Annotated in this window: 89 protein-coding genes and 1 pseudogene; 56 read left to right on the top strand and 34 right to left on the bottom strand. The window is 72.9% G+C overall.

The genetic code is table 11. From position 1 onward, the window contains the following. The first annotated feature begins 406 nt into the window (after positions 1-406). The gene (locus M4J07_RS03280) at positions 407-2,746 is read left to right on the top strand and encodes a GH92 family glycosyl hydrolase (RefSeq protein WP_255966968.1); all 2,340 of its coding nucleotides are present in this window, start codon (positions 407-409) and stop codon (positions 2,744-2,746) included. An 18-nt stretch (positions 2,747-2,764) separates the two neighbouring features. Here the strand turns inward: M4J07_RS03280 and M4J07_RS03275 are convergent, their stop codons facing one another. Continuing rightward, the gene (locus M4J07_RS03275; RefSeq protein WP_255966956.1) at positions 2,765-4,150 is read right to left on the bottom strand and encodes an FAD-binding oxidoreductase; all 1,386 of its coding nucleotides are present in this window, start codon (positions 4,148-4,150) and stop codon (positions 2,765-2,767) included. Between the two features lie 144 nt (positions 4,151-4,294). On the opposite strand from M4J07_RS03275, the gene M4J07_RS03270 reads away from it, so the two are divergent. Next, positions 4,295-5,164, top strand: coding sequence for a SigB/SigF/SigG family RNA polymerase sigma factor (locus M4J07_RS03270; protein ID WP_305127192.1), 870 nt, complete (start codon positions 4,295-4,297; stop codon positions 5,162-5,164). 145 nt (positions 5,165-5,309) lie between these two features. On the opposite strand, the gene M4J07_RS03265 is transcribed toward M4J07_RS03270, so the two are convergent. Beyond that, positions 5,310-5,756, bottom strand: a complete 447-nt coding sequence (locus tag M4J07_RS03265; RefSeq protein WP_255966951.1) for an ATP-binding protein — start codon at positions 5,754-5,756, stop codon at positions 5,310-5,312. Between the two features lie 227 nt (positions 5,757-5,983). On the opposite strand from M4J07_RS03265, the gene M4J07_RS03260 reads away from it, so the two are divergent. Continuing rightward, positions 5,984-7,351, top strand: a complete 1,368-nt coding sequence (locus M4J07_RS03260) for a cryptochrome/photolyase family protein (RefSeq protein ID WP_255966949.1) — start codon at positions 5,984-5,986, stop codon at positions 7,349-7,351. 24 nt (positions 7,352-7,375) lie between these two features. Here M4J07_RS03260 and M4J07_RS03255 read toward each other — a convergent pair whose 3' ends face one another. Further along, entirely contained in the window at positions 7,376-8,341 is a 966-nt protein-coding gene (locus tag M4J07_RS03255) for a MerR family transcriptional regulator (RefSeq protein WP_255966947.1), read from the bottom strand. A 179-nt stretch (positions 8,342-8,520) separates the two neighbouring features. On the opposite strand from M4J07_RS03255, the gene M4J07_RS03250 reads away from it, so the two are divergent. Next, positions 8,521-9,099: a sigma-70 family RNA polymerase sigma factor gene (locus tag M4J07_RS03250; protein WP_255966945.1), complete on the top strand. Its 579-nt coding sequence runs from the start codon at positions 8,521-8,523 to the stop codon at positions 9,097-9,099. 49 nt (positions 9,100-9,148) lie between these two features. Further along, complete coding sequence (locus M4J07_RS03245; protein ID WP_255966943.1) at positions 9,149-10,381, top strand: GNAT family N-acetyltransferase; 1,233 nt, start codon at positions 9,149-9,151, stop codon at positions 10,379-10,381. A 23-nt stretch (positions 10,382-10,404) separates the two neighbouring features. Here the strand turns inward: M4J07_RS03245 and M4J07_RS03240 are convergent, their stop codons facing one another. The 4 genes from M4J07_RS03240 to M4J07_RS03225 all read right to left on the bottom strand — a co-directional run bounded on the left by M4J07_RS03240 (position 10,405) and on the right by M4J07_RS03225 (position 12,242). Next, entirely contained in the window at positions 10,405-10,773 is a 369-nt protein-coding gene (locus M4J07_RS03240; RefSeq protein WP_255966941.1) for a peptidase inhibitor family I36 protein, read from the bottom strand. A 41-nt stretch (positions 10,774-10,814) separates the two neighbouring features. Continuing rightward, positions 10,815-11,333, bottom strand: a complete 519-nt coding sequence (locus M4J07_RS03235; RefSeq protein WP_255966940.1) for a hypothetical protein — start codon at positions 11,331-11,333, stop codon at positions 10,815-10,817. A 7-nt stretch (positions 11,334-11,340) separates the two neighbouring features. Beyond that, positions 11,341-11,700, bottom strand: coding sequence for a hypothetical protein (locus M4J07_RS03230; protein ID WP_255966938.1), 360 nt, complete (start codon positions 11,698-11,700; stop codon positions 11,341-11,343). Positions 11,701-11,786: 86 nt separating this feature from the next. After that, positions 11,787-12,242 carry a hypothetical protein gene (locus M4J07_RS03225; protein WP_255966966.1) on the bottom strand — a complete coding sequence of 152 codons (456 nt, stop codon included), beginning with the start codon at positions 12,240-12,242 and terminating at the stop codon, positions 11,787-11,789. Between the two features lie 246 nt (positions 12,243-12,488). Between M4J07_RS03225 and M4J07_RS03220 the strand changes: the two genes are divergently transcribed. After that, positions 12,489-12,989 carry a mycothiol transferase gene (locus tag M4J07_RS03220; protein ID WP_255966936.1) on the top strand — a complete coding sequence of 167 codons (501 nt, stop codon included), beginning with the start codon at positions 12,489-12,491 and terminating at the stop codon, positions 12,987-12,989. A gap of 3 nt (positions 12,990-12,992) precedes the next feature. Here M4J07_RS03220 and M4J07_RS03215 read toward each other — a convergent pair whose 3' ends face one another. Then, positions 12,993-13,289, bottom strand: a complete 297-nt coding sequence (locus M4J07_RS03215; RefSeq protein ID WP_255966933.1) for a DUF1905 domain-containing protein — start codon at positions 13,287-13,289, stop codon at positions 12,993-12,995. A 170-nt stretch (positions 13,290-13,459) separates the two neighbouring features. Here M4J07_RS03215 and M4J07_RS03210 point away from each other — a divergent pair, with 170 nt between their 5' ends. Beyond that, positions 13,460-15,187 carry a chitinase gene (locus M4J07_RS03210; protein WP_255966931.1) on the top strand — a complete coding sequence of 576 codons (1,728 nt, stop codon included), beginning with the start codon at positions 13,460-13,462 and terminating at the stop codon, positions 15,185-15,187. A gap of 80 nt (positions 15,188-15,267) precedes the next feature. Here the strand turns inward: M4J07_RS03210 and M4J07_RS03205 are convergent, their stop codons facing one another. Both M4J07_RS03205 and M4J07_RS03200 read right to left on the bottom strand, forming a co-directional pair. Further along, positions 15,268-15,708 (bottom strand): OsmC family protein, encoded by a 441-nt coding sequence (locus M4J07_RS03205; protein WP_255966929.1) that lies wholly within the window; start codon positions 15,706-15,708, stop codon positions 15,268-15,270. 56 nt (positions 15,709-15,764) lie between these two features. Further along, positions 15,765-16,613, bottom strand: coding sequence for a GntR family transcriptional regulator (locus M4J07_RS03200; RefSeq protein ID WP_255966927.1), 849 nt, complete (start codon positions 16,611-16,613; stop codon positions 15,765-15,767). A gap of 206 nt (positions 16,614-16,819) precedes the next feature. Between M4J07_RS03200 and M4J07_RS03195 the strand changes: the two genes are divergently transcribed. The 5 genes from M4J07_RS03195 to M4J07_RS03175 are packed head-to-tail and all read left to right on the top strand — an operon-like array spanning position 16,820 to position 22,903. Continuing rightward, positions 16,820-18,091, top strand: coding sequence for an extracellular solute-binding protein (locus M4J07_RS03195; protein WP_255966925.1), 1,272 nt, complete (start codon positions 16,820-16,822; stop codon positions 18,089-18,091). Positions 18,092-18,121: 30 nt separating this feature from the next. Further along, positions 18,122-19,090 (top strand): carbohydrate ABC transporter permease, encoded by a 969-nt coding sequence (locus M4J07_RS03190; RefSeq protein ID WP_255966923.1) that lies wholly within the window; start codon positions 18,122-18,124, stop codon positions 19,088-19,090. Then, positions 19,087-19,923 (top strand): carbohydrate ABC transporter permease, encoded by an 837-nt coding sequence (locus tag M4J07_RS03185; RefSeq protein WP_255966921.1) that lies wholly within the window; start codon positions 19,087-19,089, stop codon positions 19,921-19,923. Before M4J07_RS03190 ends, M4J07_RS03185 begins: the two co-directional genes overlap by 4 nt. Before the next feature lie 32 nt (positions 19,924-19,955). Continuing rightward, complete coding sequence (locus tag M4J07_RS03180) at positions 19,956-21,485, top strand: beta-N-acetylhexosaminidase (protein ID WP_255966919.1); 1,530 nt, start codon at positions 19,956-19,958, stop codon at positions 21,483-21,485. Further along, complete coding sequence (locus M4J07_RS03175; RefSeq protein ID WP_255966917.1) at positions 21,482-22,903, top strand: cellulose binding domain-containing protein; 1,422 nt, start codon at positions 21,482-21,484, stop codon at positions 22,901-22,903. The genes M4J07_RS03180 and M4J07_RS03175 overlap by 4 nt, the downstream gene beginning before the upstream one ends. Before the next feature lie 269 nt (positions 22,904-23,172). On the opposite strand, the gene M4J07_RS03170 is transcribed toward M4J07_RS03175, so the two are convergent. Next, positions 23,173-23,667, bottom strand: coding sequence for a cupin domain-containing protein (locus M4J07_RS03170; RefSeq protein ID WP_255966915.1), 495 nt, complete (start codon positions 23,665-23,667; stop codon positions 23,173-23,175). 187 nt (positions 23,668-23,854) lie between these two features. Continuing rightward, entirely contained in the window at positions 23,855-24,652 is a 798-nt protein-coding gene (locus M4J07_RS03165; protein ID WP_255966903.1) for an alpha/beta fold hydrolase, read from the bottom strand. Between the two features lie 114 nt (positions 24,653-24,766). On the opposite strand from M4J07_RS03165, the gene M4J07_RS03160 reads away from it, so the two are divergent. The 4 genes from M4J07_RS03160 (at position 24,767) to pgm (ending at position 32,759) form a co-directional block, all read left to right on the top strand. Further along, complete coding sequence (locus tag M4J07_RS03160; RefSeq protein ID WP_255966901.1) at positions 24,767-29,083, top strand: discoidin domain-containing protein; 4,317 nt, start codon at positions 24,767-24,769, stop codon at positions 29,081-29,083. Between the two features lie 120 nt (positions 29,084-29,203). Further along, a complete protein-coding gene (locus M4J07_RS03155; RefSeq protein ID WP_255966899.1) occupies positions 29,204-30,238 on the top strand; it encodes an aldo/keto reductase in 1,035 nt (344 codons plus the stop codon). A gap of 81 nt (positions 30,239-30,319) precedes the next feature. Continuing rightward, a complete protein-coding gene (locus tag M4J07_RS03150; protein ID WP_255966897.1) occupies positions 30,320-31,054 on the top strand; it encodes a Clp protease N-terminal domain-containing protein in 735 nt (244 codons plus the stop codon). A 79-nt stretch (positions 31,055-31,133) separates the two neighbouring features. Beyond that, entirely contained in the window at positions 31,134-32,759 is a 1,626-nt protein-coding gene (gene pgm / locus M4J07_RS03145; RefSeq protein WP_255966896.1) for a phosphoglucomutase (alpha-D-glucose-1,6-bisphosphate-dependent), read from the top strand. Between the two features lie 178 nt (positions 32,760-32,937). On the opposite strand, the gene M4J07_RS03140 is transcribed toward pgm, so the two are convergent. Continuing rightward, on the bottom strand, positions 32,938-33,630 hold the full coding sequence (locus tag M4J07_RS03140; protein WP_255966895.1) for a phosphonatase-like hydrolase: 693 nt from the start codon (positions 33,628-33,630) through the stop codon (positions 32,938-32,940). Continuing rightward, positions 33,627-34,418, bottom strand: a complete 792-nt coding sequence (locus M4J07_RS03135) for a GntR family transcriptional regulator (RefSeq protein WP_255966891.1) — start codon at positions 34,416-34,418, stop codon at positions 33,627-33,629. The genes M4J07_RS03140 and M4J07_RS03135 overlap by 4 nt, the downstream gene beginning before the upstream one ends. Before the next feature lie 127 nt (positions 34,419-34,545). Here M4J07_RS03135 and M4J07_RS03130 point away from each other — a divergent pair, with 127 nt between their 5' ends. Continuing rightward, positions 34,546-35,721, top strand: coding sequence for a TIGR03364 family FAD-dependent oxidoreductase (locus M4J07_RS03130; protein ID WP_255966889.1), 1,176 nt, complete (start codon positions 34,546-34,548; stop codon positions 35,719-35,721). A gap of 75 nt (positions 35,722-35,796) precedes the next feature. Here the strand turns inward: M4J07_RS03130 and M4J07_RS03125 are convergent, their stop codons facing one another. Then, positions 35,797-40,044, bottom strand: coding sequence for a S8 family serine peptidase (locus M4J07_RS03125; RefSeq protein WP_255966877.1), 4,248 nt, complete (start codon positions 40,042-40,044; stop codon positions 35,797-35,799). A 91-nt stretch (positions 40,045-40,135) separates the two neighbouring features. Between M4J07_RS03125 and M4J07_RS03120 the strand changes: the two genes are divergently transcribed. The 3 genes from M4J07_RS03120 to M4J07_RS03110 all read left to right on the top strand — a co-directional run bounded on the left by M4J07_RS03120 (position 40,136) and on the right by M4J07_RS03110 (position 42,312). After that, complete coding sequence (locus M4J07_RS03120; protein WP_255966875.1) at positions 40,136-41,086, top strand: helix-turn-helix domain-containing protein; 951 nt, start codon at positions 40,136-40,138, stop codon at positions 41,084-41,086. 71 nt (positions 41,087-41,157) lie between these two features. After that, positions 41,158-41,799: a flavin reductase family protein gene (locus M4J07_RS03115; RefSeq protein ID WP_255966873.1), complete on the top strand. Its 642-nt coding sequence runs from the start codon at positions 41,158-41,160 to the stop codon at positions 41,797-41,799. A gap of 123 nt (positions 41,800-41,922) precedes the next feature. After that, complete coding sequence (locus tag M4J07_RS03110) at positions 41,923-42,312, top strand: VOC family protein (protein ID WP_255966872.1); 390 nt, start codon at positions 41,923-41,925, stop codon at positions 42,310-42,312. A gap of 43 nt (positions 42,313-42,355) precedes the next feature. Here the strand turns inward: M4J07_RS03110 and M4J07_RS03105 are convergent, their stop codons facing one another. Continuing rightward, positions 42,356-42,592, bottom strand: coding sequence for a hypothetical protein (locus M4J07_RS03105; protein ID WP_255966871.1), 237 nt, complete (start codon positions 42,590-42,592; stop codon positions 42,356-42,358). Between the two features lie 319 nt (positions 42,593-42,911). Between M4J07_RS03105 and M4J07_RS03100 the strand changes: the two genes are divergently transcribed. Beyond that, the gene (locus M4J07_RS03100; RefSeq protein WP_255966870.1) at positions 42,912-43,340 is read left to right on the top strand and encodes a pyridoxamine 5'-phosphate oxidase family protein; all 429 of its coding nucleotides are present in this window, start codon (positions 42,912-42,914) and stop codon (positions 43,338-43,340) included. A gap of 18 nt (positions 43,341-43,358) precedes the next feature. On the opposite strand, the gene M4J07_RS03095 is transcribed toward M4J07_RS03100, so the two are convergent. Next, the gene (locus M4J07_RS03095) at positions 43,359-46,508 is read right to left on the bottom strand and encodes a cytochrome P450 (RefSeq protein WP_255966869.1); all 3,150 of its coding nucleotides are present in this window, start codon (positions 46,506-46,508) and stop codon (positions 43,359-43,361) included. Positions 46,509-46,704: 196 nt separating this feature from the next. Here M4J07_RS03095 and M4J07_RS03090 point away from each other — a divergent pair, with 196 nt between their 5' ends. Further along, entirely contained in the window at positions 46,705-47,337 is a 633-nt protein-coding gene (locus M4J07_RS03090) for a PAS domain-containing protein (protein WP_255966964.1), read from the top strand. Here M4J07_RS03090 and M4J07_RS03085 read toward each other — a convergent pair. Then, the gene (locus M4J07_RS03085; RefSeq protein WP_255966859.1) at positions 47,277-47,798 is read right to left on the bottom strand and encodes an SRPBCC family protein; all 522 of its coding nucleotides are present in this window, start codon (positions 47,796-47,798) and stop codon (positions 47,277-47,279) included. The genes M4J07_RS03090 and M4J07_RS03085 overlap by 61 nt on opposite strands. A 162-nt stretch (positions 47,799-47,960) precedes the next feature. On the opposite strand from M4J07_RS03085, the gene M4J07_RS03080 reads away from it, so the two are divergent. Continuing rightward, positions 47,961-48,968, top strand: a complete 1,008-nt coding sequence (locus tag M4J07_RS03080; RefSeq protein ID WP_255966857.1) for a glutathione S-transferase family protein — start codon at positions 47,961-47,963, stop codon at positions 48,966-48,968. A gap of 37 nt (positions 48,969-49,005) precedes the next feature. Next, positions 49,006-50,163 (top strand): dihydrofolate reductase family protein, encoded by a 1,158-nt coding sequence (locus M4J07_RS03075; protein ID WP_255966855.1) that lies wholly within the window; start codon positions 49,006-49,008, stop codon positions 50,161-50,163. Between the two features lie 82 nt (positions 50,164-50,245). On the opposite strand, the gene M4J07_RS03070 is transcribed toward M4J07_RS03075, so the two are convergent. Beyond that, positions 50,246-51,214, bottom strand: a complete 969-nt coding sequence (locus tag M4J07_RS03070) for a DMT family transporter (RefSeq protein WP_255966853.1) — start codon at positions 51,212-51,214, stop codon at positions 50,246-50,248. Positions 51,215-51,297: 83 nt separating this feature from the next. Here M4J07_RS03070 and M4J07_RS03065 point away from each other — a divergent pair, with 83 nt between their 5' ends. The 4 genes from M4J07_RS03065 (at position 51,298) to M4J07_RS03050 (ending at position 55,089) form a co-directional block, all read left to right on the top strand. Beyond that, entirely contained in the window at positions 51,298-51,918 is a 621-nt protein-coding gene (locus tag M4J07_RS03065; RefSeq protein WP_255966851.1) for a TetR/AcrR family transcriptional regulator, read from the top strand. Next, entirely contained in the window at positions 51,915-52,349 is a 435-nt protein-coding gene (locus tag M4J07_RS03060; protein ID WP_255966849.1) for a protein-tyrosine phosphatase family protein, read from the top strand. Before M4J07_RS03065 ends, M4J07_RS03060 begins: the two co-directional genes overlap by 4 nt. A 136-nt stretch (positions 52,350-52,485) precedes the next feature. After that, complete coding sequence (gene otr(A), locus M4J07_RS03055) at positions 52,486-54,393, top strand: tetracycline resistance ribosomal protection protein Otr(A) (RefSeq protein ID WP_255966847.1); 1,908 nt, start codon at positions 52,486-52,488, stop codon at positions 54,391-54,393. Between the two features lie 48 nt (positions 54,394-54,441). After that, positions 54,442-55,089, top strand: coding sequence for a DUF4230 domain-containing protein (locus M4J07_RS03050; RefSeq protein ID WP_255966845.1), 648 nt, complete (start codon positions 54,442-54,444; stop codon positions 55,087-55,089). A 35-nt stretch (positions 55,090-55,124) separates the two neighbouring features. On the opposite strand, the gene M4J07_RS03045 is transcribed toward M4J07_RS03050, so the two are convergent. Both M4J07_RS03045 and M4J07_RS03040 read right to left on the bottom strand, forming a co-directional pair. Beyond that, positions 55,125-55,508, bottom strand: a complete 384-nt coding sequence (locus M4J07_RS03045; protein ID WP_255966843.1) for a hypothetical protein — start codon at positions 55,506-55,508, stop codon at positions 55,125-55,127. Between the two features lie 72 nt (positions 55,509-55,580). Then, on the bottom strand, positions 55,581-56,399 hold the full coding sequence (locus M4J07_RS03040; RefSeq protein ID WP_255966841.1) for a putative protein N(5)-glutamine methyltransferase: 819 nt from the start codon (positions 56,397-56,399) through the stop codon (positions 55,581-55,583). Positions 56,400-56,637: 238 nt separating this feature from the next. Here M4J07_RS03040 and M4J07_RS03035 point away from each other — a divergent pair, with 238 nt between their 5' ends. The 4 genes and pseudogenes from M4J07_RS03035 to M4J07_RS03020 all read left to right on the top strand — a co-directional run bounded on the left by M4J07_RS03035 (position 56,638) and on the right by M4J07_RS03020 (position 59,370). Continuing rightward, the gene (locus tag M4J07_RS03035; protein ID WP_374214985.1) at positions 56,638-57,213 is read left to right on the top strand and encodes a methylated-DNA--[protein]-cysteine S-methyltransferase; all 576 of its coding nucleotides are present in this window, start codon (positions 56,638-56,640) and stop codon (positions 57,211-57,213) included. A 75-nt stretch (positions 57,214-57,288) separates the two neighbouring features. Beyond that, on the top strand, positions 57,289-58,020 hold the full coding sequence (locus tag M4J07_RS03030; protein ID WP_255966839.1) for a 2OG-Fe(II) oxygenase: 732 nt from the start codon (positions 57,289-57,291) through the stop codon (positions 58,018-58,020). Positions 58,021-58,118: 98 nt separating this feature from the next. Then, positions 58,119-58,892, top strand: a pseudogene (locus tag M4J07_RS03025) (slipin family protein); the annotation flags it as partial. A 46-nt stretch (positions 58,893-58,938) separates the two neighbouring features. Beyond that, entirely contained in the window at positions 58,939-59,370 is a 432-nt protein-coding gene (locus tag M4J07_RS03020) for a nuclear transport factor 2 family protein (RefSeq protein ID WP_255966835.1), read from the top strand. A 4-nt stretch (positions 59,371-59,374) separates the two neighbouring features. Here M4J07_RS03020 and M4J07_RS03015 read toward each other — a convergent pair whose 3' ends face one another. The 3 genes from M4J07_RS03015 to M4J07_RS03005 all read right to left on the bottom strand — a co-directional run bounded on the left by M4J07_RS03015 (position 59,375) and on the right by M4J07_RS03005 (position 61,929). Next, on the bottom strand, positions 59,375-60,781 hold the full coding sequence (locus M4J07_RS03015) for an MFS transporter (protein WP_255966833.1): 1,407 nt from the start codon (positions 60,779-60,781) through the stop codon (positions 59,375-59,377). Next, entirely contained in the window at positions 60,778-61,233 is a 456-nt protein-coding gene (locus M4J07_RS03010; RefSeq protein ID WP_255966832.1) for a MarR family transcriptional regulator, read from the bottom strand. Before M4J07_RS03010 ends, M4J07_RS03015 begins: the two co-directional genes overlap by 4 nt. A 69-nt stretch (positions 61,234-61,302) precedes the next feature. Beyond that, positions 61,303-61,929, bottom strand: coding sequence for a TetR/AcrR family transcriptional regulator (locus M4J07_RS03005; protein ID WP_255966830.1), 627 nt, complete (start codon positions 61,927-61,929; stop codon positions 61,303-61,305). A gap of 140 nt (positions 61,930-62,069) precedes the next feature. Here M4J07_RS03005 and M4J07_RS03000 point away from each other — a divergent pair, with 140 nt between their 5' ends. Genes M4J07_RS03000 through M4J07_RS02990 form a run of 3 tightly spaced genes read left to right on the top strand, consistent with a single transcriptional unit; the run spans position 62,070 to position 67,068 of the window. After that, positions 62,070-63,512 carry a cytochrome P450 gene (locus tag M4J07_RS03000; RefSeq protein WP_255966828.1) on the top strand — a complete coding sequence of 481 codons (1,443 nt, stop codon included), beginning with the start codon at positions 62,070-62,072 and terminating at the stop codon, positions 63,510-63,512. Positions 63,513-63,553: 41 nt separating this feature from the next. Next, positions 63,554-65,317 (top strand): ABC transporter transmembrane domain-containing protein, encoded by a 1,764-nt coding sequence (locus M4J07_RS02995; protein WP_255966826.1) that lies wholly within the window; start codon positions 63,554-63,556, stop codon positions 65,315-65,317. Next, positions 65,314-67,068 (top strand): ABC transporter ATP-binding protein, encoded by a 1,755-nt coding sequence (locus tag M4J07_RS02990; protein ID WP_255966824.1) that lies wholly within the window; start codon positions 65,314-65,316, stop codon positions 67,066-67,068. Before M4J07_RS02995 ends, M4J07_RS02990 begins: the two co-directional genes overlap by 4 nt. A 15-nt stretch (positions 67,069-67,083) precedes the next feature. Here the strand turns inward: M4J07_RS02990 and M4J07_RS02985 are convergent, their stop codons facing one another. Further along, positions 67,084-67,827: an MgtC/SapB family protein gene (locus M4J07_RS02985; protein WP_255966822.1), complete on the bottom strand. Its 744-nt coding sequence runs from the start codon at positions 67,825-67,827 to the stop codon at positions 67,084-67,086. 87 nt (positions 67,828-67,914) lie between these two features. Between M4J07_RS02985 and M4J07_RS02980 the strand changes: the two genes are divergently transcribed. The 9 genes from M4J07_RS02980 (at position 67,915) to M4J07_RS02940 (ending at position 77,736) form a co-directional block, all read left to right on the top strand. Then, positions 67,915-68,172, top strand: coding sequence for a hypothetical protein (locus tag M4J07_RS02980; RefSeq protein ID WP_255966820.1), 258 nt, complete (start codon positions 67,915-67,917; stop codon positions 68,170-68,172). 62 nt (positions 68,173-68,234) lie between these two features. Continuing rightward, complete coding sequence (locus tag M4J07_RS02975; RefSeq protein ID WP_255966818.1) at positions 68,235-69,500, top strand: cytochrome P450 family protein; 1,266 nt, start codon at positions 68,235-68,237, stop codon at positions 69,498-69,500. A 10-nt stretch (positions 69,501-69,510) separates the two neighbouring features. Further along, complete coding sequence (locus M4J07_RS02970) at positions 69,511-70,299, top strand: arylamine N-acetyltransferase family protein (protein WP_255966816.1); 789 nt, start codon at positions 69,511-69,513, stop codon at positions 70,297-70,299. An 86-nt stretch (positions 70,300-70,385) separates the two neighbouring features. Next, positions 70,386-71,513, top strand: a complete 1,128-nt coding sequence (locus M4J07_RS02965; RefSeq protein WP_255966814.1) for a substrate-binding domain-containing protein — start codon at positions 70,386-70,388, stop codon at positions 71,511-71,513. Between the two features lie 103 nt (positions 71,514-71,616). After that, positions 71,617-72,975 carry an ABC transporter substrate-binding protein gene (locus M4J07_RS02960; RefSeq protein ID WP_255966812.1) on the top strand — a complete coding sequence of 453 codons (1,359 nt, stop codon included), beginning with the start codon at positions 71,617-71,619 and terminating at the stop codon, positions 72,973-72,975. A gap of 30 nt (positions 72,976-73,005) precedes the next feature. Then, positions 73,006-73,989: a carbohydrate ABC transporter permease gene (locus M4J07_RS02955; protein WP_255966810.1), complete on the top strand. Its 984-nt coding sequence runs from the start codon at positions 73,006-73,008 to the stop codon at positions 73,987-73,989. Next, complete coding sequence (locus M4J07_RS02950; RefSeq protein WP_255966808.1) at positions 73,986-74,858, top strand: carbohydrate ABC transporter permease; 873 nt, start codon at positions 73,986-73,988, stop codon at positions 74,856-74,858. Before M4J07_RS02955 ends, M4J07_RS02950 begins: the two co-directional genes overlap by 4 nt. Positions 74,859-74,881: 23 nt before the next feature. Beyond that, positions 74,882-75,862, top strand: a complete 981-nt coding sequence (locus M4J07_RS02945) for a hydroxyacid dehydrogenase (RefSeq protein WP_255966960.1) — start codon at positions 74,882-74,884, stop codon at positions 75,860-75,862. Beyond that, complete coding sequence (locus M4J07_RS02940; RefSeq protein ID WP_255966806.1) at positions 75,859-77,736, top strand: DUF2264 domain-containing protein; 1,878 nt, start codon at positions 75,859-75,861, stop codon at positions 77,734-77,736. The genes M4J07_RS02945 and M4J07_RS02940 overlap by 4 nt, the downstream gene beginning before the upstream one ends. Here the strand turns inward: M4J07_RS02940 and M4J07_RS02935 are convergent. The 3 genes from M4J07_RS02935 to M4J07_RS02925 form a co-directional block, all read right to left on the bottom strand. Then, complete coding sequence (locus tag M4J07_RS02935; protein ID WP_255966804.1) at positions 77,724-78,341, bottom strand: TetR/AcrR family transcriptional regulator; 618 nt, start codon at positions 78,339-78,341, stop codon at positions 77,724-77,726. The genes M4J07_RS02940 and M4J07_RS02935 overlap by 13 nt on opposite strands. A 4-nt stretch (positions 78,342-78,345) precedes the next feature. Beyond that, on the bottom strand, positions 78,346-79,803 hold the full coding sequence (locus M4J07_RS02930) for an MFS transporter (RefSeq protein WP_255966802.1): 1,458 nt from the start codon (positions 79,801-79,803) through the stop codon (positions 78,346-78,348). Between the two features lie 68 nt (positions 79,804-79,871). Next, positions 79,872-80,819, bottom strand: coding sequence for a LysR family transcriptional regulator (locus tag M4J07_RS02925; protein ID WP_255966800.1), 948 nt, complete (start codon positions 80,817-80,819; stop codon positions 79,872-79,874). A 127-nt stretch (positions 80,820-80,946) separates the two neighbouring features. Here M4J07_RS02925 and M4J07_RS02920 point away from each other — a divergent pair, with 127 nt between their 5' ends. Both M4J07_RS02920 and M4J07_RS02915 read left to right on the top strand, forming a co-directional pair. Continuing rightward, positions 80,947-81,846 carry a DMT family transporter gene (locus M4J07_RS02920; protein ID WP_255966958.1) on the top strand — a complete coding sequence of 300 codons (900 nt, stop codon included), beginning with the start codon at positions 80,947-80,949 and terminating at the stop codon, positions 81,844-81,846. Continuing rightward, positions 81,843-82,769 (top strand): Gfo/Idh/MocA family protein, encoded by a 927-nt coding sequence (locus M4J07_RS02915; RefSeq protein WP_255966798.1) that lies wholly within the window; start codon positions 81,843-81,845, stop codon positions 82,767-82,769. Before M4J07_RS02920 ends, M4J07_RS02915 begins: the two co-directional genes overlap by 4 nt. On the opposite strand, the gene M4J07_RS02910 is transcribed toward M4J07_RS02915, so the two are convergent. After that, positions 82,737-83,666: a phosphotransferase family protein gene (locus M4J07_RS02910; RefSeq protein WP_255966796.1), complete on the bottom strand. Its 930-nt coding sequence runs from the start codon at positions 83,664-83,666 to the stop codon at positions 82,737-82,739. The two genes, M4J07_RS02915 and M4J07_RS02910, sit on opposite strands and share 33 nt — an antisense overlap. Before the next feature lie 78 nt (positions 83,667-83,744). Here M4J07_RS02910 and M4J07_RS02905 point away from each other — a divergent pair, with 78 nt between their 5' ends. Further along, on the top strand, positions 83,745-84,938 hold the full coding sequence (locus M4J07_RS02905; RefSeq protein ID WP_255966794.1) for a DUF4032 domain-containing protein: 1,194 nt from the start codon (positions 83,745-83,747) through the stop codon (positions 84,936-84,938). A gap of 13 nt (positions 84,939-84,951) precedes the next feature. On the opposite strand, the gene M4J07_RS02900 is transcribed toward M4J07_RS02905, so the two are convergent. Further along, entirely contained in the window at positions 84,952-85,485 is a 534-nt protein-coding gene (locus tag M4J07_RS02900) for a hypothetical protein (protein ID WP_255966792.1), read from the bottom strand. Positions 85,486-85,937: 452 nt separating this feature from the next. Here M4J07_RS02900 and M4J07_RS02895 point away from each other — a divergent pair, with 452 nt between their 5' ends. From M4J07_RS02895 to M4J07_RS02880, 4 genes are all read left to right on the top strand, one after another. After that, complete coding sequence (locus M4J07_RS02895) at positions 85,938-86,792, top strand: MmyB family transcriptional regulator (protein ID WP_255966790.1); 855 nt, start codon at positions 85,938-85,940, stop codon at positions 86,790-86,792. Between the two features lie 101 nt (positions 86,793-86,893). Next, positions 86,894-87,886 (top strand): PhlD, encoded by a 993-nt coding sequence (locus M4J07_RS02890; RefSeq protein ID WP_308284725.1) that lies wholly within the window; start codon positions 86,894-86,896, stop codon positions 87,884-87,886. 80 nt (positions 87,887-87,966) lie between these two features. Continuing rightward, positions 87,967-88,644 (top strand): TetR/AcrR family transcriptional regulator, encoded by a 678-nt coding sequence (locus tag M4J07_RS02885; RefSeq protein ID WP_255966785.1) that lies wholly within the window; start codon positions 87,967-87,969, stop codon positions 88,642-88,644. Between the two features lie 8 nt (positions 88,645-88,652). Then, positions 88,653-89,441, top strand: a complete 789-nt coding sequence (locus M4J07_RS02880; protein ID WP_255966783.1) for an SDR family NAD(P)-dependent oxidoreductase — start codon at positions 88,653-88,655, stop codon at positions 89,439-89,441. Here M4J07_RS02880 and M4J07_RS02875 read toward each other — a convergent pair. Continuing rightward, positions 89,426-90,010 carry an isochorismatase family protein gene (locus M4J07_RS02875; RefSeq protein ID WP_255966774.1) on the bottom strand — a complete coding sequence of 195 codons (585 nt, stop codon included), beginning with the start codon at positions 90,008-90,010 and terminating at the stop codon, positions 89,426-89,428. The genes M4J07_RS02880 and M4J07_RS02875 overlap by 16 nt on opposite strands. 104 nt (positions 90,011-90,114) lie before the next feature. On the opposite strand from M4J07_RS02875, the gene M4J07_RS02870 reads away from it, so the two are divergent. After that, the gene (locus M4J07_RS02870) at positions 90,115-91,212 is read left to right on the top strand and encodes an acyltransferase family protein (protein WP_255966772.1); all 1,098 of its coding nucleotides are present in this window, start codon (positions 90,115-90,117) and stop codon (positions 91,210-91,212) included. Here M4J07_RS02870 and M4J07_RS02865 read toward each other — a convergent pair. After that, positions 91,193-91,888, bottom strand: a complete 696-nt coding sequence (locus M4J07_RS02865) for a DUF2470 domain-containing protein (protein ID WP_255966770.1) — start codon at positions 91,886-91,888, stop codon at positions 91,193-91,195. The genes M4J07_RS02870 and M4J07_RS02865 overlap by 20 nt on opposite strands. 117 nt (positions 91,889-92,005) lie before the next feature. Here M4J07_RS02865 and M4J07_RS02860 point away from each other — a divergent pair, with 117 nt between their 5' ends. The 4 genes from M4J07_RS02860 (at position 92,006) to M4J07_RS02845 (ending at position 94,991) form a co-directional block, all read left to right on the top strand. Then, positions 92,006-93,583, top strand: coding sequence for an FMN-binding glutamate synthase family protein (locus tag M4J07_RS02860; protein ID WP_255966768.1), 1,578 nt, complete (start codon positions 92,006-92,008; stop codon positions 93,581-93,583). Positions 93,584-93,673: 90 nt separating this feature from the next. Next, on the top strand, positions 93,674-93,961 hold the full coding sequence (locus tag M4J07_RS02855) for a plasmid mobilization protein (RefSeq protein WP_255966766.1): 288 nt from the start codon (positions 93,674-93,676) through the stop codon (positions 93,959-93,961). A 38-nt stretch (positions 93,962-93,999) separates the two neighbouring features. Further along, a complete protein-coding gene (locus tag M4J07_RS02850) occupies positions 94,000-94,584 on the top strand; it encodes a VanZ family protein (protein WP_308284724.1) in 585 nt (194 codons plus the stop codon). A gap of 5 nt (positions 94,585-94,589) precedes the next feature. Then, entirely contained in the window at positions 94,590-94,991 is a 402-nt protein-coding gene (locus tag M4J07_RS02845) for an ATP-binding protein (protein ID WP_255966764.1), read from the top strand. 64 nt (positions 94,992-95,055) lie between these two features. Here M4J07_RS02845 and M4J07_RS02840 read toward each other — a convergent pair whose 3' ends face one another. Together M4J07_RS02840 and M4J07_RS02835 are read right to left on the bottom strand one after the other, a co-directional pair. Continuing rightward, positions 95,056-95,988, bottom strand: coding sequence for a GNAT family N-acetyltransferase (locus M4J07_RS02840; protein ID WP_255966762.1), 933 nt, complete (start codon positions 95,986-95,988; stop codon positions 95,056-95,058). Then, positions 95,985-97,658 (bottom strand): peptidase C14 (locus tag M4J07_RS02835; protein WP_255966760.1); only part of this gene is annotated, 1,674 nt, incomplete at its 5' end. The genes M4J07_RS02840 and M4J07_RS02835, both read right to left, overlap by 4 nt.

The raw sequence follows: 97,658 nt of genomic DNA, 5'->3' as shown, positions 1-97,658 counted from the left end.
CACCCGGCGAGCGTCGCGGCCGCGGCGCCGATCCCGACTCCCAGACCCAGGCGGGCCGCGCCTCTGCGGCTGATACCACTCATGAACATCCCAACCCGCGCCACGTGGGGGCGCGTTGTGCGTCCCCCCTCATGGACACCGACCCCCGCACCGTAGAGCCGATAAACAGACAAATGCCTCATTTCTCCCGGCGCGGCGCGCAAAAGGCCCACCAAGCAGGGACGGCTTCACCGGGCGTTCACCGCGAGGGTGCGCACGGTCGCCCCCGCGGAGCGGCCCAACGAACTACGCTCGGCGGCGCCTTGACGGCTTCCGTCCCGACTCCGAAAGGTTCCGCGACGTGTTCCACCGGCTCCACAGACCTCTCCGCAGACCCGCGGCGCTCGGCCTGGCGACCGCACTCGCCATGACCCTCGCGGCGCCCCTCGCCTCGGCCGCCGCACCGCCCGCCCGGCCCACCGCCTGGGTCGACCCCCTCATCGGCTCGGCCAACGGCGGCAACACCTACCCGGGCGCCACCCGCCCGTACGGCATGATCGCCTGGTCCCCGACCAGCACCACCGGCGACCAGACCAGCACCGGCGCCGCGAACGGCTACTCCTACGGCACCACCCGCATCCGCGGCCTGAGCCTGACCCACGTCAACGGCGCCGGCTGCAACCCGGGAGCCGCGGGCGACGTGCCGATCATGCCGTTCGTCGGGGACGTCACCTCGTCCCCGTCGGCCGACACCAAGGACGCGCTCTACGCCTCGGACTTCTCGCACGCGAACGAGCGCGCGGTGCCCGGCCGGTACACCCTCGGGCTCGACTCGGGCGCGACGGCGGACCTGTCCGTGAGCCGCCGCGCCGGCGTCGCCGACTTCACGTTCCCCGCCGACAAGGCCGCCTCGCTCCTCTTCCGCACCTCCAACTCCCTGAACGGGAGCGAGGACGCGCACGTCGACATCGACCGGGCGCACCGCAAGGTGACCGGCTGGGTGCTGACCGGGGCGTTCTGCGGGCGCCGCGCCAACGGCGGCGTGAACAACCGCAAGAGCTACTACAAGCTCCACTTCAGCGCCTCGTTCGACCGGGCCTTCGCCTCCTACGGGACCTGGCGGGACGCCACCTTCTCGCCCGGGTCGACCAGCGGGGGCGGCGGTGAGGGATACGCGACCGGCGCGGACCGCGCGGGGCGCGGCTCGGGTGGCTGGGTCGGCTTCGACACGGCGTCTGACAACGATGTCCACATGCGGCTCGGGATCTCGTACGTGTCCCTCGCGGGCGCCGAGGCGAACCTGCGGGAGGAGATCGCGCCGCGGGCGAGCGTCGACGACGTGGCGGCCGAGGCGCGGCGCGACTGGGACCGCGAGCTGGATTCGGTGCGGATATCGGGCGGCACCGAGGCGCGGCGTACCGCGTTCTACACGGCGCTGTACCACTCGCTGATGCAGCCCAACATCATCAGCGACACCGACGGCCGCTATCCGGGCATGGACGGCGCCCCGCACCGCCTCGCGCGCGGTCAGGGGGCGCAGTACAGCAACTTCTCGGGCTGGGACCAGTACCGGGCCCAGATCCAGTTGCTCGCCCTGCTGAAACCGAAGGTCGCGGGCGACTTCGCGCAGTCCCTCTACAACTTCGCCGGGCAGAACGACGGGGTGTGGGACCGCTGGGTGCACGTCAACGGCGCCACGCACGTGATGACCGGTGACCCGTCGGCGGCCACCCTCGCCACGTTCTACGCGATGGGAGTGCGCAACTTCGACTCCGAGGGCGCCTTTGAGTCGCTGGCCCGGCAGGCCACCGTCCCGCGCGACGCGGGCCTGTCGGACAAGGGCTGTCCCGGGCAGTGCGAGGGTCAACGGCCCAATCTGGCCCAGTACTTGAACTCCCACTACGCGGCGCAGGACGTCTGCCACTGCTGGGGCGGCGCCGCGGAGACGCTGGAGGACTCGGTGGCGGACGCCGCGCTCGGCGCGTGGGCGAAGCTGCTCGGCAGGGACGAGGAGGCCGCCTCGTTCACCGAGCGGGGCACGTGGTGGCGCAACGTCTTCAATCCGGAGACCGGCTACGTCCAGGCCCGCAATCTCGACGGGTCCTGGGTGACGCCGTTCGACCCGGGCAGCGACCGCGGTTTCGCCCAGGGCACGAGCGCCACCTACACCTGGATGGTGCCGCAGGACGTGCAGGGGCTCGCCACGGCGATGGGCGGCCGCGAGACGGCGGCCGCCCGCCTCGACGGGTTCTTCCACAGGACCGACGGCTCGTGGTCCGTGAAGGGCGGCGACGCCCTGCGCTACGACCCGACGAACGAGCCGGGCATCCACGCGCCGTGGCTCTACAACGCGCTCGGACAGCCCTGGAAGACGCAGGCCACGGTCCGCGAGATCGTCGACACCGTGTACGGGACCGGGCCCTCGGGGCTGCCCGGCAACGACGACCTCGGCACCATGTCAGCCTGGTACGTCTTCTCGGCGCTCGGCCTGTACCCGAAGGCGCCGGGCAGCGCCGATCTGCTGCTCGGCACCCCGCTGTTCCCGCACGCGGTGGTGGACCGGCCGGGGCGCACGGACATCGTGGTCGACGCCCCGGACGCCTGCCCCACGCGTCCGTACGTCGCCGGGGTCCGGCTGACCGGCCGTGACCTCGACCGCTCGTGGACGGACGCCGGCCTCCTGCGGACCGGTGGCACGCTCGCGTACCGGCTGACCGACCGGCCGGACACCGGCTGGGCCACCGATCCGGCGGGCCTGCCGCGCTGACCCGCCGCCCGGGGAAGGTCAGTCCTCGCCGACGACCTTCCCCGGGTTGAACAGGTCCAGCGGGTCCAGGGTCCGCTTCACGGCCTTCTGCACCGCACAGACGGCGGGCCCCAGTTCGCTGCGCATGCCGTCCCGCTTGAGCAGCCCGACGCCGTGCTCGCCGGTGACCGTGCCGCCCGCGGCGATCGCCGCCTGGAGCAGTTCCTCGAAGGCGGCCTGCGCCGCGACGCGGGCCGCCTCGTCGCCGGGTTCGGTGATCAGCAGCGGATGCAGGTTGCCGTCGCCGGCGTGCGCGATGGTGGCGATCCGCACCCCGTGCCTGCGGCCGATCTTCTCGATCGTGGCGAGCATCTCGGGCACGGCGGAGCGCGGCACGCACAGATCCTCGGTGAGAACCGGGCCGAGCCGCTCCAGGGCCGGATAGGCGAGCCGCCGCACGTCGAAGAGGGCTTCCGCCTCGACGGCGTCGGTGGACCGCTCGGCCCACAGGGCCCCCGCCTCCTCGAAGGCGGCGGCGACCGCGGCGGCCTCGGCCGCGCCCGCGTCGCCCGGGGCGTCGAGCCGGGCCAGCAGCATCGCCTCGGCACCCGGTTCGATGCCGAGGTGCTTCCAGTCCTCGACGGCCTCCATGCAGGCCCGGTCGAGCAGCTCGAGGGCGGCGGGCGCCAGGCCCCGGCTCGTGACGAGGGCGACGGCGGCGCCGGCCGCGACGAGGCTGTCGAAGGCGCCGACCACCGTGCGGGGTTCCGCGGCGGGCGCCGGGCGCAGCCGCAGCGTGATCTCCGTGATGACGCCGAAGGTGCCCTCGGAGCCGACGAACAGGCTCGTGAGGTCGTAGCCGCTGACGCCCTTGGTGGTGCGCCGGCCCAGGCGGACCCGGCTGCCGTAGGGGCCCGCGGGGCCGCCCATGACGACCTCCATGCCGAGGACGTAGTCGCGGGTGACGCCGTACTTGAGGCAGCACAGGCCGCCCGCGTTCGTCGCCACGTTGCCGCCGATCGTCGACCAGGGGGCGCTCGCGGGGTCCGGCGGGTACCACAGGCCGTGCTCGGCGACGGCGGCCTTCAGGTCGTTGTTGACGACGCCGGGCTGGACGACGGCCGTCAGGTTCTCCGTGTCGATCTCCAGGACGCGGTTCATCCGCGAGACGTCGAGGACGAGACAGCCGTCGACCGCGTTGGCCCCGCCGGACAGCCCGGTGCCCGCGCCGCGCGTGACGACCGGGATGCGCCGGTCGGCACAGGCGCGCACCACGTCCTGCACCTCGTCGGCGGACGTGGCGCGCACCGCCGCGAGCGCCCGGCCCGTCGGCGCCCACTCGGCGTCGTCGTGGCCGAGCGAGGCCAGTACGTCGGCGTCGGTGACGAGGGTGCTGCCGGGCAGCGCGGCGGCCAGTTCGCGCACCGTGCCTGCTGTGTCTGCCGTGTTGATGTCGTACCTCCAGAACTTGTCCGCATGACCGGCGAGTTCGCGGGTAATCGCCGGAACACCATGATGGAACAGAGCGTTGCGCCGGAGCACGGCGCGGGAGGGACGGTGGGCTCCACCATGAGCGGGACGCACGTCACTGCGGTTACGACCCGGACCACGGATGCTGAGGTTTCTCCCCACGACATCCCGGATCCCAGTCGGGTGGCCCCGTTGGACGCGCGCGAACTCTCGCGCCACTTCTTCCGGCGGCTGGCCGAGTGCGAGGAGGGCACGGAGGAGTACCAGTACACACGCAACACGCTGATCGAGATGAACATGTCTCTCGTCCGCTTCGCGGCGGGACGCTACCGCCATCGCGCGGACGACATGGAGGACATCGTCCAGGTCGGCATGATCGGTCTGATCAAGGCGATCGACCGGTTCGAGATCTCGCGCGAGGTCGAGTTCACCTCCTTCGTGCTGCCGTACGTGACCGGTGAGATCAAGCGGTTCTTCCGGGACACCACCTGGGCCGTGCACGTGCCGCGGCGCCTCCAGGAACTGCGGCTCGAACTGGCCAGGGCGCGCGAGGAGCTGTGCAGCCGGCTGGACCGGGATCCGACGACCGCGGAGCTGGCGACGCTGATGGACCTGCCGGAGCAGGACGTGGTGGAGGCCCAGCTGGCGTCGAACGGCTACTCGTCCGCCTCCCTGGACGCGGCGCTCACCACGGACAACGGCCAGGACGGTGAAGCGGCCCTCGCCGACTTCCTCGGGGTCGAGGACGAGGCGATGGAGCTGGTGGAGGACTTCCACACGCTCGCGCCGCTCGTGGCGAAGCTGCCCGAGCGGGACCGGCGGCTGCTGCACCTGCGGTTCGTGGAGGAGCTGACCCAGGCGGAGATAGGCGAGCGGCTCGGCTACTCCCAGATGCACGTGTCCCGGCTCATCAAGCAGCTCATCGCCCGGCTGAAGTCCGGGATGCTGGCGGAGGCGAACTCCGTCTGAGGTCCGTCTGCGGTCCGTCTGAGGTCTGACGGAGGACTCCGCCCGAGTGACCTGAGTGAGGTGGCCGGCCGGGCGTCCGGGTGAGGAATTCGCCCGGACGCCCCCGCACGGACCGGGCCGCTCACGGGCTGGGCCCAGGCGTCCTTCAGGTCAGCGTGATGACGGCCCGGATGCGCTTGCCGACCGGCACCCGCTCGACGGTGACGTCGGCGAGCGCGTCCACGATCTCCATGCCGTGCCCGCCGATCCGGGACGGGTCGCGGGGGTAGCGCAGCGGCACGGCGGCGCTGCTGTCGTAGACGGTGACGGTGATCTGGCCCGCCGTCCCCTCCAGCTCCAGCACGTACGGTCCCGGGCTGTGCCGGTCCGCGTTGGTGATCAGCTCGCTCACGACGAGGAGCGCCTCGCCCTCGGTGCGGCGGTCGACCGCGACGCACCACTCCTGACGCAACTGCGTCAGGAACGCGGCGGCGAACATGCGGGCATCAGCTATGCACCCCGCTTCGCCGGTGTAATGGGTCATCCGCCGCAGCGGCTCGACTGGTGTGTCGAAGCCCGTTGGGATCACTGTCCCGTCCAGATACTCGGTCATTCGTGTCTCTCTCGCCCGGTCGGCCTCCATGGGAGAGGCCCCCGCAGCCATGCTGATACCCCGCGTCGGGCGGTGCAGTCCTGTCAGCTGTCGACGTACTGGCCGTCCGGTGCATCCGACCCCGTCCCGGCGGCGGAAGAGCTGGTGGCGCGGTGCGCCCTGGCCGTTCCGCGACCTGCCCACCGAGTCCCGCCGAGTCCTGCCGAGTCCTGCCGAGGAGTGGCGCCGTGCGTATCCGAGTCGTCCTGTTCACCTCCGATCTGCGCGTGCACGACCATCCGCCGCTGCGGGCCGCCCTCGATGCCGCCGACGCGGTGGTGCCGCTGTTCGTCCGGGACACGGGGATCACGGCCACCGGTTTCCCGGCGCCGAACCGGGAGGCGTTCCTCGCGGACTGTCTGAGCGATCTGGACGCGGCGCTGCGGGAGCGCGGCGGGCGTCTCGTGGTGCGGTCGGGGGACGTGGCCGACGAGGTCGCGAAGGTGGTGGCCGAGACGGGCGCGGACGCGGTGCACGTGGCGGGCGGGGTGAGCGCGTACGCCCAGCGCCGCGAGGACCGGCTGCGTGCCGCGCTGCGCGACGGCGGCTGCGACCTGGTGGTGCACGACGCGGTGGTGACCTGTGTGCCGCCCGGTGCGCTCACCCCGGCGGGCCGGGACCACTTCGCGGTGTTCACCCCGTACCACCGGCACTGGTCGGCCCAGCCGCTGCGCGCCGTGGTCCACGCGCCGCGCGCGATCACGGTCCCGGACGGCGTCGGCTCCGAGCCGCTCCCGCGGCGCCCGGCCGGCACCTCGCCGGGGCTGGCCCAGGGCGGCGAGCGGGCGGGCCGCGCCCGGCTCACGGCCTGGCTGCGGTCCGGGATCGCCGGGTACGAGGACGGCCACGACGACCTGGCCGGCGACGTCACCTCCCGGCTCTCGCCCGATCTCCACTTCGGCACGGTCGGCCCGGTCGAGGCGGTGCACCGGGCCGCGAAGCTCGGAGGGCCGGGCGCCGAGGCGTTCGTGCGGCAGCTCGCGTGGCGCGACTTCCACCACCAGGTGCTGGCCGCACGGCCCGCCGCCGCGCACGACGACTACCGCACCCAGGGCGACCACTGGCGCTCGGCGGCGGCCGCCCGCCACGACATCGAGGCGTGGCAGGAGGGCCGTACGGGAATCCCGGTGGTCGACGCGGCGATGCGGCAGCTGCGGCACGAGGGCTGGATGCACAACCGCGGCCGGCTGCTCGCGGCGAGCTTCCTCACCAAGACGCTGTACGTGGACTGGCGGGTGGGAGCGCAGTACTTCCTGTCGCTCCTGGTGGACGGGGACGTGGCGAACAACCAGCTCAACTGGCAGTGGATGGCGGGCACCGGCACGGACAGCAGGCCCAACCGGGTCCTCAACCCCGTGACCCAGGGCAAGCGGTACGACCCCGACGGCGGGTACGTGCGCCGCTGGGTGCCGGAACTCGCCGGCCTGTCCGGCGCCGCGGTGCACGAGCCGTGGAAGCTGACCGGCCTCGACCGGGCCGCGTACGACTATCCGGACCCGGTCGTCGAGCTCGCGGACGGGCTCGCCCGGTTCCGGGCGGCACGGGGACTGAACTGAGCGGGTCCGCCGGCCGACGGGCGGTCAGGTGCGGGCGGTGAGCTCCGGGTAGAGCCGCCGGATCCGGGCGAGGGCGTCCGGCAGCGTCGCCGGGCGCAGCGTGCCCCCGGCGGTGCGCCCCGCCCAGCCGGGCCCGCCGAGCATCACGGCGGGCCTGACCCGGGCGCCGCGCACGCCCCAGCGGGTGTCGGCGAGGTGCCGGGCCAGCGGCAGGCTCGCGGTCGACCGGGCCTGCGCCCACAGCACGACGACGCGCGGTCCCGTCCTGCGCACGGCGGCGGCCACGGCCTCGACGGGCACGGCCGCCCCGAACATCCGCTGGGGCACGCCGAGTTCGGCGAGTCCCGCACCGAGAGCCTCCAGGGGAAGGCAGTGCTGCTCGGCGGGGACACAGGCCAGGACGACCGGCGGCAGCGACGCGACCGGCTCGGCCGGGGTCGCCCGGTGCAGGGTCCGCGAGACGTGCCAGGACAGCAGGTGCTCGACCTCGACGTACCGGTCGCCCGCCTCCTCCCACTTGCGGCCCACCGCGTGCAGCACCGGCACCATCACCTCCTGCCAGGCGGCGACGAGCCCGTGCCGGGCCACGGCCTCCGTGAGCAGGGTCTGCACGGCGGGCGAATCGAGGCGGGTGGCGGCGCGGGAGATCCCCCGGTGCTCCCGTTCGAGCGCGGCCGCCGTCAGGGGCGGGTCGGGCTCGGCCCGCGGCACCGGCACGACGACCGGCGGGGCGCCCTCCAGGTGCTTGCGGGCGAGCTGGGCCGCCTCGGCCGGGGCGAGGCCCGCGGCGGTGAGCCGGCACATCTCCTCGACCACGGCGACGTCCTGCGCGGTCCACCGCCGGTGGTGGCCCTGCGACCGGTCGGCCGGGCCGAGACCGTAGCGGCGGTCCCAGGTGCGCAAGGTCGTCGGGGACACCCCGATCCGCCGCGCGAGACCGCCGGTGGTGATGCCCGTGCCCGGTTCCGTACCGACTGGGAGCTCGTCCATCGGCCCACGATACGACGCACAAACGATGCGAGTCGCGGTCCTGCCGCGGCTGTTCCCAGGATGACCGCTCCGTACCGGGGATCCACCGGGTCCGCCCGGTTCCGATCGGCGCGTACCCGCAGACCGATCGGGCGCGACGACCGAGTACGGGCAGGCGCAGAGGAGTTGACGAGTCACCGATGAGCAGAGCGGTACGGTCGCGCGACACCGGTGCGCGCGAGGCGTCCGAGGCGGTCCTGGCCCAGGGCATGGCCCGCGGTGACGCGGCCTGCGTCGCCGAGGTCTACCGTCGGTGGTCGCCGCTGGTGAGGGTGCTGGCCCGGCGCGGGCTCGGCGACAGCGCGGAGGCCGAGGACGTCACGCAGCAGGTGTTCCTCGCCGCCTGGCGGGGCAGGTCGGGCTACCGGCCGGAGCTCGGCTCCACCGCGGCGTGGCTGACGGGGATCACCCGGCGCCGCGTCGCGGACGCTCTCGCCGCGCGGACCCGCCGGGCGGCGCTCCTGGACCGGGCGGCGATCCGGCCGTTCGCTCCCTGCGAGGACGCCGACGCGGTGGTCGACCGGGTCCTGGTGTCCCAGGAGCTGGCCCGGCTGCCGGTGCCGCAGCGCACCGTCCTGCGGCTGGCGTTCTACGAGGACCTGACGCAGCCGCAGATCGCCGAGCGCACCGGTCTCCCGCTGGGCACCGTCAAGAGCCACGCGCGGCGCGGGATGCAGCGGCTGCACCACCGGCTGCGGGACCACACCCCGCAGCACTGAGGCGCGGCCCCGGGGCGTACGCTCCGCCGCCCGGTTAGGGTTCATGATCATGAGCGCCCGTTCCGTCCAGATCCGTGCCGTCCCCGAGTCCGAGATCGAGCGCGCCCTGCGCCTCGCCCATCTCGTCTTCCACGAGTCGCCCGAGAGCGAGCAGCGCAGGCACCAGCAGGAGCTGCTGGCCCGCTGTCTGCGGATCGGCGCCTACGACGGGGACGAGCTGGTCGGCTTCGCGGCCGCCCTGCCCTTCTCGCTCTCGGTGCCGGGCGGCGGTGAACTCCCGTGTCCCGGCCTGACGTTCGTGTCCGTGGCGCCGACGCACCGCAGGCGCGGCGTGCTCTCCTCGCTGATCGGCGAGCTGTACGCGCGATGCGCGGAGCAGGGCGCGCCGCTGGTCGCGCTCTGGGCGTCCGAGGCGTCGATCTACGGCCGGTTCGGCTTCGGTCCGGCGACGTACGGCGCGACCGTGGAGATCGACTCGCGGCGGCCGCTGGCACTGCGCGTGGCGCCCGACGCGCGCCCGCTGCGGCTGGTCGACCCCGGGGCCGCGCCCGCGGCCCTCGCCCCCTTCTTCGAGGCGACGCGCGCCCGCCGCGCCGGCCGGCAGGCCCGCACGGAGGCGTGGTGGCGCGAGGAGTGGCTGGTCGAGAAGGACGAGGAGGACGACGAGTTGTCGCCGCCCCGGGTCGTGGCCCTGGGCGAACCGGTCGCCGGGTACGCGATCTACCGGACGAAGTCGGGTGACGACGACGCGCACTCGCCCGGTCTGGTGCGGGTCGACGATCTGGAGGCGGAGTCCGCGGAGGTGGCGGCCGCTCTGTGGAGCTATCTCACGGCGATCGATCTGACGGGCCGGGTGCGGGCCTGGGGCCGCCCGCTGGACGATCCGCTGCTGCTGTTCGCGGCGGACCGGGACCAGGTGCGGGTGACGGCGTCGTTCCCGGCGCTGTGGGTGCGCCTCGTGGACGTCCGGGCGGCGTTCGCGGCGCGCAGGTGGGCGGCGCCGGTGGACGTGGTGCTCGCGGTGCACGACGAGCGGCTGCCGGCGAACGCGGGTTCCTACCGGCTGATCGCGTCGCCGGACGGTTTCTCGTACGCGCCGACCGGGGACGCGCCCGATCTGTCCCTGGAGGCCCGCGACCTGGCGTCGGCCTACATGGGGGCCACGCCGGTGCGTGCGCTGGTCGGGGCCGGGCTCGTCACCGAGCACACGCCGGGCGCGGCGTCGATGCTCGACGCCGCGCTGCACACGGAGCTACTGCCTCATACGGTCGACGCGTTCTGAACGCCCGTCGCCGCCGCGGGAGTTCAGCAGCCCATGGTCCAGGTGTGGGAGTCGCCGCTGTCGTTGCCCCAGCCGTCGGACGGGATCTCCTGTCCGGGGGCGAGACAGACCGTGCCGAGACCGATCAGGCCCGGGTTCTCGTAGACCTGGACGTGGTCCTTGATGCCGGGTCCTGTGATGCCGTGGTTGGCCCAGGAGGAGTCCTCGTCCTGGATGCCGTCCTCCCAGTCGTGGTCGTCGCCCGACCAGTTCCAGCGCATGCCGGAGTAGTTGGCGTCGGTCCAGGCGCAGAAGTCGCCGCTGGGGCACTGGGCGGCGTATGCGGTGGTGGTGACGGCGGCGCCGCCGAGGGCGAGGACGGCGGCGGCGAGCAGGGCGAAGGGGTGCTTCATGGTCGTGCTTCTCCTTGGTGGGTACGTCGGGTGACGTGGGGTCAGCGGTGGTCGGTGGTGTCCAGTACGCGCCGGGACGCGTCCAGGGCGTGGGCGCGCAGGCGGCGCCAGTCGGTGAGCTCGGTCCGGTGTCGCGCCCGTACCGAGGCGAGGCTGCTCTTCCGGTAGGCCGCTTCGGGCTTGAGGTTGTTGACGACGGTCGAGGCGCGGAACCAGCGCTTCTCGTCGCCGTAGAGGGTGCGCTGGGCCGCGGCCAGGCAGCCGTCGGTGTGGGCGCTGACGGGGACTCCGTTCGCGAGGGTCAGGGTCAGTTCGGCCGGCGGCCGGCCGAACAGGGCGGTGGCGACGCGCTGTTCCTGCGCCGGGCTCGCCGCGGGCCGGCCCGGCCGGGGCGGGGTGAGGCCCTGGCGGGTGAGGCAGCGGTCGGTGAGCTTCTGCTGGGCGGCCCTGATGGTGTCGTCGGGCGAGAGGGCCGGTCGCGCGGGCTGTCGTGCGCAGCCGGCGAGCAGGAGCAGGCCGGCGACGAGGGCGAGGGCCCACGGCCGTGGTCGACGGTGCACGGCCTGGTCAGCCCGGCTCGCAGCCCATGGTGTTGTCGGCGACGCCGTCGAGTTTCTGCGCCCACTCCCAGTTGTCGGAGTAGTCGCCGGGCCTGATCTCGCGGTACAGGCAGTTGGAGACGGTGTAGCTGATGGCGTACACGCTCTGTCCGGCGCGGGACTCGAAGGAGTAGGCGTGACGCTGTGTGCCGTTCTCCGCCTCGGCGTACCCGGGCGGCGCGTAGCACCAGGCCTGGCCGTGCATGCCGGGTTCGGTCCAGAAGCAGACCTGGCCGGGACCGGACGCGGCCTGGGCTCCGGTGGTGCCGGGCACCAGCGCCGCAGCGGCGGCGGCGAGGGTGAGGAGGGTTGCTGACAATCGCTTCATTCAGATGGCCCCGAGGTCGTGGTGATCACTGTGCGTGACCACACTCCCCCAGCGTTTGCGCAGGTAAGCGCCGTACAGGCGGCGGTTCACCCGTGTCGGTTACTACTCATGACTGTCATACGGAGGGCGGGTCCGCGGCGCGGGGCGGCGGCGCGCTGGACGGTGCGGGCCATGCGCAGGGCGTCCACGGACTCGGCGAGGAGTTCGTACTCGGTGGTGTCGTCGCGGGTGGCGATGCGGACCAGCCGGCCGCCCGCGAGTTCCTCGGCGACGAGTTCCTGCCGGGTGGCGTCGGCGCACCAGGCGCGTAGCAGGGCGGGAACGTCGGGGGTGTCTTCGGAGACGGGCATGAGAGCGCCCTCGGGTAAGTGGGGCAGTTCGGGGCGCGGGTCGAGCCGTTCGGCGATCCAGGTGGCGCGGTCGCGCAGCCACCACAGGGCGAGGGGCAGGGTCGGAGCGCGATAACTGCCGAGCGGGACCCCTACGCGCTGTCCGCCGCAGATTCCGTACGCGGTGACATGGCACAGGAATTCGTCGTGCACGATCTCCCCCATTGCCTGGCGCCTTTGATCATTACCCGGCCGACAATTGACCGGTGATCTACCACAACGGCTGGGACGATCAAGGGAATTGCTTCCCGATGTGTCGCCATCGAACAATGTTCAACCGTCCCACACGATGAGTATCGGCACTTCGTACACAGTGTCACCATGCTTTTCACGCCAGTCTCCTGGCATATTCGACGGCTCCGTTGGCCGAAATCCACTGCGTCGACGAAACTGCACCTCATGCGCTCACACGAGGTTCTCATCGAGGGATACAACCGCATTCAGGAAGAGGTGCACGCCGTCGTCGACGGGCTTTCCGCAGACGATCTCCACGTGCGGCCCGGCGACGCGGCGAATTCCGTCGCGTGGCTGATCTGGCACCTCACCCGGGTCCAGGACGACCACGTCGCCGACGCCGCAGGGCTGGAGCAGGTGTGGCTCGCGGGTGGCTGGGCAGGCCGGTTCGACCTGCCCCTCTCGGAGACGGACACCGGGTACGGCCACACGCCCAAGCAGGTCGGCCAGGTGCGGGTGGCGTCGGGCGAGCTGCTGACCGGGTACTACGACGCCGTGCACGAGCAGACCCTCGGCTACCTCGGCGACCTCAAGGACGCCGATCTCGACCGCGTCGTCGACGAGGGCTGGGACCCCCCGGTGACGCTGGGCGTCCGGCTGGTGAGCGTCCTGTCGGACGACCTCCAGCACGTGGGGCAGGCCGCGTACGCGCGCGGGCTGCTCTGAGGGTCAGGACAGCCGCTCCTCCAGGCGGACCGTGACGCGGTCGCCCGCCTCCTTGCCGATCGCCCGCCGCACGTCTCCCTTCACGGGCAGCTTGTGCCGGCCGTCGCCCAGGGCCATGAAGGAGCTGCGGAAGGGCTGTCCGTCGACGGTGCCGCCGACCTTCACCAGTCCGCGGGTGCCGAAGAACGCGGCCGCCTCCGGCCACACCACATAGGTCCATCCGCCCGGGTTCGGGCTCTTCTCCAGGACGGCGCTGAACTCCACGTTCAGCGCCGTTCCGGCGTTCTTGTCCGTTGTCATCGCGACCTCCTCGTCCCTATGACCCTGCGGGATCGCGGAACTCATCGCACCTCGCACCTCCAGAGGTCTTGACAACTCGATTGGTCTGGACCAGCTTTGGCGCACAGCAAAGCGCAGCGGTGGCCACCGTCGTACGCATCCGCCCCTCACCTCTCCCCCGGAGGCACCTCGTGGACCGTGCACGTCATGGCAGATCCGGCAGATCCCGCAGACCCGTCCCCCGGCGGTGGCTCGGCGGCGCGCTCGCCGTCGTCTCGGCCGCCGCGCTGAGCGTCACCGCGCTGGCCGCTCCCGCGCAGGCCGCGGACGTCAACGTCGCGAAGAACGCCGGCTTCGAGGCCGACCTGAGCAACTGGACCTGCACCGCGGGCAGCGGCTCGGTCGTCTCCTCGCCCGTGCACGGCGGCGCCAAGGCGCTCAAGGGCACCCCCGCGGGCCAGGACAACGCCAAGTGCACCCAGACCGTCGCGGTCAAGCCCAACTCGACGTACACGCTCAGCAGTTGGGTGCAGGGCGGCTACGCCTACCTCGGCGCGAGCGGCACCGGCACCACCGATGTCTCCACGTGGTCGCCGGGCAGTTCCTCCTGGCAGCAGCTCACCACCAGCTTCACCACCGGCGCGAACACCACGTCGGTCACGGTCTACACGCACGGCTGGTACGGCCAGAGCGCCTACTACGTGGACGACATCAACGTCTTCGGTCCCGACGGGGGCGGCGGCAGCGACCCGGTGCAGATACCGGCCGTGCCGACCGGGCTCGCCGCGGGCACGGCCACGTCGTCCTCCGTGGACCTGTCGTGGAGCCCGGTCTCCGGCGCGACCGGCTACAACGTCTACCGGGACGGCGCGAAGGTGGCCTCGGCCACGGGCGCGTCGGCGACGGTCTCCGGGCTCGCCGCCGACACCTCGTACAGCTTCCAGGTCAGCGCCATCAACGCGGCCGGCGAGTCCGCGAAGTCGACGGCGGTGTCCGCGCGGACGGCCACGTCCGGCGGTGGCGGCGGGGGCGGCACCGTGCCCAAGCACGCCCTGACCGGCTACTGGCAGAACTTCAACAACGGCGCGACGGTGCAGAAGCTGCGGGACGTCCCGGCGCAGTACGACATCATCGCGGTGTCGTTCGCCGACGCGACGACCACGCCCGGCCAGATCACCTTCAACCTGGACCCGGCCGTCGGCTACGCCTCCGCCGCCGACTTCAAGGCGGACATCGCCGCGAAGCACACGGCCGGCAAGTCGGTGATCCTCTCGGTCGGCGGTGAGAAGGGCAGCATCTCCGTCAACAGCGACGCGTCCGCGACGGCGTTCGCCAACAGCGCGTACGCGCTGATGCAGGAGTACGGCTTCGACGGCGTCGACATCGACCTGGAGAACGGCCTCAACTCCACGTACATGACGAAGGCGCTGCGCGCGCTGGCGGCGAAGGCGGGCTCGAAGCTGGTGCTGACCATGGCGCCGCAGACCATCGACATGCAGTCCACGTCCGGCGAGTACTTCAAGACCGCGCTGAACGTGAAGGACATCCTCACGGTCGTCAACATGCAGTACTACAACAGCGGTTCGATGCTGGGCTGCGACGGCAAGGTCTACAGCCAGGGCTCCGTCGACTTCCTCACGGCGCTCGCCTGCATCCAGCTGGAGGGCGGCCTCGACCCGTCGCAGGTCGGCATCGGCGTCCCGGCGTCGACCCGTGGCGCGGGCAGCGGCTACGTGGACCCGTCGGTCGTGAACAACGCGCTCGACTGCCTGGCCCGTGGCACCGGCTGCGGTTCGTTCAAGCCCGCCAAGACCTACCCGGGTCTGCGGGGCGCGATGACCTGGTCGACGAACTGGGACGCGACCGCGGGCAACGCCTGGTCGAACGCGGTCGGCCCGAAGGTGCACGCGCTGCCGTAGCGGGTGCGGACGGTCCATGACGGAGCCGGTGGCGGCAGCCACCGGCTCCCTCGCGTCGGCCGCCCATGACGAGCGTCGTGTCAGCCGCCCATGAAGAGCACCGTGCCGTCGGGTCCCGTCGCCTCGACCCGGGCGCCGTGCTCGACGGTGCGGCTCACCGTGCAGTACTTCTCGTGGGTCAGCCGGATGCCGCGCTCCAGCGCCTCCGCGGCGTCGGTGGCGCCCTCGGGCAGGGCGATCTCGTACGCGACGCGGACGACGCCGACCCGCCCGTCGTCCTCGGGCCGCGACCGGGACTCGACGACGATGCGCAGGTCGTCGTGCGGGACGGTGCGCGCGGTGCGGTCGACGACGAGTCCGCCGCAGCCGCCGAGCGCGGCGAGGAGGAGCTCCACGGGGGTGAACGAGGGCTGGGCCGCCGGGGAGTCGGCGGGGGCGATCCGGACCTCGGCGCCCCGGTCGTTGCGCGCGGTCCAGTCGCGGTCGCCGTTGCGGACGGTCTCGATGCGGTAGTCGGCCATGGCGGAACGGTAACCAGCGGCGGGCACGGCGGCGCGCAGGCGGGCGCCGGGCGTGGTCAGGGAGCCTGGATGTCGCCCCGGGTGGAGGAGGCGACGGGGTCGCCGTGCGCGAAGTCGCCCGGCGGGATGCCGGGGTGGTGGCCGGGCAGCGGGGCGACGGCTGTCGCGGCGGGGCCCAGGGTCAGCCGGGAGACGATGCGGTAGCGGTCGCCGCGGTACAGCGAGTGCACGTACTCGACGGGCCGGCCCTCGGTGTCCGAGGTGAGCCGCTCGAAGAGGAGGGCCGGGGACAGTTCGGGGACGTCGAGGAGATCGGCCTCGGCGCGGGTCACGACGGTCGGCTCGATCGCCTGGACGGCTTCGCGGACGTGTACGTCGTGGTGGGCGCGCAGATGCTCGTACAGGTCGCCGCTCTCCAGCTCCTGGGCGCTGAGGCCGGGGACGAGGTCGGCACGGATGTGCAGGTGCTCGATCGCCATCGGCGCCCCGTCGACGAGCCGCAGCCGGGCCACGTAGACGATCTTCGCGGCGGGGGAGAGCCGCAGCTTGCGGCCGACGCGGGCGCCCGCCTGGACGGTGGTGAACTCCAGGAGCCGACTCGACCACGCGCCGGCGGCCTGCGGCACCGCCAGCCCCTGCTCGTCGGAGACCAGTTCCTGGGTGATCTTCTCCGGGGCGACGAACGTGCCGCGCCCGTGTTCGCGGACGAGAAGGCCCGCGACGACGAGTTCGTCGACGGCCGCGCGCAGCGTGGGACGCGAGACGCCGAGGCGGGCGCAGAGCGTGCGCTCGGAGGGGATCGGGTCGCCGGGGCGCTGCGACTCGATGAGTTCCAGGATGTGGTCGCGCACCCGCTCCCGCTTGAGCACCGCCCCCGGCGCCTCCCTGCCCGCGTCCGCGTTCACTCCCGCCCCCTCGTGCCGTACGACCAGTCGCCTGACCAGTTGACCACGGCATTGCAGTGATCGACAACTGACCAGCGGCCGGGCTCAGCAACTGCCTTGAATTCCGCAGGGGTTGACGCGTCCATTGGTCTATGCCACCTTTCTCCACCACCAGAGGTCACCTGACCAGTTGCCAACTGGTCAGGTCCGGCTCCCAGAGGTGAACCGTGAAGCTCCGCTTGCTTGCCGGTCTGTCCGCGCTCGTCGCGGTGGCCGGGCTCAGTGCCTGCAGTTCGTCCGACTCCGGTGACGGTGGGTCCGGGGACGGCGGCCGGACCCGCATCGACGTGTGGCTGATGCGCGACAGCGTGTCCGCCGCCTTCCAGAAGGACTTCGAGAAGGGGTTCGAGGCCGCCCACCCGGACATCGACGTGCGCATCCAGATCCAGGAGTGGGACGGCATCGGCGGGAAGGTCACGGCCGCCCTCGCCAGCAACGACGCCCCCGACGTCATCGAGACCGGCAACACCCAGGTCGCCCAGTTCGCCCAGAGCGGCGGCCTCCAGGACCTCACCGACAAGGTCGACGACCTCGGCGGCAAGGACTGGCTCAAGGGCCTCGCCGAGCCCGGCGCCTACGAGGGGAAGCAGTACGGCATCCCGTACTACGCGGCGAACCGCGTCGTCGTCTACCGCACCGACCTCTTCGAGAAGGCCGGCATCGACGCCACCGCGATCAAGACCCGCGACCAGTGGATCGCGGCGACCCGCAAGCTGAACAAGGGGAAGCAGCAGGGCATCTACCTGCCGGGCCAGAACTGGTACACGCTCTCCGGCTTCGTCTGGGACGAGGGCGGCGACCTGGCCACCGAGACCGGCGGCAGGTGGAAGGGCGCCCTGGACACGCCCGAGGCGCTGCGCGCCATGGCCTTCTACGAGAAGCTCCAGGCGCTCGGCAAGGGACCCAAGGACTCCGACGAGGCCCAGCCGCCGCAGGCCGAGGTGATGGCCAAGGGGCAGGTCGCACAGATCGTCAGCGTGCCCGGCGGCGCCACCGTCGTCGCCCAGAACAACCCCGAACTCAAGGGCAAGCTGGGCTTCTTCCCCATCCCGGGCAAGACCGCCGGCACCCCGGGCGCGGTGTTCACCGGCGGCTCCGACCTGGTGATCCCCGCCGTCTCGCAGCACCACGACGCCGCGTACGCCTTCGTCAAGGAACTCACCGGCGACGCCTGGCAGCGCAAGCTCGCCGTCGCGATGAGCTACGTCCCGAACCGGACGACGCTGGCCGACGCCGTGGCGAAGGATCCGGGCGCCTCGGCGATGGCGGTCGGCGCGGCCGTCGGACACGCGACGCCGAACACGCCGGGCTGGGCGGCCGTCGAGGCGAAGAACCCGATCAAGGACTACATGACATCGGTGCTGGCCGGCGGCGATCCGGCGCGCGAGGCGGCGAAGGCGTCCGACGCCATCACCTCCGCGATGACCTCCGGTTCCTGATCACCCGCTTCCCCGAAAGGAGTGTGCGCCGTGTCGGTCGTCCGCGAGCGGACCACGCCCCGCGCCCTCACCCGGCCGCCCCGGCGCCCACCGGGTCCGCACCGCCGCCCCACGATGTCGGGCGCCTGGCCCTACCTGCTCGTGGCACCGGCCGTCCTCGGCATGCTCTACCTGCTCGTCTATCCGCTGGCCCGGGCCGTCCTGATCTCGTTCCAGGACTTCGGTCTGCGCCAACTCATTCTCGGCGACGCGCACTTCACCGGCTTCGACAACTACACGACCCTGCTCTCCGATCCGCGGTTCTGGACGGTGGTGCGCCGCACGTTCCTGTTCATGGCCGTCAACGTCGCCCTGATCATGGTCCTGTCGACGCTGGTGGCGCTGATGGTGGAACGGCTCGGCCGGTTCGGCCGGACGGCGGTCCTCAGCGCGCTCGTGCTGACCTGGGCGATGCCGGTGGTGGCGGCGACCACCGTCTTCCAGTGGCTGTTCCACTCCGAGTTCGGGATCGTGAACCACGCCCTGACCGGCCTCGGCTTCTCGTCGTTCGACGGGTATCCGTGGCTGGCGCACGGCCCGGCGGCCTTCACGATCCTGGTGGCCCTGGTGGTGTGGCAGTCGGTGCCGTTCGCGGCGATCACCCTGTACTCGGCGCTGACGACCGTGCCGGCCGAACTGTACGAGGCGGCCCGGATCGACGGGGCGTCCGGGCCGCGGATCTTCCGCTCGGTCACGCTGCCGATCGTGCGGCCGATCTTCATGCTGGTGCTCTCCCTCGAAGTGATCTGGACCTTCAAGGCGTTCGTGCAGATCTGGGTGATGACCCGGGGCGGCCCCGGCGACGCGACGACGATCCTGCCGGTGTACGCCGTGCAGACGGCGCTCGCGGGACAGCGCTACGACCTGGGCGCGGCGGCGTCGATGGTGACGGTGCTGCTGATGTCCGGGGTGCTCGTCGCCTACTTCCGGCAGATGTTCCGACAGGAGAACGAGCTGTGACGTCACGGGCCGCCCTGCGGCGCCTCCCGCTGAACGCCGCCGCCACGGTGACGGTGGCCCTCTGCCTCTTCCCCGTGTACTGGATGGTCGCGACGGCCTTCAAGCCGTCCCGGGACATCCAGTCCGAGAACCCTCAACTGCTGCCGCGGAGCTGGACGCTGGACCACTTCCGGCGGGCGATCGACGCGGACGGCTTCGGGCTGTTCTGGCGCAACAGCGTGCTGGTCACGCTGGGCGCCGTGGCGCTCGCCCTGCTGGTCGCGCTCGGCGCCTCCTTCGCGGTGGCACGGATGCGCTGGCGCGGGCGGCGGCAGTTCATGCTGATGGTGTTCGTCGCACAGATGGCGCCGTGGGAGTCGCTGATCATCCCGGTGTACATCATCTCGCGGGACACCGGCATGCTCGACCGGCTGCCGACGCTGACCCTCGTCTACTTCATGATGACGCTGCCGTTCACGATCGTCGTGCTGCGCGGGTTCATCGCGACGATCCCGGCGGAGCTGGAGGAGTCGGCGCAGGTCGACGGGTGCACCCGGCTCGGGGCGTTCCGGCACGTGGCGTTCCCGCTGCTCGCGCCGGGGCTGATGGCGACGTCCCTGTTCGGCTACATCACGGCGTGGAACGAGTTCGCGTACGCCAACTTCCTGATCATCAAGGAGCAGGACCACCGCACGCTGCCGGTGTGGCTGTCCTCGTTCCACAACACGTTCGGCACCGACTGGGGCGCCACGATGGCCGCCTCCACGCTGTTCGCCCTGCCCGCCCTGGCCGTCTTCCTGCTGCTGCAGCGGCACGTGACGTCGGGGTTCGCGGCCGGCGCCGTCAAGGGCTGAGCCCGCTCCCCATGGAAACCTGGAGATCCACCGTGTCCGCACACCGGCCCCCGCTGGTCCCCCTGCCCACTCACCTCTCCTACCGCCCGGGCCACTTCACCCTGGACGCGGACACCACCGTCCGGGTGTCACCGGGCGCCGGGCCCGCCGCCGATCTGCTCCGCACCCTGCTGGCCCCGGCCACGGGGCTGCCCCTGTCACCCGCCTCCGACGGTCCTTTCGTGCTCGCGCTCGATCCTGACCTCGGCGGTCTGGGCGAGGAGGGCTACGGCCTGACGGTCGGCCCCGACGCGGTGCTGCTGCGCGCCGCACACCTGACGGGGCTGCTCCGCGGCGTCCAGACGATCCGTCAACTGCTGCCCGTCGCCGCCCTGTCGGGCACCCCGCAGCCGGACGTCCCGTGGCGGCTGCCGTGCGCCGAGATCAGTGACGTGCCCCGGCACGGCTGGCGCGGGTTCATGCTCGACGTGGCACGGCACTTCCAGCCGGTCGGCGTCCTGCGCCGGTACGTCGACCTGCTCGCCCTGCACAAGCTGAACGTGCTGCACCTGCACCTCACCGACGACCAGGGCTGGCGGATGCCGGTGGCCGCGTATCCGCTCCTGACGGAGGTGGGCGGCCGGCGCGCCGAACCGGTCCCGCACCAAGGGGCTTACACCCGCGAGGAGTTGACCGGGCTCGTCGCGTACGCGGCGGCGCGCGGCGTCACCGTCGTGCCGGAGATCGAGATGCCGGGACACGTACGGGCCGCGATCGCCGCCTACCCGGAGCTCGGCACCGTACCGGGGCGGCGGCTCGACGTGTGGTCGCGCTGGGGCGTGTGCGACACCGTGCTCGGGGTGCACGAACCGGTGCTCGACTTCTGCCGGACCGTCCTCGACGAGGTCATGGACGTCTTCCCCGCGCCGTACGTGCACATCGGCGGCGACGAGTGCCCCACCACGGAGTGGGCGGCGAGCCCGGCCGCACGGGAGCGGGCCGCCGCCGAGGGGCTTCCGGATACCGCCGCGCTGCGGGACTGGTTCCTGGGCCGGATCGGCGCGCACCTCGTCGAGCGCGGCCGGACCCCCGTGGCGTGGGCGGAGACGGGCGACGGGCTGCCCGCCGACTTCACGCTGATGACGTGGCGCGAGCCCGAGCACACCCGCATGGCCCTGAAGCGGGGCCACTCCGTGATCAGCTGCCAGCACCGGTCGACGTATCTCGACTATCCGCAGTCACCCGCCCCCGACGAGCCGCCGGCGCAGTCCGGCGTCCTGGTCGACCTGCGCGCGGTGCACGAGCACGAACCGCCCGCAGCCACCGGCACCACCGGTGAACTCCTCGGCGTGCAGGCCCACTTGTGGACCGAGTACGTCAGCACACCCGAGCACGTCGACCACATGGTCTTCCCGCGCCTGTGCGCACTGGCCGACCGCGCCTGGCACGGCTCACCGTCCTGGCCGCACTTCCGTGACCGGCTCGACGCGCACGCCGCGCGCCTCGCCGCGCTCGGCGTGCGGCACGGGCCGCTCGACCCGTACGTCCCCATCCCCCACCGTTCCGGAAAGGAACTGCCATGAGAAGGACGATCCTGACCAGGTCCACGACGTGTGCCGTCGCCGCGGCGGCACTCGCCTGCGCGGGTCTCGTCGGCGTGCCGTCGAGCGCCGCTGCGGCCGCCGGAGACCTGGCCGTCGAGTACCACGCGGGCAGCACCGGCAGCGACCAGGCGGAGCCCTGGCTGAAGGTGCGCAACACCGGCACGGCGAGCGTGCCGCTCAGCGGGGTCAAGGTCCGCTACTACTTCAAGTCCGACACGGGCAACCCGAGTTACCGCTTCGCCTGCTCGTGGGCGGTGAAGGGCTGCGCCAACGTCACGGGCACGTTCGGGACGCTCGCCCACCCGACCGCCACCGCCGACCGCTACCTGGAGATCGGCTTCACGTCCGGAGCGGGATCGCTCGCGGCGGGCGCCGACTCCGGCGATCTGCAACTGCGCTTCCACCGGGCCGACTGGCAGTCGCTGAACCAGGCCGACGACTACTCGTTCAGCGCGACGCAGACGGCGTACGCGAACTGGTCGAAGGTGACCGCGCAGCTCGACGGCGCCACGGTCTGGGGCACGGCGCCCGAGGGCAACGACCCCACCGACCCGACCGATCCCACGGACCCGACCGATCCGCCCGCCGACGGAGCGACGCTCTTCGACGACTTCGACTACACCTCGTACAACGACCCGAAGATCGCGGCCAACGGCTGGAGCGTCCGGTCGAACTCCGGCGGCCCCGGGGTGCCGGGCGCGACCTGGGCGCCGCAGAACGTGACCTTCCCGACCGTGTCCGGCAACTCCGTGATGAACCTGGAGACGTCGACGGCCGGCACCGGGGAGAGCACGAAGCAGACCGAGGTCCTCACCAAGGCGACCAAGTTCAGGAACGGGACGTACGCGGCGCGCGTGAAGTTCGCGGACGCGCCGAAGAGCGGCCCCGACGGCGACCACCTGGTGCAGACGTTCTTCACCATCAACGACCTCAAGGCGCCGATGGCCGACGACTACGCCGAGTACGACTTCGAGTACCTGCCCAACGGCGGCTGGGGCGAGCCCTCGAACATCCTGTACACGACGTCCTGGGAGACCTACAACCCGGACCCGTGGCAGGCCGTCAACCAGCACACGGAGAGCCGGCAGAGCTACGCGGGCTGGCACGACCTGGTGCTCACCATCGACGACAGCTCGATCCGCTACTACATCGACGGGCAGCTGTTCGGCACGCACGACGCCGCGTACCTCCCCGAGCGGCCGATGTCGATCAATTTCAACCAGTGGCTGATCGACCTGGCGGGCCTCACGAGCACCACCCCGCGCGCCTATGACCAGCAGGTCGACTACGTCCTGCACGTCAAGGACCAGGTGCTCACCCCGGCGCAGGTGGCAGCGAAGGTGACCGCCTACCGGTCGGCGGGCACCGCCTTCGAGGACACCGTGCCGTCGTCCTGATCCGCCGGCAGGAGGGGAGCCCGCGCGCCCCACACGCGCAGGCTCCCCGGTGGTGCTTCCCTCCCCGGGCGGTCGACTGGGAGTGGTCGGCCGCCGTGCCCCGGAGTCTGCCGTGCGGCGACCGGGACTTCATCCCGCACCCCCATGTTTCGGTAACCTTGTGTGTTGAATCAGTGGCGAGATGTGACGGAAGGGAAGCGTCAAGACCCTTGCGGCAGGCCGCGGCCGGGGAACGGAAACGGCCGTCTGGCGTGATCCGTTCGACGCAACTAAGGCCGGATCTCTGTCTCCGGCAAGCGCTCTCCACACCGTCCGCAGAACAGCGCGGAGGCGTCCTCGGCGGCCCGGCCGCACTCCGCGCAGACCCGTGGCAGCAGACAGGGCGCCTCCCCGCCCTCCGCCCGCACCGCCGTCTCGGCCCGCCGGATGGTCATGCCGGGCCGGCGGCGATGCGCGGTCACATAGACCAGTCCGTCCTCGCCGGCACTGACCGCGCGCCGTTCGCCGCGCGGCACGAAGGCGAGGGTGCCCGGGGCCAACTCCTCGTCGGTACCGGCCCGGTGGAGCGTGCCGTGCCCCTCGACGACGACGAGCAGGACGTCGAGTTCGGTCTCCATGTACGCGTCGCCGTGGGCGCCGGGCCGCAGCCGGATGACGTTGGCGTCGAGCTGGCGGGCCGCGCCCTCCAGGCGCCACAGGGCTCCGGTCGCGTCCGGGGCGGCGGCGGCCAGGACATCGGCAAAGGTGATACGGGCAGCGGGCATCGTTCTGGTTCCTCCGTCGGGTTCAGGCGAACGGCAGCCTACGGAGTTCGGCGACGCGCAGCAGCCTGGCGAGGCCCGGGTAGCCGGCCGCCATGGCCGTCGAGCCGGCGCCGCAGCCGTCGCGCGGTGAGCAGGAGACCTTCCCCTACGGCCTGTTCCCGGTACTCGGCCAAGTCGGTGGTCTCGGTCACCCGGGTGTCTCCGTCCGTGCGTTCAGGAAGTCGAGGACCGGGGGCGTCGCCTCGTCGGCGAACTCCTCGAAGTAGGCGTGGCGGCCGTTGGGGATGAGGAGGGTGCGGGCGGCCGGGATGCGGGTGGTGAGGAGCGGGGCGTTCGCGGTGGGGTTGAACGCGTCGTCGGTGCCGTGCACGACGAGGGTCGGGGCGGTGATGCGGGGCAGTGCGTCCCAGGCGTCGTGGCGGGCGCTGGCGCGCAGGTGACGGCGGCGGGCGTGCGCGGGCATGGCCGGGTCGCCGAGGGTGGGGAACGGGCCGGGGTGCGCGGCGACGTACGCGGGCGTGTACATCAGGTCGAGGAGCGCGGCACGGGAGACCTTCGGGTCCGGGTCGGCGAGGGCCCTGCGGACGTCGGGGCCGCGCTCGATGCCGTGCGGCGCGCCGGGTGAGGTACAGCCGAGGACGAGGCGGTCGACGCGTGCGGCATGGTCGGCGGCGAGCCACTGGGCGACGCGGCCGCCCATCGAGGTGCCGTAGACGTGGGCGCGGTCGATCCCGGCGTGGTCGAGGACGGCGACGGCGTCGCGGGCGAAGTTCTCGGTGCTGTAGGTGTCCGTGTCCGGGGCGTCGCTCGCGCCGGTGCCGCGCCAGTCCATGACGACGGTGGTGAAGGCCGCTTCGAAGCGCTCCCGTACCGGGTCCCACCAGCGGTGGCTGTTGGACTGACCGGCCAGGAGCAGCAACGGGGCGCCGCTGCCGCGGAGTTGGTAGTGGAGCGCGGCGCCGTCGGCCGCCTGTGCGTGGACCATGGTCGCCGATTCTCCCCCATCGCAACTACCTCTGTTCAAACGGTGGACTCCCCAACACCGCTCTGCAATTCTCCAACAACTGAACGCAAGAAGACGACTCTATGAGGAGAGAAGATGCTGGGACAGTGCGTGCACAGAGCCGGGGCGAGAGGCGGGTGGCGCGGCCTCTCGGTCGTTCTGCTGGCGCTCGCCCTCGCGTTCCTCGGCCTGCCGGGCGTCGGCGGCGCGCGGGCCGCGGGCGGACCGAACCTCGCGGCGGGCGCGACCGCGAAGGCGAGCAGCGCGAAGGACGGGTACGGGGCGGCGAACGTCGCCGACGGCAACGCCTCGTCGTACTGGGAGAGTTCGGGCTCCGACCTGCCGCAGTGGGTGCAGGTCGACCTGGGCGCGACGGCTCGCGTGGACGAGGTGGTGCTACGGCTCCCCGGCTCGTGGGAGAGCCGCAACCAGACGCTGTCCGTGCAGGGCAGCGCAGACGGGACCTCGTTCGACACGCTCAAGTCGTCGGCGTCCTACGCCTTCTCGCCCGGCTCGGGCAACACGGTGACCGTGTCGTTCGCGGCGGCGCAGACCCGCTTCGTACGGGTCGTGGTGAGCGCCAACACCGCCTGGCAGGCGGCCCAGTTGGCGGAGCTGGAGGTGCACGGCGCCGCCGAGTCGTCGGTGAACCTGGCCCGCGGCAAGGCGTTCACGGCGAGCTCCACGACCCAGACGTACACGGCGGCGAACGCCGGTGACGGCGACCCGGCGAGCTACTGGGAGAGCAAGAACGACGCCCTGCCACAGTGGGTGCAGGTCGACCTGGGCGCGTCGGTGCGGGTGAACCGGGTGGTCCTGCGGCTGCCCTCCGGCTGGGAGACCAGGACGCAGACGCTCACGCTGCGGGGCAGCACGAACGGCACGGACTTCACGGACCTGGCCGCGTCCAAGGCGTACGAGTTCAGCGCTTCGGGGCAGCAGGCGCAGACGCTGTCGTTCGACACGGTGACGACCCGGTACGTGCGGATCCTTGTGACCGCGAACAGCGTGCAGAAGGCGGGCCAGCTCGGCGAGCTGGAGGTGTACGGGCCGACGACCGGCGACACCGAGGCCCCGTCCGCACCCGGCGGTCTCGCCTACATCGAGCCCGCGACCGGACAGATCAAGCTGACCTGGCAGGCGGCGACCGACAACGTCGAGGTCACCGGCTACGACGTCTACGCCGACGGACAGCTGCGCGCGTCGGTCGACGGCGGCACCCTCACCTACACCGACACCCAGCCCGCGTCGGCGACGCTCACGTACTACGTGCGCGCCAAGGACGCGGCCGGGAACCAGTCCGCCAACAGCAACACGGTGACCCGCAAGGGCGATTCGGGTGACACGCAGGCACCGACGGCGCCCGGGAACCTCGCCTTCACGGAGGCGGTCAAGGGCCAGGTGAAGCTGACCTGGCAGGCGTCGACCGACAACGTGAAGGTCACCGCATACGACGTCTATGCCGGAGGCACCCTGCTCAAGTCCGTCGCGGGGGACGTCACTTCGTACACCGACACCCAGCCCGCGTCGGCGACGGTGACGTACACCGTGCGCGCGAAGGACGCGGCGGGCAACCAGTCGTCGAGCAGCAACTCGGTGACCCGCAACGGTTCCACGACCGAGTCGGCGAACCTCGCGGCGGGCAAGCCGGCCGCCGCGTCGTCCTCGGTCTTCACGTACGTCGCGGCGAACGCGGTGGACGACGACACGAGCACCTACTGGGAGGGCGGCGCGGGCAGCTACCCGAACACCCTGACCGTGAAGCTGGGCGCGAACGCGGACGTCTCCTCGCTCGTCCTGAAGCTGAACCCGGACGCCGCGTGGTCGGCCCGCACCCAGAAGATCGAGGTGCAGGGGCGCGAGCAGAAGGCGTCGGGCTTCACGACGCTGGTCGCGGCGAAGGAGTACGCCTTCGACCCGGCGAGCGGGAACAAGGTGACCGTCCCGGTGACGGCACGCGTCGCGGACGTCCGCCTCGTCGTCACCGCCAACTCGGGCGCTCCGGCGGGCCAGTTGGCCGAGTTCCAGGTGCTGGGCGAGCCGGCGCCGAACCCTGACCTCCAGGTCACCGGCATCACGTCGAAGCCCGACGCGCCGGTCGAGTCGGACCGGATCACGCTGTCGGCGACCGTGCGCAACGCGGGCACGGAGGCGGCCGACGCGACCGATCTGGACTTCACGCTCGGTGCGCAGAAGGTCGGCTCGGGCTCCGTGGGCGCGCTCGCGGCGGGGGCCACGGCGACCGTCAGCGCGGACGTCGGGGCGCACGAGGCGGGCACGTACCAGGTCGGGGCGGTCGTCGACCCGAGCGGTCTGGTCGTCGAGCGCGACGAGGCCAACAACGCCTACACCAGCCCGACGGGTCTCGTCGTCAAGCCGGTCACGAGCGCCGACCTGGTCGCGTCCCCGGTGTCCTGGTCGCCGAGCGCGCCGGCCGAGGGCGACCAGGTCTCCTTCTCGGTCGCCCTCAAGAACCAGGGCAACCAGGCGAGTTCGGGCGGCGGCCACGGCATCACGCTCACCGTCGCCGACTCCGGCGGCACGGTCGTGAAGACGCTCACCGGCTCGTACGACGGGGCGATCGCGGCCGGTGACACCACGGCGCCGGTCAAGCTGGGCACGTGGACGGCGGGCAAGGGCAAGTTCACGGTGAAGACCGTGATCGCCGACGACGGCAACGAGCTGCCGGTCAAGCGCGCCAACAACACGTCGTCGCAGCCGCTGTTCGTCGGCCGCGGCGCGAGCATGCCGTACGACATGTACGAGGCGGAGGACGGCACGGTCGGCGGCGGCGCGAAGGTCGTCGGCCCGAACCGCACCGTCGGTGATCTCGCGGGCGAGGCGTCGGGCCGCAAAGCCGTGACGCTCGAATCGACCGGCAGCTACGTCGAGTTCACCACCAAGGCGCCGACGAACACGCTCGTCACGCGCTTCTCGATGCCGGACGCGGCGGGTGGCGGGGGCAAGAACTCGACGCTCAACGTGTACGTCGACGGAAAGTTCCTCAAGGCCGTCGACCTGACGTCGAAGTACGCCTGGCTGTACGGCTCGGAGACGGGCCCGGGGAACTCGCCGAGCGCGGGCGCGCCGCGCCACATCTACGACGAGGCGAATCTGCTGCTGGGCACGACGGTGCCGCAGGGCAGCAAGGTCCGGCTGCAGAAGGACGCGGCGAACGACTCCACGTACGCCATCGACTTCGTGAACCTGGAGGAGGCCACCGAGCTGCCCAACCCGGACCCGGCGGCGTACGCCGTGCCGACCGGCTTCTCGCACCAGGCCGTGCAGGACGCGCTCGACAAGGTGCGGATGGACACGACGGGCAAGCTCGTCGGCGTGTATCTGCCGGCCGGTGACTACGAGACGTCGAACAAGTTCCAGGTGTACGGGAAGGCGGTGAAGGTCGTCGGCGCCGGTCCGTGGTTCACCCGGTTCCACACGCCGTCGTCGCAGGAGAACACGGACGCGGGTTTCCGGGCGGAGGCCAGTGCGAACGGGTCGACGTTCGCGCACTTCTCCTTCTTCGGGAACTACACGTCGCGGATCGACGGCCCGGGCAAGGTGTTCGACTTCTCCAACGTCGCGAACATGACCATCGACGACGTGTGGAACGAGCACACGGTCTGCCTGTACTGGGGCGCGAACACCGACAGCGTCACCATCAAGAACTCCCGGATCCGGGACACGTTCGCCGACGGCGTCAACATGACGAACGGCTCGACGGACAACCACGTCGTCAACAACGAGTCGCGGGCGACCGGCGACGACAGCTTCGCGCTGTTCTCGGCGATCGACGCGGGCGGCGCGGACGAGAAGAACAACGTGTACGAGAACCTGACGTCGCTGCTGACGTGGCGGGCGGCCGGGATCGCGGTCTACGGCGGGTACGACAACACGTTCCGCAACATCCTGATCGCGGACACGCTCGTCTACTCCGGGGTCACCATCAGCTCCCTCGACTTCGGGTATCCGATGAACGGCTTCGGCACGGCGCCGACCACGCTGGAGAACACGTCGATCGTCCGCTCCGGCGGCCACTTCTGGAACGGGCAGACGTTCCCGGGCATCTGGATGTTCTCGGCGTCCAAGGTGTTCCAGGGGATCCGCGTCAACGACGTCGACATCGTCGACCCGACGTACAGCGGGATCATGTTCCAGACCAACTACGTAGGGGGTCAGCCCCAGTTCCCGATCAAGGACACGATCCTGACGGACGTCACGATCACCGGAGCGCACAAGAGCGGCGACGCGTACGACGCGAAGTCCGGCTTCGGGGTCTGGGCGAACGAGATGCCGGAGTCGGGCCAGGGCCCGGCGGTCGGTGAGGTCACCTTCCACAACCTGAAGCTGGGTGACAACGCGGTGGACGTGCGCAACACGACGTCCACGTTCACGATCAACCTCAACCCCTAAAGGGTCCACGGTTCCATTACTGACCCCTCGCCTGTTACTGTTGCGGCATGCGCTAACGGGACTCACCTCCCGTTAGTGCATGCAGGGGCTACAACTGGCGCACTCCTCAAGGGGTTTGACATGGAATACCGACAGCTGGGGACGTCCGGACTCAAGGTGCCCGCGCTGAGCTTCGGGGCCGGCACCTTCGGCGGACGCGGCCCCCTGTTCTCCGCATGGGGCGACGTCGGGCCCGACGAGGCGCGGCACATGGTCGACCTGAGCCTGGACGCCGGGGTCACCCTGTTCGACACGGCCGACGTGTACTCGGACGGAGCCTCGGAGGAGGTACTGGGCGCCGCGCTCAAGGGGCGCCGCGACCGGGCCCTGATCTCGACGAAGGCCGCGCTCCCGACGGGCGAGGGGCCGTACGACGCCGGGGTCTCGCGCTCGCGCCTGATCCGGTCGGTCGAGGCGGCGCTGCGGCGGCTCGACACCGACTACATCGACCTGTTCCAGCTGCACGCGTACGACGCGAGCACCCCCGTCGAGGAGGTTCTCGCGACGCTGGACGACCTGGTGAAGGCGGGCAAGATCCGCTACACGGGCGTCTCCAACTACTCCGGCTGGCAGCTGATGAAGGGGCTCGCCGAGGCGGAGAAGCACGGCCGGCCGCGGTTCGCCGCGCACCAGGTCTACTACTCACTCGTCGGCCGCGACTACGAGTGGGAGCTGATGCCGCTCGGCCAGGACCAGGGCGTCGGCGCGGTGGTCTGGAGCCCGCTCGGCTGGGGGCGGCTGACGGGGAAGATCCGCCGGGGACAGCCGCTCCCCGCGGACAGCCGGCTGCACCGGACGGCCCAGTTCGGGCCGCCGATCGAGGACGAGCACCTGTACCGGGTGGTCGACGCGCTCGACGAGATCGCCGAGGAGACCGGCAGGGCGGTCCCGCAGATCGCGATCAACTGGCTGCTGCGCAGGCCCACCGTCTCGACCGTGCTCATCGGGGCGCGCAACGAGGAGCAGCTGCGGCAGAACCTCGGCGCCGTCGGCTGGGAGCTCACTCCGGAGCAGGTGGCGAAGCTGGACGCGGCGAGCGACGTGAAGGTGCCGTACCCGTACTACCCGTACCGGATCCAGGACGGTTTCCGGCAGTTGAACCCGCCGACGGTATGAGCATCGACCGCGCGAGCGACAGCCGCACGCGGGTGTCAACCCAAGGTTGACACCCGGAGACTGTCAACCTACGGTTGCCTCATGACGAATCCAGTCGGCCCCACCGTCCGCCTCGACGACCTGATCGAGGCCATCAAGAAGGTCCACACCGACGCCCTCGACCAGCTGCAGGACGCCGTCCTCGCGGCGGACCACCTCGGTGACGTCGCCGATCACCTGATCGGCCACTTCGTCGACCAGGCCCGCCGCTCCGGCGCCTCCTGGACGGACATCGGCAAGAGCATGGGGGTCACCCGGCAGGCGGCGCAGAAGCGCTTCGTCCCGAAGTCGGAGAACGACCTCGACCCGAGCCAGGGCTTCAACCGGTACACCCCGCGCGCCCGGAACGTGGTGGTGTCCGCCCAGACCGAGGCCCACGCCGCCAAGAACACCACCATCGGCACCGCACACCTGGTCCTCGGGCTGCTGCACGAGCCGGAGAGCCTCGGCGCCCGGGCGATCCTCGCGCAGGACGTCCTGCTCGACACCGTGCGGCAGGCCGCGACGGCCCTGCTCCCGGCGCCCGCCGACGAGCCGCCGGCCCTGATCCCGTTCGACGCCGAGGCCAAGAAGGCGCTGGAGCTGACCTTCCGCGAGGCGCTGCGCCTCGGGCACAACTACATCGGCACCGAGCACATCCTGCTCGCGCTCCTCGAGCAGGAGAACGGCTCCGGGGTCCTCGCGGACCTCGGCATCGACAAGGACGCCGCCGAGGCGAGCATCGCCGCGGCGCTCGAAGCCCTCACCAAGGACGCCACCGAGGAAGGGACGAGCTGACCGCACGCCGTGCGACCGGGCCGGGGCCGGGGTCCCGGCCCCGGCTGACCGACACAGCCGCGGGTGGGAAACTGTGCGCATGACTGACCGCTCAGGAACCCCCGCCCGGCAGGACGACCTCGTCGACGTCGACGAGCTGATCGACGCCTATTACACGAGGGAGCCCGACGTCGCGCGCCCCGAGCAGCGCGTCGTCTTCGGCACGAGTGGCCATCGCGGCTCCAGCCTCGACGGCGCCTTCAACGAGAAGCACATCGCCGCCATCACGCAGGCCATCGTGGAGCACCGCGCGGCCGAGGGCATCACCGGTCCGCTGTTCATCGGCCCCGACACCCACGCCCTGTCCGCACCCGCGCTCAAGACGGCCCTCGGCGTGCTGGCGGCGCACGGCGTGCGGGTGATGGCCGACGCGCACGGCGACTTCGTGCCCACGCCCGCGCTCAGCCACGCCATCCTGCGCTGGAACCGGGACGAGCCGGCCGACCGTGCCGACGGCATCGTGATCACCCCGAGCCACAACCCGCCCCGCGACGGCGGCTTCAAGTACAACCCGCCGCACGGCGGCCCGGCCGACTCGACGACGACGTCCTGGATCGCGGCCCGCGCCAACGAGCTGCTGGAGGACGCGAGTTGGACGCCGCGCACGGTCGACGACGCGGCCGGCGAGCCGTACGACTTCCGGGAGCGCTACGTCGAGGACCTCAAGGACATCATCGACGTCGACGCCATCCGCGCCTCGGGCGTGCGGGTCGGCGCCGACCCGCTGGGCGGCGCCAGCGTCCACTACTGGGCGCGGATCGCCGAGCTGTACGACCTCGACCTGACCGTGGTGAATCCGAAGACCGACCCGACCTGGCGCTTCATGACGCTCGACTGGGACGGGAAGATCCGGATGGACCCGTCGTCGGCGCCCGCGATGGCCTCGGTCCTCGCCCGCCGCCACGACTTCGACCTGCTCACCGGCAACGACGCGGACGCCGACCGGCACGGCATCGTCACCCCGGACGCGGGCCTGATGAACCCGAACCACTATCTGGCCGTCGCCATCCACTACCTGTTCTCGCACCGCCCGCAGTGGTCGGCGTCCGCGGCGATCGGCAAGACGCTCGTGTCGAGCGCGGTGATCGACCGGATCGCCACCACGCTCGGCCGTGAACTCGTCGAGGTGCCCGTCGGTTTCAAGTGGTTCGTGCCGGGTCTGGTGGACGGCTCGGTGGCGTTCGGCGGCGAGGAGAGCGCCGGGGCCAGCTTCGTCCGCAAGGACGGCAGCGTGTGGACCACCGACAAGGACGGCATCCTGCTGGCCCTGCTCGCCGCCGAGATCACCGCCGTCACGGGGAAGACGCCGTCGGTGTACTACGCCGAACTCGCCGCCGGGCACGGCGCGTCCGGCGCCGCGTACGCCCGGATCGACGCCAAGGCGACCAAGGAGCAGAAGGCCCGCCTCGCGAAGCTCACCGGTGACGCGATCACCGCGGACACCCTGGCCGGCGAGCCGATCACGGCCCGGCTCTCCGAGGCGCCGGGCAACGGCGCGGCGATCGGCGGCGTCAAGGTGACCACGGAGAACGCCTGGTTCGCGGCGCGGCCCAGCGGCACGGAGGACGTGTACAAGATCTACGCCGAGTCGTTCCGCGGCGCCGAGCACCTCGCCCAGGTGCAGAGCGAGGCCCAGGCGATCGTCGACGCGGCGCTGCAGCAGTGACCTAGGGCCTGTCTCCCAGATCCCTCCTGCCCCGCGACGCCTGGCACGCGCTCTCGCCGCACCGGGCGCAAGGCCAAGTACATCCAGTACGAGGCCTTGAGCCCGGCCCGCCGAGAGCACGCACCAGACGCCGCGGGGCCCGCCCTTCGGGCGGACGGAGGGACCTGGGAGACAGGCCCTAGCGGGCGGCCTCGGGGATCCCGGGGACGTCCGCCACGCTGTCCAGGACGTGGGTGTGCGGGTGGAGTTCGAGCTGCTCACGGGTCAGCTGGCCCGTGAGCACGCCCACGACGACACCCGCGCCCGCGTTCGTCCCCGCCTCCAGGTCGACGACGGTGTCGCCGGCGACGAGCACCTTGCGCACGTCGACGACACCGGTCCTCTCCATCGCGCGGTGGATCATGTACGGGGCGGGGCGGCCGCGGCGCACCTCGTCGGAGGTGACGACCGCGTCGAGGTTGCCGCCCTCGCCGGTGGACCAGCCCAGCGACTCCAGCAGCGGGAGCGCCACATCGTCGCTGAAGCCGGTGGTCAGCGCGACCTTGATGCCGCGGGCGCGCAGTTCCTCAAGTGCCTTGTCGGCCTGGGCGATCGGCTGCGGCGGCACCTCCTCGTAGCGCTTGCGCAGGTATGCGCGGAACGCGCCGTACTGCCGCTCGACCAGTTCCGCGTCGGGTGTGCCGCCGCCGATGCGGACGAGGGCGGCGATGGCCTCGCGCTTGTCGGTGCCCATCCAGGTCTGCAGGTCGTCGTCGGCCACGGTGACGCCGGTCGACTCGACGGCGTGCCGCAACGCCTCGTACACGGCGCCGTGTTCCTCGATGGTGGTGCCCGCCATGTCGAAGACGGCGAGTTCGATGGTCCGGGTCACGATGGTTCCTCACTGGTGGTTCGGGGAGCTGTGCCGTCGGAGCGGTCGCGGCCCGCGACGGTGTGCCCTCCGACGGTGTTCTCGATGGTGAAGGTGGCCATGGCCGGGAGGTAGCGGTCGTCCGCGTACTCCACGGGGGTGCCGTCGCCGGTGTACGCCAACCGGCGCACGCGCAGCAGGGGTTGACCGGCCGCGACGCCGAGCAGTTCGGCGTCCTCGGTGTCCGCGGCGATCGCGTCGATGGTGTGGCGGGCGTGGTGGAGGTCGACGCCGCGCGCGATGAGGGCCTCGTAGACGGAGCCGGCGTCCGGGTCGACGGCGAACAGGTGGGCGCCCGCGTCGAGGACGAACGTGGAGCGCTCGATCATCGCGGGCACCCCGTCCAGGTGCCGCAGTCTGACCAGGTCGACGACGGGCGCCCCCTCCTCCAGACCCAGGCGGTCGGCCGTGTCGGCGGTGGCCCGGTGCCGGGCGACCTCGACGGTGAACTGGCCCGGCTCACGCCCTATGGAGCGCGCCCACTGGGTGAAGGACATCAGCGAGTCGAACGGCTGGGAGGGCGTGACCCTGCGGGCCACCGGCGGTTTGCCGCGCCCGCCCACGAGCCGGCCCTCCGCGCGCAGCTGCGCCAGGGCCTGCCGGACCGGGCCGCGCGAGGTGCCGAACTCCTCGCAGAGCTGTGCCTCGCTCGGCACGGGCCGCCCCTCGGGCCACTCCCCCGCCTCGATACGTCGCCGGAACTCGGCTCCGAGCCGTTGGTGCAGCGGCCCATCCTCACTTGTCTTCACAACTTGAGTTTCTCAGGCCGACAGCGCTCGGCACAAGGTGAGTCTCGGTGCTCAGCTGGTAAACAAACGGAAAACTTGTATAGACAGGTCTTGCCTCTGGCGGGATTCGCTCCGCACGCTTGTCGGCATGAGCATCGCAACAGCACCTTCTCCGTCCGTCGCCCTGCCCGGCGGCCGCAGCGACCTCGTCGTGGTCGGCGCCGGCATCGTGGGCCTCGCGCACGCCGTGGAGGCGGTCCGCCGGGGACTGAGCGTCACCGTCGTCGAGCGGGACCGGCGTCCGGTCGGCGCGTCCGTGCGCAACTTCGGGCACTGCTGCATCACCGCGCAGCGCGGCGACCTCCTCGGTCTCGCGGAGCGGTCGCGCACCGGGTGGCTGGACGCCGCCGCGCGGGCGGGCCTGTGGGCACCGGAGGCGGGCGCCCTGGTCGTGGCCAGGTCGGCGACGGAGCTGGCGGTCCTGGAGGAGCTGCGCGACGAGCGCGGCGCCGACGCGGTGCGGCTGCGCACCCGGGACGAGGTGGGCACGGCCCTGGGCCGCGCGGCGGACGCCAGGGACGACCTGGTGGGCGGCGCGCTCCTCCCGGTGGACCTGCGGGTGAACCCGCGCGAGGCCGCGCCCCGGCTCGCCCAGTGGCTCGCCGAACAGCCCGGCGTGACGGTGGCCTGGGGGACGAACGTCACGGGCGTCGAACAGGGCACCGTGCACACCAGCCGCGGCCCGGTCCACGGCGAGCAGATCCTGCTGTGCGTCGGCCACGACCTGGACCGGCTGTACCCCACCGAGGCGGAGGCGCACGGCATCGAGCGCTGCCGGCTCTCCATGGCCCGGGTCGAGGCGCCGGCGGCCTTCCGCACCGACGCGGCGGTCCTGACGGCCACCTCGATGCTCCGCTACGACGGCTTCACGGCGATGCCGTCCGCAGCCCGGCTGCGGACCGAGGTCACCGGCCACAGCCCGGAGCTGCTCGACGTGGTGGCGAACGTGATGTTCACCCGGCTGCCCGACGGCACGGTCCTGGTGGGTGACTCGCACGCGTACGACGCGACGGAGATCCCGTTCCAGGACGAGGCGACGACCGAGCTGCTCCTGCGGGAGGCCGCGCGGGTGCTCGGGGTGCGCGACGTGCGGATCACGGAGCGCTGGCAGGGCGTGTACGCGAGCAGCGCCAACGGGCCGCTGCTCGTCCGTGACGTCGCGCCGGGGGTCCGGGCGCTGTCGGTGACCTCGGGGATCGGGATGACGCTGTCGTTCGGCCTGGCGGCGGCGACGTTCGACGGGGCGCTGCACGCGACCGCCTGACGCCCCGCGGTACAGAGAGAAAGGGGGAAGGGGGCCCTCCCCTCGCAGGGCCCCCTTCCCCGGCTCGTCACCGGCTCACTTCAGGGTCAGCCGGTGCACACCTCCCAGCGCCGTGCCGACGTAGAGGGCGCGTCCGTCGGGCGTGGCCGCCAGCGACAGCACGTCGGTGTTCTGCAAGGTGCCCGACACGTTGTGCCAGGTGCGGCCGCCGTCCGTGGACTTCAGAACTCCCCGTGCGCCGTACGGGACTTCGCCCGGCAGCCAGCGCCCGGTGGTGCCCGCGTACCAGGCACCGCCGGCCCTGACGAGGCCCGACACCTGGATGCGCAGGCCGCCGTGGTCGGCGGTGCGGAAGGTGCGGCCGCCGTCGGACGACCAGCGCAGCGTGGTGCCGCCGACGACCAGCCGGGAGCCGTCGACGCCGAGCGCGGAGACCTCGCCGCCGGCCGCCTTCGTCAGGGTCCTGCCGAAGTCGTCCGAGGAGTACAGGCCGCCGTGGCCGCCGAGCCAGATCCGGCCGGGCCGGTCCGGGTCCGCCGCGAGCGCCCGGAACCGGTCGCTCTTGCGCAGGCTCTTCCAGTGGGCGCCGCCGTCCGTGGTGGTGTAGACGCCGGGTCCGTCGATCCGGTCGTAGGAGACCGCGACCCGGTCGGGGTCGCGCGGGTCGACGAGCAGTGCCAGGGCGGTGCCGTCGAGCTGCCCCTTCTCCTCCCAGCTGCGGCCGCCGTCCGTGCTCTGCTGCACCGACAGACCGGCCAGGCTCTCGAAGGTGCGCCAGACGATCCGGCTGTCCCGGGCGTAGGCGGAGATCGCGGAGACCTGGGTGCCGGTGGTCCCCTCGTGCTCGCCGGCGCCCCACTCGGGGGAGGCGACGGGCAGTGCGGTGCGGTACATCCCGACGCTCGTGCCCGCGAGCAGCGACCCGTCGGAGACGGCGAGCGCGGGCACGCTCTCGCCCTGCACCCCGATGCGCCGCTGGCCCGTACCGCCGTCGCGGCCGCGGTAGATGCCCGCCGACGCGGCGCCGACCGTGTACGAGCCGTCGGCCCAGCGGTCGAAGTCGTACACGACGCTGCCGTCGACCGGCTTGCCGATCTCCTGCCAGGTGGCGCCCGCGTCCTTGCTGAGGTGGACGGTGCCGTCGGACCGGTCGTGCACGATCTCGCCGTGGCTCACGGTGACGAGGCCGCGCCCGTTGCCCTGCGGCGCGCCCCAACTGCGGCCGCCGTCACGGCTGATGACGAGTCCGCCGCCCTGGCCGAGGATCTGCGCGGTCACCAGCTGGTCCGCCGCGTCGAACCCGGCGAAGAGCTGGGTGCCGTCGTCCGGCAGGGTGCGGATCCGCTCCGCCTTCTTCGGGCCCTCGCCGGTCATGCCGCGCACGGCCCACAGGGTGCGCCCGGCCCAGGCGTACAGGTCGTCGCCGCCCATGGCGACGTGCAGCACGTCGGCCGGCAGTCCGAGGTCCTCGGCGTGCCAGCTGTCTCCGCCGTCCCGGCTGACGAGCAGCGTGCCCTCCGCGGTCGCCGCGACGAGCACGCGGGTGTCGGCGTCGGCGACGAGGTCCGTGTAGCCGGCGTCGGGGACGTCGAGCCGCTCCCAGGTCCTGCCGCGGTCGGTGGTGCGCAGGATGCCGCCCGCGTTGACCGACCAGGAGAAGGCGCCCATGGCGGACCACCAGCGGTCCGGGTCGTGGGCGTCGACGACCAGCGACGGCTCGTCGGTGGCGGCGCCGGTGAACGGGGTGCGGCCGCGCTCGGTCCAGGTCTTCCCGGCGTCCGTGGTGAGCCACGCGCCGGACTTGCCGGACTGCGTCATGACGGCCTGCCGGTCCGCGCCGGGGGCGAGGGTGAGCAGTCCGTCGGCGCTGTTGGGGCCGACCGGCTGCCACCGCTGACCGTGGGCGTCCGCCGGGGTGACCTCGAACCCGCCCGCGCCGTACTGGCGTTGGCCGCCGGTGGCCGTGGCGCGCGCGGTGACCCGGTAGGTGCCGGGGGCGCTGCCCGTGAGGTCGGCGGCGAAGTAGCGCGGGTCGGCCGTGGCCCGGGTCTTCGTCGTGTACGTGCGGCCGCGCGGCGGGTCGACCGTCAGGACCGGCGGACCGGCGAGCCCGGCCGGGGTGTACACGTAGGCCGTGCTCGCCCCGGACGACGGGTCGGGGGTGACGTCCACCGCGAGCGGGGCCGCTTCGAGGAGGTAGGGCACGGTCAGCGCGGGACCGTCCGGACCGGTGACCGTGACGGCGCCGGAGAAGTGCGTCGTCGTGGCGGGCCGCGGGGCGTCCAGGGTGAGGCGCACCGTGGCGGTGCCGCCCGCGGGGACGGTGACCCGGCCGGGCGTCACCCGCGCCGCTTCGCCGTCGACGCGGACGGTGCCGGTGACCGCCTGCTTCCCGCTGTTGTGGAGCGTGACGGTGCGCGAGGCGGTGACCCGGGGGCCGCCCAGGTCGGCGAGGCCGAGCGAGACGGTCGCCGGGGACGCGGTGAGGCGGGCGTCGGCGGCCGCCGCCACGTCGAGGCGGCCCGCGCCCTGGGCGATGGTCTCGACCTCCTTGAGGCGGTGGGCCGCTCCGGTCAGCTCGGCGCCGATCTCCCGGGCGTCGCGGTCCGGGTGGAGCTGGCGCAGCAGGGCGGCGGAGCCCGCGACGAGCGGGGACGCCATCGACGTGCCGGACATCCGCCAGGCCCCGGAGGGCACGACGGACCGGGGCACGGTCGAGCGGATCTCCACGCCCGGCGCGACGAGGTCGGGCTTCAGGCGGAGCCCCTGGTCGGGGCCGCGGGACGAGAACGAGGCGATCTGGTCGCCGGAGTCCCGCCCGCTGAGCGTCAACTTCACGTTCTGCGCGGCGAGTTCGGTGAGTTCCTGGCCCTGGATGCGGTCGACGCCGGTGACGACGAGGTGGCCCAGGCGCGGACCGTCGTCGAGGCCGGTGAGGCGCCGGGCGCTGTCGGCGGGCACGGGCACCCCGTCGCCGCGCCGCCGGGGTGCCACGTCGGGGCGGCCCGCGACGACGGGTCCGCCACCGGCCGCGGCGCCGCCGACGAGGGCGATCGCACCGCGCTTCTCGGCCTCCTCGTACACGGCGAGGTCCTCGGGGTACACCGGGTCCTCGGCGCCGCGGGCGGGCGGGAACGCGTAGAGGAGCACCTTGCCGCGCACGTCACCGGCGCGTTCCCAGTCGTCCGGGGTGCCCATGCCGATGTCGACGAGGCCGCCGGTCGCGGGCGCGTCCGCCGGGTTGGCGGAGACGAGCCCGCGATAGGTCTCCAGGGTCTCCCGCTGCCCCTCGACGCGGAGTTCGGGTACGGCGACACCGCTGGTGGAGGCGCCGACGGCGAGGACGCCGGGGGCCGCCGCGGGCGAGCCGACCGTGTACGGGCCCGGTCCCTCGTTGCCCGCGGAGGCCACGACCACGACGCCCGCGTCGACGGCCGCGGTGGCGGCCCGGCCGAGCGGGTCGCCGCCGTCGCCGGGGCCGCCGATGCTGAGGTTGATGACGTCGGCGCGGTGCGGGTTGGCCGGGTCGATCGCGGCCTCGATGCCGGCGACGATCGCGGAGGTCTCGCCGTACCCGTCGGCGTCCATGACCTTGTACGCGAGGAGCCGGGCGTCCGGCGCCGCGCCCGTCACGCCGCCCGGTCCGGCCGCCTTCGCGGCGATGATGCCGGCGACGTGGGTCCCGTGGGCGTTGTCGTCCATCGGGTCGTCGTCGTGGTTGACGAAGTCGTGGCCGCCGACGACCTTGTGGCCCTCGCCGATGCCGCCGCCCAGGTCGGGGTGGGTGTAGTCGACGCCCGAGTCGATGACGGCGACGGTCGTGCCCCGGCCGGTGACCTTCCCGCCGCCGGGGGCGGGGCGGTCCCAGACCTTCGGCAGCCCGACGAGGTCATGGGCTTCGGTGGCCTGCACCTTGACGCGGGCGTCGGGGACGACGGACCGCACGCCGGGCAGGGTCCGCAGCCGGGCCAGGGCGTCCTGGTCGACGGTCATGGCGACCGCGTTCAGGGCAAGCCCCATGCGGCGTACGGACGTCGGGGCGGCGCCCGCGTCCCGCGCCGCGTCGAGGACGGCGTCCTGCCGGGTGTCGATCCTCTCGCGGGCCGCGCGGACGTCGGCGGTCCGCGCGTCGCGGGCGGGGCCCGCCGGCGCCTGCAGCGCCGTGGCACCGTCGAGTTCGACGATGACACGGGTGCGCCCGGGTGTGTCGGCCGCCTGTGCCACGGGTGTCGCGGAGAGCAGGCCGCCGAGCACGGCGGCGGTCAGTGCGGCGTGCAGAGGTCTTCGGACGCCGTGACGTGTGTGTCGTATGTGGTTCCCCATAGAGGGAGTTGGTAGTCGCGCCGACCACGTCGGCACAACGATTCGCGACGGCCCATTGCTGCCTGTGGCACACATGGGCCAGGATCCCGGAATGACCGAACAGCTCTCCGCCGTCGGCGTCGACCCCTTCGACGAGGCCGTTTACCGCGCCCTGCTCACGCGTGAGGCGGCGTCGCCCGGACAGCTCGCCGACGAACTGGCGTGCTCCGCGGACCGGGTGGGCCGGGCCCTCGCCCGGCTGCACGACCTGGGTCTGGTCGGACGGCTCTCCGGGACCCGGCGGCGGTACGCGGCGATCGACCCGGAGCACGCGGTGGACGCCCTGATCCGCACGCGGTCGGCGGAGCTCGACCGGGTCAGGTCCACCGCGGCCGAACTGTCCCGGCTCTTCACCGCGGGCCGGCACGGCGGCGGCGAGGAGGTCGAGATCGTGCACGGCAGCGAGGCGCTCGGCCGCTGGTTCGTCCGGCTCCAGCAGGAGGCGCGGGACGAGGTGCGCACCCTGGACCGGCCGCCGTACGCGCTGACGACGGCGAACCCCGTCGAGGAGACGGCGCTGGCGGAGGGCATCAGCTACCGCGCGGTGTACGCGCCCGAGGCACTGGAGTGGCCGGGCGTCCTGGACGACATCCGCCGGCTGGTCGGCCTCGGTGAGCAGGCCCGGGTGCTGCCGGGGCTGCGGGTGAAGCTGGCGATCGCCGACGACCGGGTGGCGCTGATGCCGCTCTCCCTCACCCTGTCGTCCGAGGTGCGGGCCGCGGTGATCCGTCCGTCCGCGCTCCTGGACACGCTGATCGACCACTGGGAACTGTGCTGGCGCGTCGCCGAGCCGCTCGACGCGCCCGCCGAGGGGCCGCTCGACGAGGACGACAGGCTGATGCTGTCGCTGCTGGTCAGCGGGTTGAAGGACGAGGCGATCGCCCGTCAGCTCGGCTGGTCGGTGCGGACGATGCGCCGCCGCACCAGCCGGCTGCATCAGCTGCTCGGCGCGTCCAACCGGTTCCAGGCGGGGGTGATCGCGCAGCGCCGCGGGTGGCTCTGACGGCCGGGCGGGCACGGTTCGGCGGGCACGGTTCGGCGGGTGCCGAACCGATCGCTGCCTACGCTCCGGCCATGACCAGCACAACTCACCTCCCCCACCTGACCGTCGAGCCGAGCATCCTCTACTTCGGCACGCCGGTGGCTCTCCTGTCGACGGAGAACGCGGACGGCACCTTCAACCTGGCCCCGATGTCCTCGGCGTGGGCGCTCGGGCGCACGGTCGTGCTCGGCCTCGGCGCCGACGGCCAGAGCGCCCGCAACCTCGCCGCCCGCCCCGACGTGGTCGTCAGTCTGCCGGGTCCCGGCCAGTGGGAGGCGGTGGAGCGGCTCGCCCCGCTGACCGGGCGCGACCCGGTCCCCGCCTCGAAGCCGCGGGGCTGCCGCTACGAGCCGGACAAGTTCGGTGCGGCGGGCCTGACCCCGCAGCCGTCCGTCGCGGTGCGCCCGCCGCGCGTCGCCGAGTGCCCGCTGCAACTGGAGGCGCGGGCGGTGGACGTCCGCCCCGACGCGGGCGGCGCCTTCCTGATCGTGGAGACGTCCGTGCTGGAGGTGCACGCCACCGCCGACATCGTCGTCCCCGGCACCGACCACATCGACCCGGTCGCCTGGAGCCCGCTCGTCTACAACTTCCGGCACTACTTCGGTCTGGGCCCCCAGCTCGGCCACACCTACCGCAGCGAGACGGCCCGGAGCGCCGCGGCCGTGCGGGGCTGATTGCCGGAAACCGACTGGCCCGCGACCCCGCCGTGTGCTTAAAATCCCCGGCAGCATCGCGTGCCGGTCACCGACCGGGTGAGGCATGGAGGTGCCGGAGTTGCCTTCTGGAGGCAATCCATCGTGGCAGTTCAGCTCAACCACACCATCGTTCACGCCCGGGACAACCGGGAATCCGCCGCATTCCTGGCGCACATCCTCGGGCTCAAGGTCGGAGCCGAGTGGGGCCCCTTCGTCGCCCTAGACCTCAGCAACGGCGTGACGCTCGACTTCGCGTCCATCCCGGCCGAGTCCATCGTGATGCAGCACTACGCCTTCCTCGTCACCGAGGAGGAGTTCGACGGCGTCTTCGCCCGCATCAAGGACGCCGGGCTCACGTACTACGCCGATCCGCACGGCAAGCAGCCGGGCGAGATCAACCACAACGACGGCGGTCGCGGCGTGTACTTCATGGACCCGGCCGGACACGGCATGGAGGTCATCACCCGCCCCTACGGGGGCGGCGACAGCTGAGCCGTCGGGCCGCAGCCGCGCCGAGCGCGCGGCTGCGGGCCGCTCAGCCGAACTCCGTCGCATGGAGCACCAGGAGCACGGTGCCCACCAGCAGCGCCGCGACCCCCAGGGCCCCCAGGGCCAGCGCCGTGCGCCGGGCCGGCCGGCAGGCCAGTTCGGCGTCCTCCTGACGGACCGCCGCCGAGCACGGCAGTACCGCGAGACCGTAGGTCACCAGTCCGGCCGTGCCGACCGTGAGACCCAGTCCGAGCCACGTCACACCCGCGGACAAAAAGGACATGTGTCTGATTCTGGGCCCTCCGCGGCGATCCCGCGATTCGGTGATCGTCACGCTCCGGAACCGTCGGGCCGTACGCCCGCGTGCGGCGGGCGGGCGGCGCCGGTACAACGGAATCATGAGCACCGGAACCCGGTACGTGCCCGCCGGCCAGGGACGTGCCGGCCGGAGCCGGGCAGCGTGGGCCGCTGCGGGGAGATCGCTCGGCTCGACGGGGCCGCGGACCTGAATCCGATCAGGACCGGCCGGGAGCCGCGGACACCCGCCGAGCAGGCCCACACCCACCAGGCCGGTCCCACGGCCGACAGCCCCAGGGGAGTTCATGCCGCTTACACAGGACCAGCGCGAGGAGTTCCTCGCCGGTACGCATCCGGCGTCCGTCGCCGTCGACGACCGGGGTGGGCGGGGACCCCTCAACGTACCGATCTGGTACGCGTACCGGCCAGGCGGCGCGATCCGTGCCGTCACCGGGCGCGACAGCCGCAAGGCGCACCTGCTGGCGGCGGCCGGGCGCTGCTCGTTCCTGGTGCAGCGCGTCGAGCCCACGTACCGGTACGTCTCGGCGGAGGGCCCGGTGACGCTGCGCACGGCGACGGCCGGCGACCTGGAGGAGGTCGCCGGCCGCTATCTGCCCGCGGACGTGCTCGCCACGTACGTGGACAACACGTTCCGCAGCTACGGCCCCGAGGGTCTGGTCCTCGTCGAGCTGCATCCGGAGCACTGGCTGAGCGCGGACATCGGGGCGAACTGACACCTCGGGTGCGGTGGTTCAGCCTCCGTAGACGTCCTCCACGTAGCGGCCTTCGGCGACGAGCGCGGACAGCCACCGCTCGGCGGCGCTCTCGTCCGCGCCCTCGGTGCGGGCGCGGTACAGGTCGCGGAACGCGGCCCGTACGCCGGGTGCCATGCGGGCGCCGTCGCCGCACACGTACACGGTGGCGCCCGCGTCGAGCAGGTGCCAGACCTCCTGGCCATCGGCGGCGATCCGGTGCTGCACGAAGGCGTGTCCGTCGACGGGTGCGTCGCTGAACACGGGCCGCAGCGAGATCGTTCCGGCGGCGTCGGCGGCGCGCAGTTCGTCGGCGTGCAGGAAGTCCTTGTCCGGGTGGTCGCAGCCGAAGTAGAGGAGGGCGGCCGGGAGTCCGGTGCCGCGCTCGGCGACGGCGGCGCGGAACGGGGCGAGCCCGGTGCCCGCCGCGACCATGATGACGGGTCCGGGCGCGTCGGGCCGGATGCGGAAGGCGTCCCGGCAGGGCTGGATGCGGCCGAGGACGGTGTCGCCGGGCCGCAGTGCGGCCAGGTGGCCGGAACCAATACCCCGGAAGCGGCCGTTGCCGGAGGCGGCGGGCGCGTCGAGGACGGACACCATGAGGTCGACGTGGTCCGGCAGCAGGGCGGGGCTGGAGGAGACCGAGTAGTGACGGGGCCGCAACGGCGGCAGCAGCTCCAGGAGTTGACCCCAGCCGAGGGCGCCACGCAGCGCCGGGTGGCCCTCGATCAGCTCGACGAAGGTGCGCGGGTCGCCGTCCGGCAGGGCCTTCAGCGCGGCGGCCTCGGGCGGGCACGGGTTCGCCGCGGCCAGCACGGCGACGTCGGCGGCGCTCGGTCGGTGCTGCAACTCCACGTGATGGGTGAGAAGTTCACGGACCGTCAGGGGTCGGTCGACGGCCAGTCCGTCGCGGCGCGGCCGGGCGGCGCGGATGTCCAGAACCGCGTCGGGGTCGAGGCCGAGGGCCGCCGTCACCCGCGCCACGAGGGCCGGGTCCTGGGCGGGCAGCACGGTGAGATGGTCTCCGCTGCGGTACATGGTCCCGGCGGGCAGGGCGAGGCGCACGAACCGCTTGGTGCGGGGGTGGTCGGCGGCCGTGAGGTCGTACGCCTCGGTGACGGTGAGCGGCACGAGGCCGTGCCGGGCGGCGGCCGCGTCGAGCGGGCTTCCGGAGATCTCCCTGACCTCGTACGCGGCGGTGGGCGCGGGCCCGGCGTCGATGGCGTCGGGGTCGCCGTACCGCTCCAGGAGGGCGGCCCGCAGCCGGGCGGTGAAGGTGCGGACGGTGCCGTTCAGGTCCCCGGAGGCGTCGGCGGCGGCGCGCTCGCAGAGCCGCTCGGCGCCGCCCGCGGCGAGGCGCTCGTCGATCCGGGTGGGGACGTGCTGGTAGGTGGCCGCCCAGTTGCGGTCGCCGACGCCGAGGACGGCGTAGACCGTGCCGTCGTGCGCGTCCCGGTCGAGGGAGGCCACGAACTCGCGCGCGTCGTCGGTGGGTTGGCCGTTGTAGGAGGCGGCGACGACCACCACGGGGCGGTCCGTGGGCAGGCCGTCCGCGTAGGCGTCGAGGGGTGCGACGTCCGTGGCACAGCCGATCGCCGCGGCCTCGTCGGCGAGCCGGCCCGCCAGGTCGCGGCAGGTGCCGTAGTTGCTGCCGTGCAGGACCAGGGCGCGGGTGCCGGGGCGGACCCGGACCGGCAGCTCCGCGGTGTCGGCGTCCTGTTCGCCGCGGGCCGCGTGGCCGGGCAGGGCGCCGTGCCGGCGGTCGGCCGGGGTGCGCGGGGCGAGCGCGAGGGTGAACCCGTCCGGCTTCATGGTGAGGGTCTCCTTCACCGTGAGCCGGTAGTCGGCGTGGTCGTTCAGCCGGTAGCGGTGCACCAGCATGGCGAGCAGCATGGTCGCCTCGTGGAGCGCGAACTGCCTCCCGATACAAGCCCGTTCACCGGTGCCGAACGGTTTGAACGCGTGCGCGGACCGGGCCGCCTCGGCCTCGGGCGTGAACCGGCCGGGGTCGAAGCGCTCGGGGTTGTCGCCCCAGACGGGCTGCCGGTGCAGCATCGGCACGAGCACGGACACGCCCTGTCCGGCGCGGACCGGGATCCGGCCGCCGAGCAGGGTGTCCTCGCGGGCCTCGCGGCTGAACGCGGCGGCGGTGGGCCACAGCCGCAGCGCCTCGTTGAGGACCTGCCGGGTGTAGGTGAGCCGGCCGACCTCGTCGAAGTCGGGCTCCGGGTCCGCGGTGTCGCCCCACAGCGCGTCGACCTCGCGGCGCACGAGGTCGAGGACGGCCGGGTTCTTGGCCAGGTAGTACAGGGCGAAGGACATCGCGCCGGACGTCGTCTCGTGTCCGGCGATCAGGAACGTGATGACCTGGTTGCGGATGTTGGCGGTGTCCAGCGTGCCGCCGTCCCGGGGGTGATCGGCGGTGAGCATCAGGCCGAGCAGGTCGTCGGCGTGCTGCTCGCCGCCCCGTACGCGGGCGTTGATGACGTCGTCGACGACCTGCGCCAGATAGCCGGCGTCGTCGTGGAAGGCGGCGTCGACGGACGCGTAGTCGCCGCCGGGGGTGCGGGCGAGGCGCTTCATGCTCCATTCGAGGCAGCGGACCATCGACTCGACGAAGGGGTGCGGCTCGTCGCCGTCGAACGACCCGAAGTCGTAGCCGAACCCGGCGAGTCCGATGGTGTCGAGCGTCATCCGGGTCATGTCGCCCGGCACGTCGACGGGGCGTCCTGCGCGGGCCGCGCGGTCCCAGGTGTCGACGAGCCGGCGGGCCACCCGGTACATCACCGGGTGGTAGGTGCGCATCGAGCCGAGCGCGAAGGCGGGCATCAGGATGTCGTGGGCGCGGGCCCAGTTCGGTTCGTCGTTGTAGGCGGTGAACAGGCCGTCGGCGGCGAACGCGCGGACGTTCTCCAGGGCGGGCCCGATGTGCTTGGCGAACCGGGATTCGTCGGCGAGTTCGGTGACCAGGTCGAGGTCGGCGACGAACAGGGCGTCGCGGCCGTGCAGCCGGCGCACGAGGGCCGGGCCGTGCGTGCGCATCAGGCCCATGACCTGCTGCAGCGGAGCGGCGCCGGGACCGGTGGCGGAGATGTCGATGACCGGAGGACCGTCGGTGGGGGGCGACGGGAGCAGCGCGGAGTTGTGCATGGTGCGGCAACTGCCTTTCGCGGGTGGGGGGATCGGCAGCTCCCAGCTTGGTCCCGCTCCCCCGCCGGTCGGCGCAGCCGCACTACATGATTGTGTAGGGGCGACCGGCGCGGCGGGGTTGTGCGCGCGGGCCGTTCGTGGTGGCGCGGGGCGAAGGGGTGCGGCGGTGGACGCGGTGGTGTGGCGCAATCGCGCGATGGTGCTCTTCGACCGGATTCCGATGCCGGTCGCGGTCTGCGATCCGTACGGCATCGTGCGGCTCGCGAACGCCGCGCTGGCGGCCCAGTGGGGGACGACTCCGGGGCGGCTCAAGGGCCGCGACATGCTGGACCTGTTCCCGCCGCTGGACGCGGCGCAGGTCGACCGGATCGGGCAGGCGCTGAAGCTGCGTCGCCGCTCGCGCTACACGGTGTCGGTGACCTGGCAGGGCACCGACGGGACGCACCGGCGGGGCGAGTTGAGCGTCGGCCCGGTGAGCGACACCCCGGACGGGGTGCCCGATCTGCTGGTGATGCTGCGGGTGACCGGCGAGTCCGCGCCGCGTCCGGCCGCCGCCCGGACGCCGCTGCACCGCAACGAGGAGCGGATCCTGGCGCTGCTCGCCGCGGGCGCGACCACCGCGAGGGCGGCGCGCGAGACCGGTCTGACCACCGACGGCGTCACCTACCACCTGCGGCAGCTGTCCCGGCGGTGGGGCGCGGCGAACCGCACCGAACTGGTCGCCCGCGCCTATGCGTCGGGGATCCTGGAGCCCGGCGTGTGGCCGCCTCATGTCAGGTCGTCCATGCCGGGGACCGGGGCGCCGGACGGGAACCCGGCCGCGACGTAGGCGTCGTAGTACGCCTTCCACGGGACGGCCCCGTCGGGCTTCTCGCCCCGGTCGGCCGCGTCGAGGGCGGCCAGGCAGACCTCCCACCCCGCCGCGTTGCGCGCGGCGGCGTCGGCGCTCTCCAGGACGTTCGTGAGCGTGAGCCGGGTGGCGCCGTCGCCCGCCGGCGTCACGTCGAGGCGGAGCTCGTCGCCGCCCCAGCTGTACGCCAGGTGGTGCGGGGCGTCGGCGACGAGGACGGTGCCGGTCGACTCCGGCATGTTCGGGTCGTCGAAGAAGCGGATCGTGGCGCCGGGGACCAGCGCGTCGACGTCGAACGTCGAGGGGAACCAGTGCGCCAGCTCCGCCGGGTCGCTGGCGTACGCCCACACGCGCTCGACGGGCCGCTGGTAGGTGCGGCTCAGCCGGACGGCGGGTCGGCCGTCGTCCAGGGTGAGATGGCTGCCGGTGGTGGTCGTCATGCCCGTGCCTTCCCTCGCTGCGTCTGCTCTGTCCGGGTCCGAGCCTCTCACCGGCCACCGACAGTCGCCTCCGGCGTGGTGGTGCGCGGCGCGCGGGACGGGCAGGCTCGTAGACGCGCCACCCGGGTGCGCGCCCCGCGTCCGACTCTGGAAGGAGCCCCTGTGGACGACACCGAAGGCACGGCCGGTGAGGACCCGAACGCGGGCAACGCCGCGTACGGGAAGAAGAGCTTCAAGCGGTCCCGCAGCCACTTCGCCGACCGGATCACGGCCGACGCGGCGGACGGCTGGCCGGTGGAGGCGGGCCGGTACCGGCTCGTCGTCAGCCTCGCCTGTCCGTGGGCGAGCCGCGCCCTCGTCGTGCGGCGGCTCCTCGGCCTGGAGGACGCCCTGTCGCTGGCGGTCACCGACCCGATCCAGGACGACCGCAGCTGGCGCTTCACGCTCGATCCGGACGACCGCGACCCGGTGCTCGGCATCCGCTACCTCAGCGAGGCGTACGACGCCCGGGAGACCGGCTACCCGGGCGGGGTGAGCGTGCCCGCGATCGTCGACGTGCCGTCCGGCAAGCTCGTCACGAACGACTTCCAGCAGCTCACGCTCGACCTGGAGACCGAGTGGACTGCGCTGCACCGGCCCGGCGCGCCCGACCTCTACCCGGAGCCGCTGCGCGCGGAGATCGACGAGGTCATGGAGGGCGTGTACCGGGACGTGAACAACGGCGTGTACCGGGCCGGGTTCGCGACGAAGCAGAGCGAGTACGAGGACGCGTACCGCGATGTGTTCGCACGGCTCGACACGGTGTCGGAGCGCCTGGCAAGGCAGCGCTACCTCGTCGGGGACACCATCACCGAGGCCGACGTCCGCCTCTTCACGACCCTCGTCCGGTTCGACGCGGTCTACCACGGCCACTTCAAGTGCAACCGGAACAAGCTGACCGAGGCCCCGGTGCTGTGGGCGTACGCCCGGGACCTGTTCCAGACGCCCGGCTTCGGCGACACCGTCGACTTCGACCACATCAAGCGGCACTACTACGAGGTGCACCGCGGCATCAACCCGACGGGCATCGTGCCGCTCGGCCCCGATCCGGCGGGCTGGCTGACCCCGCACGGGCGGGAGCGGCTGGGCGGCAGACCGTTCGGTGACGGCACGCCGCCGGCGGCTCGGTAGGGTCGGGGCGTACCTCCCGACCGGTCACGGAGTCGCCATGTCCCGCCCCCACGTGCTGTTGTCCGCCGCCGTCTCGCTCGACGGGTGCCTCGACGACACCGGTCCCGAGCGGCTGCTGCTGTCGGGCGCGGCGGACTTCGACCGGGTCGACGCGGTGCGGGCGGCGCACGACGCGATCCTCGTCGGGGCGGGGACGCTGCGCGCGGACCGGCCGCGGCTGCTGGTCAACTCGGCGGAGCGGCGCGCCAAGCGGGTCGCGGACGGGCTGCCCGCGTATCCGCTGAAGGTGACGGTCAGCGCGTCCGGCGACCTCGATCCGGGTGACCCGTTCTGGACGACGGGCGGCGCGCGGCTCGTGTACACGACGGACTCGGGCGCGCCGCTCGCCCGGGAGCGGGTGGGCGCGGTGGCCGACGTCGTGGCCCTCGGCCCGGCCGTCGACTGGGCCGGTCTGCTCGACGACCTGGGCGCGCGGGGGGTGCACCGGCTGATGGTCGAGGGCGGGGCGCGGGTGCACACGCAGCTGCTGCAGCTCGGCCTCGCGGACGAACTGCGGCTCGCGGTCGCGCCGTTGGTGGTCGGCGAGCCGGACGCGCCGCGCCTGTTCGGGCCCGGCGCGTATCCGGGCGGCCCGCGCAGCCGGATGCGGGTCCTGGACACGGAGCGGGTCGGCGACGTCGTCGTGACGCGGTACGCGCCGACGGTGCCCGGCACCACGGGCGCGGCCACCGCCGCGGACCGGCACTGGCTGCGGCTCGCCTGCGACCTGGCCGCGGACTGCCCGCCGTCCCGGACCGCCTTCAGCGTGGGCGCGGTGATCGTGGCGGCCGACGGCACGGAGCTCGCGCGGGGGCACTCCCGGGAGGCGGGCGACCCGGTCGTGCACGCCGAGGAAGCGGCGCTCGCCAAGCTGCCGGCGGACGAGCCGCGCCTCGCGACGGCGACGGTCTACAGCAGCCTGGAGCCGTGTGCCCGCCGGGCGTCCCGGCCGAAGCCGTGCGCGCGGCTGATCGTGGACGCGGGTGTCCGCCGGGTGGTGACGGCGTGGCGGGAGCCCGACACGTTCGTGCCGGGCGCGGACGGCATCGGGGTGCTGGCGCAGGCGGGCGTCGTCGTCGCGGAGGTCCCGGAGCTCGCCGAGGCGGCCGTGCGCCCCAACGCGCACCTGGTCACCACGGGGACACATGAGGGATGAACCCGGGCGGTGCGCTTCTCCGGCAGCCGGCCCTCGCTCGCGACGCACAACCTGATCATGGGCACCGCGATCGCCCTCGGCCTCATGCGCACGGGCTCGGCGGCGAAGAGCGCTCGCGAGACCCGGACGCAGGAACGGATGGCGGAACGGAGTCGGTCGACGACGGCCCGCGGGCGTCCGCCCCGGGCCGTCGCCCGGGTCCGCCGCGCTGCACCACCACGACGGCCGCGAGGCCGAGTCCGAGACCGAGCACGGTCCGTACGCCGAACGGCTCGCCGAACATCAGCGCTCCCCACACCGCGGTCACCGGCGCCATGAGGAACATCAGGGTGTTGACCTGGGTCAGCCCGCGCCGGCGCAGCACGAGCCAGTACAGGCCGTAGCCGCCGAACGTCGACAGGCCCACCAGCCAGGCGATGGCCAGCCAGAAGGAGGGCGCGGCGGGCGGCGCGACCCCGCCGACGAGGACGGCCAGGCCGGTGAAGACGACGGCGCTGGTGGCGCAGTGCACGGTCAGCGCGGCCAGCGGTTCGACGCGGGTGGGCGAGCGGCTCTCCACGAACGTGGCCGCGACCAGCGACAGCATGCCGAGGAACGGGATCGCGTACGCCCACCAGGCCACACCCGTGACCGCCGCCGCGTCGGCGGTGGTGACGACGGCGACCCCGGCCACGCCGAGGCAGAGGCCGAGCCACTGGCGGGCGGTGACGTACTGCCGCAGCAACGGTCCGGCGAGTGCGCCCGCGACGAGCGGCTGGGTGCCGTCGATGAGCGCGGTCGTGCCGCTGGAGACGCCGAGCTGGATGGCGTAGTAGACGGTCAGCAGGTATCCGCTCTGCGAGAGGGCGCCGACGACGGCCTGCCGCCCCAGGTCGCGTGCCGACAGGGTGCGCAGACAGGTGCGGCCCGCGACAGCCACGAGTACGAGCGCGAGCGGCAGGAACCGCCACATGAGCGTGGTCACGGCACTGGCCTCGCCGGCGCCGAGCTTGGCTCCGATGAAGCCGGAGCTCCAGGTCACGACGAAGCCGACGGACAGCAGGACGTTCATGGTGCGGCCACCACCTCGGGGCACCTCGGGTATACAGATCTGTCTACATGACCTCACTATACAGATCGGTTTACTCTGGGAGTATGCGTACGACGACGAGCTCAGCCCCGCCGGCCGTCGAGCCGGACCGCCCCGACCTCACCCCGGCCGCGCGCCGCGTCCTGGAGACGGCGTCACGGCTGTTCTACGAGCGCGGCATCCACGCCGTGGGCGTGGACCTGATCGCGGCGGAGGCGGGCGTCACGAAGAAGACGCTCTACGACCGGTTCGGCTCCAAGGAGCAGATCGTCGTCGACTACCTGGCCACCCGGGACGCCCGCTGGCGCGCCTACCTCGCCGCTCATCACGATCCGGCCGGGCTCTCCCCCGTCGACCGGGTGCTGGCGGTCTTCGACGCCTCCCGGGAGTGGACGGCCGAGCACAGCGGCAAGGGCTGCAGCATGGTCAACGCGCACGCCGAGATCAGCGATCCCGCCCACCCCGCGTACGCGGTGATCACCGGGCAGAAGCAGTGGATGCTGGAGCTGTTCACCCGCCTGGCGCAGGACGTGTCACCGGACGCGGCACGGGAGTTGGGCCGTTCGCTGATGCTGCTGCACGAGGGCGCGCTGGTGTCGGACGGGCTCGACGTGTTCCCCGACGCCTTCGGCCGGGCGCGGCGCCTCGCGGCGTTCCTCCTGTCGGCCGCCCAGGAGCTCCGATGACGTGGGACGCGGCCGGACCCGGTGTACTGCGGCTGCCCTCCGGACGGCTGGTGCGAGGGCGCGGACTGCGCCGACCGCTGCCGCCCGGCCCGTCCCCCGCGTACGGGATCTACCTCCTGGGATCCCCGCCGCCGCCCACCGACTGGGAGTCGGCCTGGCTGCGCTGGCCGGACTTCCGGCTGCCGGCCGACGCGGCGCTCGCCCGCACGGTGCTGGACCAGGCGTGGCGGCGGTGCGCCGACGAGCGGGTGGAGCTGGCGTGCGCCGGCGGGCGCGGCAGGACCGGGACGGCGCTCGCGTGCCTCGCGGTCCTGGACGGCGTGCCGGCGCCGGAGGCGGTCGCGTACGTGCGCGAGCACTACGACCGGCACGCCGTGGAGACGCCCTGGCAGAAGCGGTACGTGCGCCGGTTCACCCGTGCGGGAAATTGAGTTGCGCGGGCCGGTGACCCGCTGCGCACCATAGGCGGGTCACAGCCCTCGCCGGAGCAGGAGAACGGAATGCGCCGATTCCTCGAAGCAGTTCAGCGACCCCGCCGGACCATCGTTTTCGAGGACTCGACCATCCATGCAGACCCCGCAGGCACGCACGACCCTGAACATCGGCATTCTCGCCCACGTCGACGCCGGTAAGACCAGCCTCACCGAGCGGCTCCTGTTCGACACGGGGGCCATCGACCGGCTCGGCAGCGTCGACGGCGGCGACACCCGTACCGACACCGGCGCGATCGAGCGGCAGCGCGGCATCACGATCCGCACGGCCGTCGCCGCGTTCACCGTCGGCGACACCCAGATCAACCTCATCGACACCCCCGGCCACTCCGACTTCATCGCCGAGGTCGAGCGGGCCCTCGACGTGCTCGACGGGGCCGTCCTGCTGATCTCCGCGGTGGAGGGCGTGCAGGCGCAGACGCGCGTGCTGCTCAAGACGCTGCGGCGACTCGGGCTGCCCACGCTCGTGTTCGTGAACAAGATCGACCGGGCGGGCGCCCGGGTCGCTCCGCTGCTCGACGACATCCGGCGCAGGCTCACCCCGCACGTGGTGCCGCTCGCCGACGTACGGGGCGCGGGCACGCCGGACGCCACGGTCCTGCCGCGCCCGCTGGACGCGTCGGCCGCGCAGACCCTCGCCGAGGTGGACGACTCGATCCTCGCGGCCCTGGTCGACGGTCCTGCGCCGGACACCGCCACGGTGCGGGCCGCGCTGACCGCGCGGACCGCCGACGGGGCGGTCCACCCGGTCCTGTTCGGTTCCGCCATCGGCGGGCAGGGCGTCAGCCAACTCATCGACGCGGTACGGGAGTTCGTGCCGCCCGCCGGGAAGGCGGACGCCTCGGCTCTGCCGTCCGGAACCGTGTTCGCGGTGCGGCGCGGACCCGCGGGCGAGCGGATCGGCTCCCTGCGCCTGTACGACGGCGAGGTGCGGGCCCGGCAGAAGACGACGTTCCTGCGCCGGGACGCCGAGGGCGGGACGGAGCGGATCGCCGGGCGGATCACCGGAATGCGGGTCGTCGGTGCCGGTGGTGACGTCGCGGGGCCCGGCCAGATCGCCGAGGTGCGCGGCGTCGCGGGCCTCCGCGTGGGCGACCGACTCGGCGAACTCCGCGACGGGCGCGCCCGGTTCGCACCGCCGACCCTGGAGACGGTGGCCCGGGCGGTGCGCCCCGGCCAGGGTGCCGCACTGCGCGCCGCCCTCCTCGAACTCGCCGACCAGGACCCACTGATCCACGCCCGGCCGGCGTCCGACGGCGCGACGTCGCTCCTCCTCTACGGGGAGGTGCAGAAGGAGGTCGTCGCGGCCACGCTCGCCGACGAGTTCGGCATCGACGCCGTCTTCGAACCGACCCGCGTCCGCTGCGTGGAGCGGCCCGTGGGGACGGGGGAGGCGGTCGAGGAGATGGGCCGGCACAGCGTGACCGGGCTGCCCGCGACGGTCGGCCTGCGCGTCGGTCCCGGCCCGCACGGCTCGGGCCGCGTCTTCTCCTACGAGACCGAACTGGGCGCGCTCCCCCGGGCGTTCCACCAGGCGATCGAGGACACGGTGCACGCCACGCTGGCCGGGGCCGGCGGCCCGGCTGGCTGGCCGGTGACGGACTGTCACGTCACCCTGATCCGCTCGGGGTTCGATTCGCCGGTCAGCGTGGCGGGTGACTTCCGCACCGTGACCGCGATGGTGCTGCGGCAGGCGGTGGAGCGGGCCGGGACGCAGGTCTACGAGCCGGTCCACGCCTTCGAGGTGGAGGTGCCCCTGGACGCGCTCGCGCCAGTGACCGCCCATCTCGCCTCCCTGGGCGCCGAGTTCGGGGAGACGACCGGCGGCACCGAGTCGTGGGTGGTCACCGGGGAGCTGACGGCACGCCGGGTGCGCGAGGTGGAACTGGCGCTGCCGGGGCTCACGCGCGGCGAGGGGGTGTGGTGGTCCCGGGTGTCGGGTGACCGGCCCGTGCGGGCACCGGGGTCGCTGCCGAAGGCGTGATCAGCGGATACGGTGGAACCCGACCTCCATGGGAAGGAGGTTTCCCTCATGAGGTCGAGGGCTCTTCTGTTGCCCCGGTGGGCAAAAGCCGTGGTGGTGCTCGTCGTCGTGCTGGCGCTGGTCTTCACCGGACTGCGTCTGCTGAACAGGCTCGACGGCGTCTTCGGCACCGAGACGCACGACCGGTCGGGACCCGCGCTGCTCAAGTCGGTGCGGGATCTGAGCCGTTACGACGCGGCGTCCGGGAACTTCCAGGTCGTGGTCGACCTGGAGAAGGACTCCAAGTATCTGCCGGACGCGATCCGCGGGACCCGGACCCTGTACGTCGGGGCCGGTTCGGTGGACGCGTACGTGGATCTCGGGAAGGTCGACGACGGGGACGTGCGGGTGAACGGCGACCGCACGTCGGCGACGCTGCGGCTGCCGCACGCGCGGCTCGCGCGTCCCGCGCTCGACACCGGGCGTTCCTACGCCGTGTCGAAGCAGCGCGGGCTGCTCGACCGGCTCGGCGACCTGTTCTCGGACAATCCGAACGACGAGCGTGCGGTGCGGGAGCTCGCCGCACGGCACATCGGCGAGGCCGCGCGGGACAGCGATCTGACCGGCCGGGCCGAGCGCAACACCACCGAGATGCTCCGGGGGCTGCTGAAGTCCCTCGGGTTCGAGAAGGTGCGGGTGTCGTACGAAGCCGCCTGACCCGGGCGGTGCGGGAGACTGCGCCTGCCGGTCCGCTAGCCGCGGCCCGTCAGGCGCAGTTCCACGACGTGCTCCTGGTCGCCGGGGGTGGCGGAGGTCTCCGTCACCTCGAACGCCGCGTCGAGCGTCGCGCGGAGGTGGTCCAGGGCGTCGTGGCCGCCCTGGAGGTCCGCCGTGACGGGGGCCGTCAACAGGGCCGGCGCGGGGCGGGGGGCCTCGGGTGTGACGTCGACCGTCGCGAGCCAGACCGTCGCGTCCTCGGCGGGCCGGTCGTCGGGGCCGCGGTCCGTCTCGTACGCCGCGCAGAGCACCGCGAAGACCGTCGCGGCGTCCTGTGCGGCGCAAGCGCTGAGTGTCACGCCCACCGCGGTGGGCCCGTAGCCGTGCACGGGGGTGGTGCTGCGGGTGTGGTCGGTCATGGCGGAGCCCCTCTCCGAAGCGGTGCCGGGTCCGAGCCGGGTACCGGCCGCGCGGGGCCCCAAACCCCGACGTCAGCGGTGGGTGCGGGTGCCGATGACCACGGTCGCGTACAGGTCGTCGTCCTCGATCACCCGGGCGGCGAGACCGGCGGCGCGGACGGCCGCCTCCGCGTCGGCCGCCTGGCGTTCGCTGGTCTCCACGAAGAGGTGACCGCCCGGCGCGAGCCAGTCGGGCGCCCCGGCCGCCACCCGCCGCAGCACGTCGAGGCCGTCGGCCCCGCCGTCGAGCGCCATGCGCCGCTCGTGGTCGCGGGCCTCGGGCGGCAGCAGCGGCACGTCGTCCGTCGGGACGTAGGGGCCGTTCGCGATCAGGATGTCGACCCGGCCCCTGAGCTCCGCCGGCAGCGGGTCGTACAGATCGCCCTCGTGGACCCGGCCGCCGCGCTGTTCGACGTTGCGGCGGGCGCAGCGCACGGCGGCCGGGTCGAGGTCGGCGGCGTGCAGGGCGGCGGGGCGGCGGTCGGCGAGCACGGCGGCGACCGCGCCCGTGCCGCAGCACAGGTCGACGACGACCGCGTCGGGCGGGGTCAGTGCCGCGGCCCTGCGGGCCAGGAACTCGGTGCGGCGGCGCGGCACGAACACCCCGTCGTCCACCACGATCCGCAGCTCGCAGAACTCGGCCCAGCCGACGACGTGTTCCAGCGGCAGTCCGGCGGTGCGGCGCTCGACGAACGCGGCCAGTTCGGCGGCGTCACGGGCGGTGGACAGCAGGATGCGGGCCTCGTCCTCGGCGAACACGCAGCCGGCGGCGCGCAGGGCCACCACGACCTCGGCGAACGACAACAGGGGGGACGGGCCGGACGGCAGTGACGGACTCGAAGGAAGCGACATGTTCGGGGAGACCTCTCGGTACACCTGGGGGGCTCCCGGTCGCCGTACGGCCGCCGTCCCGCTCAGACCGAGCGGACGGGAAGCGCGACGGAAGAAGGGAGCTCCCGACCTGACACAGCGGTGATCGGACTCACCTCCTCGTTCCTCGTGGCGCTGTTGGGCCCGGTCACAGTACCGCACGGGACACCGCGTCCGAATCCCGCCAGCACCCGGTGCCGCGCGCGACCAATCTGGAGTCATGAACAGGAACGGGACCACGGAAGACACCACCCGCACGGCCGCCGGCACGCCCGCCGATCTGCTGTACGCCACGCTCCCCGGCCCCCTGGGCGACATGCTCCTGGTCGGCACGGAGTCGGAGCGGGTGCCCGGCGGTACGGCGCTCGTGTCGCTGTCGCTGCCCGGTCAGCGCGGGCGGGCCGGCGTCCGCGCCGGTTGGCGGCACGCGCCGGACGCCTTCGGCCCGGCCGCCCGGCAGTTGGCGGAGTACTTCGACGGCCGCCGCACCGTCTTCGACCTGGCCTTTGCCCCGAGCGGCGACGCCTTCGAGCGCCGGGTGTGGGACGCCCTGGAGTCGGTGCCGTACGGCAGGACGACCACGTACGGCGCCCTGGCCGAGCGGCTCGGCGTCCCCCGCGGCGAGGTGCGCGAGCTCGGCGCGGCGATCGGCCGCAATCCGCTGCTGATCGTGCGCCCCTGCCACCGCGTCATCGGCGCCGACGGCACCCTCAAGGGCTATGCGGCCGGAGTCGCCCGCAAGGAACAGCTGCTGGTGCTCGAAGGCGCCCTGCAGCCACCACTCCCCCTGCCCTGAACCGAAGACGCAGCCGACTGCCGACGGCCGGGCCACCTCGCGTACGGAATCCAGAACAGGAACAGGACCGCACCCATGACCAGCATCGCGACCACCACCCCCGCACTGCGGCGGATCGCCGCCGTCGACTGGGCCGAACTCACCGCCGAACTCGACGAGTTCGGCAGCGCCCTGACCCCGCGGCCGGTGCTCACGCCCGCCGAGTGCCGGTCCGTCAGCGCGCTCTACGACGACGTGGCGCGGTTCCGGTCGACGATCGACATGGCCAGGTACCGGTTCGGCCGGGGCCAGTACCGCTACTTCGACCATCCGCTGCCCGACCTCGTGCGCGAGCTGCGCGCGGCCTTCTATCCGCGGCTGCTGCCGATCGCGCGGGACTGGGCGCGGCGCCTGAACCGGCCCGCGCCGTGGCCGGACACCCTCGACGCGTGGCTGGAGCGCTGCCGCGCGGCGGGGCAGACCCGGCCGACCCCGATCCTGCTGCGCTACGGCGCCGGGGACTGGAACGCGCTGCACCGGGACCTGTACGGCGAGCTGGTGTTCCCGCTGCAGGTCGTGATCGGTCTGGACGAGCCGGGCACCGACTACCGCGGCGGCGAGTTCCTGATGACCGAGCAGCGGGCGCGCGCCCAGTCGCGGGGTTTCTCGACGACGCTGCTCCAGGGGCACGCGCTGGTGTTCACCACCCGTGACCGTCCGGTGCGTTCGGTGCGCGGCTGGGCGAACGGTCCGATGCGGCACGGTGTGAGCACGGTGCGCTCCGGACGCCGCCACACGCTGGGGCTGGTCTTCCACGACGCCGAGTGATCCGCACCCGGACCAGCGGGAGGCCGGGATCCTCGACCGCGACCTCCCGACGGGCATATCGTGGAATATCTGGATGACTCGGACATCTGGGGGTCGCCATGGTCCAGGAACTGGTGCTGGCGGGCGCGGGGGTGGTCTCCGCCTGCCTGGTGTACGTGGCGGCGGCGGCCCGCGTCGTGAAGCAGTACGAGCGGGGCGTCGTGCTCCGGCTGGGGCGGCTGTCCGGCGGGGTGCGCGAACCGGGATTCACGCTCGTCGTGCCGGGGGTCGACCGGCTGCGCAAGGTGAACATGCAGATCGTGACGATGCCGGTGCCCGCGCAGGAGGGCATCACGCGGGACAACGTCACGGTGCGGGTGGACGCGGTCGTCTACTTCAAGGTCGTGGATCCGGCTAACGCGGTGATCCAGGTCGAGGACTACCGGTTCGCGGTCTCGCAGATGGCGCAGACGTCGCTGCGCTCCATCATCGGCAAGAGCGATCTCGACGACCTGCTGTCCAACCGGGAGAAGCTCAACCAGGGGCTTGAGCTGATGATCGACAGTCCGGCCGTGGGCTGGGGCGTGCAGATCGACCGGGTCGAGATCAAGGACGTCTCCCTGCCCGAGTCGATGAAGCGGTCGATGGCGCGGCAGGCGGAGGCGGACCGGGAGCGGCGGGCGCGGGTGATCAACGCGGACGCGGAGCTGCAGGCCTCGAAGAAACTGGCCGAGGCGGCCGGGGTGATGTCGGAGCAGCCGGCCGCGCTGCAACTGCGGCTGCTGCAGACCGTGGTGGCGGTCGCCGCAGAGAAGAACTCGACCCTGGTACTGCCCTTCCCCGTGGAGCTGCTGCGCTTCCTGGAGCGGGCGCAGCAGCCGCCGCCCACCGCCTGACCGTCGGGTAGCGTCACCCGCAACCGGCAGGCGGGAGACGGCCATGGACCAGGGGCACGACGACACCGGGCGGGCCGCGCGGCGGTTCGTCGCCGCGTGGGAGGCGGGGTGGGCGGGGCACGACGTGGACGCGCTGCTCACGCTCTACGCGGAGGACTGCGTGCACCGGTCCATGCCGTTCCGCGCACCGCACCGGGGCCGGGCGGCGCTGGGCGAGTACCTGCGCTGGTCGTTCGTGGACGAGCGGCCGGTCGACGTGCGGTTCGGCGAACCGGTGGTGGGTCCCGGCGGGGTCGCGGTCGCCGAGTTCCGGGTGCTCGCCGAGGAGGACGGCCGGCCGACGACGCTGGCCGGGTGCGTGTTCGTACGGTTCGACGACGCCGGGCTCGCCGTGGAGACGCGGGACTACTGGCACACCGCCGACGGGCACCGGGAGCCGGAGGGCGGGCTGTTCCTGACGCCCCGCGCGGGCTGAGGCGTCACGCCGTGGACCGGCGCAGGGCCCGGTCCGTCACTGTCAGGGCGACGAGCAGGACGCCGAGGACGACCGAGACGCCCGCCATCAGGTGCAGTCCCGCGTCGTCGGCCCGCTGCCCGTAGGCGAGGGCGATCAGGCTGGACGCGGTGATCGCGCCGATGTACTGGGCGGTGCGCTGGAGGCCGGCCGCGGCGCCGATGTCGGCGGCGGGCGCGTACTCCTGGACCGCGGCCTGGTTGCTGGTGCCGATCAGCCCCTGCGGGATGCCGAAGCAGGCGCCGGCCAGCAGGAGGACGCCGAGCGGGGTGCTTCCCGACACCAGGGTGAGCAGCCCCGCGCCCGCGGTGAGCAGCACGCAGGCGACGGTGAGCGGTGCGCGGATGCCCCGGGTGCGGGCACCGAGCAGCGAGCAGACCAGGGCGGCCACGGACATCGGCAGCATCAGCAGTCCGGTGTGCCCGGAGGAGTAGCCGCGCCCCTCCTCCAGCCACTGCGTGAAGCCGTACATGACGATGTAGATGAGCAGATAGCTCAGGCCGTGGCGGAGGTAGGTGCGGGCGAGCGGGCCGTTCGCGGCGAGCATCCGCACGTCGATGAACGGGGCCGCGCAGCGCAGCTGCCACCACAGCAGTCCCGCCGCGAGCACCCCGAACGGGGCGAGCAGCCACCACAGGGGGTGCGACAGGTCCAGGAGGAAGAACACGAGGACGGTCAGGGCGGTGGCGAAGAGGCTGATGCCCTGGACGTCGAGCGCGAGCCGCGGCGCGGGGTCCGCTCCGGTGCGGCGGGGCGGGTCGGCGGGGATCCAGACCAGGGCGCAGACGAACGCGACGACGGCGACCGGCACGTTGACGGCGAAGATGCCGCGCCAGCCGACGACCGTGACGAGCAGTCCGCCGAGGGTCGGGCCGACGGCGGCGCTGCCGAGCGCCGCGAAGGAGAGACGGGCCATGACCGGCCGGGGCGGGCGGCGCCCCACACGGTGGCCCTCGTCGCGCAGCACCGCCATGGCGGCCGGGTAGGCGGCGGAGGTGCCGATCCCGAGCAGCAGCCGCGAGACGACGAGCCAGCCGAACGCGGGGGCGAGGGCGCCGACGACTCCGGAGGCGCAGACCACGACGAGGCCGGCGAGGAAGACGCGGCGGGGGCCGATCGCGTCGGCGAGTTTGCCGAGGACGGGCTGGGCGACGGCGCTCGCGAGGTAGAGGACGGATATCAGCCAGGCCGTGTCGGCGGCGCCGATCCCGAAGTGGTGCCCGATCGCCACCAGGGCGGTGGAGATCATCGTGGTGTTGAGCGGGTTCAGGAGCGAGCCGAGCAGCAGCGGGGCGGTGAGCCGGACGCTGAATCCGGTCCGCGCGGGCGACTGCGCGACCAGGGTCGCCGTGTCGCCCGCGTCACCGGTCACTTCTGCACCAGCCGTTCCAGGAGCGCGGCTGCTTCGGCGACGGTGCGGCGCTCGTCCGCGTCGAGTTCCGACGCGAGGGCCTGGGCGAGCCAGCCGTGCTTGGCGGCCCGGACCGAGGCGAGGGTGGCGCGCCCGCTGTCGGTGATCGACATGACGGACTGCCGGCCGTCGGCCGGGTCGGGGCTGCGGGCCACGAAGCCCTGCTCCTCCAGGGCGCCGAGCGTGAGGCGCATGGACTGCGGCCGGACGTACTCGGAGCGGGCGAGGGCGGCCGTGGTGGCCGGGCCCTCGGTGTCGAGGCGGGCGAGGACCGTGCGCTGGGTCGGGGTGAGCAGACTGTCCGGCGACGCGGTGCGCAGCCGCCGCGAGAGCCGTCCGACGACGGTGGCGAGATCGGCGGCGATCCGCTCGGTGGGCGGCTCGGCGGCCGCGTGTCCCTGCGTTCCTGGCATGGCTCCACCGTACGAGTTCGACAGGAAGCCTTGCAAGTTTTCCTTACGACCTCGTAGTGCCGGACGGCCTCAGGAGGCGATCGCCCCCAGCAGCGCCCGGGCGCACAGGTCCCGCACCTGCTCCCTCGTGAGCTCCGGCTCGTCCAGCCAGTCCAGGCAGACGGCGACGAGGAAGGCCAGCCAGCCGCGCACGGCCAGCCGGAGGGCGGGCCCCTCGGGGAGCCGGCCGACGGTCTGCGGGTCGGCGGCGAGGGCGGCCATGATCTGCTCCTCGTGCGCGGCGAGGCCCTCCCGGTACACGGCGCGCACGGTCGGGTCGCCCGCCGCCTCGGCGCGGTGGAAGGCCCGGAACCCGTGCGCGTGCGCGGCGACGTACTCCAGGAAGGTGTCGAGCCCGGTACCGAGCTGGTCGCGGACCGGAATGCCGGGGACCGCGGCGGTCAGCCGGAGCATCCGCTCGCTCTCGCGGCGCACGACGGCGGCGAAGAAGTCCCGCTTCGTCGGGAAGTAGTGGTACAGCAGCCCGCGCGAGACGCCCGCGATCTCGGCGACCTGCTCGATCCACACGTCGTCGTACGGGTCCTGGGCGAACAGCCGGGCGCCCACGGACAGGAGCTGTTCCCGCCGCTCCTGCGTACTCAGCCTGCGCCGGGTCCGTTCCCCCGCCGCCCGCACTCCCCCGCGCTCCGCATCCATGGCCGCACCTTACTGGGGTTCCCCCGCTTACTTGACGTGAGTTCAACAACAGGCCCAGACTGTGGCGCATTATTGAATCCACGTCCAACAAGGTGTTCCGGCGGGCCGAACGAGCCGGTGGCGCAAGGGAGATGGGCACGATGGCGCAGGTGACGGAGACGGCGGGCAGTGCCCTGCCGCGGGGCTTTCGCAGTGCCGAGCAGGGCTGGCCGCGCCTGGACCGGATCCCGCACCCGCCGCGCCGGGTGCCGCTGATCGGCGACGTCGTCGGCACCAACGTCCGCACACCGGTGCAGGACTCGATGCGGATCGCCGCCGAGCTCGGGCCGATCTTCCGCCGCAAGGGGTTCGGCAAGGAGATCGTCTTCGTCTGGGGCGCGGACCTCGCCGCGGAGCTCGCCGACGAGTCGCGGTTCGCCAAGCACGTCGGGCTCGGGGTGGCCAACCTGCGGCCCGTGGCGGGCGACGGCCTGTTCACCGCGTACAACCACGAGCCCAACTGGCAGCTGGCGCACGACATCCTGGCTCCCGGTTTCAGCCGCGAGGCGATGGAGGGCTACCACCCGCTGATGCTCGACGTGGCCGGACAGCTGATGTCCGCGTGGGACGCCGGCGAGGCGGCCGGGCGGGCGGTGGACGTGCCGGGCGACATGACGAAGCTGACCCTGGAGACGATCGCGCGGACCGGGTTCGGGCACGACTTCCAGTCGTTCGAGCGCGAGCAGCTGCACCCCTTCGTGACGGCGATGGTGGGCGCGCTGTCGTTCGCGCAGCGCCGGAACGTCGTGCCGCCGCTGCTGTCGGGCCTGCTGCGGGGCGCGGAGAAGCGGAACGCGGCCGACCGCGCCTATCTGAACCGCACCGTCGACGAGGTGATCGCCGCCCGGCGCGCCGCGGGCGACGGCCCCGGCGACCTGCTCGACCGGATGCTGGAGGTGGCCCACCCGGAGACCGGTGAGCGGCTCGCGCCGGAGAACATCCGCCGCCAGGTGATCACCTTCCTGGTGGCGGGCCACGAGACGACCTCGGGCGCGCTCTCCTTCGCCCTGCACTACCTCGCGCAGCACCGGGACGTCCTGGCGAAGGCCCAGGAGGAGGTCGACCGGGTCTGGGGCGACGCGCCCGTGCCCGCCTACGAGCAGGTCGCCAAACTGCGCTATCTGCGGCGGGTGCTGGACGAGTCGCTGAGGCTGTGGCCGACGGCGCCCGCGTTCGCCCGCGAGGCCGTCGCCGACACCACGCTGGGCGGGGTGCACCCGATGCGGCGCGGGGCGTGGACGCTCGTCCTGACCACGATGCTGCACCGCGATCCCGCGGCGTGGGGCGACGACCCCGAGGCGTTCGACCCGGAACGGTTCACGCCGCAAGCCGTGCGGGCCCGCCCAGGACACGTCTTCAAGCCGTGGGGCACGGGCGCCCGCGCCTGCATCGGCCGCCAGTTCGCCCTGCACGAGGCCACCTTGGTGCTCGGCCTGCTGCTCCGCCGCTACGACCTGTCCGCCGAGCCCGGCTACCAGCTGCGGATCGCCGAGCGGCTGACGCTGATGCCGCGCGGACTGCGGCTGCACCTCACCCGTCGCTGAACCACGGCCGACGGCCGGGGCGCACCTCGTAGGGTGCGTCAATGAGTGAGGGATGCAAGGACATCGGCGGGGCGGGCGGCCCCGACCCGGGCAGGCCCGAACTGCGCGGCCCGCTGCGCTACCTCTGGTGGCTGGTCGGCCGGCAGAAGGCGCGGGTGGCGCGCGGATCACTGTTCGGCACCGCGTGGATGGTGGGACTCACCCTGCCCTCGTACGTCCTGTCGCGCGCGATCGACGACGGGCTGACGGCCGGCGACTCCTCCGCCCTCTACGGGTGGTGCGGTGTGCTGCTCGCCGTCGGCGCGGTCAACGCGTGGCTGGCCATCATGCGGCACCGGACGATGACCCTGGTGCGGCTCGACGCCACGTTCCGCACGAACCGGCTCGTCACCCGGCACGCGACCCGGCTCGGGGCGGTGCTGCCCCGCCGGGTGGCGGCCGGTGAGGTGCTCACCATCGGGATCGGCGACGTCCAGCGCATCAGCCAGGCCCTGACGATCGCCGGCCCCGGCGTCGGCGCACTGGTGGCGTACGCGGTGGTCGCCGGGCTGCTGCTGTCCATCTCCGGGCTGCTGGCCGCGGTGATCCTGCTGGGCGTGCCGCTCATGGCGGGCGTGCTGGGTCCGCTCCTCACGCGGCTGCAGGGCGCCGAGACGGGCTACCGGCAGCAGCAGGGCGTGCTCGCGGCGCGGCTCGCGGACCTCGCGGGCGGGCTCGGGGTGCTGGCCGGGCTCGGCGGCAAGGACCTCTGCGCGCGGCGACTGCGCGCGGACACCGGACGGTTGCGGGACGAGGGCTACCGGGTGGCGCGCGTGGTCAGCTGGGTGCAGGCCCTCGCGGTCGGTCTGCCCGCCCTGTTCCTCGCCTGCGTGACCTGGCTCGCGGCCCGGATGGCCGCCCGTGGCGAGCTGTCCGTGGGCGAACTGGTCGCGGTCTACGGGTACGTGGCGATGCTGGTGCTCCCCGTGCAGTTCTTCATCGAGGGCGGCTACGACCTGGGCCGCGGCCTGGTCGCGGCGCGCCGGGTGCTGCGGTTCCTGTCGCTCGCGCCGGAGACCGGCGGCCACCGCTCCCCCGTGCCAGGACCGGCCGCGGGCGCGGCCCTGCACGACCCGGTGTCCGGGGTGACGGTGGCGCCGGGGCTGCTCACGGCGCTGGTGTCGGCGCGGCCCGGCGACGCGGCCGAGATCGTGGACCGGCTCGGCCGGTTCGCGCCGTCGGCCGTGACGTGGGGCGACGTGCCGCTGGACGCCGTGCGGATCGAGGAGGTGCGGCGCCGGGTCCTGGTCGCCGACCCCGAGGCGGCCCTGTTCGCGGGCACGGTCCGGGAGACCGTCGCCGGGCGCCGGGCCGCGGCCGGGACGGCGGTGCCGGAAGCGCTGCACGCGGCGGCGGCCGACGACGTGGTCGCGGGCCTGCCGGACGGAGTCGACGCCCACCTCCTCGCGCACGGCCGCAACCTCTCCGGCGGCCAGCGCCAACGCGTCCGCCTGGCCCGGGCGTTGCACGCCGAACCGGAGGTCCTCCTCGCCGTGGAACCCACCTCGGCCCTCGACGCGCACACCGAGGCGAGCGCCGCCGACCGGCTCCGCGCCGCCCGCCGCACCCGCACGACCCTCGTCACCGGGACGTCGCCGCTGCTGCTGGACCGGGCCGACACGGTGTGCTTCCTGGTGGACGGGCGGGTCAGGGCCACCGGCAGCCATCGCGAACTCCTCGCGCGGGAGCGGGAGTACCGCGCCCTGGTCGCCCGCGGGCTCGACGACGCCGCCCCCGGGACACCGGCGCCGGGAGGCCACGCATGAGCGCGCCCGTCTCGCTCCCCGTCGCCGACCGGGCCGCTGTCCGGCGCGCCGCGGTGGACCTCGTCCGGCGCGACCGGCGCGCCTTCACCGGTCTGCTGCTGCTCAACTGCCTCGCGGCGGGCGCCGCGATCGCGGGTCCGTGGCTGCTCGGCCGGATCATCGACGACGTGCGCGACGGCACCTCCGTCGGGCACGTGGACCGGGCGGCCCTGGCGATCCTGTGCTGCGCCGTCGCCCAACTGCTGTGCACGCGCTGGGCCCGGCTGGTCGCCCACCGCTTCGGCGAGCGCACCGCGGCCCGGGTGCGCGACCGGTTCGTGGACCGGGCCCTGGCCCTGCCCGCGTCGGTGGTGGACCGGGTGGGTCCCGGCGATCTCACCAACCGGGGCACGAACGACGTGGCGTCCGTCGCGACGACGCTGCGCGACGCGGCGCCCGACGTCCTCGTCTCCCTCGCCCAGGCGGTGTTCCTGACCGCCGCCGTGTGCGTCGTCGAACCACTGCTCGGCGCGGCCGCACTGGTCTGTCTCGCCGGGCTCCCGGTGGCGGTCCGCTGGTATCTGCGCCGGGCGAGAGCCGCGTACCTCGCCCAGGGCGAGGCCGACTCGCGGCTCGCGGAGCAGCTCGCGGCGACGGCCTCGGGGGCGCGGACCGTCGAGGCGTTCGGTCTTCAGCGGCAGCGGATCGAGGCGTGCGAGCGGGCGATCGGGCACAGCCGTGCCACGCGGATGCGGACGCTGTTCCTGCGGACCGTCCTCTTCCCCTCGGTGGACGTCTCGTACGTCCTGCCGGTCGTCGCGGTGCTCGTCGTGGGCGGCACCCTGCACGCCAAGGGAGCGCTCGGCCTGGGCGCGCTCGTGACCTGCGCCCTGTACCTGCGCCAACTGTCGGGCCCGCTGGACACGATCCTGTTCTGGGTGGAGCAACTCCAGAGCAGCGGCGCCTCGTTCGCCCGGGTGGAGGGCATCGGCATGGTGCCGCGCACGACGCCGGCCGAGGACCGCTCCCCGGTCGGCGACGTCCTGGAACTGCGGGACGTGCACTACGCGTACGAGGGCGGCGGTGACGTCGTGCACGGCGTCGACCTCACCGTGCGGCCGGGGGAACGGCTCGCCGTGGTGGGACCGTCCGGCGCGGGCAAGACGACGCTGGGCAAGCTGCTCGCCGGTGTCGACGCGCCCCGCAGCGGGACGGTGCGGGTGGGTGGCGTCCCGGTCACCGCGCTGCCGCCCGAGCGGCTGCGCCGGCACGTCGTGCTCGTCACACAGGAGCACCACGTCTTCCTCGGCTCGGTCCGCGACAACCTGCGGATCGCGGCGCCGGACGCCGACGACTCCCGGCTGACCGCGGCGCTGGCCGCCGTCGGCGCGGAATGGGTGGCCGACCTGGCGGACGGCCTCGACACCGAGCTCGGCGCGGGCGGCGTCCGCCCGGACGGGCCGCAGTCCCAGCAACTCGCGCTCGCCCGCGTCGTCCTGGCCGACCCGCACACGGTGATCCTCGACGAGGCTACGGCCCTGCTCGACCCGGCCACCGCCCGGCACACCGAGCGGGCCCTCGCCGCCGTGCTGCGCGGCCGGACCGTCGTCGCGGTCGCCCACCGGCTGCACACCGCCCACGACGCCGACCGGGTCGCGGTGATGGAGTCCGGCCGCCTCACCGAACTCGGGCCGCACGCGGACCTGGTGGCGGCGGACGGCACGTACGCGGCGCTGTGGCGGTCCTGGCACGGGGACAGCGGGACCGACTGACCAGGGGTGCGTGGTTCAGTCGTCGGCGGCCGACGCCAGGGCCGCCACGTCCAGCACCCCGTCCACCTCGGCCAGCACCGCGACCAGTTCGGGGACGCCGGCCGCGCCCTCGATCTCCATCCGCACGGCCAGGGTGCCGCGCCGGCCGGGACCGGGTTCCCACTCGGTCCGGTCGGTGCGCACCTCGACGACCCGGAAGCCGCGGCTGGTGCACTCCTCCAGGACGCGGGTCAGCACGCTGTTGCCCACCTGGTAGGCGAGGTGCAGGCCCGAGCGGCGTTCGGCGGTCAGTGCCGGGACGCGGCGCGTCACCCACGGGTAGCCGCGGACGACCAGGAAGTGGCAGGCGGTCGCGGCCATCGCGAGCAGGGGGAGCCCGCCTCCGCAGGCCATGCCGATGGCGCAGGTCAGCCAGACGGTCGCGGCGGTGGTGAGGCCGCGTACGGCGTCCCTGCGGACGAAGATGAGGCCGCCGCCGATGAAGCCGATCCCGGAGACGATCTGGGCGGCGACCCGCGACGGGTCGAAGGCGACGCCGTCCATGCCGAGCACGGAGTTGAAGCCGTGCTGCGACACCTCCATGAACAGGGCGCTGCCCACGCCGACCAGGGTGTGCGTGCGCAGGCCCGCGCTCTTCTGCTGCACGGCGCGCTCCGCGCCGATCAGCGTGGACAGCACCAGCGCGAGGCCCAACTCGGCGAGCTGACGGACGCCTTGCCCCGCCGCCGGATCGAACAGCGGCAGTGCGAGCGACGACAAGTCGATCCCTCCTTCCACTCGCTCCTGCGCAGCGTAGTCCCGCCCCATTGGCGAGGGATTGTCAGACCCGTGCGCAAGAGTGGAGGCATGAACGGGACCAGGAACTCCAACAGGCACGGACAGCAGACGAAGCATCACGAGGTCGCGGCGGCGCAGGCCTGCCTGCGGCTGCTGCACACGGCACGCGCCGCGCTCTCCGGCACCGAGCCACCCGCGACGGCGTCCGTCCTCGCCGTGCCGATCGCGGAGGCGGACGAGGCACTGCTCAAAGCGGGTCTCGCGGGGAACGAGGCGTGGTTGCTCGACCGGATCTACGATCTCGGACTGGACCCCGATACGCCGTAGGGGCCCCGCGGTTCGCCGCGCCCTGTGCCCGCCGCGCCCGACCGACCTGCCAGGAGCCCGAGTTGACCACGCCCTCCCCCGCGCCGTCCGCACGTCCGCCGCACCGCATCGACCCGGCGGGCGGCTGCCCGCACGCGCTGAACGCCCGGTTGCTGGCGGGCGGCGCGGTGGCGCCCGTGGTGCTGCCCGGTGAGGTGCCGGGCATGGTCGTCCTCGGCCACGAGGCGCTCAAGGAGTTCCTCGGGCATCCCGATGTCGCCAAGGACGCCCGGCACTTCGCGGCCCTGGCCGAGGACCGGATACCGGCGGGGTGGCCGCTGCGCACGTTCGCGACGGTGCGCGGGATGACGACGGCCGACGGGGACGACCACCGGCGGCTGCGGTCGCTGGTGAGCCGGGCGTTCACGGCGCGCCGGGTGGAGGAGCTGCGCCCGCGGGTCGAGGAGCTCACCGACGAGCTGCTGGACGGCGTCGCCCGGCACGCTGCCGGAGGCGACGGCGTGGTAGAGCTGCGCAAGCACTTCGCACTGCCGCTGCCGATGCGGGTGATCTGCGAACTGTTCGGGGTGGACGAGGAGTTCAGAGGCAGGCTGCACCACCTGTCGAGCCAGGTCGTGTCCACCCGGACCAGCCCCGAGGACGCGCTCGCCGCGAACAAGGAGATGGTGACGCTGCTCGCCCAGGTGGCGGCGGCCCGCGCCGCGTCGCCCGGCGACGATCTGACCAGCGCCCTGATCGCGGCCCGCGAGGCGGACGGCGACCGGCTCGGCCAGGAGGAGCTGATCGGCACGCTCATCCTGTTCGTGATAGCCGGTCACGAGACGACGCTGAACCTGATCACGAACGCGGTGCGCGCCCTGTGCACGCACCGCGACCAGCTCGCCCTGGTCACGGCGGGCAGGGCGACCTGGTCGGACGTCGTGGAGGAGACGCTGCGCTGGGACAGCCCGGTGAGCTACTTCCCGTTCCGGTACCCGACCCGGGACCTGACGGTCGGTGGCGCGGTGATCCCGCGCGGCACCCCCGTGCTCGCCGGCTACTCGGGCGCGGGCCGCGACCCGGCGGCCCACGGCCCGGACGCCGGCCGCTTCGACCTCACCCGGCCCGCCCGGGGCCGCCATCTGTCGCTGGGTCACGGGGCGCACTACTGCCTGGGCGCCCCGCTCGCCCGGCTGGAGGCGACGACCGCGCTGGAGCGGCTGTTCACCCGGTTCCCCGACCTGGATCTGGCGGTGCCGGACGAGGAGCTGCCGGCCCACACCGGTTTCGTGGGCAACAGCGTGCGGGAGCTTCCGGTCAGACCGGGGCACGATGTCGGGCATCAGTGACAATTACCCCATGGATTCCCTGCGGACCGACGCCTATCTGCGCCGCATCGGCGCGCAGCGCCCCGCGGCGCCGACCGCCGACGCGCTGCGCGCCCTGCACCTCGCGCACCTGCGGACCGTGCCGTTCGAGAACCTCTCCGTGCATCTGCACGAGGAGGTGCTGCTCGACGCGGACGCGCTCGTCGCCAAGCTCGTGGACCGGCACCGCGGCGGCTTCTGCTACGAACTGAACGGGGCGTTCGCCGCGCTCCTCCACGCCCTCGGTTACGAGGTGACGCTGATGCAGGCGCGGGTGGCGGGCAAGGACGGCCTGCTCGGCATCCCGTACGACCACCTCGCGCTGCGGGTGCGCACGGCCGAGGGGCCCGACCTGCTCGCCGACATCGGCTTCGGCACGCACACCCACTACCCGCTGGTGTTCGACGAGCGCGGTGACCAGCCCGACCCCGGCGGCACCTTCCGGATCGAGGAGGCCGCCGACGGCGACCTCCTGGTGCTGCGCGACGGCGACCCCCAGTACCTGCTGGACCAACGGCCGCGGGAGCTGCGGGACTTCGAGGCGGGCGCCTGGTACCACCGCACGTCGCCGGACTCGCACTTCACCCGGTCCCTGGTCTGCTCCCTGCTCACCGCAGACGGACGGATCACCCTCAGCGGTCATACGCTCACCACGACGACGGGCGAGGACCGCACGCGCATCGAGCTCCCCACGGACGCCGCCGTGCTCGACGCCTACGACCAGCACTTCGGCATCGTCCTCGACGACGTCCCGCCCGAACCGAATACCGCCAAGGACTGACCCCGCCCGCGACCCGCTGGTTATGCTGCCGCCGAAGCGTTCAATGAAGCGCTCAAACGAACAGCGGGTTGCGAGGGGGCCTCAGCATGCGCGAACCGGTCGATCTCAGGCGGCAGCGGATCCTCGCCGTGGTGCAGTCGCGCGGCGCGACCCGGGTGAGCGATCTCGCGGCGGAGCTCGCGGTGTCGGTGGTGACGCTCCGCCGTGACGTCGAGGAGCTGGCCAGGGAGGGCAAGCTGCGCCGCGGCCACGGCGTGGCCCGCCCGGTGCTGCCCGCGGCGGCCCTGACCACCGCGCCCGCCGAACCGACGGTCGACGGCGGTCCCGTCGCGGTCGTCGTGCCCGAGCGGCACGCCTATCTCTACGAGGCGCTGCACGGGGCCCGCAGCGCGCTGGAGGAGGCCGGGATCCGGATCGCGCTGCACATCGCACCGCCGCTGCCCGGCACCGAACAGCCCATCGTGGAGCGGGCGTTGGCGGACGGCGCGCGAGGGCTGCTGATCGCGCCGCGCTGGCGCAGCAGCGCCACGGAGGAGGCCGACTACGCGTGGCTGTCCCGGCTCGGGGTGCCCGCGGTGGTGATGGAGCGCAGGCCGCGCCGCGGCAGCGCGCTGCACGCCATGGACACGGTGTGCACGGACCACTGGTACGGCGTCCATCTCGCGGTCGAGCACCTCACGGGCCTGGGGCACCGCCGGATCGTGCTCGCCGCGCGCGACGACAGTCCCACGGCGCGCGCCGTGCGCGCCGCGTTCGCCGAGATCGCGGCGGCGCACCCGGACGTCGACGGCTGGGCGACGGCGCTGAGCGCCCCCGGCGCGGCGCCCGACCCGGACGCGGAGAGCGCCGAGCAGCCCATCCAACTCGCCTCGCTCCTGGCCGGGTCGGGGGCGACCGCAGCGCTGCTGCACGGCGACGTGGACGCCCTGATGCTGGTGCAGTCGCTGCGGGACGCCGGGGTGCGGGTCCCGGAGGACTGTTCGGCGATCGCCTACGACGACGTGGTGGCGGGGCTCGGCAGCACGCCGCTGACCGCGGTGTCGCCGCCGAAGGCCGAGATCGGCCGGGCGGCGGCGGAGCTGCTGCTGCGGCGGCTGGGCCGGGGGCCCGCGGGCGGGGCGGATCCGGCCCGGCGTCTGGAGCTGCTGCCGACGCTGCAGGTGCGCGGTTCGACGCAGTCGCCGGCCGCCGCCTCAACTCCGGCAACGCAATGAGCGTTTGATCGATTCATTTTCTTCTGATCGATCTATTGACCCGGTCCGCTCAGCCGATCAGTATTCCCGTGACTCGAACACGCAGGAGCCGCGGGAGGCGCCCATGCCTGGTCGACCGAGCCGTCAGAGCCGTCGGTCCGTCCTCGCCGCGATCACCGCGCTGCCGCTGACGGGCGCCCTGGGCGCCTGCAGCGACAACGGCAGCGCGTCATCGCAGAGCAACAGCAGCACGTCAGGCACCAGAGGTACGACCACGATCACGTTCTGGTCCGCGCTGCGCGGCAGCCAGGAGGTCGTGGACGCCTTCAACAAGACGCACGACCACATCCAGGTCGCCTTCGAGCAGATACCCTCCGGCACCCAGGGCGGCTATCTCAAGCTCAGCAACGCGGCCCGGGCCGGCAACGCCCCCGACGTCGCCACCATCGAGTACCCGCAGCTGCCGGGCTTCGCGATCGACGGCGTCGCCCGCGACATCACGTCGATGCTCGGCGACGGCCTGCGGGCCAAGCTGCTGCCGCAGTCGCTCGGCCAGACCACGTTCGAGAACCGCACGTACAGCGTGCCGCTCGACATCGAGCCGATGGTGATGCACTACCGCAAGGACCTCTTCGGCCACTTCGGCTTCGACGTGCCCACCACCTGGGACGAGTACGCCGAACTGGCCCGGAAGGTGCGCCGCACCGGCGGCGGCCGCAGGCTCGCCACGTTCCCCACGGACGGCATGTCGCAGATGGCCTCCTGGTGCTGGCAGGCCGGCGCCCAGTGGTTCGACACGTCGAAGGGCGCCTGGAACGTGTCCATGGCCGACGCCCCGACCCGCAAGGTCGCCGCGTACTGGCAGCGCCTCATCGACGAGGACCTCGTGTACTGCAACTCGCAGACCGCCCGGGTCTACGACGCGCAGATCGGCAACGGGCTGATCCTGACCCGGCTCAGCGGCGCCTGGGACGCGGGGGCGCAGATGAACGCGCGCCCGGAGCAGAAGGGCAAGTGGCGGATCGCCCCGCTGCCGCAGTGGACCGCGGACAGGCCCTCGCTCGGCACGCACGGCGGCTCCACGTTCGCGGTGACCAAGGACAGCACGCACCCCGAGGCCGCCATGGAGTTCATCGAGTGGCAGGTCTCCCACCCCGACGCCCTCAAGGCGCGGCTCTCCAGCGGCGCGAGCAGCCAGTACCCGGCCGCGACCGAACTGGTCGAGGTGGGCCGCGCCGCCTTCGACCGCGCCTACTACGGCAGCCAGGACATCTACCGGCTCTTCGAGGAAGAAGCCCACAAGATCCGCGACGGCTGGGTGTGGGGTCCGCGCATGACCGCCACCGGCTACGTCATGCAGGACGCCTTCGCCCGTGCCGGGGCCGGCTCCGGCACGCTCCTCGACGCCATGCACGCCGCGCAGGACGGCACGATGCCCGACCTCAAGGCGCTCGGCCTGTCCACCACCCAGCACTCCACATGACCGCCCGCACCCCGAAAGGCAGGTGACCCCATGACCGTGACAGCCCACGCCCCTTCGGCGGCGACCACCCCGCAGCGGGCGGACGGCGTCTCCCGGCGCAAGGCGCAACGGGCGGCCAAGCGCCGCCGCAACGGCGCCGCGGGCGTCCTGATGGCCCCGTTCTTCGTCCTCCTCACGCTGGTCTTCCTGATCCCGGTCGGGACGGCGGCCTGGCTGAGCTTCTTCAGCGACGACCAGCCTGGCCTCGGCTTCGGCGCGGAGCGCACGGTCTTCGTGGGCCTGCGCTCGTACGCCGCCGTGCTCACCGACCCGACGTTCCTGTCCGGGCTCGGCACGGTGGCGCTGTACTGCCTGATCTACATCCCGCTGATGGTGATCGGCTCCCTCGCGCTGGCCCTGCTGCTCGACTCGGGGGTCGTGCGACTGCGCTCCTGGGCCCAGTTGGGCCTGTTCCTGCCGCACGCGGTGCCCGGCATCATCGCCGCCCTGATCTGGCTCTACCTCTACACACCCGGCATCAGCCCGGTCATCGAGGCCCTCGGCAAGGCCGACGTCACCGTCGACTTCCTGGGGCTGCACACCACGCTGCCGTCGATCGTGAACATCGCCCTGTGGAGCAACCTCGGCTACAACATGGTGGTCTTCTACGCGGCCCTGCAGGCGGTCCCCCGCGAGGTCCTGGAGGCGGCCGTCGTCGACGGCGCCGGCCCGGTGCGCACCGCACTGCAGGTCAAGGCACCGCTCGTGCGCTCCTCGATCGTCATGGTCGCGATGTTCACGCTGATCTGGGCGCTCCAGCTGTTCACCGAACCGATGCTGCTGCACCAGTCGTCGCAGATGATCAACACCCGGTTCTCGCCGAGCATGTACATCTACGACGCCGCCTTCAGCCGCAACAACTACTCGCTCGCGGCCGCCGCGTCGGTGATCCTCCTGATCATCACGATCGCCGTCTCGTACGGCGTGACCCGCTGGACCAACCGCGTGGACTCGTCCGAGGAGAACGCCCGATGACCATCGCCGAGTCGAGGGGCACCAGGCCCCTGCGCCCGCGCATGCTGGGCCGCGCGACCGTCAACGCGGTCGTCGTGCTCTCCGTCCTGTACACGCTGCTGCCGGTGCTGTGGCTGGTGCTCGCCGCGTCCAAGTCCCGGGACGCGCTGTTCAGCAGCAGCATCCTGTCCTTCAGCGACTTCTCCCCGGTCCAGAACCTCAAGGACCTGTTCGCGATGGACGACGGCCTGTACGGCCGCTGGTACGGCAACAGCCTGCTGTACGCGGTCCTGGGCGCGGCCCTCGGCTCGCTGATCAGCGTCGCCTGCGGCTACGCCTTCGACAAGTACCACTTCCGGCACAAGGAGAAGCTGTTCGGGCTCGTCCTCGCCGCCGTGATGGTGCCGCAGACCGTCCTCGCCCTGCCGCTGTACCTGATCGCGTCCGAGACCGGCGTCGTGAACACCTTCTGGTCCGTGTTCGTCCCGGTGCTGTTCAACCCGTTCGGCGTGTACCTGGGCCGGATCTTCAGCCAGGGCTACGTGCCCGACGAGGTCCTGGAGGCGGCGCGCGTCGACGGCGCGGGCGAACTGACCACGTACATCCGGGTCTCGCTGCGGATGCTGGGCCCCGGCCTGGTCACCGTCTTCCTCTTCCAGCTCACCACGATCTGGAACAACTTCTTCCTGCCGATGGTGATGCTGTCGAACCAGGACCTCTATCCCGTCAGCCTCGGCCTGTACCAGTGGAACAGCCAGGCGTCCGTCTCTCCCGAGTACTACCCGGTGGTGATCATGGGTTCGCTCCTCGCGGTCCTCCCGCTCATTCTCGCGTTCGTCCTCCTCCAGCGGTTCTGGCGGTCCGGCCTGACGGCGGGAGCGGTCAAGTGACCCTGCCCCGCGTGGTGCTGGCCATGTCGCCGCAGGCCGCCGAGGCCGTCTTCACCCAGCGGTCGCTGACCGCGCTGGCGGCGGTGTGCGACCTGGCGCCACTGCCCGCGCTCGACGACCTGAGCGGACCGCGCGCCAGGAAACTGCTGGCCGACGCCGAGGTGCTCGTCACCGGCTGGGGCTGTCCGTCGCTCGACGCGGACGTCCTGGCGGCGGCGCCCCGCCTGAAAGCCGTGGTGCACGCGGCCGGTTCGGTGCGCGGGCACGTCACCGACGCCTGCTGGGACCGGGGCGTCGAGGTGTCGTCGGCGGCCGCGGCGAACGCACTGCCCGTCGCCGAGTACACCCTCGCGATGCTCCTGCTGCACGGCAAGCACGTCCTGGAGCGGGCCCGCGACTTCCGGCAGGCCAGGGAGCGCGGCAACTGGCTGCTCACGTCGCACGAGGTGGGCAACTACCGGCGCACCGTGGGCCTCCTCTCGGCGTCGATGGTCGGCCGCCGGGTCGTCGAACTGCTGCGGCCCTTCGACTTCGAGGTCTTGCTGCACGACCCGTACGTATCCCCCGCGGAAGCAGCCGACCTGGGCGTGGAGTGGGTCCCGCTGCCCGACCTGTTCACCCGCAGCGACCTGCTGAGCGTGCACACGCCGCTGCTGCCCGCCACGCGCGGCCTCGTCAGCCGGGAGCTGCTCGGCTCGATGCGGCCGGACGCCACGCTGATCAACACCGCACGGGGCGCCGTCGTCGACCAGGAGGCGCTCACCGACGTGGTCCGCGCGGGCCGCATCCGTGCGGTCCTGGACGTCACCGACCCCGAAGTGCTGCCCGCCGACCACCCGTTGTGGGACTGCCCCAACGCACTGATCACCCCGCACCTGGCCGGTTCGCAGGGCAGCGAGTGGGAGAGGCTCGCCGACACCGCCGTCGGCGAGGTGGCCCGGTGGGCCGCGGGCGACGGATTCGCCCATCCCGTACGACGCGAAAGGCTGGCGTTCCTGGCATGACCATCCCGTTCGAACTTCCCGCAGAGAACCGGGAGCTGAGCCCGTTCACCGGATACACCCGGGCGCACTGGGAGGCCGTCGCCGACGGTCTGCTCGGCTCCGCCTGGCGGTGGGCGACGCCCGGTGGCGCCCTGCTCGACCTGCCGGGCCGGCCGTCCGGTTCCGGTGTCCGCTCGGACGGCCTGGAGGGCTACGCCCGGACGTTCCTCGCCGCCGGCTTCCGGGTCGCGGGCGCCGACGGCAAGGACCCGCACGGCTGGCTGGAGCGCTATGCCCAGGGCCTGACGGCGGGCACCCGCACCCCCGGCCGGGACGACGCCGAGTCGTGGCCGCTCATCCTCGACCACCACGTCCAGGGCCAGCCGATGGTCGAGTCGGCGTCGGTGGCGCTCGGCCTGATGCTGACCCGGCCGTGGCTGTGGGACCGGCTCGACGGCGACGTGCAGGACCGGGCCGAGAAGTGGCTGCGCGGCTCGATCACGCACGTACCCGCGCCGAACAACTGGTACCTCTTCCCGTTCATGGTGGCGTCCTTCCTGGAGTCCGTGGGCCGGGGCGACGCGGCGACGACGCGCGCCCTCGACCGGGCGCTCGACCTCATGGAGACCTGGTACCGCGGCGACGGCTGGTACGCGGACGGCGACGGGCGGGCCTTCGACCACTACAACGGGTGGGCGCTGCACCTGTATCCGCTGCTGCACGCGCACCTGTCGGGCGACGCGGCGCTCTCGGCCCGGTTCGGGCCGCGGCTGCGCGAGCACCTCGACGGCTTCTCGCTGCTGTTCGCCGCGGACGGGGCGCCGATCCACTTCGGCCGCTCGCTGACGTACCGGTTCGCGGCGTCGGCGGCCGTCGGCATCGGCGCGGTCACCGGGCACACGCCGCTCTCCCCCGGCACCTCGCGCCGGCTGATCAGCGGCAACCTGCGCTACTTCCTGGAGCGCGGCTCGGTCACCGACGACGGACTGCTGAGCCTGGGCTGGCACGGCCCGCACGAGGCGACGCTGCAGAACTACTCGGGACCTGCGTCCCCGTACTGGGCGTCGAAGGGGTTCGTGGCACTGCTCGCGCCGGAGGGCGACCCGCTGTGGACGGCGACGGAGGAACCCGCGCCGAGCGAGGGCCCCGACCGGGTGCTCGCGCTGCCCGCGCCGGGCCTGCTGATCCAGTCGACGCAAGGCGACGGGATCGTCCGCCTGCACAACCACGGCAGTGACCATGTCCGGCCGCACGAGGGCGAGGTCGCCGCGCAGGAGGACGCGCTGTACGGCCGCCAGGCGTACTCCACGCACACCGGCCCGACCGCCGTGCCGAACGTCCGGGAAAACCACCTCTCGGTCGAGGTCGACGGGGTCGGCAGCGTCCGGCGCCGGGTCCACCCGCTGGGCGCGGGCCACGGTGACGGCTGGGGCTGGGCGGCGTCGTGGCACCGCCCCGTGTTCGCCTCCGGGCCTCCGATGGTGCCGGGCCTGCGCGTCGAGAGCGTGACCGTGGCGCACGGCGCGCACGAGCTGCGGGTGCACCGGGTCGTCGGGGCGCCGCACGGGGCGCGGGTCACCCTCACCGGGTGGGCGTCGGACGCGCTGGCCTCGGAGCTGGTCGGCCTGCACGGGTGGGTCGAGCGGGACGCGGTGCGCGCGCCGCAGGGGACCGCGTACGAGGCGTGGGTGCGGGTGCCGCGGCTCTCGGCGGAGGTGACGGGGACCGCGGTGTTCGTGGCCCTGGCCTCGCTGAGCGCGGAGCCGGCCGACGCCGCGCTCGCGGACGCCGTGACCGACGTGTCCGTCACCGAAGGGGAGTTGACGGTCCGGTGGGCCGAGGGACCGGAGACCGTCGTGACGTTCGGGGAGCAGCTGCGCGTTCAGTGCGGCTGAGCCGGGGCCTGCCCCGGTGACGCCGCCGCCAGCTGCGCCTGGACCGCCGGGGCGTAGCGGCGCACCAGGTCCTCGATGTCCGCGGCCCGCACCTGCGGGCCGCGGGCGATGCCGTACATCACGCCGATGCCGAGCAGCATCGCCACCGCGAGCTCGGCGCGCAGGGCCGCGTCGGGGCCGGTCAGCCGGGCCCCGAGGCGTTCGCTGACCTGGGCGCGGAAGTTGGCGCGCAGGATGTCGCCCTGCGCGCCGTGCAGCGGGGCGAACACGATGCGCAGGATGGGGTCGGCGCCGCGCTCGGCCTGGCCGGTCAGCACGTACCGGACCATGTGCGGTCCGAGGTCGGCGAGGGGCGCGTCGAGCAGTGCCTCCACGTCGGCCTCGAAGTTCATGACGCCGGAGAACAGGGCGTCCTTGTTCCCGAAGTACTTGAGGATGAGCGGCGGGCTGACGCCGGCCCGGTCGGCGACCGCCTTGAGCGTGATGTCGCCGTGGGCGTGCCGGGCGAGCAGGTGGCGGGCGGCCCGGACGATCGCCGCCTTCGTCGCCTCGGCGTCGCGCCGGCCCGTGCCGGGCTCCCGCTCGTCCGCGTACGCCGTGCTCATCTCCTCAGGCTCCCTTCGCGGTGGCCACCGGGGCCGTCGCACCCGCCCCGGCCCGCTCCCGGCCGGCGTCGGACGGCACGGCCAGGGCGACGGCCGTGGCCACCAGGGCGACGCTACCCGCCATCGCGAACGCGAGCTGGTAGCCGTGCAGCGTCGGGACCTCGGCGCCGCCCAGCAGGCTCGTGTGGTGCACGAGGACGGCGGCGACCGCGGCGCTGGAGACGGCCTGGCCGATGGTGCGCATGAGGACGTTGACCCCGTTCGCGGAGGCGGTCGCGCCGGCCGGGACGGCGCGCAGGATCAGGGTGGGCAGCGCCGAGTAGGCGAGGGTGGTGCCGGTCGAGACGACGGCGGCGCCGACCAGGATCACCCACAGGTCGGTGCTGTCGACGATGCGGATCGCGTAGCCGAGCGCGAGGACGACGCCGCCGACGGCGAGGGTGATGCGCGGGCCGCGCGCGGTGGAGATGCGGGCGGAGACCGGGGAGAAGAGCAGCATGATGATGCCGCTGGGCAGCATGACCACACCGGTCGCGACGATCGACAGGCCGAGTCCGTATCCGGTGGCGACGGGGGCCTGCACGAGCTGTGCGGTGACGAGCGAGTTGGCGTAGAAGGCGAATCCGGTGAGCAGCGCCGCGAGGTGCGGCAGGCCGACCCGGCGGCCGACGGCGAGCCGCAGGTCCACCAGCGGCCCGGCGGAGCGCAGCTGCTGCCAGGACCACAGGCCGAGGATCAGTACGGCGCCCGCGAACAGGCCGACGACGGACGCGCTCCCCCAGCCCCACTGCCCGCCCTGGGAGACACCGAGCAGCAGACAGACCAGACCGGCGGCGAGACCGATCGTGCCGAGGGCGTCGAAACGGCCCGGGGAGCGGACGGGCGATTCACGCACCGCCCACCAGGCGAGGCCCAGGCCGATGGCGCCGAGGGCGCTGGTCGCCCAGAACATGACGTGCCAGTTCGCGTACTGCACGATGAGCGCGGCCAGCGGCAGGCCGAGCCCGGCGCCGATGCCGACGGTGGAGCTCATCAGGGCGACGGCGGATCCGGTGCGGTGGGGCGGAAGCTCGTCGCGCAGGATGCTGATGGACAGCGGGACGACCGCGGCGGCGGCGCCCTGGAGCGCGCGGGCGGCGATGAGGATCCGGATGTCGGAGGTCAGCGCGCAGAGCACGGAGCCCGCGGTCATCAGGGCGAGCGCGCCGAGCAGCACCCGTCGCTTGCCGTACATGTCGCCGGCCCGGCCGAGCACGGGGGTGAGGACGGCGCCGGCCAGCAGGGTCGCGGTGACCATCCAGGAGACGGCGGCCGGGGACGCCCCGGTGAGCCGGGGCAGGTCGGGCAGGAGCGGGACGACGACGGTCTGCATGACGGCCATGAGGATGCCGCCGAAGGCGAGCACGGGCACGGTGAGGCGCTCGCGCAGGCGCGGCGGCACGGGTATCGCTGCGGGGTCCATGGGTCTCCTGCTCGGGACGGCGGGCGGAGGACCTCTGCCGAGGTTGCCCAGGTTCGGTGAATTCTCATTCACCGATGTGGTGAATCAGTATTCACCATGCCGTGCCGTCCTGTCGCCGGCGTTCCGTGGCCGGCCGCCGCGCGCAGCGCCGCGACGAGTCCCGTCAGGGCGGGTCCGGTCGGTGCGGTGTCCCGGACGGCGGCGCAGACGCGGCGCACCGGTTCGGGGCCGCGGACCTTGCGCACGACGACGTCGGGGTGCCGGTTGCCGAGGCCCATCAGGGGCATCAGGCCGACGCCGATGCCGGCCGCGACGAAGCCCTGCGCCGTGGCGTAGTCGCCGCTCTCGACGGCGACGGCCGGGGTGAATCCGGCGGCGCCGCACGCCGCGGTGACGAGTTCGTGGCAGGGCCCTGCCGGTCCTTCGGTGCCGATCCACGGCTGGTCGGCGAGGTCGGCGAGGTCGAGGACACGGTGGGCGGCGAGCGGGTGCCCCTTGGGGAGCACGGCGCGGTAGGGGTCGTCGAGGAGGTCGAGGAAGCGCAGGCCGGGGCGCGGCTCGGCGTCGGTCCTGACCACGACGGCGATGTCGGCCCGTCCCTGCCGCACCTCGGTCAGCGGGTCGTCGGGGTCGATCGCGGCGAGGTCCACGCGGATCGCGGGGTGCTCGGTGCGGAACCGGGCGAGGGCGGGCGCGACGAGGGCGGCCCCCGCGGTCGGGAAGTAGCGCACGATCAGCTGTCCGGTGCGGCCCTCGCGCAGGTCGGCGAGTGCGGTCTCCGCCTCGGCGACCTGCCGGCCGATGGTCTCCGCGTACCCGGTGAGCAGCCGCCCGGCCTCGGTGGGGCGCACCCCGCGCCCGACCCGTTCGAGCAGTGGCGTCCCCGCCTGTTTCTCCAGGGCGGCCACGGACTGGCTCACGGCGGAGGGCGTGTAGCCGAGGTTGGCCGCGGCGGCGGTGATGGATCCACCGGTGACCACGGCGCGCAGCACGTGCATGCGTCGGACGTCGAGCATGCAGCAGAGGTTAACAGTGGCTGCACTTCTTTTCACTTGTGCTGTCGTGTTGTGGGCGGCAGCGTGGACGGCGAGACGGAGAGTCCAGGGATCGGCCGGGAGGCACCAGGTGGGCGTCGGTGTGCGGATGGGGGTGCTGGCCCTGCTGTGGGGGTCGGCCTTCCTGTGGATCAAGGTGGCGTTGCAGCACGGCTTCTCGCCGGTGCAGGTGACGGTGGTGCGCTGTGCGCTCGGCGCGGCGACGCTCCTCGTCCTGGCCGTGCCGGCCCGCCAGCGGCTGCCGCGCGGGCGGCGGATGTGGGGACGTCTCGTGGTCGCGGCACTGTTCTGCAACGCGCTGCCGTTCGCCCTGTTCAGCATCGGCGAGCAGACCGTCGACTCGGGGGTGGCCGGGGTCCTCAACGCGACGACGCCCCTGTGGTCGGTGCTGATCGGGCTCGCCCTGGGGACGGAGCGGGGCCTGCGGCCGGTGCGGCTGACGGGTCTCGCGCTGGGCTTCGCCGGTACGGCGCTGATCTTCGCGCCGTGGCAGCGGGCGGGGCTCGCGAGCTGGGGCGCCCTGGCGCTCCTCGCGGCGTCGGTGAGTTACGCGGTGGCGTTCGCGTACATGGGCCGCAAGCTTGCCGGGCACGGGCAGGGGCCGATCGCGGTCTCGGCGGCCCAGCTGCTCACGGCGACCGGACTGAGCGGGCTGGCGCTGCCCGTGGCGGGCGGCGCGGGGTCCGGCAGCGTGGACCTGACGGGGGTGGCGGCGCTGGTCGTTCTGGGCGTGCTCGGCACCGGCGTCACCTTCTATCTGAACTACCGCCTCATCGAGGACGAGGGGCCGACGAGCGCGGCGACCGTGGGCTATCTGCTGCCGGTCGTCTCGGTGGCCCTCGGCGCCCTGGTCCTCGGCGAGGAGCTGTCCGTGCGGGTGGTGGCGGGCATGGCGGTGGTCCTCGCCGGGGTGGCACTGACCCGACGCACCAAGGTCGCACCGAGTCCACTGATCCCTGCCGCGTCCGGGCGATACTGCCGTCCATGACTTCAACGGACGCCCTGCGCTTCGGACTTGTCGGCACCGGCCCCTGGGCCGGACGGACCTACGGGCCGGCCCTGCAGACTCACGAGGACGTCGACCTCGTCGGCGTCTGGGGCCGCCGCCCGGAGGCCGCGGCGGAGCTGGCCGCGGCACACGCCACCACGGCCTACGACGACGTGGACGCGCTGTTCGCGGCGTGCGACGCGGTGGCGTTCGCGGTGCCCCCGGACGTGCAGGCGCCCCTCGCGGCGCGGGCCGCCGCCGCAGGCTGCCACCTGCTGCTCGACAAGCCCCTCGCCACGGACCCGGCGGCGGGCCGCGCGGTCGTCGACGCGGCCGGGGCCGCCGGGGTCGCCTCGATCGTGTTCTGCACCCTGCGCCACTCCCCGGTCAGCGCGACGTGGATCGCCGAACAGGCCGCGGTCGACGGCTGGTTCACCGGACGCGCCGACTGGTACGGCGCGCTGTACGTGCCCGGCGACGACGCCGCCGTGCGCGCGACGACGCCGTGGCGGGCGGAGCGCGGCGCCCTGTGGGACGTCGGACCGCACGCCCTGTCGGTGCTGCTGCCGCTGCTGGGCGACGTGACCGGGGTGACGGCGCGTCCCGGCCCCGGCGACACCGTGCACCTGCTGCTGCGGCACACGACGGGCGCGTCGAGCACGGCGACACTGAGCCTGACCACGCCCCCGGCCGCGGGCGGCGTCGCCGTCGAACTGCGGGGCGCGGCCGGGGTGGTGACGATGCCGATGGGCGGCACGGCCCAGGAGTCCCTGGCCGTGGCCGTGGACTCGCTCCTGGAGTCGGCGCGGACCAAGGCCGCGCATCCCTGCGACGTGCGGTTCGGGCTGCGGCTCACGGAGATCCTCGCGGCGGCCGAGGCGTCCCTGGCGTCAGCCGGTGCCGAACCACGCCTCGGCGAGTGACGCGAAGTCGCCGGCCCCGGACGGCGGCGGCAACTCCCGCAGGTACCAGGGGAGGTTGCTGTACACGTGCAGGAGCGTGTACGCCATCGCGGTCCGCGGGTCGACGGTGCGGCCGTACGCCGTGGTGAACCGCGTCATGAGGCGGGGATCCGCGCGGGTCACGAAGAGCCCGACGCCCACGAAGTCGTAGTCCGGGTCGCCGATCATGGCGGGTTCGAAGTCGAGCAGGCCGCTCAGCCGCGGGGCGTCCGCCGCGCCGTCGACGAGCAGGTGCCGGCGCATGAACTCCGTGTGCAGCAGCGCCCGTTCGGATCGGCCGGACGGTGCGGCGGCGAGGAAGGCGTCGATCCGGTCGCTCCACTCCGACGCCAGTCCGCGCTCGCGCTGCCGCCGGACGGCGCCGGCCCGCTGTCCGGCGACGAACTCCGCCCAGTCCCGGGGGCCGACGTCGTCCGCGAGGGGCGCCGGGTCGAGCGCGTGCAGCGCGGCGAGGGCCTCCCCCGCCGCGTCCACGAGCCGGTCCTGTCCGCTCCGGCCGATGTCCGGCCAGGCGACGGCGAGGTCGGCCCCGGGGAGCCGGGACATGAGGACGTACTGCCAGCCGTTCTCGTACGCTCCCGCGGCGTGCACCTCCGGGGTGGGCACGGGCAGCCGGCCCGCGAGGTGTTCGAGGACGCGGGCCTCGCGCGCCGCTTCCCCGGCCGCCGTGGCGGGGAACAGCTTCAGGACGTGCGCTCCGCCGATCGCGTACACCGGCAGGCTGCCCTCGGCGAACCGCACCGGGCCGGCGGCGGGCAGGCCGAGTCGCCGGCACAGATCGAGGACGCCGGGCCGCAGCAGGGCCTCGTCGACGACCAGCCGGCCGAACTCCTCGTCGGTCTCCACGCGGGGCAGCACGATCGGCACTCCAGACGCGGCCGCACCCCCGCTCCATCGGATTCCGGGCTCGCGCCCGCGCCCTCTACGCTGATGACCATGCCGCTCGAGATCAGCGCCACCAACCCGGAGCACCCGGTGCTCCTGCTCGCCCTGCCCTGGCACATACCCCTGGAGGAGTGGCCCGAGGAGTACCTCGTGCCGCTGCCGCGCGGCATCTCCCGGCACGTGGTGCGCTACGCGCGCGCCGGCGACGACGTCGTCGCGGTGAAGGAACTCGCGCAGCGTCCGGCGCTGCGCGAGTACGAGATGCTGCGCACCCTGGACCGGCTGGGCATCCCGGCGGTGGATCCGCTGGCCGTCGTCACGGGCCGCGAACAGCCGGACGGCAGCCCGCTCGAACCGGTCCTGATCACCCGGCACCTGGGCGGCTCGCAGCCCTACCGCTCCATGTTCGAGACGACGATGCGCCCGTCCACGGTCCACCGTCTGATGGATGCCCTCGCGGTGCTCCTCGTCCGGCTCCACCTCACCGGTTTCGCCTGGGGCGACTGCTCGCTGTCGAACACGCTGTTCCGCCGGGACGCGGGCGCGTACGCCGCGTACCTCGTGGACGCGGAGACCGGCGAGCTGCACCCGAAGCTCAGCGACGGGCAGCGGGAGTACGACATCGACCTGGCCCGCGTGAACATCAGCGGCGAGATGCTCGACCTGGAGGCGGCGGGCGCGCTGCACCCGTCCATCGACCCGATCGAGTTCGGTACGGAGGTCGGGCAGCGCTACGCGAACCTGTGGAGCGAGCTGACCCGCACGTCCGTGTACCCGGCGGGCAAGCACCACTACATGGAGCGGCGCATCCGGCGGCTGAACGACCTCGGGTTCGACGTGGCCGAGATGCAGATCTCGCGGTCGCCGCGCGGCGACGAGGTGACGTTCGTGCCGAAGGTCGTCGACGCGGGCCACCACCAGCGCCAACTGCTGCGCCTGACCGGTGTGGACGCGGAGGAGAACCAGGCGCGGCGGCTGCTGAACGACCTGGAGAGCTGGATGGCGACCCAGGACGACGCGCCGGACGCCCGCCCGGAGGTCCTCGCGCACCGCTGGGTCCGCGACGTGTTCCGGCCGACGGTCCGGGCCGTGCGCGACCGGCTGCCCGCTCCCATGGACGCGGCCGAGCTGTACCACGAACTCCTGGAGCACCGCTGGTACCTGTCGGAGCGGGCGCAGCACGACATCGGGCTCGACGCGGCGGCGGAGGACTACGTGCGGCGGGCGTGCAAGGCGGACGACTGAGGCGGGCGGGCGGTCAGTGCCCGCCCTGCGGCTTCACGCACCCGGTGCCCTCCGCGTACACGCCGTGCGTCTCCACGTCGACGGTGCCGCTCACGCTCCCCTCGACGCAGACGGGGCTGAGGTCGACGAGGTACGTGACGTACCCGGCGGCCCCGGTCACGGTCACCTGGTCCGCCCGGTAGCCGAGCTTGCGCAGGGCGGTCCGGACCTGTCCGTCGGTGACCCCGCGGTCCCGGGCGTACGGGGACAGCGCCTTCCGGACCCGCTGCTCGGCCTCGGCGGCGTCGCACACCGCCTGGCCCGTGAGCCGGGTCGGGACCTGGAAGGCGTGGTTCTCGGCGTACTTGGGGTTGCCGTCGCCGGCGTCGGCGGGCTGGGAAGGGCGTTCGCTCGGCCGGACGGACAGCTCCGCACAGGGCACCGCTTCGGGTGACGACGGGGCCGCGGCGCGCGGCGTCCGCCCCGCCCGCTCCGTGCCGCATCCGGCCAGCAGCACGACGGCCGCGAGCACAACTCCCGCGCAGGCGGCGGATCTTCGTGGGGTCATGGGGCGAGAGTACGCCGCGCCGACGGCACGGGACCGGGCGCGGCCGGTGCCGTGGCCGCTACGTAATGGCGAGTGACGGCACCGACCGCAGCCAGTGACCTCCGGGTACCGGCCGGGGCCGAGTGCGGGACGTGCGTCGTGCAACGCATTTTCCGGCCACATCGAGCAAATTCGTGGCCCGGTCCCGCTCTCTCTTCCTCGAACAGCCCCAGGGGCTCGTGGGTTACCCGACGCCGGGAAATTTCGGCCATTTTCGAGCGGCCCGGCACAGGTGCCACATCGCTGTGCCTACAGGCGCACAGACGATGAAACCGGCAGGTGGGCAACCCCGCAGGTCCCATCATGACGGACCGTCTGATCGTTTTCTTCGGGCAATGTTTATTACCAAAGGCGATGGGAGTAATTAGACTGCTCACGCTCAACTCGGCGTGTACGAAGAGGGATTACCCACCATGAACAAGAAGGCGCTCCGCGCCCTGCTCCGTGAACGTCGCGCCCTCATAGCCCCCGAGTCCCACGGCTTCACCCGCCCCACGGGCCAGGGCCGCCGGGCCCCCGGACTCTCGCAGCACCAGGTCGACCAGCTGCTGCACCGGACGCTGGGGACGTATCACCGGCTGGAGTCGGGGAACTATCCCAATCCGCCCACGTCTTTGCTGCGCGACATCGCCCTGCTGTTCGACCTCAACGAACAGGAATGGACGTCCCTCTGCCGGTTCGCGCTCCATCAGGACCCGCCAGGCCCCTTGCTCGCCTCCTCCGGGAAGGAGATCCCGGGCATCTGGCAAGAGGCCGTGGACGGCATTGAGCACATCGCGTACGTGACGGACGCGTCGTGGGACCTGCTCACCTACAACACGGCATTCGCGGAACTCTTCCCCGACAGTCACGTCCCCTCCAACACGATGCGCTGGATGCTTCTCGACCGCTCCGCCCGCCACACACTGATGGACTGGTCGACTGCCTGGGTGCCCTGGATCATCCCGCAACTGCGCGCTGCCATCACCGCGCGCCCCGACGACGAGATCCTGGGCGGGATCGAGCGGGAGATGCTCACGATCCCCGAAATCGCCGCCGCCTACGACGAAGGCGGCGCAGTCGTCCATCCCGATGGCCACGAGCGCCCCCTGCGGCACGCGCTGAAGGGTCCGGGCTGGGCGTCGATCTGTGCCGCCCAGCCCATGACGGCGCCAGGGTCGCGCATGTTCATCATCCTGTTCCGGCCCGGCGCGGACCGGCCGGGCCCCTCTCGTCCCATGCTTCGTGCAAACCGGAACAACCTCTGGGGTCACACGGCCACCTCGTGAAGTACGTTGAGCAACGCCCCCCACGCCCTACTCGCATCAAGTGGGAGTTGCCCATGCCCGCGTACGTCTCACCTCCCCGGACCGTCCTCGGCGCCCACAAGGTGACCACCGAGGAGATATCGGATGACATACGCCGCCATCATCCGGACCATCCCCGCCTCACGGCCATCCTGCGCGTCGTGAACAACTGCGGTGTGCGCACGCGGTACTTCAGCCGTCCGCTCGACTCGGACTTCGTCTCCGGCGGTGCCGGTGTGCACGAGCGCACCCAGGCCGCCTTCCACGACGCCCTGGACCTGGCCGAACGCGCAGCGGTCAGCGCCCTGGAATCCGCGCGCCTGCGCCCGAGCGACATCGATGCCATCGTCACCACGCACGCAACCGGCTGGGCCGTTCCCAACCTGGACATCCAGCTCATCCACCGACTGGGGCTGCGCCCCACCACACGGCGCATCGCGATGACCACCGCCGCATGCGGAGGCGGCGCCCAAGCACTGATCCGCGCCTCGGATCTCGTCACTGCACGCCCCGGCAGCAAGGTTCTCGTCGTTGCGGCGGAGGCCCTCTCCACCTCGTACAACCACGCGAAGTCCTCGATCGAGTCGATGATCTACAAGGCACTTTTCGCGGATGCGGGAGCAGCCGCGGTGGTGGCGGACGAACCGTTCGGCCCCGGGCTCGCCATCGACGAGACCCTCGAATACACGCTTCCTGACAGTTTCGATCGCTACAGGGGCAGGCTCGACAGCCACGGTATGCACTTCGAGTCCACCAAAGCCGCTCCGACGACAGCAGCCGAGACGCTCGCCGTGGTCAAGGAGTGGCTCGATGCGGACTCGCTCGACTTCGCGGTGATCCACCCGGGCAGCCTCAGCATCATCCACGACACCGCCGAGGCATTCGGTCTCTCGCCGGACCTCACCCGGCACTCGACGGAATCCCTGATCGACGAGGGCAATCTCGGAGGCGTGAGCGTCCTGCGCGTCCTGGAGCGCACTCATACGGCACCGCCTCGGCCGGGGGCCCGCGGTCTCACCGTCGCCTATGGCCCCGGCTTCTTCAGCGCGGCCCTCGACTGCCACTGGCACGCCTGACCCACCCCACCCCACCCTCCACAAAATGTCCCACCGAGACTCATGTCCCATCGGGACATAAAAGGTGTACTCTCGGAGGCATGAAGGCGAACGATCCCTCCCCCACCGCGCCCCGGCCCCCCGAGGACCGTCGGCAGGTCAAGGCGCGGCGGACGAGAGAAGCGCTGGCCGAGGCCGCTGTCGGGCTCGTCCTCGAGCGGGGGCTCGCGGACGTGACCGTGGAGGCGATCGCGGAGCGCGCGGACGTCACCCGCCGCACCTTCAGCCGGCACTTCGCCGGCAAGGAGGACGCGGCGCTCGACTTCACCCGCGCCGACGGCGCCAGGATCAACGCGGCACTGAGGGCCCGCCCGGTCGACGAACCCCCACTCGTCGCCTACCGGGAGGCCGTCGCCGACTGGCTCGCCGACCGCGACAGCCCCAGCTGGCACCACCGGCCCGAGCAGCGGAAGCTGTACGCCGCCGTGGACAGCGAGCCCGCCCTGTTCGCCGCGTACGAGCGCATCCGGGTCGACGCCCAGGACGAGTCCGTACGCATCATCGCCGACCGGCTCGGCACCGACCCGGCCAGGGACCTGCGTCCCGAGGTCGTCGTCGGGGCCGCGGCCGGAGTGCTGACCGCCGCGCTGCGCACCTGGGCGCGCGGCGCCGGCTCGGACGCCGAAGACCTCGCCGATCTGGTGGCGCGGGCCTACGACGCCCTCATCGGGGAGGCCGCCCGTTCGGCGGCGACCTCCGACAACGCAACCAGAGAGTGACACGCACCATGAGCACCACCGTCTCCTCCCCCGTCACCGACTACGCCACCGAGTTCGCGGGGAAGACCGCCCTCGTCACCGGCGCCGCCTCCGGCATCGGCCTGGCCACCGCCCGCCGCCTGGGCCAGGGCGGAGCGAACGTCGTCATAGCCGACTACAACCTCCAGGGCGCCGAGGAAGCCGCAGAGACGCTGAAGGCGGAGGGCGTCAAGGCCGCCGCCGTCGTCCTCGACGTGACGCAGCCCGCCTCCGTGGAGGCCGCCGTGCAGTTCGCCGTGGACACGTTCGGCGGACTCGACCTGGCCGTGAACAACGCGGGCATCGGCGGCGCGAGCGCCCCCACGGGCGAGTACGACCTCGACGTCTACCACCGCGTCGTGCGGACGAACCTGGACGGCGTCTTCTTCTCCATGCGCTACGAACTTCCCGTCATCGAGGCCGCGGGCAAGGGCGGCGCGATCGTGAACGTCGCGTCGATCCTCGGCTCGGTCGGCTTCGCGGGCTCCCCCGCGTACGTCGCCGCCAAGCACGGTGTCGTCGGTCTGACGAAGACGGCGGCCGCCGAGTACGCGGCCAAGGGCGTGCGCGTCAACGCCGTCGGCCCGGGCTTCATCGAGACCCCGCTCCTCAAGGAGATGGACAAGGCGGCCCACGACGGGCTCGTCGCGCTGCACCCGGCGGGCCGGCTGGGCCGCGCCGAGGAGGTCGCCGAGCTGATCGTGTTCCTGCTCTCGGACCGCGCCTCGTTCATCGCCGGCAGCTACCACCTGGTGGACGGCGCCTACACCGCCGTCTGACCAACTCCCGCCGCCGGAGCGGCGAAGCGCACCTCATGGGCCCTCGCGACGATCTCGACCTCGTCGCCGAGGGCCCATTCCGCGACCCGGGACGCCTGCGCCGCGGGCACCACGTCGCTGATGCCGGGCGCGGCCGGGACGTCGTACGTGGCGTGCGCGTCGTGCGGCAGGACGACCCGGAAGCCGCGCTCCAGGGCGCCGCGCGCCGTGGCCATCACACACATCTCCGACAGCACGCCGCACACGGCGAGGGAGCGCACGCCGCTCCCGCGCAGCAGGTCCTCCAGGTCGGTGTCCTCGAAGCCGTTGTCGTCGGTCTTGCGCACGACGTGCTCGCCGCCCGCCACGTCCGGCGGGAGATACAACTCCCAGCCGGGGGTACCCGGTTCGTCGGCCGCGCCCGCGGGCCCGTCGTTCTGCAGCTGGACGACGGCGGCGCCGGCCGCGCGGGCGCGGGCCAGCAGCAGCCGGGCCCGGTCCACCACCCGCTCGTGGTCGGGCACCGCCTCCCCGCCCGAGACGAAGGCCGTTTGCAGATCCACGACGACAAGCGCTTCCACCGGTGTCACGACCGTCACCTTACGGCGCTTGTGTCACGGCCCGCAGTCATGGAACGGTCGGGGTGGGGCAGGCGGGGGCCTGAGGTTCCGACGAGGAGGGGCGCGGCGACGCGATGGGACCACAGGGGAAACGAGCGGGAACCGGTGGGGGCAAGGCGCGCGAGGCGTACTTCGACAACGTGAAGTACCTGACGATCGTGCTGGTCGCGTGCGGGCACGCGTGGGAGCCGCTGACGTACGGAAGCCGGGCGGTGACGGCGGTGTACCTCACCGTGTACGCCTTCCACATGCCCGCGTTCGCGCTGGTGTCGGGGTACTTCTCGCGGAGTTTCGACATGGCTCCCGGACGCCTGAAGCGGCTGGTGTCGGGCGTCGTGGTGCCGTACGTCGTCTTCGAGGTGGCGTACACGCTGTTCTACCGGTGGCGGCAGGACGATCCGGAGTACCCGATCAGTCTGCTGGACCCGTGGTACCTGATGTGGTTCCTGGCCGCGCTGTTCATCTGGCGGCTGTCGACGCCGCTCTGGCTGCAGTTGCGTCATCCCGTCCTGGTGGCGCTCGCGATCGGCACGGCCGTGTCGATGTGGCCGGGCGCGGGCGGTGACCTGGCGCTCCAGCGGGTCCTGCAGTTCCTGCCGTTCTTCGTCGTGGGCCTGGTGCTGCGACCTGAGCACTTCTCGCGGCTGCGCACCTGGCGGACCCGGCTGTCGCTGCTGCCGGTCGGTCTTGCCGCGGTGGTGGCCGCGTACTGGGTGGCGCCGTGGTTCGACGCGGGCTGGTTCTACCACCGCGGCAGCGTGGTGGGCCGGGGCGTGCCGGCGTGGGCGGGACTGTGGGCGACACCCGCCCTGTTCGTCCTCGCGCTGGTCCTCACCGCCTGCTTCCTGGCGTGGGTGCCGGGGCGCAGGCTGTGGTTCACGGCGCTCGGCACCGGGACCATCTACGCGTACCTGCTGCACGGATTCGTCATCAAGGCCTCCCGGTTCGGGGCGTGGTACGACCACCCGTGGCTGCACACCCCGATGGGCGAGCTGGCCATCACGGCGACGGCGGTCACCGGGATCACGCTGCTCTGCACGCAGCCGGTGCGACGCGTGTTCCGCTACGTCGTCGAACCGCCCATGGACTGGGCGTTCCGTCGTCCGGAGCAGAAGTCGCGGCCCGAGCGGTCCGCCGAAGAGCGCGAGAAGGTCACCTCCGGCGGCGGCTGACGGACTGGGCCGACGCGAGCAGGCAGTGCATGCGCTCGGTGAGGGAGCCGAGGTCGTCGGCGGGGCTGTGGAACGGGATGCGGACGTCGGCCTGTCCGCGGGCCCGTTCGAGCCGCAGCGTCAGTCCGTGCCGGTCGACGGCGAGGGGCTCCACGCGGACGACGCCGTGCAGGCTCTCGGGGGTGAGGAGCCGGGTGAGCTGTTCGACGGCCTCGGGGTGCGCGTCGGCCAGATGGGTGAGCAGCCGGGGTTCGGCGAGGGCCAGCGGGTCGGGCGCCGCTGCGGCCAGTTCGCCGAGGTCGATGCCGAGGCGTTCGGTGCGGGTCTGCAGGACGGCGCGTTCGGGGCGCAGCACCATCTCCTCGCCGTCGGGGACGAGTTCGCCGGACAGCCACAGCCGGGCGCGCACCCGGTCGCGTACGGGCACGGGCGCGGCGTCGGCGAACTCCAGGAGTGCGGTGGGCCGGCCGTGCGGTGAGCAGAGCACCGCTGCGGCGAGCACGCTGTCCGGCGGCGGCGCGATCCGCACGACACCGTCCTCGGTGACGCGGTGCGCGCCGACCAGGTCGTCCTGCCCCACATCGGTGGTGACGCCGCACGTCCACGCGGCGGCGAGCACGGAGCGTGCGCGGGCCGCCGTGGTGGGCACGGCGGTAGCGATCTGTCGGACACCCATCCCGAACCTCCATTAGGTAAGCCTTGCCTAACTTATCGGAGATCGCCGGTGGGGGTCCACCCCATCGCCCGGTGTCGCCACCGGGCCGCCCGCGGCCGGGTGCGGTTGACTCGGCCCGTGCGCCGATTCCTCGTCCTGCTCCTCGTCGTCGCCGGTGCCGCCGGGGCGCTGGTCCTGTCGCTGCTGTCGTCCGTCTGGTGGTGGTGCGCCGCGGGCCCACTGCTCGCCCTCGCCGCCCTCGGCGGGTGGGACCTCGTCCAGTCGCGCCACTCGGTGCTGCGCAACTATCCGGTGGTCGGCCACCTGCGGTTCCTGATGGAGTCGCTGCGGCCCGAGGTCCAGCAGTACTTCGTGGAGCGCAACTACGACGGGCGGCCCTACGACCGCGACGTGCGCAGCATCGTGTACGAGCGGGCCAAGGACCAGGAGGCCGAGGAGCCGTTCGGCACCGAGCAGGACGTGTACGAGGTGGGGCACGAGTTCCTGGTGCCGTCGATGCGGCCCGTGGACACGCCGGAAGGGCCACCGGCCGTGCGGATCGGCGGCCCCGACTGCGCGCGGCCGTACGACATGGCGCTGCTGAACGTCTCCGCGATGAGCTTCGGCGCCCTGTCGTCGAACGCGATCCGGGCCCTCAACAAGGGCGCCGCGCTGGGCGGTTTCGCGCACGACACCGGCGAGGGCGGACTCTCCGACCACCACCTGGCGTACGGCGGCGACCTGGTGTGGGAGATCGGCACGGGCTACTTCGGCTGCCGGACCGGCGACGGCCGCTTCGACCGCGCCGAGTTCACCGACAAGGCCGCCCACGACCAGGTCAAGTGCGTGTCCCTGAAACTGTCGCAGGGCGCCAAGCCGGGCATCGGCGGGGTGCTGCCGGGCAGCAAGGTGAACGCGGAGATCGCGCGCGTGCGAGATGTACCCGAGGGCAAGACGGTGGTGTCGCCGCCGTACCACCGGGAGTTCGGCACACCACGTCAACTCGTCTCGTTCCTGGCCGAGTTGCGGGAGCTGTCGGGCGGCAAGCCGGTGGGTTTCAAGCTGTGCGTGGGGTCGCGCACGCAGTTCCTCGCGGTCTGCAAGGCGATGCTCGCGGAAGACGTGACACCGGACTTCGTGATCGTGGACGGGTCGGAGGGCGGCACCGGCGCGGCGCCGCTGGAGTTCGCCGACCATCTCGGCACCCCGCTGACCGAGGGCCTGATCACGGTGCACAACGCGCTCGTCGGCAGCGGTTTGCGCGACCGGATCAGGATCGGCGCGAGCGGCAAGGTCGCCACGGGCACGGACGTCGTCAAACGCATGGTGCAGGGCGCGGACTTCACGAACGCCGCGCGCGCCATGATGTTCGCGGTCGGCTGCATCCAGGCGCAGCGCTGCCACACCAACATGTGTCCGGTGGGCGTGACCACCCAGGACCCGCGCCGCGTCCGGGCGCTGAACGTCGAGGACAAGGCCGCGCGCGTCCGCCACTACCAGGCGGCGACGGTGCGCAGCGCCGCGCAGATCATGGCGGCCATGGGGGTGAGCGACCCGCGCGAGCTCCGCCCCCACCAGCTGATGCGGCGCACGGCGCCGCACGAACTCCTCTCCTACGCACGGCTCTACGACTGGCTGGAGCCGGGCGAGCTGACCGCGGAGCCCGCCGAGCGCTGGGCCGCGGACTGGGCGGCGGCGCATCCCGATCGCTTCTGAGCGCCACCCGCGCACCCCAACTCCACGCGAACGGGGGGTGAATATGCCATCCGCCCACGCGGCACGATCCGGCGCGGCATCATGCCGCCCATGGACGGTACTGCGCTCCTGCGGGAGCTCTTCACGCCCGACGAGTACGACGCGGTTCGCCGGCACGCGGACCATCTGGGTGTGACAGTGGTCGAGTACGTTCGCCGCTCGGCTGCCGAACGGGCCCTCGAGCGGCTGCATCTGACCGAGGCCATCGAGGCCCAGGCCCTGCATCTGGGGAAGCTGTCGATACCGCACGTGGAGCGGGCCCGCTGCGGTGACGGCGCGTCGTCCCCGGCCCTCGAGCGGTTCCTCGACACGCTGGCACACCCCGCCGAAGGCGGCTGACTTCGCCTGATCGGGCCATCACGGGGCATCCGACCCCCATGACTACGGTGACAGCACGACGCAGGAAGGAGCGGTCGGCCCGATGGTGGCGAGGCTGCGTACGGGCGCTGGTGGCGCTCGTCGCATTCCTCGCCCTCGTCGCGTTCTCGGCCGTGCTGGCCCGTCTCACCCTCACGCCCTCACCCGCGTCCGACCGGATCGCGGGGGCCAATCTGCGACCGGGCGCGAGCCTTCGGCAGTACGCGGAGTCGTACACGTTCCTGGCCGCGTGCAAGCAGGTCGGGGGAAACCTCCTCCTCGGGGCGCCGTTCGGAGTGCTGCTTCCGGTGCTGGTGGGGCGCCGGATGCGGCTGCTCCAGGTACTGCTGCTGACCGTCCTCTTCATGGTGCTGGTGGAGCTGGCGCAAGGGGCAGTGGTGCAGGGCCGGGCCTTCGACGTGGACGACATCATCCTCAACACGACAGGGGCCCTGATCGGCTACGTGCTGGTGGGGCGGCGCATCGGGCACCGATATCACGCTCTGGCGGGCCCGCGGGAGCGATCCCGCTTGGGGATCAGGTTCCGTGGGAATGGGGCTTCTTACCGAAGCAGGACCCACGTAGCTGGACAAGAGAGGAAGTGATCGTCATGCGTGCGTTCAGGGGCGCCGTCCGGCGTGCCGCACGCGTGGAGTTCCTCATGCCGCAGGGCTCGGGGGCCGCCCGTTGGGCCCGCCGCCTGACCCGGTCGTTCCTGGCCGGGCGCACGGACGGTGCGGCGGCGGACGCGGAACTCGTGGTGTCGGAGCTCGTCACGAACGCCACCCGGGTAGCGGACAGCCACTGCCGGATGTCGCTGCGCCTGGACGCGGGCGGGCTGACGGTGGAGGTGCACGACGACGGTCCGGGCATGCCCCGCGTCAAGCCGGCGTCGGAGTCGGCCGAGTCGGGCCGCGGCATCGCCCTCGTGCACGCGCTGGCGAACCGGTGGAGCGTGGAACCGGATCCGCGGGGCGGCAAGACGGTCCGGGCGGTGCTGGCGCACTGCTGAGGCCGGCGCCCGGCCATCGGCCCGGTCAGAAGCAGACCCGCGAGTACTCCGGTGAGAACTCCGGTCAGAAGGAGTCGCCGTACCAGTACGCGGCGCCCGGCGCGGCCAGGGTCCGCTCCACGGAGCGGGCCGGCGCGAGCAGCGGCCGGTACATGCCGGTGGTGTCGCTCCCCCGCACCACGGTGTCCGCGCGCAGCAGGCGGGGCAGCATCCGTTCGGCGTCGGCCGTCACCGGCAGGAGGCTACGGGCGCGGACGGCACCGGCGGCCCGGGCGCGCACGACCAGCGCCGCGTACAGGTCGCCGAGCCGGTCGGTGGCGCCGGGTGCCACGGCTGCCTCAAGTACCTCGACGCGGTCTCCCGCTCGGCGTGCGACGAGCCAGCCCACCGGTCCGCCGTCCGGGCCGTCGGCGACGAGTGACCACAGGCCGGGGCCGTACCAGGACGGAACGCGCACCCGCCAGTCCTGATCCGTGCGGACCGAGGTGAGCGGCCGCCGGGCGTTGTGCTCGGCCTGGAGCCGGACGAGCGCCGGACGGTCGGCGGGGCCCGCGTCGCGTACGCCCGATGCCGCGGGCGGCACGTCCGCCAGGAGTCCTTCGGCGTACGGCCGTGCGAAGGTCCGCCACCCCGAACTCCCGTACACCCCGGGGGTGTCGGTGAACAGCAGGGACCAGGCGCAGCCTTCCGTGAGCATGGTGGCCGTGGCCGCCGCGAGCAGTCCGCGGACCAGTCCCCTGCCCCGGGCCTCGGGCCGGGTGGCGACGCTGCCGATGCCGCCGACGCGGTGCGGGGCGCCGTGGGCGTCGCGCACGGTGCGCGGAACGTACACGACGGCGGCGTCGAGGGTTCCGTCGTGCCGGGCCGCGACGAAGGTGCGGTGGTGGCGGCCCTCGTCGAGCGCGTACAGAGCGGGAAGGTGCGGGGCGTCGCCGAAGCAGCGCGCCCACAGGGCGTGCAGGGCGGGTTCGTCGGACGGGGTGGCCGTGCGGATCACAGGACGAGGTTCCCGTCGGTGCGCACGTGGTCGCCGGGTGCGGGCAGCGCGGTGCGGTCGGTGCCGCGCTCGACGCACGCCGTGTACAGCAGGTCGGCGCAGGCGTCGGCTTCCAGGTGGAGGCGGCCGCCGGTGAAGCGGCTGCCGGTGGCGGCGTAGTGGTTCGTGCCGGTGGCGATCCGGACGTGGGCGGTGCCGGGGTCGTCGGTGGTGCTGGTCAGGCCCGTCAGCTGCCAGGTGACGGCGCCGTCACCGGCGGCGCGGCCCAGCAGCGCCTTGGCCGTGTTGGTGCCGGTGAGGCGGGCGCCGCTGATCTCGACGCTCTGGTCGCGGACGGCGGTCAGTTCGATGCCGGTGTCGGTGAAGGTGCCGCCGTCGACGACGAGGCGGGCGGCGCCGACGGAGAGCGGCGCGGCGTCCGCGGCGCCCTCGACGGTGCAGTCCGTGAGGTGGACGGGGCCCGCTCCGCGCAGCACGAGCCCGTCGGCGCCCTTGATGACGCAGCGTTCGAAGTGGACGGGCGCGGTCACCGGCGTCTGCACCAGCACGCCGCCCGCGGGCGGCGTGAAGACGCAGTCGCTGATCACGGTCGGCCGGGCCGAGCGGGCGGAGCGCTGGGCGACGGCGAAGGTCTTCGCGGTGCAGCCGCGCAGCTGTGCCCCGTCGGCATTGACGGTGAGGGTGCCCGCCTGGTCGAAGGTGGGGCGGGCGAGGACGGTGACGTCCTCCAGGGTCAGGTCGGTGATCTTCGTGTTGGCGGTGAACCAGGAGCAGACGTGTCGCCGTACGGTGATCCGCTTGGCCGAGATGCCCCACTGGGCACCGGAGTTGGCGATGTCCATCAGGCCGGAGTTGCCGTCGAAGAGGAGGTCGTGCTCGTACTGGCCGTGGGTGGTGAAGGGGTTGCCGCCCGCGTCGTCCCCATCGCCGTGGCAGTTGACGACGGTGCAGTAGGCGGACGCCGTCAGGTCGTTCAGGTGGCGCACGTTGCTGGTGGTGCAGTCGGCGACGCGGCCGTAGAGGCAGTAGATCTGCTGGGTGAGGTAGCCGGCGCCGCCGTACTCGACGGTCGGCGGGTTCTTCAGGGAGCACTGTTCGGTGCGGAACCGGGTGCACCAGCGCCGCATGATCACGGGCCAGAAGCTGCCGGTGGCGTGGATGCCGGAGACGTCGCAGTCGATCGCGTACTCGTAGGACACGGGGTGGGAGCCGGTGAGTTCGTCGTCGCCCGCGCCCTCGAAGACGAGGTTGCGCACGTGGGCCCGCTCGACCGGCTCGATCCGGGTCCAGGTGAGGGTGCGGCCCTCGGCGAGGGGCCAGCCGTTGAGGTAGCCGACGCGGACGTGGCGCTCGTCGACGATCTCCGTGATCTCGACGAGTTTCTGCAGCTCCCGCTCGTCGCGGCCGCCACCCGCCACCGGGTCGACCTGCACCGCCCACCACTGCCCGACCGCGAAGGCGTCCGCGTCCGGGACGGGGAAGGTGTCGGTGAGTTCGATGACCTCGGACGCCAGCGCGTGGCGGACGGTCGTGTCGGTGGGGGTGCCGCGGAAGGCGAGGACGGCGCCGAAGGGGTTGTCGTGGGTGTTGGCCTCGATGCCGGTGGTGAGCACGCGGTGGCCGTGGAAGTCGAGTTCGATGTTCGAGCGGTGCCACAGATGGCGTTTGCG

This window comes from Streptomyces longispororuber, assembly GCF_024448165.1.
Taxonomy (GTDB): Bacteria; Actinomycetota; Actinomycetes; order Streptomycetales; family Streptomycetaceae; genus Streptomyces; species Streptomyces longispororuber_A.
Note: the sequence above shows the minus strand (reverse complement) of the source record. Positions and strands in the feature narration are given on the sequence as shown.

Bases quoted from the DNA above. Each gene is read 5' to 3' on its own strand.
- M4J07_RS03280 (WP_255966968.1), top strand. From the start codon at position 407: ATGACCCTCGCGGCGCCCCTCGCCTCGGCCGCCGCACCGCCCGCCCGG.
- M4J07_RS03270 (WP_305127192.1), top strand. From the start codon at position 4,295: ATGAGCGGGACGCACGTCACTGCGGTTACGACCCGGACCACGGATGCT.
- M4J07_RS03265 (WP_255966951.1), bottom strand. From the start codon at position 5,756: ATGACCGAGTATCTGGACGGGACAGTGATCCCAACGGGCTTCGACACA.
- M4J07_RS03255 (WP_255966947.1), bottom strand. From the start codon at position 8,341: ATGGACGAGCTCCCAGTCGGTACGGAACCGGGCACGGGCATCACCACC.
- M4J07_RS03250 (WP_255966945.1), top strand. From the start codon at position 8,521: ATGAGCAGAGCGGTACGGTCGCGCGACACCGGTGCGCGCGAGGCGTCC.
- M4J07_RS03245 (WP_255966943.1), top strand. From the start codon at position 9,149: ATGAGCGCCCGTTCCGTCCAGATCCGTGCCGTCCCCGAGTCCGAGATC.
- M4J07_RS03240 (WP_255966941.1), bottom strand. From the start codon at position 10,773: ATGAAGCACCCCTTCGCCCTGCTCGCCGCCGCCGTCCTCGCCCTCGGC.
- M4J07_RS03230 (WP_255966938.1), bottom strand. From the start codon at position 11,700: ATGAAGCGATTGTCAGCAACCCTCCTCACCCTCGCCGCCGCCGCTGCG.
- M4J07_RS03220 (WP_255966936.1), top strand. From the start codon at position 12,489: ATGCGCTCACACGAGGTTCTCATCGAGGGATACAACCGCATTCAGGAA.
- M4J07_RS03215 (WP_255966933.1), bottom strand. From the start codon at position 13,289: ATGACAACGGACAAGAACGCCGGAACGGCGCTGAACGTGGAGTTCAGC.
- M4J07_RS03205 (WP_255966929.1), bottom strand. From the start codon at position 15,708: ATGGCCGACTACCGCATCGAGACCGTCCGCAACGGCGACCGCGACTGG.
- M4J07_RS03175 (WP_255966917.1), top strand. From the start codon at position 21,482: ATGAGAAGGACGATCCTGACCAGGTCCACGACGTGTGCCGTCGCCGCG.
- M4J07_RS03170 (WP_255966915.1), bottom strand. From the start codon at position 23,667: ATGCCCGCTGCCCGTATCACCTTTGCCGATGTCCTGGCCGCCGCCGCC.
- M4J07_RS03165 (WP_255966903.1), bottom strand. From the start codon at position 24,652: ATGGTCCACGCACAGGCGGCCGACGGCGCCGCGCTCCACTACCAACTC.
- M4J07_RS03160 (WP_255966901.1), top strand. From the start codon at position 24,767: ATGCTGGGACAGTGCGTGCACAGAGCCGGGGCGAGAGGCGGGTGGCGC.
- M4J07_RS03155 (WP_255966899.1), top strand. From the start codon at position 29,204: ATGGAATACCGACAGCTGGGGACGTCCGGACTCAAGGTGCCCGCGCTG.
- M4J07_RS03150 (WP_255966897.1), top strand. From the start codon at position 30,320: ATGACGAATCCAGTCGGCCCCACCGTCCGCCTCGACGACCTGATCGAG.
- pgm (WP_255966896.1), top strand. From the start codon at position 31,134: ATGACTGACCGCTCAGGAACCCCCGCCCGGCAGGACGACCTCGTCGAC.
- M4J07_RS03130 (WP_255966889.1), top strand. From the start codon at position 34,546: ATGAGCATCGCAACAGCACCTTCTCCGTCCGTCGCCCTGCCCGGCGGC.
- M4J07_RS03125 (WP_255966877.1), bottom strand. From the start codon at position 40,044: ATGGGGAACCACATACGACACACACGTCACGGCGTCCGAAGACCTCTG.
- M4J07_RS03120 (WP_255966875.1), top strand. From the start codon at position 40,136: ATGACCGAACAGCTCTCCGCCGTCGGCGTCGACCCCTTCGACGAGGCC.
- M4J07_RS03115 (WP_255966873.1), top strand. From the start codon at position 41,158: ATGACCAGCACAACTCACCTCCCCCACCTGACCGTCGAGCCGAGCATC.
- M4J07_RS03105 (WP_255966871.1), bottom strand. From the start codon at position 42,592: ATGTCCTTTTTGTCCGCGGGTGTGACGTGGCTCGGACTGGGTCTCACG.
- M4J07_RS03100 (WP_255966870.1), top strand. From the start codon at position 42,912: ATGCCGCTTACACAGGACCAGCGCGAGGAGTTCCTCGCCGGTACGCAT.
- M4J07_RS03095 (WP_255966869.1), bottom strand. From the start codon at position 46,508: ATGCACAACTCCGCGCTGCTCCCGTCGCCCCCCACCGACGGTCCTCCG.
- M4J07_RS03090 (WP_255966964.1), top strand. From the start codon at position 46,705: ATGGTGCTCTTCGACCGGATTCCGATGCCGGTCGCGGTCTGCGATCCG.
- M4J07_RS03085 (WP_255966859.1), bottom strand. From the start codon at position 47,798: ATGACGACCACCACCGGCAGCCATCTCACCCTGGACGACGGCCGACCC.
- M4J07_RS03075 (WP_255966855.1), top strand. From the start codon at position 49,006: ATGTCCCGCCCCCACGTGCTGTTGTCCGCCGCCGTCTCGCTCGACGGG.
- M4J07_RS03070 (WP_255966853.1), bottom strand. From the start codon at position 51,214: ATGAACGTCCTGCTGTCCGTCGGCTTCGTCGTGACCTGGAGCTCCGGC.
- M4J07_RS03065 (WP_255966851.1), top strand. From the start codon at position 51,298: ATGCGTACGACGACGAGCTCAGCCCCGCCGGCCGTCGAGCCGGACCGC.
- M4J07_RS03060 (WP_255966849.1), top strand. From the start codon at position 51,915: ATGACGTGGGACGCGGCCGGACCCGGTGTACTGCGGCTGCCCTCCGGA.
- M4J07_RS03050 (WP_255966845.1), top strand. From the start codon at position 54,442: ATGAGGTCGAGGGCTCTTCTGTTGCCCCGGTGGGCAAAAGCCGTGGTG.
- M4J07_RS03045 (WP_255966843.1), bottom strand. From the start codon at position 55,508: ATGACCGACCACACCCGCAGCACCACCCCCGTGCACGGCTACGGGCCC.
- M4J07_RS03040 (WP_255966841.1), bottom strand. From the start codon at position 56,399: ATGTCGCTTCCTTCGAGTCCGTCACTGCCGTCCGGCCCGTCCCCCCTG.
- M4J07_RS03035 (WP_374214985.1), top strand. From the start codon at position 56,638: ATGAACAGGAACGGGACCACGGAAGACACCACCCGCACGGCCGCCGGC.
- M4J07_RS03030 (WP_255966839.1), top strand. From the start codon at position 57,289: ATGACCAGCATCGCGACCACCACCCCCGCACTGCGGCGGATCGCCGCC.
- M4J07_RS03020 (WP_255966835.1), top strand. From the start codon at position 58,939: ATGGACCAGGGGCACGACGACACCGGGCGGGCCGCGCGGCGGTTCGTC.
- M4J07_RS03010 (WP_255966832.1), bottom strand. From the start codon at position 61,233: ATGCCAGGAACGCAGGGACACGCGGCCGCCGAGCCGCCCACCGAGCGG.
- M4J07_RS03005 (WP_255966830.1), bottom strand. From the start codon at position 61,929: ATGGATGCGGAGCGCGGGGGAGTGCGGGCGGCGGGGGAACGGACCCGG.
- M4J07_RS03000 (WP_255966828.1), top strand. From the start codon at position 62,070: ATGGCGCAGGTGACGGAGACGGCGGGCAGTGCCCTGCCGCGGGGCTTT.
- M4J07_RS02995 (WP_255966826.1), top strand. From the start codon at position 63,554: ATGAGTGAGGGATGCAAGGACATCGGCGGGGCGGGCGGCCCCGACCCG.
- M4J07_RS02990 (WP_255966824.1), top strand. From the start codon at position 65,314: ATGAGCGCGCCCGTCTCGCTCCCCGTCGCCGACCGGGCCGCTGTCCGG.
- M4J07_RS02980 (WP_255966820.1), top strand. From the start codon at position 67,915: ATGAACGGGACCAGGAACTCCAACAGGCACGGACAGCAGACGAAGCAT.
- M4J07_RS02970 (WP_255966816.1), top strand. From the start codon at position 69,511: ATGGATTCCCTGCGGACCGACGCCTATCTGCGCCGCATCGGCGCGCAG.
- M4J07_RS02965 (WP_255966814.1), top strand. From the start codon at position 70,386: ATGCGCGAACCGGTCGATCTCAGGCGGCAGCGGATCCTCGCCGTGGTG.
- M4J07_RS02960 (WP_255966812.1), top strand. From the start codon at position 71,617: ATGCCTGGTCGACCGAGCCGTCAGAGCCGTCGGTCCGTCCTCGCCGCG.
- M4J07_RS02955 (WP_255966810.1), top strand. From the start codon at position 73,006: ATGACCGTGACAGCCCACGCCCCTTCGGCGGCGACCACCCCGCAGCGG.
- M4J07_RS02950 (WP_255966808.1), top strand. From the start codon at position 73,986: ATGACCATCGCCGAGTCGAGGGGCACCAGGCCCCTGCGCCCGCGCATG.
- M4J07_RS02945 (WP_255966960.1), top strand. From the start codon at position 74,882: ATGTCGCCGCAGGCCGCCGAGGCCGTCTTCACCCAGCGGTCGCTGACC.
- M4J07_RS02940 (WP_255966806.1), top strand. From the start codon at position 75,859: ATGACCATCCCGTTCGAACTTCCCGCAGAGAACCGGGAGCTGAGCCCG.
- M4J07_RS02935 (WP_255966804.1), bottom strand. From the start codon at position 78,341: ATGAGCACGGCGTACGCGGACGAGCGGGAGCCCGGCACGGGCCGGCGC.
- M4J07_RS02930 (WP_255966802.1), bottom strand. From the start codon at position 79,803: ATGGACCCCGCAGCGATACCCGTGCCGCCGCGCCTGCGCGAGCGCCTC.
- M4J07_RS02925 (WP_255966800.1), bottom strand. From the start codon at position 80,819: ATGCTCGACGTCCGACGCATGCACGTGCTGCGCGCCGTGGTCACCGGT.
- M4J07_RS02920 (WP_255966958.1), top strand. From the start codon at position 80,947: ATGGGGGTGCTGGCCCTGCTGTGGGGGTCGGCCTTCCTGTGGATCAAG.
- M4J07_RS02915 (WP_255966798.1), top strand. From the start codon at position 81,843: ATGACTTCAACGGACGCCCTGCGCTTCGGACTTGTCGGCACCGGCCCC.
- M4J07_RS02905 (WP_255966794.1), top strand. From the start codon at position 83,745: ATGCCGCTCGAGATCAGCGCCACCAACCCGGAGCACCCGGTGCTCCTG.
- M4J07_RS02900 (WP_255966792.1), bottom strand. From the start codon at position 85,485: ATGACCCCACGAAGATCCGCCGCCTGCGCGGGAGTTGTGCTCGCGGCC.
- M4J07_RS02895 (WP_255966790.1), top strand. From the start codon at position 85,938: ATGAACAAGAAGGCGCTCCGCGCCCTGCTCCGTGAACGTCGCGCCCTC.
- M4J07_RS02885 (WP_255966785.1), top strand. From the start codon at position 87,967: ATGAAGGCGAACGATCCCTCCCCCACCGCGCCCCGGCCCCCCGAGGAC.
- M4J07_RS02880 (WP_255966783.1), top strand. From the start codon at position 88,653: ATGAGCACCACCGTCTCCTCCCCCGTCACCGACTACGCCACCGAGTTC.
- M4J07_RS02870 (WP_255966772.1), top strand. From the start codon at position 90,115: ATGGGACCACAGGGGAAACGAGCGGGAACCGGTGGGGGCAAGGCGCGC.
- M4J07_RS02865 (WP_255966770.1), bottom strand. From the start codon at position 91,888: ATGGGTGTCCGACAGATCGCTACCGCCGTGCCCACCACGGCGGCCCGC.
- M4J07_RS02855 (WP_255966766.1), top strand. From the start codon at position 93,674: ATGGACGGTACTGCGCTCCTGCGGGAGCTCTTCACGCCCGACGAGTAC.
- M4J07_RS02850 (WP_308284724.1), top strand. From the start codon at position 94,000: ATGACTACGGTGACAGCACGACGCAGGAAGGAGCGGTCGGCCCGATGG.
- M4J07_RS02845 (WP_255966764.1), top strand. From the start codon at position 94,590: ATGCGTGCGTTCAGGGGCGCCGTCCGGCGTGCCGCACGCGTGGAGTTC.